The organism is Synechococcus sp. PCC 6717 (assembly GCF_022698185.1).
GTDB classification, from domain to species: Bacteria; Cyanobacteriota; Cyanobacteriia; order Thermosynechococcales; family Thermosynechococcaceae; genus Thermosynechococcus; species Thermosynechococcus lividus.
On record NZ_JAKLTV010000001.1, the window covers coordinates 346029 to 460354 of the forward strand.

The 114326-nt window shown below is 53.6% G+C and carries 121 protein-coding genes, 1 tRNA gene and 1 pseudogene (2 of these 123 cut by a window edge); 65 read left to right on the forward strand and 58 right to left on the reverse strand.

The genetic code is table 11. The features are described 5' to 3' along the window. On the reverse strand, positions 1 to 87 hold the start of the coding sequence (locus tag L5470_RS01690) for a transglutaminase family protein (protein WP_499497757.1). Its footprint begins 783 nt before the window's first position; the window shows 87 of its 870 coding nt (coding positions 1-87); the start codon lies at positions 85 to 87; its stop codon lies beyond the left edge, outside the window. A 115-nt stretch (positions 88 to 202) separates the two neighbouring features. Here L5470_RS01690 and psbZ point away from each other — a divergent pair, with 115 nt between their 5' ends. Then, positions 203 to 391, forward strand: a complete 189-nt coding sequence (psbZ, locus tag L5470_RS01695) for a photosystem II reaction center protein PsbZ (RefSeq protein WP_099798198.1) — start codon at positions 203 to 205, stop codon at positions 389 to 391. Here the strand turns inward: psbZ and L5470_RS01700 are convergent. The 8 genes from L5470_RS01700 to L5470_RS01735 form a co-directional block, all read right to left on the reverse strand. Next, on the reverse strand, positions 388 to 1164 hold the full coding sequence (locus tag L5470_RS01700; RefSeq protein ID WP_099798199.1) for a TrmH family RNA methyltransferase: 777 nt from the start codon (positions 1162 to 1164) through the stop codon (positions 388 to 390). The two genes, psbZ and L5470_RS01700, sit on opposite strands and share 4 nt — an antisense overlap. Positions 1165 to 1179: 15 nt before the next feature. After that, positions 1180 to 1596, reverse strand: a complete 417-nt coding sequence (locus L5470_RS01705; protein ID WP_499497760.1) for a hypothetical protein — start codon at positions 1594 to 1596, stop codon at positions 1180 to 1182. A gap of 80 nt (positions 1597 to 1676) precedes the next feature. Beyond that, the gene (locus L5470_RS01710) at positions 1677 to 3554 is read right to left on the reverse strand and encodes a potassium transporter Kup (RefSeq protein ID WP_499497762.1); all 1878 of its coding nucleotides are present in this window, start codon (positions 3552 to 3554) and stop codon (positions 1677 to 1679) included. Further along, positions 3551 to 4891, reverse strand: coding sequence for a cytochrome c biogenesis protein (locus L5470_RS01715; RefSeq protein ID WP_499497764.1), 1341 nt, complete (start codon positions 4889 to 4891; stop codon positions 3551 to 3553). The genes L5470_RS01710 and L5470_RS01715 overlap by 4 nt, the downstream gene beginning before the upstream one ends. Before the next feature lie 13 nt (positions 4892 to 4904). Continuing rightward, on the reverse strand, positions 4905 to 5921 hold the full coding sequence (hemF, locus tag L5470_RS01720) for an oxygen-dependent coproporphyrinogen oxidase (RefSeq protein ID WP_099798202.1): 1017 nt from the start codon (positions 5919 to 5921) through the stop codon (positions 4905 to 4907). A 79-nt stretch (positions 5922 to 6000) separates the two neighbouring features. Beyond that, positions 6001 to 6636, reverse strand: coding sequence for a cofactor assembly of complex C subunit B (locus L5470_RS01725; RefSeq protein WP_499497765.1), 636 nt, complete (start codon positions 6634 to 6636; stop codon positions 6001 to 6003). A gap of 2 nt (positions 6637 to 6638) precedes the next feature. Continuing rightward, the gene (gene bchI, locus L5470_RS01730) at positions 6639 to 7721 is read right to left on the reverse strand and encodes a magnesium chelatase ATPase subunit I (protein WP_099798204.1); all 1083 of its coding nucleotides are present in this window, start codon (positions 7719 to 7721) and stop codon (positions 6639 to 6641) included. 57 nt (positions 7722 to 7778) lie between these two features. Then, positions 7779 to 8495, reverse strand: a complete 717-nt coding sequence (locus L5470_RS01735; protein WP_099798205.1) for a pyridoxine 5'-phosphate synthase — start codon at positions 8493 to 8495, stop codon at positions 7779 to 7781. Between the two features lie 241 nt (positions 8496 to 8736). On the opposite strand from L5470_RS01735, the gene L5470_RS01740 reads away from it, so the two are divergent. The 18 genes from L5470_RS01740 (at position 8737) to urtE (ending at position 25208) form a co-directional block, all read left to right on the forward strand. Further along, positions 8737 to 8946: a transposase gene (locus L5470_RS01740; protein WP_499497768.1), complete on the forward strand. Its 210-nt coding sequence runs from the start codon at positions 8737 to 8739 to the stop codon at positions 8944 to 8946. A 715-nt stretch (positions 8947 to 9661) separates the two neighbouring features. Beyond that, positions 9662 to 11530, forward strand: coding sequence for a molecular chaperone DnaK (gene dnaK / locus L5470_RS01745; protein WP_499497770.1), 1869 nt, complete (start codon positions 9662 to 9664; stop codon positions 11528 to 11530). 102 nt (positions 11531 to 11632) lie between these two features. Then, a complete protein-coding gene (locus tag L5470_RS01750; protein WP_499497772.1) occupies positions 11633 to 12403 on the forward strand; it encodes a ChaB family protein in 771 nt (256 codons plus the stop codon). A gap of 76 nt (positions 12404 to 12479) precedes the next feature. After that, on the forward strand, positions 12480 to 13025 hold the full coding sequence (locus tag L5470_RS01755; protein WP_499497774.1) for an HdeD family acid-resistance protein: 546 nt from the start codon (positions 12480 to 12482) through the stop codon (positions 13023 to 13025). 96 nt (positions 13026 to 13121) lie between these two features. Next, entirely contained in the window at positions 13122 to 14015 is an 894-nt protein-coding gene (locus L5470_RS01760; protein WP_073549363.1) for a YfdX family protein, read from the forward strand. Between the two features lie 56 nt (positions 14016 to 14071). Further along, positions 14072 to 15019 (forward strand): YfdX family protein, encoded by a 948-nt coding sequence (locus tag L5470_RS01765; RefSeq protein WP_009756726.1) that lies wholly within the window; start codon positions 14072 to 14074, stop codon positions 15017 to 15019. Positions 15020 to 15163: 144 nt separating this feature from the next. After that, a complete protein-coding gene (locus L5470_RS01770; protein ID WP_499497777.1) occupies positions 15164 to 16168 on the forward strand; it encodes a DnaJ C-terminal domain-containing protein in 1005 nt (334 codons plus the stop codon). Further along, positions 16165 to 16482 carry a chaperone modulator CbpM gene (locus L5470_RS01775; protein WP_499497779.1) on the forward strand — a complete coding sequence of 106 codons (318 nt, stop codon included), beginning with the start codon at positions 16165 to 16167 and terminating at the stop codon, positions 16480 to 16482. The genes L5470_RS01770 and L5470_RS01775 overlap by 4 nt, the downstream gene beginning before the upstream one ends. Before the next feature lie 55 nt (positions 16483 to 16537). Beyond that, on the forward strand, positions 16538 to 16774 hold the full coding sequence (locus L5470_RS01780; protein WP_499497781.1) for a DUF2905 domain-containing protein: 237 nt from the start codon (positions 16538 to 16540) through the stop codon (positions 16772 to 16774). A gap of 31 nt (positions 16775 to 16805) precedes the next feature. Further along, positions 16806 to 17354, forward strand: coding sequence for a phosphate-starvation-inducible PsiE family protein (locus tag L5470_RS01785; protein WP_499497783.1), 549 nt, complete (start codon positions 16806 to 16808; stop codon positions 17352 to 17354). Between the two features lie 282 nt (positions 17355 to 17636). Then, complete coding sequence (ispG, locus tag L5470_RS01790) at positions 17637 to 18854, forward strand: (E)-4-hydroxy-3-methylbut-2-enyl-diphosphate synthase (protein WP_499497785.1); 1218 nt, start codon at positions 17637 to 17639, stop codon at positions 18852 to 18854. Next, positions 18851 to 19453 carry a carbonic anhydrase gene (locus L5470_RS01795; protein ID WP_499497787.1) on the forward strand — a complete coding sequence of 201 codons (603 nt, stop codon included), beginning with the start codon at positions 18851 to 18853 and terminating at the stop codon, positions 19451 to 19453. The genes ispG and L5470_RS01795 overlap by 4 nt, the downstream gene beginning before the upstream one ends. Before the next feature lie 11 nt (positions 19454 to 19464). Further along, on the forward strand, positions 19465 to 19809 hold the full coding sequence (locus L5470_RS01800) for a histidine triad nucleotide-binding protein (protein WP_099798213.1): 345 nt from the start codon (positions 19465 to 19467) through the stop codon (positions 19807 to 19809). Positions 19810 to 19950: 141 nt separating this feature from the next. Continuing rightward, entirely contained in the window at positions 19951 to 21261 is a 1311-nt protein-coding gene (urtA, locus tag L5470_RS01805; RefSeq protein ID WP_499497790.1) for an urea ABC transporter substrate-binding protein, read from the forward strand. Positions 21262 to 21363: 102 nt separating this feature from the next. Further along, positions 21364 to 22521, forward strand: coding sequence for an ABC transporter permease subunit (locus L5470_RS01810; protein WP_099798215.1), 1158 nt, complete (start codon positions 21364 to 21366; stop codon positions 22519 to 22521). Next, entirely contained in the window at positions 22514 to 23692 is a 1179-nt protein-coding gene (gene urtC / locus L5470_RS01815; protein ID WP_099798216.1) for an urea ABC transporter permease subunit UrtC, read from the forward strand. Before L5470_RS01810 ends, urtC begins: the two co-directional genes overlap by 8 nt. Beyond that, a complete protein-coding gene (gene urtD, locus L5470_RS01820; RefSeq protein WP_448513721.1) occupies positions 23689 to 24459 on the forward strand; it encodes an urea ABC transporter ATP-binding protein UrtD in 771 nt (256 codons plus the stop codon). Before urtC ends, urtD begins: the two co-directional genes overlap by 4 nt. Next, on the forward strand, positions 24456 to 25208 hold the full coding sequence (gene urtE, locus L5470_RS01825) for an urea ABC transporter ATP-binding subunit UrtE (RefSeq protein WP_448527079.1): 753 nt from the start codon (positions 24456 to 24458) through the stop codon (positions 25206 to 25208). The genes urtD and urtE overlap by 4 nt, the downstream gene beginning before the upstream one ends. A gap of 29 nt (positions 25209 to 25237) precedes the next feature. On the opposite strand, the gene L5470_RS01830 is transcribed toward urtE, so the two are convergent. The 3 genes from L5470_RS01830 to ftsZ form a co-directional block, all read right to left on the reverse strand. After that, positions 25238 to 26560 (reverse strand): MotA/TolQ/ExbB proton channel family protein, encoded by a 1323-nt coding sequence (locus L5470_RS01830; RefSeq protein WP_499497794.1) that lies wholly within the window; start codon positions 26558 to 26560, stop codon positions 25238 to 25240. An 80-nt stretch (positions 26561 to 26640) separates the two neighbouring features. After that, positions 26641 to 27582 carry a bile acid:sodium symporter family protein gene (locus L5470_RS01835; RefSeq protein ID WP_499497796.1) on the reverse strand — a complete coding sequence of 314 codons (942 nt, stop codon included), beginning with the start codon at positions 27580 to 27582 and terminating at the stop codon, positions 26641 to 26643. Positions 27583 to 27597: 15 nt separating this feature from the next. Beyond that, complete coding sequence (ftsZ, locus tag L5470_RS01840; protein ID WP_499497798.1) at positions 27598 to 28860, reverse strand: cell division protein FtsZ; 1263 nt, start codon at positions 28858 to 28860, stop codon at positions 27598 to 27600. Positions 28861 to 29084: 224 nt separating this feature from the next. Between ftsZ and L5470_RS01845 the strand changes: the two genes are divergently transcribed. The 6 genes from L5470_RS01845 (at position 29085) to L5470_RS01870 (ending at position 33843) form a co-directional block, all read left to right on the forward strand. Continuing rightward, the gene (locus L5470_RS01845) at positions 29085 to 29630 is read left to right on the forward strand and encodes a thylakoid membrane photosystem I accumulation factor (RefSeq protein WP_099798220.1); all 546 of its coding nucleotides are present in this window, start codon (positions 29085 to 29087) and stop codon (positions 29628 to 29630) included. A 410-nt stretch (positions 29631 to 30040) separates the two neighbouring features. Continuing rightward, positions 30041 to 30823: a Fe-S cluster assembly ATPase SufC gene (gene sufC / locus L5470_RS01850; protein WP_099798521.1), complete on the forward strand. Its 783-nt coding sequence runs from the start codon at positions 30041 to 30043 to the stop codon at positions 30821 to 30823. After that, on the forward strand, positions 30820 to 32112 hold the full coding sequence (gene sufD / locus L5470_RS01855) for a Fe-S cluster assembly protein SufD (RefSeq protein ID WP_099798522.1): 1293 nt from the start codon (positions 30820 to 30822) through the stop codon (positions 32110 to 32112). Before sufC ends, sufD begins: the two co-directional genes overlap by 4 nt. A gap of 84 nt (positions 32113 to 32196) precedes the next feature. Next, positions 32197 to 32799: a 2OG-Fe(II) oxygenase gene (locus tag L5470_RS01860; protein WP_227517584.1), complete on the forward strand. Its 603-nt coding sequence runs from the start codon at positions 32197 to 32199 to the stop codon at positions 32797 to 32799. A 16-nt stretch (positions 32800 to 32815) separates the two neighbouring features. Further along, entirely contained in the window at positions 32816 to 33349 is a 534-nt protein-coding gene (locus L5470_RS01865) for a hypothetical protein (protein WP_099798524.1), read from the forward strand. Between the two features lie 41 nt (positions 33350 to 33390). Then, positions 33391 to 33843, forward strand: a complete 453-nt coding sequence (locus tag L5470_RS01870; protein ID WP_099798525.1) for a hypothetical protein — start codon at positions 33391 to 33393, stop codon at positions 33841 to 33843. Here L5470_RS01870 and L5470_RS01875 read toward each other — a convergent pair. Then, complete coding sequence (locus L5470_RS01875; RefSeq protein ID WP_099798526.1) at positions 33821 to 34507, reverse strand: phosphorylase family protein; 687 nt, start codon at positions 34505 to 34507, stop codon at positions 33821 to 33823. The genes L5470_RS01870 and L5470_RS01875 overlap by 23 nt on opposite strands. 264 nt (positions 34508 to 34771) lie before the next feature. Between L5470_RS01875 and L5470_RS01880 the strand changes: the two genes are divergently transcribed. The 5 genes from L5470_RS01880 to L5470_RS01900 all read left to right on the forward strand — a co-directional run bounded on the left by L5470_RS01880 (position 34772) and on the right by L5470_RS01900 (position 38224). Continuing rightward, the gene (locus tag L5470_RS01880) at positions 34772 to 35827 is read left to right on the forward strand and encodes a phytoene/squalene synthase family protein (protein ID WP_499497802.1); all 1056 of its coding nucleotides are present in this window, start codon (positions 34772 to 34774) and stop codon (positions 35825 to 35827) included. Between the two features lie 97 nt (positions 35828 to 35924). Beyond that, on the forward strand, positions 35925 to 36797 hold the full coding sequence (locus L5470_RS01885) for a 6-carboxytetrahydropterin synthase (protein WP_499497804.1): 873 nt from the start codon (positions 35925 to 35927) through the stop codon (positions 36795 to 36797). A gap of 3 nt (positions 36798 to 36800) precedes the next feature. Continuing rightward, complete coding sequence (locus L5470_RS01890; protein ID WP_099798529.1) at positions 36801 to 37211, forward strand: MAPEG family protein; 411 nt, start codon at positions 36801 to 36803, stop codon at positions 37209 to 37211. A gap of 51 nt (positions 37212 to 37262) precedes the next feature. Further along, complete coding sequence (gene sufU / locus L5470_RS01895) at positions 37263 to 37742, forward strand: Fe-S cluster assembly sulfur transfer protein SufU (RefSeq protein WP_448526742.1); 480 nt, start codon at positions 37263 to 37265, stop codon at positions 37740 to 37742. Continuing rightward, complete coding sequence (locus L5470_RS01900; RefSeq protein ID WP_099798531.1) at positions 37742 to 38224, forward strand: Ycf51 family protein; 483 nt, start codon at positions 37742 to 37744, stop codon at positions 38222 to 38224. Before sufU ends, L5470_RS01900 begins: the two co-directional genes overlap by 1 nt. Positions 38225 to 38243: 19 nt before the next feature. Here L5470_RS01900 and L5470_RS01905 read toward each other — a convergent pair whose 3' ends face one another. Continuing rightward, positions 38244 to 39092 (reverse strand): inositol monophosphatase family protein, encoded by an 849-nt coding sequence (locus L5470_RS01905; RefSeq protein WP_099798532.1) that lies wholly within the window; start codon positions 39090 to 39092, stop codon positions 38244 to 38246. Between the two features lie 3 nt (positions 39093 to 39095). Beyond that, complete coding sequence (locus L5470_RS01910) at positions 39096 to 39482, reverse strand: 2Fe-2S iron-sulfur cluster-binding protein (RefSeq protein WP_099798533.1); 387 nt, start codon at positions 39480 to 39482, stop codon at positions 39096 to 39098. A 221-nt stretch (positions 39483 to 39703) separates the two neighbouring features. On the opposite strand from L5470_RS01910, the gene wecB reads away from it, so the two are divergent. From wecB to L5470_RS01930, 4 genes are all read left to right on the forward strand, one after another. Beyond that, a complete protein-coding gene (gene wecB / locus L5470_RS01915; protein WP_499497808.1) occupies positions 39704 to 40831 on the forward strand; it encodes a non-hydrolyzing UDP-N-acetylglucosamine 2-epimerase in 1128 nt (375 codons plus the stop codon). Continuing rightward, the gene (locus L5470_RS01920) at positions 40828 to 41490 is read left to right on the forward strand and encodes a diacylglycerol/polyprenol kinase family protein (RefSeq protein ID WP_198406165.1); all 663 of its coding nucleotides are present in this window, start codon (positions 40828 to 40830) and stop codon (positions 41488 to 41490) included. The genes wecB and L5470_RS01920 overlap by 4 nt, the downstream gene beginning before the upstream one ends. Before the next feature lie 12 nt (positions 41491 to 41502). After that, a complete protein-coding gene (locus tag L5470_RS01925) occupies positions 41503 to 41940 on the forward strand; it encodes an acyl-CoA thioesterase (protein ID WP_099798535.1) in 438 nt (145 codons plus the stop codon). A gap of 133 nt (positions 41941 to 42073) precedes the next feature. Further along, on the forward strand, positions 42074 to 42955 hold the full coding sequence (locus L5470_RS01930) for a universal stress protein (RefSeq protein WP_499497811.1): 882 nt from the start codon (positions 42074 to 42076) through the stop codon (positions 42953 to 42955). Positions 42956 to 42995: 40 nt separating this feature from the next. Here L5470_RS01930 and L5470_RS01935 read toward each other — a convergent pair whose 3' ends face one another. Genes L5470_RS01935 through glyA form a run of 7 tightly spaced genes read right to left on the reverse strand, consistent with a single transcriptional unit; the run spans position 42996 to position 49061 of the window. After that, entirely contained in the window at positions 42996 to 43442 is a 447-nt protein-coding gene (locus L5470_RS01935; RefSeq protein WP_499497813.1) for a hypothetical protein, read from the reverse strand. Beyond that, a complete protein-coding gene (locus tag L5470_RS01940) occupies positions 43432 to 44034 on the reverse strand; it encodes a D-glycero-alpha-D-manno-heptose-1,7-bisphosphate 7-phosphatase (protein ID WP_099798538.1) in 603 nt (200 codons plus the stop codon). Before L5470_RS01940 ends, L5470_RS01935 begins: the two co-directional genes overlap by 11 nt. Next, on the reverse strand, positions 44027 to 44989 hold the full coding sequence (locus L5470_RS01945) for a glycosyltransferase family 9 protein (RefSeq protein ID WP_499497815.1): 963 nt from the start codon (positions 44987 to 44989) through the stop codon (positions 44027 to 44029). Before L5470_RS01945 ends, L5470_RS01940 begins: the two co-directional genes overlap by 8 nt. Before the next feature lie 34 nt (positions 44990 to 45023). Next, positions 45024 to 45425, reverse strand: a complete 402-nt coding sequence (locus L5470_RS01950) for a hypothetical protein (protein WP_499497817.1) — start codon at positions 45423 to 45425, stop codon at positions 45024 to 45026. Positions 45426 to 45448: 23 nt separating this feature from the next. Further along, positions 45449 to 46699, reverse strand: coding sequence for a competence/damage-inducible protein A (locus L5470_RS01955; RefSeq protein ID WP_499497819.1), 1251 nt, complete (start codon positions 46697 to 46699; stop codon positions 45449 to 45451). A 4-nt stretch (positions 46700 to 46703) separates the two neighbouring features. After that, positions 46704 to 47750, reverse strand: coding sequence for a glycosyltransferase family 4 protein (locus L5470_RS01960; protein ID WP_099798542.1), 1047 nt, complete (start codon positions 47748 to 47750; stop codon positions 46704 to 46706). Positions 47751 to 47783: 33 nt separating this feature from the next. Continuing rightward, the gene (gene glyA, locus L5470_RS01965; protein ID WP_099798543.1) at positions 47784 to 49061 is read right to left on the reverse strand and encodes a serine hydroxymethyltransferase; all 1278 of its coding nucleotides are present in this window, start codon (positions 49059 to 49061) and stop codon (positions 47784 to 47786) included. A gap of 294 nt (positions 49062 to 49355) precedes the next feature. On the opposite strand from glyA, the gene L5470_RS01970 reads away from it, so the two are divergent. The 3 genes from L5470_RS01970 (at position 49356) to lipA (ending at position 55154) form a co-directional block, all read left to right on the forward strand. Continuing rightward, positions 49356 to 53135: a PAS domain S-box protein gene (locus L5470_RS01970; protein WP_499497820.1), complete on the forward strand. Its 3780-nt coding sequence runs from the start codon at positions 49356 to 49358 to the stop codon at positions 53133 to 53135. 118 nt (positions 53136 to 53253) lie between these two features. After that, positions 53254 to 54258 (forward strand): permease, encoded by a 1005-nt coding sequence (locus tag L5470_RS01975; RefSeq protein ID WP_099799839.1) that lies wholly within the window; start codon positions 53254 to 53256, stop codon positions 54256 to 54258. A gap of 2 nt (positions 54259 to 54260) precedes the next feature. Beyond that, positions 54261 to 55154: a lipoyl synthase gene (gene lipA, locus L5470_RS01980; protein ID WP_198406224.1), complete on the forward strand. Its 894-nt coding sequence runs from the start codon at positions 54261 to 54263 to the stop codon at positions 55152 to 55154. A gap of 74 nt (positions 55155 to 55228) precedes the next feature. Here the strand turns inward: lipA and L5470_RS01985 are convergent, their stop codons facing one another. Both L5470_RS01985 and L5470_RS01990 read right to left on the reverse strand, forming a co-directional pair. After that, positions 55229 to 55879, reverse strand: coding sequence for an FHA domain-containing protein (locus L5470_RS01985; protein WP_499497822.1), 651 nt, complete (start codon positions 55877 to 55879; stop codon positions 55229 to 55231). A gap of 97 nt (positions 55880 to 55976) precedes the next feature. Next, entirely contained in the window at positions 55977 to 57146 is a 1170-nt protein-coding gene (locus L5470_RS01990; protein WP_499497824.1) for an RNA-guided endonuclease InsQ/TnpB family protein, read from the reverse strand. 201 nt (positions 57147 to 57347) lie between these two features. Between L5470_RS01990 and L5470_RS01995 the strand changes: the two genes are divergently transcribed. After that, positions 57348 to 58433 (forward strand): hypothetical protein, encoded by a 1086-nt coding sequence (locus L5470_RS01995; protein ID WP_499497826.1) that lies wholly within the window; start codon positions 57348 to 57350, stop codon positions 58431 to 58433. 34 nt (positions 58434 to 58467) lie between these two features. On the opposite strand, the gene pth is transcribed toward L5470_RS01995, so the two are convergent. The 3 genes from pth to psbH are packed head-to-tail and all read right to left on the reverse strand — an operon-like array spanning position 58468 to position 59531. Then, positions 58468 to 59088 (reverse strand): aminoacyl-tRNA hydrolase, encoded by a 621-nt coding sequence (gene pth / locus L5470_RS02000; protein WP_499497828.1) that lies wholly within the window; start codon positions 59086 to 59088, stop codon positions 58468 to 58470. 5 nt (positions 59089 to 59093) lie between these two features. Further along, positions 59094 to 59327: a TatA/E family twin arginine-targeting protein translocase gene (locus tag L5470_RS02005; RefSeq protein WP_099798550.1), complete on the reverse strand. Its 234-nt coding sequence runs from the start codon at positions 59325 to 59327 to the stop codon at positions 59094 to 59096. A 3-nt stretch (positions 59328 to 59330) separates the two neighbouring features. Continuing rightward, entirely contained in the window at positions 59331 to 59531 is a 201-nt protein-coding gene (gene psbH, locus L5470_RS02010) for a photosystem II reaction center phosphoprotein PsbH (RefSeq protein WP_099798551.1), read from the reverse strand. An 88-nt stretch (positions 59532 to 59619) separates the two neighbouring features. On the opposite strand from psbH, the gene psbN reads away from it, so the two are divergent. Next, on the forward strand, positions 59620 to 59751 hold the full coding sequence (gene psbN, locus L5470_RS02015; protein ID WP_099798552.1) for a photosystem II reaction center protein PsbN: 132 nt from the start codon (positions 59620 to 59622) through the stop codon (positions 59749 to 59751). Here the strand turns inward: psbN and L5470_RS02020 are convergent. The 6 genes from L5470_RS02020 to ybiA form a co-directional block, all read right to left on the reverse strand. Continuing rightward, positions 59748 to 60326, reverse strand: coding sequence for a photosystem I assembly protein Ycf4 (locus tag L5470_RS02020; RefSeq protein ID WP_448526215.1), 579 nt, complete (start codon positions 60324 to 60326; stop codon positions 59748 to 59750). The genes psbN and L5470_RS02020 overlap by 4 nt on opposite strands. Positions 60327 to 60411: 85 nt before the next feature. After that, the gene (locus L5470_RS02025; protein ID WP_499497831.1) at positions 60412 to 62991 is read right to left on the reverse strand and encodes an O-antigen ligase family protein; all 2580 of its coding nucleotides are present in this window, start codon (positions 62989 to 62991) and stop codon (positions 60412 to 60414) included. A gap of 8 nt (positions 62992 to 62999) precedes the next feature. Next, positions 63000 to 63377, reverse strand: coding sequence for a hypothetical protein (locus tag L5470_RS02030; RefSeq protein WP_499497833.1), 378 nt, complete (start codon positions 63375 to 63377; stop codon positions 63000 to 63002). Positions 63378 to 63456: 79 nt separating this feature from the next. Beyond that, the gene (locus tag L5470_RS02035; RefSeq protein WP_099799840.1) at positions 63457 to 64689 is read right to left on the reverse strand and encodes an LL-diaminopimelate aminotransferase; all 1233 of its coding nucleotides are present in this window, start codon (positions 64687 to 64689) and stop codon (positions 63457 to 63459) included. 98 nt (positions 64690 to 64787) lie between these two features. Next, positions 64788 to 67463: an alanine--tRNA ligase gene (alaS, locus tag L5470_RS02040; protein WP_499497835.1), complete on the reverse strand. Its 2676-nt coding sequence runs from the start codon at positions 67461 to 67463 to the stop codon at positions 64788 to 64790. Positions 67464 to 67531: 68 nt separating this feature from the next. Then, the gene (ybiA, locus tag L5470_RS02045; RefSeq protein ID WP_099798557.1) at positions 67532 to 68023 is read right to left on the reverse strand and encodes a riboflavin biosynthesis intermediates N-glycosidase; all 492 of its coding nucleotides are present in this window, start codon (positions 68021 to 68023) and stop codon (positions 67532 to 67534) included. Between the two features lie 391 nt (positions 68024 to 68414). On the opposite strand from ybiA, the gene L5470_RS02050 reads away from it, so the two are divergent. The 5 genes from L5470_RS02050 (at position 68415) to L5470_RS02070 (ending at position 73133) form a co-directional block, all read left to right on the forward strand. After that, positions 68415 to 68660, forward strand: coding sequence for a zinc ribbon domain-containing protein (locus L5470_RS02050; RefSeq protein WP_227517588.1), 246 nt, complete (start codon positions 68415 to 68417; stop codon positions 68658 to 68660). A 13-nt stretch (positions 68661 to 68673) separates the two neighbouring features. Further along, positions 68674 to 70257, forward strand: coding sequence for a phosphoglycerate dehydrogenase (gene serA, locus L5470_RS02055; RefSeq protein WP_448513970.1), 1584 nt, complete (start codon positions 68674 to 68676; stop codon positions 70255 to 70257). A gap of 3 nt (positions 70258 to 70260) precedes the next feature. After that, on the forward strand, positions 70261 to 71169 hold the full coding sequence (gene prmA, locus L5470_RS02060) for a 50S ribosomal protein L11 methyltransferase (protein ID WP_499497952.1): 909 nt from the start codon (positions 70261 to 70263) through the stop codon (positions 71167 to 71169). A 451-nt stretch (positions 71170 to 71620) separates the two neighbouring features. Beyond that, on the forward strand, positions 71621 to 72787 hold the full coding sequence (rpoD, locus tag L5470_RS02065) for an RNA polymerase sigma factor RpoD (RefSeq protein ID WP_099798559.1): 1167 nt from the start codon (positions 71621 to 71623) through the stop codon (positions 72785 to 72787). 10 nt (positions 72788 to 72797) lie between these two features. Continuing rightward, on the forward strand, positions 72798 to 73133 hold the full coding sequence (locus L5470_RS02070) for a hypothetical protein (RefSeq protein ID WP_099798560.1): 336 nt from the start codon (positions 72798 to 72800) through the stop codon (positions 73131 to 73133). A 97-nt stretch (positions 73134 to 73230) separates the two neighbouring features. On the opposite strand, the gene L5470_RS02075 is transcribed toward L5470_RS02070, so the two are convergent. Further along, positions 73231 to 73515 (reverse strand): TM2 domain-containing protein, encoded by a 285-nt coding sequence (locus L5470_RS02075; RefSeq protein ID WP_099798561.1) that lies wholly within the window; start codon positions 73513 to 73515, stop codon positions 73231 to 73233. Between the two features lie 94 nt (positions 73516 to 73609). Here L5470_RS02075 and L5470_RS02080 point away from each other — a divergent pair, with 94 nt between their 5' ends. Together L5470_RS02080 and L5470_RS02085 are read left to right on the forward strand one after the other, a co-directional pair. After that, positions 73610 to 74326, forward strand: a complete 717-nt coding sequence (locus tag L5470_RS02080; RefSeq protein ID WP_448513973.1) for a glycosyltransferase family 2 protein — start codon at positions 73610 to 73612, stop codon at positions 74324 to 74326. Between the two features lie 6 nt (positions 74327 to 74332). After that, a complete protein-coding gene (locus L5470_RS02085) occupies positions 74333 to 75262 on the forward strand; it encodes a glycosyltransferase family 2 protein (protein ID WP_099798562.1) in 930 nt (309 codons plus the stop codon). 4 nt (positions 75263 to 75266) lie between these two features. On the opposite strand, the gene L5470_RS02090 is transcribed toward L5470_RS02085, so the two are convergent. After that, positions 75267 to 75629 (reverse strand): DUF4168 domain-containing protein, encoded by a 363-nt coding sequence (locus L5470_RS02090; protein WP_198406168.1) that lies wholly within the window; start codon positions 75627 to 75629, stop codon positions 75267 to 75269. Between the two features lie 119 nt (positions 75630 to 75748). Between L5470_RS02090 and L5470_RS02095 the strand changes: the two genes are divergently transcribed. Both L5470_RS02095 and L5470_RS02100 read left to right on the forward strand, forming a co-directional pair. Continuing rightward, on the forward strand, positions 75749 to 75970 hold the full coding sequence (locus tag L5470_RS02095) for a zinc ribbon domain-containing protein (RefSeq protein ID WP_198406169.1): 222 nt from the start codon (positions 75749 to 75751) through the stop codon (positions 75968 to 75970). 326 nt (positions 75971 to 76296) lie between these two features. Continuing rightward, entirely contained in the window at positions 76297 to 76479 is a 183-nt protein-coding gene (locus tag L5470_RS02100; RefSeq protein ID WP_499497841.1) for a hypothetical protein, read from the forward strand. A 363-nt stretch (positions 76480 to 76842) separates the two neighbouring features. On the opposite strand, the gene L5470_RS02105 is transcribed toward L5470_RS02100, so the two are convergent. The 3 genes from L5470_RS02105 to L5470_RS02115 all read right to left on the reverse strand — a co-directional run bounded on the left by L5470_RS02105 (position 76843) and on the right by L5470_RS02115 (position 79461). Then, the gene (locus L5470_RS02105) at positions 76843 to 78480 is read right to left on the reverse strand and encodes an acetolactate synthase large subunit (RefSeq protein WP_499497843.1); all 1638 of its coding nucleotides are present in this window, start codon (positions 78478 to 78480) and stop codon (positions 76843 to 76845) included. Positions 78481 to 78563: 83 nt separating this feature from the next. Then, the gene (locus L5470_RS02110; RefSeq protein ID WP_499497845.1) at positions 78564 to 78851 is read right to left on the reverse strand and encodes a 4a-hydroxytetrahydrobiopterin dehydratase; all 288 of its coding nucleotides are present in this window, start codon (positions 78849 to 78851) and stop codon (positions 78564 to 78566) included. 22 nt (positions 78852 to 78873) lie between these two features. Beyond that, positions 78874 to 79461, reverse strand: a complete 588-nt coding sequence (locus L5470_RS02115; protein WP_499497847.1) for a hypothetical protein — start codon at positions 79459 to 79461, stop codon at positions 78874 to 78876. A gap of 172 nt (positions 79462 to 79633) precedes the next feature. Here L5470_RS02115 and rpsP point away from each other — a divergent pair, with 172 nt between their 5' ends. The 4 genes from rpsP to L5470_RS02135 are packed head-to-tail and all read left to right on the forward strand — an operon-like array spanning position 79634 to position 81431. Then, complete coding sequence (gene rpsP / locus L5470_RS02120) at positions 79634 to 79882, forward strand: 30S ribosomal protein S16 (RefSeq protein ID WP_099798567.1); 249 nt, start codon at positions 79634 to 79636, stop codon at positions 79880 to 79882. Beyond that, the gene (locus L5470_RS02125) at positions 79882 to 80238 is read left to right on the forward strand and encodes a KH domain-containing protein (RefSeq protein WP_499497849.1); all 357 of its coding nucleotides are present in this window, start codon (positions 79882 to 79884) and stop codon (positions 80236 to 80238) included. Before rpsP ends, L5470_RS02125 begins: the two co-directional genes overlap by 1 nt. 3 nt (positions 80239 to 80241) lie before the next feature. Further along, entirely contained in the window at positions 80242 to 80415 is a 174-nt protein-coding gene (rpsU, locus tag L5470_RS02130; RefSeq protein ID WP_015126245.1) for a 30S ribosomal protein S21, read from the forward strand. A gap of 20 nt (positions 80416 to 80435) precedes the next feature. Continuing rightward, positions 80436 to 81431: a PhoH family protein gene (locus tag L5470_RS02135; RefSeq protein WP_099798569.1), complete on the forward strand. Its 996-nt coding sequence runs from the start codon at positions 80436 to 80438 to the stop codon at positions 81429 to 81431. Positions 81432 to 81581: 150 nt separating this feature from the next. On the opposite strand, the gene L5470_RS02140 is transcribed toward L5470_RS02135, so the two are convergent. The 7 genes from L5470_RS02140 to acpP form a co-directional block, all read right to left on the reverse strand. Beyond that, positions 81582 to 81653: transfer RNA gene (locus tag L5470_RS02140), tRNA-Lys, on the reverse strand. A 54-nt stretch (positions 81654 to 81707) separates the two neighbouring features. After that, the gene (locus tag L5470_RS02145; RefSeq protein ID WP_099798570.1) at positions 81708 to 81995 is read right to left on the reverse strand and encodes a DUF3082 domain-containing protein; all 288 of its coding nucleotides are present in this window, start codon (positions 81993 to 81995) and stop codon (positions 81708 to 81710) included. Positions 81996 to 82018: 23 nt separating this feature from the next. Then, positions 82019 to 83296 (reverse strand): phosphoribosylamine--glycine ligase, encoded by a 1278-nt coding sequence (gene purD / locus L5470_RS02150; protein WP_448513982.1) that lies wholly within the window; start codon positions 83294 to 83296, stop codon positions 82019 to 82021. Between the two features lie 9 nt (positions 83297 to 83305). After that, positions 83306 to 83707, reverse strand: coding sequence for a DUF7682 family zinc-binding protein (locus L5470_RS02155; RefSeq protein ID WP_099799841.1), 402 nt, complete (start codon positions 83705 to 83707; stop codon positions 83306 to 83308). A 103-nt stretch (positions 83708 to 83810) separates the two neighbouring features. Next, positions 83811 to 85805 (reverse strand): transketolase, encoded by a 1995-nt coding sequence (gene tkt, locus L5470_RS02160; RefSeq protein WP_499497854.1) that lies wholly within the window; start codon positions 85803 to 85805, stop codon positions 83811 to 83813. 39 nt (positions 85806 to 85844) lie between these two features. Beyond that, the gene (gene fabF, locus L5470_RS02165) at positions 85845 to 87107 is read right to left on the reverse strand and encodes a beta-ketoacyl-ACP synthase II (protein WP_499497856.1); all 1263 of its coding nucleotides are present in this window, start codon (positions 87105 to 87107) and stop codon (positions 85845 to 85847) included. A 5-nt stretch (positions 87108 to 87112) separates the two neighbouring features. Continuing rightward, positions 87113 to 87358, reverse strand: a complete 246-nt coding sequence (acpP, locus tag L5470_RS02170) for an acyl carrier protein (protein WP_099798573.1) — start codon at positions 87356 to 87358, stop codon at positions 87113 to 87115. Between the two features lie 257 nt (positions 87359 to 87615). Here acpP and L5470_RS02175 point away from each other — a divergent pair, with 257 nt between their 5' ends. After that, a complete protein-coding gene (locus L5470_RS02175; RefSeq protein WP_499497858.1) occupies positions 87616 to 89877 on the forward strand; it encodes a ribonuclease R family protein in 2262 nt (753 codons plus the stop codon). 2 nt (positions 89878 to 89879) lie between these two features. Further along, a complete protein-coding gene (locus L5470_RS02180) occupies positions 89880 to 90953 on the forward strand; it encodes a Rieske 2Fe-2S domain-containing protein (protein ID WP_499497860.1) in 1074 nt (357 codons plus the stop codon). On the opposite strand, the gene trmD is transcribed toward L5470_RS02180, so the two are convergent. Then, on the reverse strand, positions 90950 to 91645 hold the full coding sequence (trmD, locus tag L5470_RS02185) for a tRNA (guanosine(37)-N1)-methyltransferase TrmD (RefSeq protein ID WP_099798575.1): 696 nt from the start codon (positions 91643 to 91645) through the stop codon (positions 90950 to 90952). The genes L5470_RS02180 and trmD overlap by 4 nt on opposite strands. A 443-nt stretch (positions 91646 to 92088) precedes the next feature. Then, positions 92089 to 93198 carry a S49 family peptidase gene (locus tag L5470_RS02190; protein WP_499497863.1) on the reverse strand — a complete coding sequence of 370 codons (1110 nt, stop codon included), beginning with the start codon at positions 93196 to 93198 and terminating at the stop codon, positions 92089 to 92091. A 200-nt stretch (positions 93199 to 93398) separates the two neighbouring features. On the opposite strand from L5470_RS02190, the gene pipX reads away from it, so the two are divergent. Together pipX and gor are read left to right on the forward strand one after the other, a co-directional pair. Further along, a complete protein-coding gene (pipX, locus tag L5470_RS02195; RefSeq protein ID WP_198406226.1) occupies positions 93399 to 93668 on the forward strand; it encodes a transcriptional coactivator PipX in 270 nt (89 codons plus the stop codon). Between the two features lie 49 nt (positions 93669 to 93717). Further along, entirely contained in the window at positions 93718 to 95103 is a 1386-nt protein-coding gene (gene gor, locus L5470_RS02200) for a glutathione-disulfide reductase (RefSeq protein WP_499497865.1), read from the forward strand. Here the strand turns inward: gor and L5470_RS02205 are convergent. Next, the gene (locus L5470_RS02205; RefSeq protein WP_499497867.1) at positions 95090 to 96337 is read right to left on the reverse strand and encodes a S41 family peptidase; all 1248 of its coding nucleotides are present in this window, start codon (positions 96335 to 96337) and stop codon (positions 95090 to 95092) included. The genes gor and L5470_RS02205 overlap by 14 nt on opposite strands. An 86-nt stretch (positions 96338 to 96423) precedes the next feature. On the opposite strand from L5470_RS02205, the gene L5470_RS02210 reads away from it, so the two are divergent. Together L5470_RS02210 and ilvB are read left to right on the forward strand one after the other, a co-directional pair. Beyond that, complete coding sequence (locus L5470_RS02210; protein WP_499497869.1) at positions 96424 to 97524, forward strand: energy transducer TonB; 1101 nt, start codon at positions 96424 to 96426, stop codon at positions 97522 to 97524. A gap of 101 nt (positions 97525 to 97625) precedes the next feature. Then, positions 97626 to 99434 carry a biosynthetic-type acetolactate synthase large subunit gene (gene ilvB, locus L5470_RS02215; protein ID WP_099798580.1) on the forward strand — a complete coding sequence of 603 codons (1809 nt, stop codon included), beginning with the start codon at positions 97626 to 97628 and terminating at the stop codon, positions 99432 to 99434. Here ilvB and L5470_RS02220 read toward each other — a convergent pair. The 4 genes from L5470_RS02220 to dapF are packed head-to-tail and all read right to left on the reverse strand — an operon-like array spanning position 99431 to position 103026. Then, complete coding sequence (locus tag L5470_RS02220; RefSeq protein ID WP_499497871.1) at positions 99431 to 100546, reverse strand: DUF819 family protein; 1116 nt, start codon at positions 100544 to 100546, stop codon at positions 99431 to 99433. The two genes, ilvB and L5470_RS02220, sit on opposite strands and share 4 nt — an antisense overlap. Further along, complete coding sequence (locus L5470_RS02225; protein WP_499497873.1) at positions 100539 to 101237, reverse strand: peptidase; 699 nt, start codon at positions 101235 to 101237, stop codon at positions 100539 to 100541. Before L5470_RS02225 ends, L5470_RS02220 begins: the two co-directional genes overlap by 8 nt. A gap of 9 nt (positions 101238 to 101246) precedes the next feature. Further along, a complete protein-coding gene (locus L5470_RS02230; RefSeq protein WP_499497875.1) occupies positions 101247 to 102152 on the reverse strand; it encodes a vWA domain-containing protein in 906 nt (301 codons plus the stop codon). A 4-nt stretch (positions 102153 to 102156) separates the two neighbouring features. After that, complete coding sequence (gene dapF / locus L5470_RS02235; RefSeq protein ID WP_099798583.1) at positions 102157 to 103026, reverse strand: diaminopimelate epimerase; 870 nt, start codon at positions 103024 to 103026, stop codon at positions 102157 to 102159. Positions 103027 to 103055: 29 nt separating this feature from the next. Between dapF and L5470_RS02240 the strand changes: the two genes are divergently transcribed. Continuing rightward, positions 103056 to 103274, forward strand: coding sequence for an Hfq-related RNA-binding protein (locus L5470_RS02240; RefSeq protein WP_099798584.1), 219 nt, complete (start codon positions 103056 to 103058; stop codon positions 103272 to 103274). Here the strand turns inward: L5470_RS02240 and larC are convergent. After that, the gene (gene larC, locus L5470_RS02245; RefSeq protein WP_499497877.1) at positions 103271 to 104485 is read right to left on the reverse strand and encodes a nickel pincer cofactor biosynthesis protein LarC; all 1215 of its coding nucleotides are present in this window, start codon (positions 104483 to 104485) and stop codon (positions 103271 to 103273) included. The genes L5470_RS02240 and larC overlap by 4 nt on opposite strands. Positions 104486 to 104513: 28 nt before the next feature. Next, positions 104514 to 107375, reverse strand: a complete 2862-nt coding sequence (ileS, locus tag L5470_RS02250) for an isoleucine--tRNA ligase (RefSeq protein WP_499497879.1) — start codon at positions 107373 to 107375, stop codon at positions 104514 to 104516. A gap of 102 nt (positions 107376 to 107477) precedes the next feature. Here ileS and ruvX point away from each other — a divergent pair, with 102 nt between their 5' ends. Beyond that, positions 107478 to 107945, forward strand: a complete 468-nt coding sequence (ruvX, locus tag L5470_RS02255) for a Holliday junction resolvase RuvX (RefSeq protein WP_099798587.1) — start codon at positions 107478 to 107480, stop codon at positions 107943 to 107945. Here ruvX and L5470_RS02260 read toward each other — a convergent pair. Beyond that, a complete protein-coding gene (locus L5470_RS02260; RefSeq protein WP_099798588.1) occupies positions 107917 to 108543 on the reverse strand; it encodes a histidine phosphatase family protein in 627 nt (208 codons plus the stop codon). The genes ruvX and L5470_RS02260 overlap by 29 nt on opposite strands. A 115-nt stretch (positions 108544 to 108658) precedes the next feature. Between L5470_RS02260 and thrC the strand changes: the two genes are divergently transcribed. Continuing rightward, positions 108659 to 109759, forward strand: a complete 1101-nt coding sequence (thrC, locus tag L5470_RS02265) for a threonine synthase (protein ID WP_499497953.1) — start codon at positions 108659 to 108661, stop codon at positions 109757 to 109759. Here the strand turns inward: thrC and L5470_RS02270 are convergent. From L5470_RS02270 to L5470_RS02280, 3 genes are read right to left on the reverse strand one after another with little or no spacing between them, the layout of a single operon-like run. Next, positions 109756 to 109920 (reverse strand): hypothetical protein, encoded by a 165-nt coding sequence (locus L5470_RS02270; RefSeq protein WP_157768330.1) that lies wholly within the window; start codon positions 109918 to 109920, stop codon positions 109756 to 109758. The two genes, thrC and L5470_RS02270, sit on opposite strands and share 4 nt — an antisense overlap. 13 nt (positions 109921 to 109933) lie before the next feature. Continuing rightward, positions 109934 to 110638, reverse strand: coding sequence for a 3-oxoacyl-ACP reductase FabG (gene fabG / locus L5470_RS02275; RefSeq protein ID WP_499497882.1), 705 nt, complete (start codon positions 110636 to 110638; stop codon positions 109934 to 109936). Further along, the gene (locus L5470_RS02280; protein ID WP_099798590.1) at positions 110635 to 111363 is read right to left on the reverse strand and encodes a M15 family metallopeptidase; all 729 of its coding nucleotides are present in this window, start codon (positions 111361 to 111363) and stop codon (positions 110635 to 110637) included. The genes fabG and L5470_RS02280 overlap by 4 nt, the downstream gene beginning before the upstream one ends. 126 nt (positions 111364 to 111489) lie before the next feature. Between L5470_RS02280 and L5470_RS02285 the strand changes: the two genes are divergently transcribed. From L5470_RS02285 to asnB, 4 genes and pseudogenes are all read left to right on the forward strand, one after another. Then, the gene (locus L5470_RS02285) at positions 111490 to 111951 is read left to right on the forward strand and encodes a transposase family protein (protein WP_499497884.1); all 462 of its coding nucleotides are present in this window, start codon (positions 111490 to 111492) and stop codon (positions 111949 to 111951) included. Beyond that, positions 111839 to 112096: a hypothetical protein gene (locus tag L5470_RS02290; protein ID WP_499497961.1), complete on the forward strand. Its 258-nt coding sequence runs from the start codon at positions 111839 to 111841 to the stop codon at positions 112094 to 112096. Before L5470_RS02285 ends, L5470_RS02290 begins: the two co-directional genes overlap by 113 nt. A gap of 9 nt (positions 112097 to 112105) precedes the next feature. Then, positions 112106 to 112699: pseudogene (locus L5470_RS02295) on the forward strand (ISL3 family transposase). Positions 112700 to 112829: 130 nt separating this feature from the next. After that, positions 112830 to 114326, forward strand: the 5' portion of a protein-coding gene (gene asnB / locus L5470_RS02300) for an asparagine synthase (glutamine-hydrolyzing) (protein WP_499497886.1). Its footprint extends 468 nt past the window's final position; the window shows 1497 of its 1965 coding nt (coding positions 1-1497); it begins with the start codon at positions 112830 to 112832; the stop codon falls past the right edge of the window.

The window sequence follows — 114326 nt, forward strand, 5'->3', positions numbered from 1 at the left end:
GGGGGCTAAGGCAACAGCAGCACTATAGGTGTAGGTCGTTTGATGGGTAATTCGGTAGTCCATCGTGCTCTCGTCTGGGGTCAGCATTATTTTGCCATTCTCCACCGAGTTTAGGGGGGGAAAATGGGGGATAATGCTACTTCAGAGGTAGTGAGTCGGCTACCCCGCAATTGCCGCTGATAAGATTTGGGAGTTAGCAACGATGTCGATTTTGTTTCAACTGGCACTCGCCGCCCTGGTCATCCTGTCCTTTGTCATGGTGATTGGGGTGCCAGTGGCCTATGCGTCACCCCAAGACTGGGATCGCTCGAAGCAGCTAATCTTTTTGGGGTCTGGGGTCTGGATTGCCCTAGTGCTGGTGGTGGCGGTTCTGAATTTCTTCGTCGTCTAGCCCTGCCACCGTTGACGATAGACCTCGTAGAGCAGCACAGCGGTGGCGATCGCCACGTTTAAGGAGTCCACCGTTGCCGCTTGGGGAATAGCCACAGAGGTAAAGGTCAAGGCACCGTAATCGGCGGGAAGACCTTGGCCTTCGTTTCCCATCACAATTAACGTAGGCTGACAAAAATTGACTTGCCAGTACACCTGTGCCGCCGTGGGCGACGTGACCACCACCTGCCAGCCCTGCGCCTGATAGGTAGCCAGCGTCCCTAGGGGATCTGCAACCGTTTGAAACGGCAGCCGAAACCACTGCCCTGCACTAGCTCGCAATACCTTAGGGTGGCTCATCTCTACACAGTCGGGCGTGAGCAGGATACCTTCAACGCCAGTGGCGGCGGCGGTGCGGACAATGGTACCTAGGTTCCCTGGATCCTGAAGCGTGACAAGGCACAACCCCAAACTCTGGAGGGGCAATGAATTGGGGGGACGGTAGGTGGTTACCGCAACCACGCCATCCGGTGTACGGGTTGTGCAGAGGGCAGCCAGCACCTCCTCACTTACCACCTCGAGGCGATTGCTGTGCTGTTCCAGTTGCTGCAGCCACGGGCTTGGTTGCTTGTCGTACCATGCGGGGGTACAACAAACCACGTCCAGCGAATAGCCTGCTGCCAAGGCTTCCTGTACCAGATGGGTGCCTTCCAGCAGGAGATGACCTTGACGATATTTCCGCTGATGGAGCTTGCGAATGTGGCGCACCAGCGGATTTTGTCGGCTTGTGATCATGAAGCAACGCCGATGCTAGTTACCCTCATAACCAGAGAGCTGAGCCAACGCACTGAGGGGAAATACGCCTTCGTATTTTTTGCCATTAATCTCCCACGTTGGGTAGGCACGGATATTAGCTTGTTTACACAGTTCTGGTTTGGGGTTAGTACCGCGAGCATCGCACTCAATGTATTGAACACTCTTAAAGGCATTGCCAAACAGTTCTTTCTGTTTTGTGCAAGCTGGGCACCAGTACGCACCATACATCTTGGCATTAATTTTTTTGAGGTGAGCCGCAAGACCTTGGGCAGAAATGGTTTGATGGGTACTCTGGGCAAAGGTCGCCGGAACCGCACTAGCGGCCACGATCCGAGGCGCCAAGGCGATCGCCCCCATTACCTCTAGTCCTGCTAGTGCATACCGTATCTGTCGCCCTGAGGAATGAACCATAGTAGAATAACTCGCCAATGGATGTGTAGTACGATGACCATCCTAGTTTAGCGCTAGCCAATTCTCCAACGCCAAGGGTTCTACACCTCAACTTGCATCCCCATTTCCACCACCTGCTGAGGTGGGAGCCGAAAATAGGTCATCGGACTTTCAGCATTACGGTAAAGCCATGCAAACAGCACCTTTTGCCAATGCCACAACCCTGCTGCTGGGGTGGGAACAATGGTACGCCGTCCCACAAAGTAGCTAACCGTTTCAACCTCCGCTGCAATATCCAAGGCGCGCCAGCAGCGCGCCATCGCAGCAGGAATATCAATAGTATCCCGAAAGCCGTAATTGATGGTGACCTGATACATATTCTCGGCGAGGGAAGCAACGTGAAGTTGGGCAGACTCACTCACGTGGGGCAAATCCGCTGTATTTAGATGGACGAAAAATACCCGCTGATGTATCACATGGTTGTGGTGCAGGTTTTGTATAAACGCAAAGGGGATGAGTGTCGGCAGGGGTGAAAAAAATACCCCTGTCCCCGGCACTTGCAGGGGATGCGCTGCCAGCAATGACTCTAGCGAGAGGTGTTGCGTTACTTGTCGTAGTTGGCCTTGGAGGCGATCGCGCCCTTGGTGCCATGTCACCAGCAACCCATAAACCATCATGCCAAACAGCAGCGGATACCACCCGCCGTCGGGAATCTTAAGGGTATTGGCCACTAAAAAGCTGGCCTCAATAGCCAAGAGACTCCCAAAAACCACCATCGCTCGCCCCAACGACCAGCGCCACTGTTGTCGAGCTAACAGGAGCAGATAAATTGTGGTCACCCCCATCGTGACATTCACCGCCAAACCGTAAGCGGCGGCCAAATTTGTGGGTTGCTGAAAAGTAATAACCAGTGCAATCACCGTAAGCAGTAACAGCCAATTGATGAAAGGAATATAGACTTGCCCTCGATGCTGATCATCGGTGATCTGAATCTTGAGCCGCGGCAGATAACCGAGTTTAATGGCTGCGGCAGTCATGGAGAAGGCACCTGAAATCACCGCCTGCGACGCAATAATGGTGGCCAACGTACTCAGGATCACAAGGGGGATCACTCCAGCCGTAGGGACAAGGCGAAAAAAGGGATTTGCGGCGGCGGTGGCATCCGTCAGCACGAGGGCACCTTGCCCAAGGTAATTGAGCACAAGGGCAGGAAAGACGATCCGATACCACGCATGGCGCACGGGGTGTCGGCCAAAATGCCCCATGTCGGCATACATTGCTTCAGCCCCCGTTAAGGCTAGGATCACCACCCCAAGCAGAAAGAGTGTCTCTTGGGGGGTGGTCCAAAACAGGTGCATCCCCCACCATGGATTCAAGGCATTGAGAATGAGGGGATGCTGCATAATGTGCCATGCCCCCAGCCCACTGAGAACCATAAACCACAGGAGCATGACCGGACCAAAAAAGTGCCCCACTCGTGTGGTGCCGTGGGCTTGCACGGCAAAGAGGCTCACGAGAATGGCAACCGTCAGGGGTACCAGCCAAGGCGCAAGCCCCGGATTGATGACCTGTAGCCCGTGTACCGCTGAGAGGACGCTAATGGCAGGGGTGATGGTACTATCGCCATAAAACATCGCTGCCCCGATTAGCCCCAAGGCCACAATGCCACCATACCAACGGGATGCCCCTGACCAGCGGGATAGCACCAGAGCCATCAGCGGAAAAATGCCGCCCTCGCCACCGTTATCTGCCCGCAGCGCAAAAGTGGCATACTTGAGAGTGGCAATTAAAATCAATGACCAAATAATCAGGGACAGCACCCCATAGATATTAGCAGGGGTAACAGCCAAGGCATGAAGGGGATTAAAGGCCTCCTGAAAGGCGTACAGAAGACTCGTGCCAAGGTCGCCATAGACAACGCCTACCGCACCAAGGGTGAGAGACCATGACCTCCGAGCGGGTGTAGAAACAGCTTTCATCGCTCGGCGGTTTGAGGGGGGGCCTGTGTTTGTAAGGCGGCGGCGATCGCCACCAACTCCTGCTCAAAGGCTAACTGAGCGCGATTGGTGCGCCCGCCCACGTAGAGGGTCTCCTCGGTGAACAGCCCCCACACCTGAGAGTGAGACACGTAACTCATGATCACCCCAGCCATCAGAAAGGCAAACCCAGCATAAAACAGGGGAATCCCAGGGTCAGATTTAATTTGTAGGCCTGTGCTGCCCACCAACTCTGTGAGGGTGAGGGTGACGTTGTTGATCTGGGTGCTCATTCCTTGGCGCAAACTGGTGAGAAACTCACCATCTGCACCATAGATGAGTACCGTCCCCTGCAAATCCCGGGMAATGAGARAAATACCCGCCGACAGATCCGGCTTAGTGGGGATCCAAGTGCCCCAGAGGCGGCCTTTCCCCTCAGTGTTCAGTTGCGCCATGGGCAATTGCAGCACCGGGCTTTGATTCAGGCGAAACCGGACGGCTGCAATACTCCAATCTGCTTGGTAGAGGGTCACCCCAGCGTACTTGAGGGGCTGATTGACGTGAATGGTGCCCCGCTTGACCTCTGTGCCAGTGGCATCGAGTACCGAGAGATCCGAGTAAAACTGATCAATGTCTCCGGCGGGTGTGTAGTCAATCCAAAAGCGGTTCACTTTCACCGACCAATTCTCGGGGAGGTGAGCCAACGGCCCCGCTTGAATCAGGTGTTGAATGTGGAACGTCGAGCCACTGGGCACCAACTCCTGTGCCATAAACCCCGTCAGGGAACCCAGAATACCTCCGAGCAAAATCAGGATCATGCTGGCATGCACCACAATTGGGCCAATACGCCCAGCAATCCCTTTGCGGGCATAGAGTTGGTTATCGGTGTACCAAACGCGATAACCGTTTTGGCTGAGGGCGGCTGCCAAGGTACGCAATGATCCGTGGGGCACTGTAGTACTGAGGGCAAGCTTGCCAAACTGGCGTGGCTCGCAGTAGTACTGCCAGCGTTGGGCGCTTTTGAGGGCTGGAACTTGTCGAGTAACGGTGCAGGCCACCAGACTGGCACCAAAGAGCACTAAGAGGGTTAAGTACCACGCTGTTCGATAGACATGATCAAGCCCAATAGCCAGCAGCACCCGCCAACTTAAAAACCCAAAAAGCGCTGGGTTTTCGGGGTAATTGGTTTGATAAAACGAGAGGGGCTGCCCCTGCTCAATGACGGTACCGGCAATACTGGCCAAGGCAATGATCAGCAGCAGCAGAATGGCTAAACGGAGGTCGCCAAGGAGCGACAGGCTGCGCCGCCACCAGTATTGCAGAAAAGGTGCAGGGGTCATAGAGGTTTGCTGCTTAGTGGGACCAGTTCACCCAATCTTGGGCTTTGAGGAACGTGGTGTAGAGTTCCGCTTCAGGGCTGTTCGGCTCAGGGGTGTAGTTGTACTCCCAGCGCACCAAGGGCGGCAAGGACATTAAAATAGACTCGGTACGGCCATTGGTTTGTAGGCCAAAAATGGTGCCTCGGTCATAGACTAAGTTGAATTCGACGTAGCGGCCACGGCGATAGAGTTGAAATTGACGTTCGCGATCGCCATACTCAATATGCCGCCGCCGTTCAACAATGGGTAGGTACGCCTCTAAAAAGGCTTGACCGCAGCTTTGGATAAAGGCAAAGAGGCTCTCCCAAGAGCGGGGGGCAACCGCACCCACCTGGCGGCTATAACTGGCGGCATCGCCGTCAAGATTTGGGCCGCGATAGAGTTCCCCCTCGCTACCGTCTTGGTAGTCAAAGAAAATGCCGCCAATCCCGCGAGATTCACCGCGATGCTTCAAATAAAAGTACTCATCGCACCAACGTTTGAAGACGGGATAGTACTCACTGTGGTGGCGATCGCACGCGGCCTTGTGAACACGGTGAAAGTGCTGGGCATCTTCCGCAAAGGGGTAGTAGGGGGTTAAGTCTGCCCCTCCACCAAACCACCACACTGGCCCTGCCTCAAAGTAGCGGTAGTTGAGGTGCACTGTTGGCACATAGGGGTTGCGCGGATGCAGCACCATAGAAGTGCCCGTGGCATAAAATCCATGGCCAGCGGCTTCTGGGCGTTGGCTGAGAATGGAAGGCGGTAACTGCTCCCCCCACACTTCGGAAAAGTTAACGCCGCCCTGCTCGAGCAGGTTCCCGTTCTTCATCACCCGGGAGCGCCCGCCCCCTCCTTCGGGTCGCTGCCAACTATCCTCTTGGAACTGGGCACCGCCATCCGCTGCTTCTAACCCTTGGCAAATCTGATCCTGAAGGGTTTTGAGGAAGGAGGACACCCGCTGGCGGGAGTCACTGGGCAGTGTGGTGGGAGCAGAAGTTGCAACAGTCATAGTAGTAATGTGTCAGTCCTATACAACGATCAAAGGGGATAGCACTAATCCCAAGGGGAGAGTGGCAAGGGTCTAGGGTCTATTCTACCGTTGCCTGCAGAGCCTGATCTAACTTGGCCGCAATGGCGGCCACCCATTGCTCGTCCTGTTTGGTATAGCTGCGGGGGGCGTTAGCACCGAGAATCAGTACGGTTGTTTCGTTAACGGGTTGGCAGATCACCCCTTGGGTATTGGGGGGTAAATAGTCAAATTCAATGCGTCCTGGGTAAAGGGCTAAATTGACTAGATAGATGGGGCGCTGCGTCCTCAGGGCGCGCTGGACAATGGCACCAGCTTGGGTCATGGTTCGCGGCCCCAAAATTCCCCGCCGTAGGAGGGGGCGATCGCTCCGCCACAGCACAATAGACTTTGTCGGCGTGTTCGTTAGCAACGTATAGGAGGCCCACGCCAACTCGGTTTTAAGGGCATCGGGCAAGTCCGGTGCCAATTCAAAGCCCTCCTCGCCCTCTAAGATCACCGCCTCTGGTGGCCGCGGCTGCACCTGCTGCCAAATGAGGGTGGTTAAGATCAAGACAGCGGCTAAAATCACGCCAACTACATCAGACCGGGCTTGGGCAGGGGTTGGTTCAACGGTCAGCAGGCGGTTCACCAGCAGCAGCGTGCCCCCAAGAACCCCCGTGGCTAGCGGCAAGTACCGCAGGAGGGTCGCTCCCATCCTTAGGCTGCAGCGTGGAGCGCCGCTAAATCAACCCCAAACACCTCTTGGAACACTTTCCCCACCTTATAGCCAGAGTCAATAGACTCCAGCGGGTCTTTCCGAAGGCGGTGGCGCAAACAGAGGACAATCACCCGGGCAATATCGCTGACGTTCACATCTGTACGCCCCTCCAAAGCGGCTAGCGCCTTAGCTGCACGGTTGGTGACCAGATCTCCACGCAGGCCATCCACATCCAGCTCAGCGCAGACGTGGGAAATATTGATCCGCAGTTCGTGGTCAATGGTTACCTTGGGCAGCAGTGCCTGTGCTGCGACTAGCTTGGCCTGAAGGGCTTCCTGCTCTCTTTGGTACTGGGCTAAAAAGCCTTCGGGATCGTGGTCAAAGCGCGATCGCTGCTCGACAATTTCCACCCGCAGTGTTGGATCTTTGACAGTGCGGATTTCTGCGTGCATCCCAAAGCGATCAAGGAGTTGGGGCCGCAATTCCCCCTCTTCTGGGTTGCCGGATCCCACAAGGACAAACCGCGCGGGGTGACGAATTGAAATCCCCTCGCGCTCAACCGTGTTCCAGCCGGAGGCGGCAGCATCTAGAAGGACATCCACAAGGTGATCGTCCAAGAGGTTGACTTCATCCACGTAGAGGATACCGCGGTTAGCCTTGGCCAGCAGGCCGGGTTCAAAGGCTTTGACCCCTTCGGCAAGGGCTTTTTCAATATCAATGGTGCCACAAACACGGTCTTCTGTTGCCCCTAGGGGGAGATCCACCATCGGCACTTTCTTAGTGGTGGTGGCGATCGGCTCTCCCGCAGCCACCCTCTCCTTGACTGCATCACTCATCAGGTCGGGATCACTGGGATGGCTATTAAAGGGATCGTCAGCGACAACCTCAATGTCCGGCAGCAGGTCGGCAAGGGCACGAATGGTGGTGGATTTACCTGTGCCGCGATCGCCCATGATCATTACCCCGCCAATTTTGGGGTCAATGACATTCAGCAACAATGACAGCTTCATTTCGTCTTGGCCAACAATTGCCGCAAAGGGAAAAACAGGCCGACGGGGGACAGCAGTGGCAGGCACAGGCATTGCATCGTAAAAACAGCATTAATCATTGTGCCATAGAGCGGCCTCCTCAGGAGCCGCCTAGCCGCTGAGGAGTGCTTTCATATCCCGTACCGCCTGTACCAATCCCACCAAGACGGCACGGCTAATAATGGTGTGGCCAATATTTAACTCTTCCATACCTTCAAGGCGGGCGACAGCCTGAACATTTTGGTAGGTGAGGCCATGACCGGCATTCACCCGTAACCCTAAGGCTTTGGCAGTGCTAACTCCCTGAGCCAGTGCCGCTAACTCTTGCTGCTGCGCGGCTTCCCCCTTGGCTTCGGCATAGCGCCCTGTGTGCAGTTCAACCAACTGGGCACCGGTGCTGGCGGCAGCGTTTAACTGCGCTGGATCGGCATCAATAAACAAACTGACCGGAATCCCCTTTCCTTGCAGCGTCTGCACCACTTGGGTGAGGCTCTCTTGCTGCCCTAGGACATCCAACCCCCCTTCCGTGGTCACTTCCTCCCGCCGCTCCGGCACAAGGGTGACATAATCTGGGCGCAGGTCGAGGGCGATCGCCACCATCTCTGGAGTCGCAGCCATTTCTAGGTTCAGGTGGCTGCGCACGGTTTGGCGCAGCAGTCGCACATCCCGCTCCTGAATATGGCGACGGTCTTCGCGCAGGTGCACCGTAATCCCATCAGCACCACCCAGTTCAGCCAAAACAGCAGCGGCAACCGGATCTGGCTCGACAGTGCGGCGGGCTTGGCGGATGGTTGCCACATGGTCAATGTTGACACCGAGGGTTACCAAGGTAATAAATTCCTCTTTTCACAAGTAAAACCACTGTGTATTTTAGCGAATTAGGGCGTTGCACAATATAAGTTAAGTATGATGCAAGGTTTACACTGTCAATCCAACCAAACTGTCAAAAACGGATGACGCAACGGAATCCAAAACTATCGGTACCGCAGTTGCGGTCGTCAATTTCGGGAAACACACCGTCCTCAAGGCTACCCGCCAGAGGTCAAACAACACTGCTTGAACCTCTGAAGTGCTGAAGCAGCAGTCTTTTGAGGTAAGAGCACAGGTGGAGGAGGTGAGCATAGATATGTGGGGAGGATTTCCCAACGTCGTGGAGAAGGTGTTCCCTAATGCAGTGGTTGTCATTGACCGTTTTCACGTGATAAAAGCCGTGAATCAAGAATTAAATAAAATTCGGAATCAAGTGGGTGCGTTGGGTCGAGGTAGCCAGTTTATTTGATTGAGGAATGGTCAAGATTAACGCCAGAAGAAACAGTCAAATTAGAGCAGCTTTTGCAACACTCAAAGCAATTAAAAAAGCGTACCGATGAGAAGAAGAGTTGAGTGGAATTGATGAGCAGTCGTTGACGGTTGAGGAAGGGAAGCGTCGAATTCACGAATGGCTAAATCACGCACGAGCCGTTTACAATCAAGCAATCACAACGCTTGGAAACCCTTTAGATGGAATTAGCAACTACTTTAGAAACCGCACTACCAGTGAAGCAATGGCGGGAATCAATATATCGTATTAAGTTGATTAAGCAATAAGCGTATGGCTTTGTAAACTTAAACAATTTTCGGGAAAGTTTGTTAGCGTGCTTCTCTAATTAGTAAAATTATCACCACACTAATGGGAGAGCCGAAAAGAATAAGCTTGTGAAAGTTAATCTGGGCTAATTTTAGTTAGCCAACAAGTTCATCAATCTAGGTTGGTTGCATTTCTTGATTGAACGAGGGGGGTCGGAAACACGAACTTCTCTAAGCTGGAAAACCGACCCTTCCTTGTGTGAACTGAGTTCTACTATATTCTCATAGGCTGGTTCTCTGAGCATCAGACTTAAATTGTCAACTCCAGTCCTGACATGAGGTGTAAACCCATATCAAGCCCGTGGTGATGATTTAGCCTGCAACCATAGACAGTTTTTGAGATTTTACAAGCATGGAGGATATTGTCGATGGCAAAAGTTGTTGGAATTGACTTAGGAACAACAAATTCCTGTGTAGCAGTCATGGAAGGTGGACAACCTGTTGTGATTGCTAATGCAGAAGGTAACCGAACTACGCCATCAGTCGTTGCCTTTACAAAGACTGGTGATAAGCTGGTGGGGCAAATTGCCAAACGGCAGGCGGTCATGAACCCGGAAAATACCTTCTACTCGGTTAAGCGGTTTATTGGGCGCAAATATGACGAAGTGACGGATGAATCAAAGCAGGTTTCCTACAAGGTACTGCGTGACAGCAATGGCAATGTCAAACTGGACTGCCCAATTCAGAAAAAGCAATTTGCACCCGAGGAAATTTCGGCAGAAGTGCTACGTAAGCTAGTCAATGATGCCAGCAAGTATCTGGGTGAACCGGTGAAGCAGGCGGTCATCACAGTTCCTGCTTATTTCAATGATTCTCAACGGCAGGCAACCAAAGATGCCGGACGGATTGCAGGCATTGAAGTTCTACGCATCATCAACGAACCGACGGCGGCAGCACTGGCCTATGGGTTGGATAAGAAAAGCAATGAAACCATCCTGGTGTTTGACTTGGGTGGCGGTACGTTTGATGTCTCCATTTTGGAAGTGGGCGATGGCGTGTTCGAGGTTAAATCCACTAGTGGTGACACCCACCTGGGAGGCGATGACTTCGATAAAAAGATCGTGGATTGGCTTGCCACTGAATTTCAGCGCAATGAGGGCGTTGATTTGCGTAAAGACAAGCAAGCCTTGCAACGGCTGACGGAGGCAGCAGAAAAAGCCAAGATTGAACTCTCAGGAGCCACTCAAAGTCAAATTAATTTACCGTTCATTACGGCTACCCAAGACGGGCCCAAGCACTTGGATATGACGCTGACCAGAGCGCAGTTTGAGCAATTGTGCAGTGACTTGCTCGATCGCTGCCGCAAACCTGTTGATCAAGCGCTTCGGGATGCTAAGCTAACGGCGTCTGACATCGATGAAGTTGTGCTGGTGGGTGGTTCGACTCGCATTCCAGCCGTGCAGCAATTAGTCCGGCAAATGACTGGGAAAGAACCCTGCCAGGGCGTGAATCCGGATGAGGTTGTTGCAGTGGGTGCGGCCATCCAAGCGGGGGTCTTGGCAGGGGACGTGAAAGACGTGTTATTGTTGGATGTCACGCCGCTGTCGCTGGGTGTGGAAACCCTCGGTGGCGTAATGACCAAAATTATTCCCCGTAATACCACCATTCCAGTGAAAAAATCGGAGATCTTTTCCACCGCAGCGGATGGCCAAACTAATGTCGAAATCCACGTTTTGCAAGGGGAGCGGGAAATGGCAGCGGACAACAAGAGCCTAGGAACCTTCCGACTCGACGGCATTCCTCCCGCACCCCGGGGTGTCCCCCAAATTGAAGTCACCTTTGATATTGACGCCAACGGCATTCTCTCTGTCTCGGCTCAAGACAAGGCCAGCGGCAAACAGCAATCCATTACAATCACCGGGGCTTCGACCCTTGATAAATCGGAGGTCGAACGCATGGTGAAAGAAGCCGAGCGCAACGCCGAAGCCGATCGCCGCCGCCGCGAACAAATCGATACCAAAAACACTGCCGATTCCGTTGCCTATCAAGCCGAGAAGCAGCTCAAAGACTTGGGCGACAAAGTCCCCACCGCCGACAAAACTCGGCTGGAAGGCATGGTTCAAGACCTGCGCACCGCGATCCAACAAGAAAACTACGATCGCATGAAATCCCTCACCAACGACATTCAGCAGGCGCTCATGCAAGTTGGCAGTGCAGTCTATTCTCAGCAGACCGGTGGCAGCACTACCAACGGCGGTGAAGATGTCATCGACGCTGACTTTATAGATCAAAAGTGATGAACAACTACTATCATGTTGATAGTAAGTGCTGAAGCGCTTACTAAAAGCTAAATCTTCCTAACCGCCAATTTGAAAATCTTGAATTAAGGAGCAGTAACCATGAGTTCAGCCTTTGCTAAAACCCCAGAAAAGTGCGTTTCCGCCACCTTCAAAGATGAGAAAAAGCTACAGGATGCTGTCCAACGCCTGCTCAATCGCGGCGTGCCCAAAGAGCGGATTTCCATCATTGGACGTAACTTCCAATCGGAAGCTCGCATCACTGGGTTTTTGACTAAAAAAGACGTGATTTTGGATGGTTTGGCCAGCGGTGCGCTCTATGGTTCCCTATTTGGCTCTGTTTTAAGCCTGCTTACCGGAGTCGGTGTGCTGTTTATTCCCTTTTTAGGTGCAGTTGTCGCAGCAGGGCCACTGGGGGCGGCGCTACTGGGAGCGACTAGTGGTGCCCTCTACGGGGCGCTGGGTGCAGGGTTAGGCTCTGCGCTCATCTCATTGGGAATGCCCCAAGATAAGGCTGCTATTTATCAAACGCGTGTGCAGGCGGGTGAATTTTTGCTGGTCGTAGAAGTTCCTGAAGAGAAATCGGGTGAAACTTTCCTACTTTTACAAAGTGCAGGGGGTGAAGAAGTTGCTATTACAGATATGCAGTTGCCCCGTGAACCCGAAGGCGAATTGACAGGCAGTGACCAAATTTCGCCAGAGATCAAGGCGGATTTGTCCGAAGAGGCGCAGCAAACCTTTGTGGAAGCCTATAACCAGTCTCTCAGCGAATCTCCAGAGACAACCAATGCTTTGAAAACAGCCTGGGAGCGCATCAAGCAATTATTCGATCGCGACGACAAGGGCATCTTTTCTAAACGCAAAGCAAGTTAGCTTCCCTGGGGTTCGACTCAATACCAACTGGATCAATTCCAAACGGCTCCTTACTTGACTTGATGGGAAACAGACAATGAATGCTGACATAGCAGATGAAATTCAACAAAGCTCAAGCTGGTCAATTGCATTAGGTGTTGTGATGGTTCTGCTCGGGGTTGGAGCAATTTTAGAACCGTTCGTTGCCACGATCGCAGTGGCGATCGCGCTGACCTGGTTTTTGTTAATTGTAGGTATTGTTCGGATCGTTCAGGCAGTTCAATCCCGCAGACAAAAAGGCTTCTGGCTCAAGCTACTGGTTGGGCTTTTCTATGTCCTCGCCTGGATTTTGCTGATTACTAATGTTTTTGGAGCGGCCCTCACCTTTACCCTCGTCCTAGGAAGCCTCATTTTGGTTGAGGGGATCTTAGAGGTGATTGCCGCATTTAAAGTGCGCCCAGACGGTAACTGGATTTGGCTATTGTTCAGTGGCATCCTGTCCATAATTCTGAGCGTCTTAATTCTGTATCAATGGCCCAGCAGTGCAACTTGGTTACTGGGAGTCTACGCAGGAACTAGTTTTTTGTTTACCGGAATCTGGATGATTATGCTGCCTCTGGCAGTTCGCAAGCAGATCAGCTAGGAGGCAATCATTCATGATAATTTGAGGCAAGAACTTGCCTCCCTCTCACTCTGGAACGCTTCAAGAAGTAAGTTACAACTAATAGGAGATTTGCTCATGACTCTTGCAAACATCATTCAGTCTGACGTTCAAGCTCATCAGGAGATTGAGAAGGAAAGACAGGAGGCAACAACTGAAGCTGAAAAGCGTGTCGATCAGGAAGCAATCGCGGCGATCGCCGAAACTCGCAATGCCATCACCGCAATCGATGAGGGTAAAACCCCAGATGCCATCCAAGCCCTAGAACGGGCAACTGGAAAGCTAGATATTCTGCTGGCACGGTATCCTAACCTCTCGCTTATCCCAATCTCGTCTCAAGTCACAGTCCTTGATTTGGCTCCGCTGGACTTTGACATCATTGCAGAAATTCGTGCTGCTGCGAAGGTCGCCACAGATGTCGATGATTTTCCCAATGCTCGTGCCCTATTGCATAACTTGACGAGCGAGATTCGCACAACCACAGTCAATTTGCCTTTAGAAACCTATCCAGATGCAATGAAAGAGGCAGCCCGATTGTTGGAGCGAGGACAGATTGATGAAGCGCGAACAGAGTTGAAACTGGCACTCTCAACTCTGGTTGTAACTGAACAATCTCGACCAATTCCATTGATCGTTGGACTTGCCAACTTAGTTGCAGCATCTGCACTTGCCAAAAACAAGTCGCAGAACATGACAGAGCAGGATCAGGATAAAATTTTGAAGTTGCTGAAAGAGAGTCGCACCCAACTCAATCGGGCAAAAGAATTGGGATATGTTAGCAGCAATACCGACTACAAAGAGTTGCAGCGGATGATTAAGGATATTGAGCGGCAAGTGAGAGCAAAGGACTCAACAGAAGGGCCATTTGCCAAACTTCGGGAACAGTTCTCCAGTTTCCTAAAGCGGCGATCAGAGAAAGTCAGCAAGTCTGTACAAGAAGGTCAACAAGCCACAAATTCTCAAGCTAATTAACAGAGAAGAAAGCAGTTTTTTTATCCTCTACGTTCCTGTATCTTTGTTGAAAAATCATGAATCAACTTAATGTCCTGAAGAAGTTGCAGACTTTGGTGGTAGGTTTTTTAGTTTTCTGGCTATTACTCATCACTCCCACTTGGATGGCGAGTGCGGCTGCTATCTCTAATACGTCCAATCTTGAGAGCATCAATCAACCTGATTCCAGCCTTCAGCAAGAAATTGAAAAGGAAAAACAGGCAGCACTGGATGAGGCTGAGAGCCGTCTAGATCAAGAAGCGATCGCTGCCATAGAAGAAACACGCAAGGCGATCGCGGCAATTGCTGAGGGCAAAACTCAAGATGCATTACAAGCTCTAGAGCGGGCAACGGGCAAGCTAGATATACTTTTAGCCCGCTACCCTGAGTTAGGGTTGGTGCCAGCATTCACTCAAGTCGCTGTGATTGATGTCGCACCACTGGACTTAGATACCGTTCAACGTCTTCGGAATCAAATTAAAAGTGCCATTAATGCTGAAGATTTCCCAGCTGCGCGAGAACTACTCAACAATTTGATGAGTGAAATTCGCACCGTAACGTTCAACCTACCTCTCGCCACTTATCCAGATGCCATGAAACAGGCAGCGCGATTGCTAAACGAGAAACAAGCAGAAGCGGCAAAAGAGGTTTTGCAAAAGACACTTTCTACCTTAGTGATCACTGAACAAGCACGACCGATTCCATTGATTGAGGCTCACACAAAACTCCTTGGTGCTGTTGCTGTTGCCGATCTTGATCGAAGTGATGCTGGGCGACTCTTAGAAGACGCACGGAATTATCTACAACTGGCAAAAGAATTGGGATACGCCCGGCGCGATCCCGACTACGCTGAACTGGATCAAGCCATTAAAGATATCCAGCGACAATTGCGAGCAAACGAGAAAACTGCCAGCGCCTTCGCTAAACTACAAGACAAGTTCTCTAGCTTCTTTAATCGAGTTTCTGAGGTTAAGCAGGCTGCCTAAAAAGCGTGTTTAAAAATAAGCTCGCAAAGATTCGATTCTGAACTTTTGACCCTAACCAGCTTAGCGAGTCTAATATGTGCCCATTCTGGTCAACCTCCTTTATTTTTCCTAGCTTTATCGGAAACTCCGTCTTGAGAGGTATCCATGGCTACCACTGATTTCAAAGACTATTACAACATCCTGGGAGTCAGTAAAACCGCAACGCCAGAGGAAATCAAGAAAGCCTATCGTAAACTGGCACGCAAGTATCACCCAGACTTAAATCCTGGTGATCAAGAGGCAGAAGCTCGCTTCAAAGAGATCAACGAAGCCCACGAAGTGCTTTCTGATCCAGAAAAACGCCAGAAATACGATCAGTTTGGGCAATATTGGAAGCAGGCATCGGCAGGKGCACCGCCMCCCGGCGGCACTGGCTTTGAAGGGATGGACTTCGGCCAGTACAGCAGTTTTGATGACTTTATTAGCGAACTGCTAGGGCGTTTCGGGCGCAGCGGTGGAGCTGGGCGGCGGGTGTATACCTACCGAACCACAACCGGACCAGAGGAATTCCGAGAGTCTGTGGAGTTTGGCAGCTTTGGGGACGACCCCTTCAGTCGCTTCGTGGAAATGCCCGCTCAGGATACGGAAGCGGCGATCGCCCTCACCCTTGCTGAAGCCTTCCACGGCACCCAAAAACGGTTACAAATTGGGGATGAAACGGTTACTGTTCGTATTCCACCTGGAGCCAAGTCCGGCAGCCGCATTCGGGTCAAGGGCAAAGGGCAGATGAGTCCGTTTAGCCAGCAGCGGGGGGATTTATATCTTACTATCGAGTTACTGCCCCATGCCTTTTATAAATTTGAAGGCAATAATTTAATTTGTGAAGTTCCGATTAGCCCAGCAGAAGCCGTACTCGGTGCTCAAATAAAAGTTCCGACCCCTGACGGAAAGGTAACGATGAGCATCCCTCCTGGCGTGGATTCTGGACAAACCTTGAGATTACGTGGCAAAGGCTGGCGCGATCCCAAAGGTAATCGAACTGATTTGCTGGTACGGCTGAAAATTGTCACCCCGAAAGACTTAAGTAGGCAGGAAAGAGAATGCTATGAGAAGTTGCAGCAGATTAGCAGTTTTGATCCTCGAGGTGCGATCGCGGAGGTGCATCTATGACCACTAGCATGGGGCTTTCACGAATTGTTTGGTCGAATGCAGGCGATCGCCTCTACAGCTTTGAACAAGCCGCTTACTTTACCCAAACCTCAGTGCCACTCATTGAGCAATTTGTGACGTTAGGTCTAGTTGAACCAACAGGCACGATGCTGCGCCGCCAAGATCTCGTCCGCGTGGTGCAGATTCAACGCCTGCGTCGCGATTTGGGATTAAATTTAGTCGGTGCCGCGATGGTACTCGACATGGCCGCCGAGATTGCGCAGCTCAAGGCTCAACTGCGCGCTTATCAAACAGAGTTTGGAACCAGGCATTAATGGGTTGGTCTTTAAATATCAAACTACTGACTGCAATTGATTCCTAGGTACAATTATGATTGCGGAAATTGGGAAAATACTCGTCGTTCTCGGTGCTGGTATCCTATTACTAGGAGGCTTGCTCTGGCTCAGTAGTGGAACTTTGAAGCACATTCCTTTTGGTCGTTTACCTGGCGATATTTTAGTGCAGAATGAGTATTTTACCTTCTACTTCCCCTTGACCACTGGTATCCTCTTGAGCCTTAGCTTAAGTGTCTTGCTCTGGTTAGGAAAATTCATTACCAGTCGCTAATTTAATGAATTGGACACGTTCTCTCATGGCCATGAATTATCCATCCTCACCGAATCAACGCTGGCAATCATGGTTTGAAAGAGACACTATTGTACGCAATCTGGAGTTTTTCCAGAATTTTATTGTAATATCTCTATGCATTGGTTTGTTTTGTGTTATGTTGATTCGGTTAGGCGAAATGTTTCTTTCCCTGTGGAAACCGATCAATTTTCAAGCCATCACATCTGATATTTTGTTTGTTCTCATCTTGGTAGAGATCTTTCGCTTGTTAATTATCTACCTCCAAGAACAGCGGATTTCTATTGGGGCAGCGGTAGAAGTTTCTTTGGTTTCAGCATTGCGGGAAGTGATTTTACAGGGAGTTGTCGATATTCCCATCGATCACCTACTGGGAGTCTGCACTTTTCTAGTTGTTTTAGGGGGATTATTATATTTGCGAGTCTGGATATTCCAGCAATTTGAGGCAATTTCAATTACAAGAAGTGAATCCCTCTCCCAAGTCAATACTGACGATGCATCCGACAGTCAAAAGTTTCGATTACGCCGTCGTTCCCCATCCATTGAGCAATATCCCTTTTAGGGGCTGTCCATCCCAGCCCCTGTTGGTACTGGTCTTAGCAATTTCTCTCCTGCCAAAATAAAAGTTGAGAGTGTGGGCATCTCGCTTCGTCGGGGAGCCAGTGCAAGACCCCTCTGTAAGCAGACACCGTTTCTTTACCGTTGACCAAACCCATTGGGATGCAAGCCCCGTCCTTCAGGACGGTGGAGAATGTCAAGTTGATTACCATGGGTTTGCCCTTCTGTGGCATTCTGAAAGGGAGGATATTATCCTTGGCGTAGAAGTGAGGCGAGAGAGCACCCTATGCAAACCCTGCCTAATCCAGTTCAAGCTGCCCCCACGCCCGTAGAGACGGCAATTGTGCGGCGCAAGACCCGACCGGTTCCCGTGGGATCCATCACCATTGGCGGTGGTTATCCGGTAGCGGTGCAGTCGATGATTAACGAAGATACGCTAGACATTGATGGTTCAGTGGCTGCCATTCGTCGTCTCCACGAAATTGGTTGTGAAATTGTGCGGGTGACGGTACCTAGTCTTGCCCACGCCAAAGCGATGGAAGAGATTCGCGATCGCCTCTACAAGACCTATAAACCTGTTCCTCTGGTGGCGGATGTTCACCATAATGGCATGAAAATTGCCCTAGAAGTGGCCAAGTACGTGGATAATGTTCGCATTAATCCGGGGCTGTACGTGTTTGAAAAGCCCAAGGGCGATCGCACCGAATATTCTGCGGCGGAATTTGCTGAAATTGGCGACAAAATCCGCGAAACCCTTGAACCCCTAGTGATTTCCCTGCGGGATCAGGGTAAATCCATGCGCATTGGTGTAAACCATGGCTCGTTAGCCGAGCGGATGCTCTTTACCTACGGTGATACCCCCGAAGGCATGGTGGAATCAGCCCTAGAATTTATCCGTATTTGTGAGTCCTTGAATTTTTACAACCTTGAAATTTCCCTCAAAGCCTCGCGGGTACCCGTGATGCTGGCAGCTAACCGACTAATGGTGAAACGCATGGATGAGTTGGGGATGGACTATCCCCTCCACCTTGGGGTGACCGAAGCAGGAGATGGCGAATACGGACGCATTAAATCCACCGCTGGCATTGGCACCCTCCTAGCCGAGGGTATTGGCGATACCATCCGCGTCTCTCTCACGGAAGCGCCGGAAAAAGAAATCCCCGTGTGCTATGGGATTTTGCAGGCACTAGGGCTGCGGCGCACCATGGTGGAGTATGTCGCCTGCCCGTCCTGTGGTCGTACGCTGTTTAACCTTGAGGATGTCTTACACAAAGTGCGTGAAGCCACGAAGCATTTAACTGGCCTGAATATTGCCGTGATGGGGTGCATTGTCAACGGCCCCGGAGAAATGGCCGATGCCGACTATGGGTATGTGGGCAAGCAACCGGGCTATATTTCCCTGTATCGCGGTCGGGAAGAGGTAAAGAAAGTGCCCGAGTCAGAAGGGGTGGCAGCCCTCATTGACCTCATTAAAGCTGACGGTCGATGGATTGACCCGCAATGACGGTCGTGCGCCCCAATGAAGCATTGACACGGTTAATGCTAGGGAACCAGCGGTTTGTGCAGCACCGGCTCGATAACCCCCATCGTGACTTCACCCGTATTGAAGCTGTGGCGGAGCATCAAGAACCCTTTGCTGCCATCCTCAGTTGCGCTGACTCGCGGGTTATTCCTGAAGTTCTGTTTGATCAAGGGATTGGCGACATGTTCGTCATTCGGGTTGCTGGCAACTTAGCCATGATGGATACGGTCGCTAGCGCCGAGTACGCGATCGCCGTGCTGGGGGTTTCGCTATTGATGGTATTGGGTCATGAACGCTGTGGTGCAGTGAAAGCCACTCTCACGGGAGGCAGCTTTCCAGGAATTATTAGCACCCTCGCCGAATCAGTGGCTCCTGCTCTCAAAGCCACCCAACACCAGACAGGCGATCGCCTCACCAACGTTATTCAAGCCAATGTCCACCTCCAACTGGAGCGCCTGTCTCGCTCCACAGTTGTTAAAGCCGCTATGGCCAAGGGGCAACTGCGCTTAGTGGGTACCTACTACGATTTAGATACCGCCGAAGTGCAAATCCTTGAAGACCGTCCTGATGCTGGTGTTTGAGAGTAAAAGTCATGACCGCAGAAACAATTTTTAGCCGCATTATTCGCCGCGAGATCCCCGCTGATATTGTCTATGAGGATGAGCTGTGTCTGGCCTTCCGCGACATCAACCCCCAAGCCCCGATCCACATTTTGATTATTCCGAAAAAGCCAATCCCGCAGCTTAGTCTTGCGGAACCGGAAGACCACCGGGTACTGGGTCACCTGCTGTTGAGCGCCAAGCGGATTGCCGAAAACGAGGGGCTGAGCAATGGCTATCGCATTGTGATCAACAATGGCGCAGATGGCGGGCAAACCGTTTATCACCTCCACCTTCACCTGCTGGGAGGCAGAGCCTTCCAGTGGCCCCCTGGGTGAGGCCACCACAGTTATTTACTTTCTGTAATGCTTTTTAAGGGCGATCGCCGAAAACTCGTAGCTTAAGATACAGTTTCTAAGGATAACGCCCCCTTAACCTATGGGAGATTATTGCTTTCATTGATAGAGATAGCACCCCCCATGGCTCAACAATTTGGACTTGGACGACGTAAATTTATTGTGTATGGCTCCGCCGCCTTAGGAACGAGCCTATTGATCAAAGGCTGTGCTCCAGCCACAGACACCGGTGGTGGTGGCACAACAGCAGGCAGTGGTGAGACGATTAAAGTCGGCATTTTGCACTCCCTCAGTGGCACCATGGCCATCAGTGAAAAAAGCGTCGTTGATGCCACCCAGCTAGCCATCGACGAAATTAACAGTGCTGGCGGTGTCCTCGGTAAACAGATTGAGCCAATCCTTGAAGACGGTGCCTCCGACTGGCCGACCTTTGCCGAAAAAGCCACAAAACTGATCGATCAAGATAAAGTTGTTGTTGTCTTTGGCTGTTGGACCTCTGCCTCCCGCAAAGCTGTGCTGCCAGTGTTTGAGGCTAAAAATCATATGCTCTGGTACCCCGTGCAATATGAAGGTCAAGAATGCTCTAAAAATATTTTCTATACGGGGGCAGCCCCCAACCAGCAAATTGAACCTGCCGTAGATTGGTTGCTGGAAAATAAAGGGAAAAAATTCTTTCTGGTCGGCTCTGACTACGTCTTCCCCCGCACTGCCAATACCATTATTAAGGCTCAACTCGCGGCCAAAGGTGGGGAAACGGTCGGTGAAGACTATCTGCCCCTTGGCAGCATCGAGGTCACCCCCATTATTACCAAGATTCGCTCTGCTCTCCCCGATGGCGGTGTTATTTTTAACACCCTGAACGGCGATAGTAACGTTGCCTTCTTCAAACAACTGCAGGGGGCGGGGTTAACTCCCGATAAATACCCCACCATGTCGGTAAGTATTGCTGAAGAAGAAGTTCAAGCCATTGGTGTGGAGTACCTCAAGGGGCACTACGCTGCTTGGAATTACTTCATGACCGTTGATACGCCCCAAAACAAAACCTTTGTGGAGGCCTTCAAAGCAAAATTTGGCCAAAATCGCGTTACCAACGACCCCATGGAGTCTGCCTATATTGGGGTTAACCTGTGGAAGCAAGCAGTGGAGCAGGCGGGAACCGCTGATGATCTCGAAAAAGTGCGCCAAGCCGCCATTGGCCAAGCCTTTGATGCACCCCAAGGCCCGGTGAAGATGTTCCCCAATCACCATATTTCGCAAACGGTGCGCATTGGAGAAGTGGGCGACGATGGCCTCTTTAAGATTGTTTATGCCACCCCACAGCCAGTGGATCCGCTGCCGTGGAACCAGTTCGTGGCTGAAACCAAAGGCTTTACCTGCGACTGGACGCGCACTGATGTAGAGAATCCCGGCCAATTCCGGATGGAAGGGTCATAATCTAGCCATTTGGTAGCTTCAAAAACAGTTTGTGCCACCCCGACCGTTGACGATCAAGGTTAACTGTTGGCGGTGGCTCTTTAACCCTAACCTTGTTTAGCCATGACGTTTTTGCTTGAGAGTATTTTTAATGGCACGAGCATTGGCGCAGTCTTGCTGTTGGCAGCACTGGGCTTAGCCATTGTCTTTGGCATTATGGGGGTGATTAATCTTGCCCACGGCGAACTAATGATGCTGGGAGCCTACACTACCTTTGTGGTGCAAAATGCCTTTCGGGCACTGGGAGATAGCTGGTTCGACTGGTACTTGCTGGTGGCTGTTCCCCTCGCCTTTGCCCTAGCGGCTGGCGTTGGTGTTATGCTCGAGCGCAGTGTCATCCGCTATCTCTACGGTCGCCCCCTCGAAACCCTATTGGCGACGTGGGGGGTGAGTTTGATTTTGCAACAGTTGGTGCGCAGTATTAGCTGGCAGATGACCCTGCAAATTGCCCTCTTTTGCCTCCTGTTTTTTGGGGGTATGTGGCTGCTCAAGGGACGTACCATAGCTCAGCGTTGGCACGCTTGGGTAACCCCTGTCTTGCTAGTGCTGTCTTTGGGAATTGGTATTACAACGGGGCTGGCTGTAGGGGGGGCAGCGGGCTTAGCTGTGACTAAGCCGTGGTTTGGTGCCCAAGGGGTTGATGTCACCGCACCCAGTTGGTTGCGGGCGGGGGTGAACCTCTTGGGGGTGCAATTTCCCTTTGTGCGCTTGTTTATTATTGCCTTGACAGCAGTATGCTTGGTGGCCATTTATCTGTTCCTGCTGCGATCGCAATGGGGGTTGCGCATTCGTGCGGTTACCCAAAACCGCAGTATGAGTGCTTGCCTAGGCATTCCCACTCAAACTGTGGATGCCTTGACCTTTGCCCTCGGATCAGGGCTGGCTGGGATTGCTGGCTGTGCTATTAGTCTGCTGGGGTCGGTGAGCCCAAACACTGGTCAAAACTATATTGTTGATGCCTTTATGGTGGTGGTGGTCGGCGGGGTCGGCAAAATTGTTGGCTCCATTGTAGCTGCCTTGGGGATTGGTTTTGTCAACTATGTGATTGGCTCTGGGCTCTTCACGCGATTCTTGGCACCCGGTACGGGGCTTTACGACTTCTTTGAGTTTTTTGCCAGTACCAGTATGGCGCGGGTGATGGTCTTTATCCTCATTATTACCTTCTTGCAAATTCGCCCTGCTGGCTTATTTCCGCAAAAAGGACGTACCGTCGATGCCTAAGTTACCTAAACTGTCGTTTCCTAAGCATCGTATCAGTGCTCCAGAGTTAGGAGTGGTGGCTGCCCTTGCCTTAGTTTTAATCTTTATTATGCCCCTTGTCCTGCCCGGCTTCCGTTTGGATCTGCTGCATCGCTATTTGGCACTGGCAATTGTGGCGCTTGGCATTGACCTGATTTGGGGATTTACGGGCTTACTGAGCTTAGGGCATGGCATTTTCTTTGCCTTGGGCGGCTATGCGATCGCTATGCATATTAAACTGCAAGTCCCAGCAGGCGCCGCCAGTCCTCTGCCGGATTTCATGACCCTTTATGGGGTCACGGAGCTACCTTGGTTTTGGTATCCGTTCTATTCCTTTGCCTTCGCTGCGGTAGCAGTGGTGCTGATTCCGGCACTCTTGGGGGCAATTCTAGGCTATCTAGTGTTTCGCAACCGCATTCGCGGCGTTTACTTTTCCATCCTTACCCAAGCGGCCATTATCGTCTTCTTTAATTTCTTTAACGGTCAGCAAAAGCTTTTTAACGGCACTAACGGTCTCACAGACTTTCAGACCCTTTTAGGGGTACCCGTACGGGATGCCCAAACGCAGTATTGGTTTTACGTGCTGACGGTGATCTTCCTCGCGCTGGCGTATTTGCTCTGTCGTTGGCTGACCATGGGACGCTTTGGCCGACTCTTGGTGGCGATTCGCGATGATGAAGCTCGGGTGCGCTTTTCCGGCTACAACCCCACTAGCTATAAGGTACTGGTGTTTGCCATTTCTGCTGCCCTAGCGGGGATTGGCGGTGCTTTTTTTACGCTGCGAACCGGGATCATCTCGCCGCGTGCGATGGATATTGCCTTTTCCATTGAGATGGTGATCTGGGTGGCGGTGGGCGGTCGTGCCAGCCTGATCGGCGCAATTTTAGGGGCACTGCTTGTGAACTTTGCCCGTAGTTTGCTAAGTGAGCAGTTTGCAGATATTTGGCTCTTTTTCCAAGGGGCGCTGTTCCTCATTGTTGTGTTGGCCTTACCCACGGGAATTGTGGGCTGGCTGCGGACGGAGAGCCATTTGTTTTTGGCAAGACTGCTGGGGCGACCCCAACCTTTGGCCACCTATCCTGAATTGGAGCTAGACCCAGACATACAGTACGAGCGTGACGTTCTCAAGCAGGAGGGCAAACACCCATCGTGACACCACCGATTCTAGAAATTGAGGATCTCACCGTTAGCTTTGATGGCTTTAATGCCCTGAATCACCTTTCGTTTCAAATGGAAACGGGAGAGCTAAGGGTGATCATTGGTCCCAATGGTGCTGGGAAGACCACTTTCTTAGATGTCATTACCGGCAAAGTGAAGCCTACCCAAGGCCGAGTACTGTTCAAAGGCCGTAATCTCCGCCGTTATAGCGAAGATCAGATTGCCCGTTTTGGCATTGGCCGTAAGTTTCAAACACCGCGAGTGTATCTCAATTTAACGGTACGAGAAAACTTAGAGTTAGCGGGTGCCCGGCAAAAAGGCGTGCTCTCAACCCTGTTACACCCCTTACCCAAACCGGATCGGGAGCGGATTCAGGCCTTGATTGAAACCATTGGCTTACGGCCGAAAGCCAATTTTCCCGCAGGCTTACTCTCCCACGGCGAAAAGCAATGGTTAGAGATTGGGATGCTGGTGGCGCAATCACCGGATCTATTACTGGTGGACGAGCCAGTGGCGGGTCTTACGGATGAGGAAACCCGTCTCACAGGAGAACTCTTAGTGGCGCTGGCGGAAAACCATTCCATTATTGTGATTGAGCACGATATGGAGTTTGTGCGGCAAATTGCCCGTACGGTTACGGTGCTCCACGAAGGCTCGGTACTGTGCGAAGGCTCCATCGAAGATGTCCAGAATGACCCCCGCGTGATTGAGGTCTATTTGGGGGCACCCTTAGAAGAACCTACCTCCCAGAAACAGCCATGACCCGTGTTGATCACTACCCTTTACCCACGACTGCGGTGGCCGCCGATTGGATGCTGCGGGTGCGCGGTCTGAATGTCTATTACGGTGAAAGCCATATCCTACGGGATATTGATCTGAGTGTGCCTACCGGTAAGATGGTGTGCCTGATTGGTCGCAATGGCGTTGGCAAAACTACTCTCCTCAAGAGTATCATTGGCTTACTCAACCCCCGCCAAGGTGAACTGGTGTGCCAAGAGCAGTCATTACTGCCGCTGCGTCCGGATCAGCGGGCAAAGCTGGGGATTGGCTATGTTCCCCAAGGCCGTGAGATCATTCCACGGCTGACGGTTAAGGAAAATTTACTGCTGGGGTTAGAGGCACGTCCGCACTCTGCTCGCAAAGGTGATATTCCCGAGGACATTTTTGAGTTGTTTCCCGTCCTGAAGAAGATGCTACACCGTATGGGGGGCGACCTGAGTGGGGGGCAACAACAGCAGTTGGCGATCGCCCGGGCATTGATGGGGCAGCCCAAGCTTTTGCTGCTGGATGAACCCACTGAGGGAATTCAGCCCTCAATTATTTTAGAAATTGAAGCCGCCGTCCGACGGATTATTGCTGCCCGTGGTATTTCTGTCCTTTTGGTGGAGCAGCACCTCCACTTTGTGCGCGAAGCCGATTGGTACTACGCTATGCAAAAGGGGGGGATTGTTGCCTCAGGCCCAACCAGCGACCTCAGTCAAGATGTGATTCAGCGGTTTTTGGCAGTTTAGGCGTCTGCCCGTCTATATCAATCTCTATATCAATCTAGGGTGCTGGGCTGCTCTACAAGGGTGACCCGCCGCGGTTGAGCGAGTTGCCGCAGTAGCGGTTGGAGGGTGGCGAGGGTCTGGTTTAGGGTCTGGAGCACTAATTGCAGGCTGCCCGTCTCTGCAAGTGCGTTGAGGGCATCGCTCAGTTGCTCGATGAGGAGCAGTCGCTGTTGCAGGCGTTGTTCGCTTTGCGAGAGTAACTGGGCTATAGACTGGCCGTGCTGGCGCAGTTCTTGGCCAATGGCTATGTGCTCTTGATTAACGCGCTCAAGAAGTTGAAGTTGGCTTGTTTCTAGCTGCTCTAGCAATCGCTGAAATGACGCATCGGCAGACTGCTGTTGCGTGGTGATGGCCGCCACAAACTGTTGGCGATCGCTCACCATTGCCCGTGCTAAATGGGTGAGGTTTTGCAGCAGTTGCTCGAGCCGCTCGGTAGCGGGTGCCATCAGGGCTTCTGGATTGGGTAACTCGGCTCGGATGACTTCTTGCAGTACCGCTTTGAGGGTGTCTGGTGCCAGCGCCGCTGGACTGGCACCCATGGGTAAGCGCGGTAGCAGATAATCGTTAATGTAGGTGTCAATTTGCAGCAGTAACTTGGCTTCCCAGCGCTCAACCGCCACTAAAGGAATCATGACAAAAACACTCAAGACTAAGGCCACGAGGGTGGTGTCAAAGGCAACCGCCAAGCCAGTGGTGACGCTGCCAATCCCCTCCTTAATTTGGTTGACATCCTGAGCCGTTTCCAAAAAACTGGAAAACCCACTCACCGCTTGGCTAATGCCAACTACGGTGCCGATGAAGCCCAGCAGCGGGATCGCCCACACCAAAACCCGTGGAATAGTGTAGGAGGCATCCGCTGCTGCTGCTGCACTGCCACTGTCTTCTGCGGCAACGTCTGCGGCAATGGCGCGCTGCTCACTGGTCATAAATGCCGCCAATACTCGCCCACAGCGATTGGGGAGCAGCCCCTGGCGTTGGGCTAAGGTCTGCTGTAAGTAAGCAACATCCCGCGCCGTTGTCAGGGGATAGTTAGCCGGGATCCAATTTTGGCGCAGGCTGGGAAACTGCTGCACCAAGGCGATCGCCTTCAGAAGAGTAAAGATCAGCACTGTCCAGGCAAAAAACAGCGCCACAGGTTGGGTCCACCCCCGTGCAAGAAGTAATTGTCCCAAGTAGGTACCCTGAAACGGCAGAAACCCAATATAGACCCCTACAGTGGCCACAAGGGCGATCGCCAACGCCAGCCACAGATTCGCCCGGATATCCTTACGCGCAACCGCCACCGGGGTCAACGGCGGCGTTGAGGTTAGCACAGGGGTTGAAGAAGCAGTCATACTCACCGTCACGGATAATGCAAACGTTTACCATCTTACTGAACCCCAGCCTGCCCCTCTCAGGGCTTGGGTGCAATCGCGGTACTCTGCTGCCAACGCCAAATCCCGGCCAACAGGCTACCAATCAGCGAATGGGTCACCCCTGAAATGGCACAGGGGACGGCGGTCAGGGGGTTAGCGAACGCTTGCCGTGCCAAGGCCACCCCCAACCCCGAATTTTGCATCCCCACCTCAATGGAAATCGTGCGACAGGTTCGCTGGGAATAGCCCMCCCATCGTGCGATGTAGTACCCGCCAAAGAAGCCAATACTATGCAGGGAGATCACCGCCGCCAACAGCTGCACCCCATGGGTAAGAATCGCACTGGCACTTGCGGCAAAAACCCCACCGCAAATGATGCAAATTCCCAAAACTGAAATAAAGGGGGAAATAGGCAGTACCTTTTTCACCAGATTAGGTGCCTTTGTATTCAAGGCAAGACCCACCAGAATAGGCAACAGCACCACCTGCACCGTTCCCCAAAACAACTGCATTGCATTCACTTCCACGTACTGCCCCGCCAACAGTTTTGTTAGGAGCGGGGTGAGCACAACGGCCGCTAACGTAGAGCAGAGGGTCATCACCACCGACAGAGCAACGTGGGCACGAGCAATAAAGCTCACCACATTAGAGGCCGTTCCCCCCGGACAGCAAGCAACCAGAATCAGACCCACCGCAAAGGGGGGTGGCAACTGGTAAAGACGCGCCACCAGCCATCCGGCCGTTGGCATGATCAAGTACTGCGCTAAGAATCCCAAGGCAACAGAGCGAGGCATTAAACCGACAGCCTTAAAGTCCGCCCAACTGAGGGTCAGCCCCATCCCCAGCATCACCACCATCAAAATCCAGACGATGTAGTCGCTGGTCACCCACAAAAACAGCGGCGGATGCAGCAGCGCAACAATAGCAGTGATCAAGACCCATAGGGGAAAAAGATTGGTCAGCCACTCAAGGCGAGACATGGTGGGCACTGCTCCCTAGGGGGTGGGTCGCCGCCGCTGCAAAAACTCTGGAATATCCAGCTTAGGCTTGCCCTCAGGGTCTGTTGGCTCAGACTTTGGAGCGGGCACAGAGGCAACATTCGATTGGGGCTTGCTAGGGAGGGGGGGGGCTTTGGCAACCGTGCGGCTGCGGGGAGTGGCCTCCCCCGTGAAGCCCGTTGCAATAACCGTGACTTGCACTTCGCCCTGTAGCTCGGGATCAATCACCGCCCCAAAGATAATGTTGGCATTCGCATCGGCCACATTGTAGATGACCTCTGCGGCAGCATTGACTTCGTGCAACGTTAAATCCGTTCCGCCAGTAATGTTAAAGACAACCCCTTTGGCGCCTTCAATAGAGCCTTCCAAAAGGGGTGAAGAAATGGCCGTCATCGCTGCTTCTGCCGCTCGGGATTTACCAGAGGCAATGCCAATCCCCATCATGGCAGAGCCAGCATCGGCCATCACAGAGCGAATATCCGCAAAGTCAACGTTAATCAGACCCGGCAGGTTAATAATGTCGGAGATGCCCTGTACCCCTTGGCGCAGCACATCGTCTGCCACGCGGAAGGCATCCTGCACAGAGGTTTGCTCAGAAATGACGGAAAGAATTTTATCGTTGGGAATAACAATAAGGGTATCTACCCGACTTTGCAATGCCTCAATGCCTTCGTCTGCTTGAGTTGCCCGTCGTCGGCCTTCAAAAGTAAAGGGGCGAGTCACCACTGCAACAGTGAGGGCACCTTGCTCCTTGGCAACTTCCGCCACAATGGGCGCAGCACCCGTGCCTGTGCCGCCCCCCATCCCACAGGTAATAAAAATTAAATCAGCATCCTTCAGTGCCGCCGCAAGCTCTTCCCGGGATTCTTCGGCAGCTTTTTGGCCAATGGCCGGATTGCCACCTGCTCCAAGGCCCCGGGTTAATTTTTGGCCGATTTGTAAGGCGCGATGGGCTTGAGACTGGGCGATCGCTTGGGCATCAGTATTGACCGACCAAAACTCAACGCCAGCAACATTACTGGCAATCATGCGATTGACTGCATTGCCACCACCACCACCGACGCCAATGACTTTAATGCGGGCTGCTGACGTTTCCACCAAATTCTCATGACTCCTTAACACATCGGTCGGCGCGCTATAACCATTTTCGCCAGATGCAACCTCAGAATTTCCTGCAGCAAAAGACTCGGGATGATCAACGGGAACGCTTTCTGCAGGAAAATAGTGCTCTGACTCCATAAGACAACGTTCTTTACCCATGATAAATATGGGGCAACTATATCATGAACTCTAGTAAAGGCATGATTAACATCTACAAAATTATAAATAGGTCGTCCTCATTTTGGCAGACCTATCAACAGATAACGTGAAGGCAGTGTGTCCACTGACGAGCAAATTGACTGCCTAGGGTTTGGATTCAGATCAAAGCTTCGCTAGAGTGTTTTAGGAACCATTGCACAACCTGTCGGAAGAGGAAAGGACGCATGAAACGGCTGTGGACGCAACGTCTAACGCTCATAGGCCTTGCGCTGTTACTGTGGGGGTTGCTCACGAGTGTCAGTTGGGCTGGGGTAAACGACGATCGCTACGACGGCAACATTTTTGCCCTTTACGGTGGCAACGGCTCCCTCGTGCCGCCCAAAGTTAGCCTCAGCCAATCGCTAAAGAGCGATCGCGCCACGCTGCTGGTGTTTTACGTCAACGACAGCCGTGACTGCAAACAGTTTGCCACCACTATCTCCCAACTACAGGGCTATTATGGCCGTGTCACAGACTTTATTCCTATTGATATTGATGCTCTACCCCTAGGGGCTGAATTTACCGCCACCGATCCGGGGTACTACTACAAAGGATTGGTGCCGCAAACCCTAATTTTTGATCGGCAGGGGCGGCTCCGCCAAGAGGTGGTGGGCAATGTCCCCTTTGAAACCCTTGACGATACCCTGCGGCAGGTCTTTGATCTGTTGCCTCGCTCGGAGTCACCAGAACTACGGTCTCGCTCTGTGAATGACAGCCTCCCCAATTTGTAGAGGAGAGGATTGACACTCCCACCGACTAAAGTCGGGGGATTCTTACGCAGTCCACAAACGAACTCGTAAAGGCGTGAGCAAACCGCCCCTACACAGTTCCTTGAGGCAAAGCCCCAAAGTTCTGCTTACTTGTAACAACTGTCGCCGATTGGGTTTTTCACCAAGGATGGCGATTAAGTATAGATTAGCACAGAGCAACTAAAGTTGCTAGGTAGCTTTTCCTCCCCGTACTTTAGTACGGGGCTACCAAGCTATCCCTCTGTGTGCAATGGCTCCTAAAGCCAGCGATCGCCCGCTTCTGCTGTAAGCAATGCTCTGCTACCAACAACCTCAATCACAATCCGCGAACTAACTGCGCTACATTAAGGAAATATAAATTCATGACCAACGGCCATCAATGGAGGTAAGGCGTGATTCGTCCCGACAGTCAAGTGATCTTAGAGGTGCGTGACCTCACCGCAAATGTAGAGGACACGCCAATTCTCAAGGGATTAAATCTGACGATCCGTGCGGGCGAAGTCCATGCGATCATGGGGCCCAATGGCTCCGGTAAAAGTACCTTCTCAAAAATTTTAGCGGGACACCCTGACTACACGGTCACCGGTGGTGACATCCGCTACAAGGGTCAAAATCTTCTGGAGTTGCCCCCCGAAGAACGGGCACGGGAGGGAGTGTTCTTAGCCTTTCAGTATCCCTTAGAGATCCCGGGGGTGAGTAATCTGGACTTTTTGCGGGTGGCCTACAATGCCAAACAGAAGCATTTAGGGCGCGAGGAACTGGATGCCTTTGATTTTGATGATTTGGTGCGCCAAAAAATTGACCTTGTTAAGTTGGAGGATAGCTTCCTACAGCGAGGGGTAAATGAAGGCTTTTCAGGGGGGGAGAAAAAGCGCAACGAGATTTTGCAAATGGCCTTGTTAGAGCCAACGCTAGCGATTCTTGACGAAACGGATTCGGGTTTAGATATTGATGCCCTACGAATTGTGGCCAATGGGGTGAATCAACTGACAACTCCAGATAACTGTATTTTGTTGATTACCCACTACCAACGACTGTTGGACTACATTGTGCCGGATTATGTCCATGTCATGGAGGCCGGACGCATTGTCCTTACTGGCTCTAAGGAGTTGGCGTTAGAACTAGAAGCACGCGGCTATGACTGGGTGCGGGAAGAGGAGGTGGTCACCCCATGACGATTACCGTTGTGGCGAACTCAGATCAGGCGGATCTACCGTTGGTGCCTGCGCAAAATGAACTCGAGCATCTGCTGGCTTTAGCACCCGCTTTTCAGGAGCCGACCTTAAGTGCACTGCGGCAAGCGGCAATTGCCCGCCTACGGGAACAGCACCTGCCTACCCCACGAGAGGAGGACTGGCGGTTTACCGATCTATCACGGCTGCGATCGCGATCTTTTCAGGCACCGATTGCCCCCCTTGCCCCTGAGATTGTTGCTGAAGTGCGGCATTTACTGTGCGAACGCGCTTTTGCTACGGCGGCACAACTTGTTCTTATTGATGGCCACTATTGTGCCGAGCTATCCCGCTTCAGTAGCGATCGCCTACAAAAAATACCCCCTCCCCAAGCCGTAGGTAGCATTGTCACTCCAGAGGTCTTCAGCGACTTAAATGCTGCCCTATTGGCCGAGGCAATTGCCTTGCGGGTAGAGTACCCCATTGCTGACCCCATTGAAATTTTTTACGTCAGCAGCCGTCAGCAGCAGAGCGTGGTGGCACCCCGACTGTGGGTAGAGGTGGCCGCCAATGCTGAGGCCACCTTAATTGAGCGGTTTATGTCCCTGACCGGTGACCAGCAGTTTACCAATAGTGTCACCGAGCTTCAGATAGCGGCGAATGCTCGCCTTAATCACGTGCGGATTCAACACCAGTCCCCCACTGCCCTGCATATTGGCTACACCGCCATCCGCCAAGATCGCAACAGTCGCTATCGGGGGCACGCCATTGATCTCGGCGGTAGCCTCAGTCGTCATCACTGGCAGATTCAGGCAATCGCCGCGGCTACGACCACTAGCCTCAAAAGCTTAGCTATTGGCATGAACGACCAGATTGTTGATACCCACTCAGTGGTTCTGTTCCAAGCCCCCCATAGCCGCAGTGAACAGGTTCACAAGTGCATTTTGGGCGATCGCGCCCACGGTATTTTTAACGGCAAAGTGATCGTACCGCAGCAGGCGCAGCTCACCGATGCCAGCCAATTAAATCGGACGCTACTTCTTTCTGATAAGGCTCGGGTGGATACAAAACCCCAACTGGAAATTGTGGCCGATAATGTCAAGTGCTCCCACGGTGCCACCGTCAGCCAGTTGGCCGCTGAAGATATTTTCTATCTGCGGAGTCGGGGTCTGGATGAGCGACAGGCGCGAGATCTATTGGTCAAAGCCTTTGCTTTGGAACAGCTTGCTGACCTTCACCCCGAACCCCTGCGGCAAGAGCTAGAGGAAGCCTTGCTGGCGGCTCTGCGCTAGGTGACGAATTGGGAGGATTGAGGTGCAACAGTCATCGCTAGTTGGTATTGAGCGTCCTTCCTCCTTCGGGATAAAGAGGAGTGCATGATGGCGGCGGCCACCTCCCCGTTGCAGATTCTAGATCTCGGCAGTGACATCCTGTTGTTTCAAGCCTTGATTCCCCCATCCCATTGCCAGCAGATTATTGCAACGGCGGAAGCAGCGGGGTTTGCGGCTGCCCAGATTTTAATGGGTACGGTGGATCAGGACGTACGCGGTGGCAGTTTAGTACGATTTGACCCATCCCACCCGGAGCAAGCCGCCAGTCGCCAATTGCTGCTCCAGCACACCCAGACCATTCAAATTGTGCTGTACCAGCACTACGGTATCCGCTTTCCGAACGTGGAAAACTTTGGCATTCTGCGCTATCACGAGGGGGAAGGCTACCGTCGCCATGTGGATAACCTGCTCCTTGCCAGCCGCCAAATGGAAATGCAGCAAGGCATTCCCACCCGAGATGTGAGTCTGGTGGGCTATCTCAACGATGGGTTCGAGGGGGGTGAAACCTACTTCGATCGCCAAGGGGTCAAGGTTAGCCCCCGCACCGGGGATGTGGTGGTGTTTCCCGCCTACTATACCCATCCCCACGCCGCGTTGCCGGTGGTACGGGGCACAAAGTACGCATTTGCTACATGGCTATTCTATTAGGAGTCTGCCCAGAACGATGGCTGAACCTACACTGCGTTTGCGAACGTCATTCCTCATTTCCGGAACCTTAATGGGACTGTATGGGGCATTGACGCTGCCCTTGCCCTTTCTTGCCGAACATACCGCTGCGCCGCTACCGCTGTGGCTCCTGTGGGGAGCGATCGCCCTCGGTGCACTCGCGCTGTGGGGGGCACTGAGCCAGCGGGTTGAACTAGACCCTCAAGGCATCGGCATCACCTATCCCCACTGGGTTCCTGCGGTGTTGCGGCGGCAATGGCAAGTGCCCTGGGCCGAGATTACAGCTGTGCAACCTCGCAGTACCAGTCAAGGGGGACTGGTGTACTACTTGGTCACCACCTCAGGTCAGGCGTATTTACTGCCAATGCGCGTGGCGGGGTTTACCAAGATGCTACGGTTCATAGAGCAGCAAACAGGGCTGCCCACCGCCCTCATCAAACCCCTAGCGCAGCCGTGGATGTACGGCACGTTAGCCGTTTTCACCCTGCTCTTGGGTGCGATAGATCTTTGGGTTTTGCTGAGTATGGGATAATGAAGCACAATTGTTGCTAGTTGCTACGATGCCCTGAAACTATGCCTAAGCGAAGCCTATGCCCATGGATACAGCGGGGGGTAGTGGGTACACTGCTGGGGTTGCTGTGCTGGATGAGCCTAGCCTCAGCACCGGCGATCGCCGCCATCCAAGTGCGCCTATTTGACCTTAGCTACCGCGACTGTCCGCCAGAGGTGGGCAGCGGTGCCGTTACCCCCGGAGGCACCACCCTCAAAGCCAACTGCTACCTGATTACTGGCAAAGCAGAAAATAAATCCGGCAAAACTGTCGTTGATGCCGATGTCTTTGGTCGCATTTACGATGCCAATGGCAATCCAGTCATGCAAAACCGCACCCGTGTTGGCGCGATCGAGGAGATTCCCCCCGGCATCAGTGACTTTGAAATTCGCATTAGTGTGCCCTACGATCAACCCACACCCTTGCAGCTAGAGCAGTTTAAGGCCTCTGGGTTTACGGCAAAGGTGCGGGGGTAAGATCCGCCAAACACCTCACCACCTCTGGAGCGATCGCCTCCAAGACGGCCAGCGCCCGCAAACTACCCTGCACTAGGTAGGCCGCCGCCAACGGATTCCGCAGCATCGCCACCATGAGTGGCCATGGCCGTAAATTTCCCAGATGATCAACAGCATGGGTTAAATCCGGCAGATCGCGATCGCCCCCATCACTGATCACCCGCACCATCGCTACCGGTATTCCCAACCCTTGCAAGTGCCGCAGCAGAAGCACTCCCTCCATATCCACCACCTCAACTCCCCACCGCCTTGCTAATGCCTGCTTCTCCTTGGCTTTGCACATTACGCCTTGGGTGGTGATGGCCTTTACAAATCGCCAGCGATCGCCAAAGCGAGCCAGCAACAACCCATCGAGGGAAGCCATGACTCCAGCCTCATCCTGACAGGTGCGATAGACCACCACCTCCCCCACCGGATCCTGTGGTTGCAGGCCACCACACACCCCAAGAACGACCGCTACGGTAGGCCCATTGGCCAAGGCTGCCGATAATGCTGGTGTGCTCAGGGCTGCCGCTCCCGCCCGCAGGGGAACCACCTGCCACCCGCGCAACCGCTGCCCTCGCAACCCCCGCTGTACCGCCCTGTATTCTGCCCCTTGGGGGACTAACACTAGTTGCCGATTCATAAACTGACCAGTCCAAAGAGTGGCACAATCAATCGTCCGCTAAGGTGAATGAGAGGCAATTTCCGCCAAATCTGATACCGTTATTTGTTGAGCGTATGCTATTGTTCTGGCAATCGGTGACAATTTCGATTCACAGGTAAAAACGCCTGCTCAACTATCACAGGCCACCTAGACAAAGAGTAATAAGTATGATAACTATAGATTCTGCTCAATCCTAATGGTCTAGGCTGTGCTTTATCAATGCGTGTAGGAGTGACCCCCCGTATGATTCAAATGGTGCTGGAAAACCCAGTTTCCGTCAAGGATGCAGAGCGGTTCTGCCAAGAGATATTGCCGCAAGTATCGCGCACGTTTGCTTTGAGCATTCGCTTCTTGCCGGGGCACTTGGGACGGGCGGTTCTCGTGGCCTACCTCATCTGTCGCATTGCCGACACGATCGAAGACGATCCTGTGGCCAGTATTCCAGCCAAAACAGCACTGTTGGATCACCTGCTGGAGTGTTTTGATAGCCCTGCCTTGGCCAATAGTTATGGGCAGACAGCGCGTGGCGTGGAAGGAGATGCCGCCCACGTGCAGTTAGTGCAAAACACCGGGTTAGTCTTTGCGTTGTATCGCACCCTACCCATTCGCTCACAGCAGCACGTTCAGCGATGGGTCAGCGAAATGGTGCACGGCATGAAAAAATTTGTCAACCTGCACCCCAATGGCATCCGTATTCAAACCCTTGAGGAATATAAAGAGTACTGCTATTACGTTGCTGGCACAGTTGGCTACCTCCTCACCGATCTATGGCATGAGCATTCCCCCAGCATTGGGGTTGACGAGTACCAAGTGCTGCTGAAGCGGTGTGGCGCTTTTGGGGAAGCCCTACAAACCGTCAATATCCTCAAAGACATTGCGTGGGATGCAGAGCACGAAAATTCTATCTATATTCCCAATGATGCCCTCCTGCAGCAAGGTAGTAGTCACCAGTTGATTTTAAGTGCGGCACACCTAGAGCAAAACCACGCTGCTATTAAGGATCTGATTGCCTTGGCATGGCATGATCTTGACGAAGCCCAAGCCTATCTCCTCTCGGTTCCCAAAGCTGCGGTACCGATTCGGATGTTCTGCGTGCTGCCACTGCTGTTTGCCTACGCGACCCTGCGGGATCTCAGCCACTCCACCGCCATGCTCAAGCCCGGCGGCGTGGTCAAAATTAGTCGTGCTGAGGTGAAGTCCTTAATGCTCATGGGGCCGATTTCGATCTTGAGCAACCATACCCTACGTTGGTTGATTAGCCAAGTTCGTCAAAAGCCCTTCATCCTCACTGGTATTTAGACCACACCTAGAAAAATACCAATGGTGCAGTGGCTCAGAATAGGCTACGATATGGGAAGATTTTCGCCTTGTTGCAAATCTTCACAAAGTAGCTGTAATGGTCTGTATTATCAACCGCCGTGCCGAATTTGCGGCTAGTCACCGCTACTGGTTGCCGGAGTGGTCTGAGGCTCAAAACCTATCTTACTTCGGTGCTTGTAGCCGTTTTCCGGGGCATGGTCACAATTATGAACTGGTTGTTTCCATGCAGGGAGACGTGGATGCCTTTGGCATGGTGCTGAACTTGTCGGAGGTGAAGCAGGTAATTCGGCAGCAGGTGATTGAGCCGCTCAATTTCTCGTACCTCAATGAGGTGTGGCCGGAGTTTCAAACTACCCTGCCCACCACAGAGCATCTTGCCCGCACGATTTGGGATCGGTTGGCTCCCCACTTGCCCCTTGTGCGGATTCGGTTATTTGAGCACCCCCGCCTTTGGGCGGACTACACTGGAGACCCTATGGACGCCTATCTTTCGGTTGGTACCCACTTTAGTGCGGCACATCGCCTTGCCCTTGAGGAACTCAGCTATGAGGAGAACTGCCGGATTTACGGCAAGTGTGCTCGTCCCCACGGCCATGGGCATAATTACCATGTGGAAATTACGGTCAAGGGTGAGATTCATCCGCGTACTGGGATGATTGTGGATTTGGTGAAGCTGGAAGCAGTGCTTAAGGAATGGGTGATTGAACCCCTGGATCACACGTTTTTGAATAAAGATATTCCCTACTTTGCGACGGTGGTACCCACAGCCGAGAACATTGCGATTTATATTGCCGATGTCCTGCGGCAGCCCATTCGTGACCTCGGTGCCACACTCCACAAGGTGAAGTTGATCGAAAGTCCAAATAATTCCTGTGAGATTCTGTGTGAGGAGTCTGCCCAAGGCACATCCCCCCGCGAAACAGCATTACCAGTGTTGGAGCGCGTGTAGGACATGTTTCCAACGATTCGGTGGTTGTTGGCCGCTAGCCTAGTTGTTGCTACGGTGCTGATTTATTTTCCCTACATTTTTGTGGTGATTGGTCGGGTGCAGGCAGGGTTTGATGTGGCTGCCCCTCGGGCGCTGTTTGATAAGCTGCCACCCTTTGCCCAGCGGGCGGTGTGGGCGCACGAAAATTCCTTTGAAACTTTTATGCCCTTTGCGGCGGCGGTGCTGCTGACTCTTTTAACACATGTAGAGACTCAAACGGTGGCGATCGCCAGTGTGAGTTTTGTCGTTGCTCGCTTTCTCTACTCGATTTTCTATATTGCAAATATTCCCATTGGCCGCTCCTTGATGTTTGGTGTGGGGACTGCTGCTACCCTCACGCTCTTTCTCCAAAGTCTGGCGGCGCTTTCAGCGTAAAATGGAATAACTGATCCCTCAAAAATATGCTTTTGGCATAGAGTATAGTAAATGTCTCTAGACAATCTGCGCACCCTGTACCAGCAAGTTATTTTGGAGCACTACAAAAAGCCGCGGCATCGGGGGCAAGCGAATCCGGTAGATCGGCGGCAGCGGGGGCATAACCCCTCCTGTGGTGACACTATTGATTTAACCGTGGCCTTGGCCACGGATGATGCTGGTCAGTTGTTTATTAAAGACATTAAGTTTGAGGGAGAGGGCTGCGCGATCGCCATGGCGTCAGCGGATTTAATGGCGGATGCCCTGCGCGGRCAACCCGTGGGACGTGCACTGGAAATGGTTGAGCAGTTCCAATCCATGATGAAGGGGCAGTTTGAGTTCCCAAAAGAGTTTCGCAAGCTCAACGTGATGCAGGGGGTCGCCCAGTTTCCGGTGCGGATTAAGTGCGCCACGCTGACATGGCATACCCTGCGAGCCGCATTGCAGCAACAGCAGAACAATGGCGTCATTAGCAACGAGGAGGAGGACTAGTGCTAACACCAACAGAGTTTGCCACCTATAGCCGTTGGGTTGGCATTGCCACAGTGGTGATGGCAGGTCTGACAGCTCTAGCGTTTTTATTGCGTTGGGGAGTCCGTTTTCGGTTTGTGGGTATTACTGGCTTTTTGGGGGTGGTGACGGTAGGGCTGTTTGCCCTGAGTATTGTGCCTATTGTCCATACCCCTGTCCCCGGGGCGGGCAAATATACACTGGTTTATGACAATGGTGCCACCCAAGTCGTGATTACAGTACCGCCAGAGGTGACCACAGAGACCTTGGAAGCAACCCTAGTGCAGGCAGCTAATGACTTATTTTCCCTTGGCCGTTTGGGACGAGGGGGCGATCGCCTCGTGGTGATTGCCCGCACGATTCGCCATCCTCAACCGAATGTTTCCGAACCCGTGATTCTAGGGGTGGCCACACGCTCCCTTAGCGATCGCACCGACACCCACGTTGATGTGCAAATTCTTTGACTAGACAGCAGCAGGGGGCTTAGTCGTCAGGTAAAAAGGCAAAGCCTAGGGGCTTGACCCGCTGTAGGGCATGGCTCAGAGCCGCGTGTAAATGCCCATTAGTGGCTAAAATGCGCCCTGAGGCCAGATCAAATGGGGATTGATCGTAGGCGGTTACCACGCCCCCCGCCTCACGGACAATGACCACCCCTGCTGCTAAATCCCACGGAGATAGGCCTCGCTCCCAATAGCCATCAAGGCGACCACAGGCTAAATAGGCTAAGTCAATGGCTGCTGCTCCGCCACGGCGCACCCCTTGGGTGAGGTGGGTTAAGTAGCAAAACTCGGCATAGTTGTTGTCGTCTGTGTCGCGGCGATCGTAGGCAAAGCCAGTGACCAGTAGGCTTTTGCTTAGCTCCGAGGTGTCAGAGACCCGAATCCGTTGGCGATCGCGAGTTGCGCCTAGCCCCGTCGCCCCGCGAAATAATTCCCGGTGAAAGGGATCGTACACCACACCCACATGGGGTTCCCCAGCTACCAACAGCGCAACGGAAACCGCGCTAAAGGGGTACTGGTGCGCGTAATTGGTAGTACCGTCTAACGGGTCGATCGCCCACAGAAATTCATTCTGTTGCATCCCTGAAAAACCAGACTCTTCCGCCAGAATGGCATGGTGCGGGCAGTGGCGCTGCAGAACATCGAGCACCGCTGCTTCCGACTGGCGATCGGCAACGGTCACCAAGTCACCCGCTCGCCCCTTTTCTTCAATCTCTGAGAGTTTTCCCCAATACTGCTGTAGCACAGCCCCACCCGCAAGGGCAGCCTCGGTAGCAATTTCTAGGTAGCGCTGCCGCTCTACCTCCGGAAGGGAGCAGTTTACCGATGCCATACCCTAGTCCTCATCGAGGGGCAACCCCAACTGTACCCGTCCCTGACCAAAATAGCGACCAAATTGGAGTTCATAGACTTCGTCCTCGTCTTGGGTTTCAACATCCAGATCCGAGCGGGCATAGCTAACGCAAAGGAGGGCATATCCTTGCGCCTGTAGTGCCGGAGATAACCCCATGGCCTCAGGCTGGTAAATATCCCCTGAGAGCACTCGCACAGCACAGGTGGTGCAGGCGCCATTGCGACAGGCAAAGGGAAGTGTCAGCCCTTGGCTCTCGGCATGGTGCAAAATGTAGCGATCCTCCGGTACCTCAATCGTATAGGTTTGTGGTGGCGGATCCCCAGGCTTGAGGGGGCGAACGCGAATCGTAACGCGATGGGTGTTGCTCATAAACTGCTATAACTACCCCAATACAGACCCGGACGAACGCAGCCAATTCTTAACTCCGGTTGCCGATTCGTTGCAACATTGTCCATCACTATCGCTGATCCTCGATCTCTGGGTATCCCGAAACCACAATTATCACAAACATAGCAACGATAGCTCAGTTCTGCCTATTCCTTTTTTGATAAGCTGAACTCGTTGCGCTTGTTTAGTCTGCTGCTGCGTTTATGGTTGCTTCCCCTATTCCTATCTGTATTACGCTGGGTACTCGCCCGGAAGCAATCAAGCTAGCGCCAGTTATCCAAGTGTTCCAGCGATCGCCCCACTTTGTCCCCTACGTGGTGCTCACAGGGCAACACCGCGAAATGGTGACCCAAGTGATGAACCTGTTCCACCTAACGGCGGATCGCAACCTAGCGATTATGCGCCCCAAGCAAMCCCTCACAGAGATTACCTGCCGTTCTCTGCAAGGGCTAGAGCAGCTTTATCAAGAGTTACAGCCAAAGCTCGTACTTGTGCAAGGAGACACCACCACAGCCTTTGCCGCGACCCTTGCCGCATTTTATCAACAGATTCCCGTAGGGCACGTCGAAGCAGGGTTACGCACCGACCACCTCTACAATCCCTACCCCGAGGAGGCCAACCGACGGCTGATTTCCCAGTTAACACAGCTACACTTTGCACCGACAACCCAGGCCGTGGCTAACCTTAAGGCGTCGGGGGTGGTTGGCGGCATTCACCTGACCGGCAACACCGTTATTGATGCCCTTCTGCAAGTGGCCGATCGCCAGCCTGTGTGTACAGTGCCCGGCCTCGACTGGCAACAATATCGCGTTCTATTGGCCACAGTTCACCGCCGCGAAAACTGGGGAGACCCCCTTGCGGATATTGCCGCCGGTTTCTTGCAGATTTTGGACACTCTCCCCGACACGGCCTTACTCCTGCCGCTGCACCGCAACCCCACAGTACGCGAGCCATTGCAAACCTACTTAGGCAAACATCCGCGCGTATTTTTGACCGAACCCCTCGACTACCCTGCCCTCGTGGCAGCTATCAAAGGGTGCACCCTCGTGCTCACGGACTCCGGCGGTCTCCAGGAGGAAGCCCCCAGCCTCGGTAAGCCCGTCCTAGTACTCCGTGAAACAACGGAACGTCCTGAAGCCGTCACTGCTGGCACCGCCAAACTGGTGGGAACTGCCGCCATGAGCATTGCTGCTGCCGCCCTCGAACTGCTTAACGATCCTGCGGCCTACAACCGTATGGCCAACGCCATTAACCCCTTTGGAGATGGTCACGCCAGCGATCGCATCTTCACAATTGTGCAGCAGTTTTTTTCTCAGACACCGCCCCCATGAGCACGATGTCAGCCCTGTGGGCAGCCCTGTGGGTCACCAGTTGGCTAGGACTGGTACTGTTGGCAGCGGAACTTGTGCATTACTGGTTTCCCGATGCTAAGGAGTGGTCTCGGAAAGTGGTGCATATCGGTGCAGGGCAAGTTATTCTCATTGCCTATGTCTTGCGAGTTCCCACCAGTTGGGGCATTATTGCCGCCCTTATTGCCGCTGGCCTCACGTTGCTTTCCTATCGGATGCCCCTCCTCGAAAGTATTAGTAGCGTGGGTAGGCAAAGCTGGGGCACCTTTTTTTATGCCGTCAGTATCGGTAGTCTCATGGCACTCTTTTGGGATAAACTTCCGGAGCTTGCGGTCTTAGGGGTTTTGATTATGGCGTGGGGAGATGGCCTCGCTGCATTGGTAGGCATTAACTTTGGCCACCACCCTTTTTCTATTGCTGGCGCCACCAAAAGCTGGGAAGGAACCATTGCCATGTTTTTGATTAGCAGCCTTGTGGCAGCGCTCTCCCTTGCCCCACTTGCCCCCTTAGGTCTCTGGTGGGTTGCCCCGGTGGTGGGGCTAAGTGCAACGGTTCTTGAACTAGTGGCATGGCGAGGGCTAGATAACCTGACCGTTCCCATTGGCAGTGCCCTCATAGCTTACGCGTTGCTGTTGGTTTGAGGAGGGTGAGGAATGGAGCTTGAAACCTACGAATGCCGCGTTCACTTTGGCGATACTGATGCGGCAGGGGTTGTCTATTTTGCCAATGTGCTGCGGTTTTGCCATGAGGCTTACGAAAACCTACTGCAACAGTTGGGAGTGGATCTACGGCAGTTTTTTAGTGGTAGCGGCCTAATCGTCCCCATTACTGACGCACAGATACGGTTTCTGAAACCTCTCTACTGTGGCGATCGCCTGCGCATTATTGTCACTCCTGAGGCCGTGGATGGCAGTCGCTTTCAGCTAGGCTATAGGGTTCTAAGTTCAGAGGCCGACTGCGTAGCTGTTGCTCAAACTCACCATGTCTGCCTTGCCTTACCGGAACGACACAAGGCACCGCTTCCCCCGCCCCTCGCCGATTGGCTCACCTCGGAAATGCGCACTCCGCCAGCGAGAGGTTTTCCAGTATAGGCGATAGCTTCCCAAATTGTAGAACCTTCCATCCTCAACACCTACAATTCTAACGCTGGGACTACTAGCGCAACACCATGCTCCTAGGGTAATCTGCAATTAGAGTATGGCATCGGGGAGCAATAGGGCAGCAATGTTTAAGAACTTACTCGTTCCAACCGATCTACACGATGGCCTGCCCAAGCTCACAACCTATATTGACGCGCTAGCGGCAGCAGGTATCGAAAAGCTAGTGTTCCTTCATGCCTGCCCCATTGATGACGATGGCGATAAGCCACGGCTGCGGGAGCAAAAACTTGAACGCGCTCGTCAGTCGCTGAAAATTGACCCTACGCAGGTTCCAGTTAACATCAAGGCTGACGTCATTATTGATAATCGCCGCCCAGCCGATACCATCCTTGATACCGTTGAAAAGCACCAGATTGATCTGGTGTTGGTTAGTCGTCCTATTCGTAACCTCTTGGATGAAAAACTCTTTGGCAGTACCACCATTGGGGTGTTACAGCGGATTAAAATTCCAGTGATGATTTTGCGCCCACAGTTACTATGGGTTCTCACCAGAGCAGAATTAAATTTGCGCTGCCAGCAGTTGTTCCGAAATCTGCTAGTGCCCTACGACCACAGCCCATCGGCGCAGCATTTGATCCAGCAACTGCGCAAGGGGGTGCAGCGTCAGACGGGTACGGGTATTGCTTCAATCACACTGTGCTGGATTATCAGCGATGCAGGTCAGGGGGAACTGGGGGTGGGCGAAGAACGGCCACGGGCAGAAAAAATCCTTGCCGAGCTAAAAAATGAATTTACCGGCTACGGCCTAAGCGTTGAGACAGAAATCCGGGTTGGGAATCCCATTGTCGAGGCGCAATTGGCGGCGCACGATCGCGATATTCATGCCATCGCGGTTTCCTCAGCCTCAGTGGGTAAAATCTGGGAGCTGTCTATCCCTAGCTTTGCCGGAGATATTATTCGCCGCTGTGTGTTTCCTGTTATTTATTTCCCGCCTGCGGGTCGCTAGAGCGGCAGCCGTTAAGCGGGTGCAAGCAATTGAGATATCCCTAGGCGATCGCCTGCGGCAGCAGATAGCGTCCGATCGTCCAGCCAATAAACACCCCTAAAATTGCCATCTGCATGATCACAATCATAATTTGCCAGTTGCGGTAGCCTGCGGCACGCATTTCGATACGCACGAGGGTTTCAGAACTCATGAGGATAGCAATCAAGCTAAAGATGGCAAAGGCATTAACGAAAAGCGTGACAATGGTGCTGAGAATCAGCATGGTCACAACACTGCGTGGCCCCATTTGCATGGAGCGAAAAAAGTTGGAGGTGCCCCATACCACCACAACGGTGAGGATGGCTGCCAAGATGCAGGCGTAGGCTGACCACATCCACGGGTAAGCAGATAAATGCCAACCCACAAGAATGTAACCCAAAACCACCAATGCCAGCAGCACTGGGGGAAATTTGGTAGAGTCCGCTTTGGGGGACGTCTTATGGGGCATGGCTAGGTGGGGGCAAGTGGGTTTGAATCCACTCTACGGCAGCCTGTAAGTCAGTAGCAATATAGTCCGGTTGGCTGGGGTGCTGGTAGCGCCCTGCAAGCACCTGCTGGCCAAAGCCCGTTTGCACCAGAATGCCATAGCAGCCCGCATTACGCGCCAGATCAATATCGGTGGCCTTATCCCCCACCATGACACTGCGGGTTAGGTCAAGATCGTGATCCCAAGCTGCCGCCACCAGCATCCCCGTATTGGGTTTGCGCCATGTGGTCCATCCGGCATAGTCGCTGACCACCCCCCCTTCGGGACGGCTCAGATCTGGACAGAAATAAATAGCATCCAGAACGGCACCAGCGGTGTCCCATAGTAGTTTTTGCAGGCGCTCGTGGAGGGCATGGACATGGTCAATGCCGTAGTAGTTACGGGCAGGCCCTGACTGATTGGAGGCCAAACAGCAAAACCAGCCCTGTTCATTTAAGCGCCGCACCGCTTCAGCGACACCGGGTAGTAACTGTAGATCCTCAAGGCGGTGGATATACCCGATTTCCTGATTGAGCACCCCATCCCGATCTAAGAAAACAGCACCTCTAGCCATGGCAAACGGCCTGAATGACTGCGCTGACGGGAATATCTGCCATATTGCCTGTGGGGGACTTGATCGCGCGAAAGCGAGGATCCGCAGGGAGCAGTTTTGCTGGATCCGTGGGGCCAAAGAGCGCTACCAAGGGGGTGCCCACTGCCACCCCAATGTGCATAGGGCCACTATCGGTGCACAGAATCTGCTGTGCCTGAGCCATGAGGGCGGCAAGTTTACCCAAATCAGGAGGGCGGGTGACGCGCACCTGCGGTAGGGCTTGGCTGAGGGCTGTGACCCATGCCTGATCCTCTGGCCCACAGGCCACAATAAAGGGCAGGTCGGGCTGCTGCTGCTGGAGAGCTTGCAACACCTCCACCCATGCGGCTGGCGGATAAATTTTGTTGATGCCTTTTGCCAGTGCCATCTGACTGGAGCCACCATGGAGGAGACGATAGCTCTCAGCGACCCCTAACCGTTGCCGCTCAGCGATCGCCCACGCTTGATCGTCCGGCTTGAGCACTGCCTTGGGCAAGGGGCAAGGGGTTGTAATGCCAAACGCCTTGAGCAGGTCATGGTACACGGCTGCACTGTACTGGTCTAAGTTAACGGGCACGGCATCGGTGAGTAACCCCAAGGGATTGAGCCTTGCAAACCCCACCCGTTTGGGAATGCCAGTGAGCCACAGGAGCAGGCGTACCGCTTTACTGCGACCCAAGGAAAGAATAGCCTCGTATTCGGCATCTCGCAGAGTGCCGATGAGGTTGGCCCAATCTGCTAGGGCATTGCGATTTTTGAAATCAAAGGGAATGACCCGCGCTACGGATGCGCTAAGTTGATAAGCTGCCACCGCCCGTGGCTCAACGACCACATCAATTTGCACCTCTGGAATGTGCGCTTTGAGATCGTCGAGGGTGGGGAAAAATAAAATTTGATCGCCAATTCCACCGGGCACCAAGGCCACGACATTTTTCATAACTTTTGGGGATATATAAAAATGGAGGGCGACCTTATTCTACCCGTAAAGTTTCACCCATCTGTCGGAGGCGATCGCGCCACGCTAGAGCTAAGGGTAACTCGGTAAAGGGAATTCGATAGGCCACACCAGCACAGGATTGCAAGACCAGTTCAATTCGCCCAGATGATTTCTGCGTATCGGGAGTGTCATTGTCTAAGGGTTGGCCCCCGGCCATAACGCTAATTGCTGTTATCTCCTCTAGACCACAGGACTGAAGCTGGATGATCCCTTGGCGTGTTGGCTTTCCCCACACTAGGCGATCGCCCCGCTGCCCTAGCACCGCCAAAATATCGTACTTACTGTGCTCAAACTCCTTTGCCCAGTGACGGTAGTACTCTAGCTTGCGGTACTCCACCCACCCTAGGCGAGCAAGGGTCAGAAATACCGCCAACAAAGAGAACCAGAAAAGACCGTGGCTCATACTTGGCTTAGCAACTGTCGCCGCAGCACATCGAGGGCATTCATAGCACTCAAATGCCGTACCCACTCTCGTCCGCGCTGAGCACTCAGGCGAAATTCACGGGTGATCACCTCACCCTCTGGCAACGCCACGCCAATATACACTAACCCCACTGGTTTAGTAAGGGTTGCCCCCCCAGGCCCAGCAATACCGGTGATGCTGATTCCCCAGTCACTGCCAAGGCGGGTTTTAACCCCCACCGCCATTTGCGCTGCCACCGTCGCACTCACAGCACCTTCGCGTTCTAAATCCTCAGAATTTACTCCCAATACCTCAACTTTGATGGCATTGGCGTAGGCAATCMCCCCGCCCCGAAAGTAGTCAGAGCTGCCGGGAATACGGGTTAGCAGTTCCCCCAGCCCTCCCCCGGTACAGGACTCCGCCACCGCCACGGTGTGTTGCCGCTGCTGCAACAGCGTTGCCACACAGCCAGCAAGGCTATCGTCATCAGCGCCGTAGCAGTCTAGCCCGACAATTTGGCGAATCTCTGCTTCAACGGGACGAATCAGTTGCTGGGCTTCCGCTTCATTACTGGCGCGCACGGTAATACGCAGTCGGACTTCGCCATTACCAGCGTAGGGAGCAACGGTCGGGTGGGGACGAGCGATTTGGGCAGCCACTTTTTCTGCTAAGACCGATTCTGGGATCCCCCAAAAGCGCAACACTCGGCTGTAAATAATTTCTTTCCCCCATCCTTGCGAGCGCAGAAAAGGAACAGCCGTGTCATGCCACATCTGCTTCATTTCTGCGGGCACCCCCGGAAAGGTCATGATGATTAGGCCAGTACGCGGCTGCCAAATCATCCCTGGTGCACTGCCAATGGGGTTCGGTAAAATATCAGCACCCACCGGCAGTAAGGCTTGTTTGCGGTTACTGGGGCTAAAGCCACCGCGATGGGCATACTTCTGCTCTAAGTCAGCAATGATCTCGGGGCGTTCTGCGAGGGGGGCTTGGAAAAAGTCAGCGAGGGTTTCGGTGGTCAAGTCGTCGGGGGTGGGGCCCAGTCCACCCGTAAAAATTAACAGGCGGGCGCGATCGCAGGCAATGGCCACCACCTTTTTAATGCGGGTTGGATTATCACCGACGACGGTTTGATAGTAGTGGGGGATACCTAAGCTCGCTAACTGCTGCGCTAAAAATTGGGCATTGCTGTTGAGGATTTCACCCAAAAGCAGTTCCGTGCCCACGCAAATAATTTCTGCATTCATGGCCTTAATCGTTCTCGCTGGTGCCGATCCGCTGCCAGACATACCAAGTGGCAAACCCCATTAGCAATGATGCTGCCACCGCATAGCCCCASCCCCCCGGCAGCCCCGCCAGTGCCATGGCCACACTGCCTACCCAAAACGTTAGGCAATAGATAAAGAGAACTGTTAACCGCTGGGACAGTCCTGCTCTGAGCAGGCGATGGTGGAGATGCCCTTTATCCGGGGCAAAGGGAGACTGACCTTGGCGCAAGCGGTTGACCACCACCGTCGAGGTATCAACAATGGGCACAGCCAGAATCAACAAGGGCAATAAAATAGCTGCAGCGGTATAGGCTTTGACCAAGCCAATCACCCCAATCCCGGCCAAGGTAAAGCCCATAAAGTAGGCACCGCCGTCCCCCATGAAAATTTTTGCGGGATTGAAGTTGTAGCGCAAAAAGCCAAGGGCACCGCCGGCCAAGGCGGCGGCAATCAACCCCGCTTCTGGTTCCCCAAGGAGCATACAGACAAAAAGCATCAAGGAGGCAGCAATACCGGACACACCAGCGGCCAAGCCATCAACTCCATCAATAAAGTTAATGGCATTGGCAATGCCCACCAGCCATAGGGTAGTGAGGGGTAGGCTCAACCAGCCTAGGTCGATAATGCCGAAAAAGGGGACGGTGATGATCCGAATTTTGACCCCAACGGCCCAGACAATGCCGGCCACAACAAACTGAAGCACTAGGCGCAGCAGGGCAGGTAATGTGAGTAGATCATCCGCGAGGCCAATCAGGAAAAAGGCCACACCACCAAGGGTAACTCCCCAAATTTCGTACTCCGCAGGCTGGGGCATCACCCCGAAACCACCGGCATTCCAGACAAGGAGCAAGGCGACCAGATTGCCTAAAAAAATAGAGATGCCGCCAAGGCGCACCATGGGGCGGGTGTGAATTTTCCGCTCGTTGGGGCGATCCACAAACCCAGTCTTATGACCCAGTTCGTTGACAACAGGGGTCACCAGTAAGACAACGGCAATGGCAGCAATAAACGCAATGAGGTGGTAAAGCATCCGCTGCGGTTAAACGATGGATACAGTTCCCTCTCAGGCTAGCACTGGCTGTGGCAATTGCAAGTGGGGATACAACGGAAATTTCTCGCACAGCTCGGCCACCCGTTGGCGACAGCGGAGTTTTACGGTTTCATCTGCTGGGGCATGGAGGCGATCGCCAATGATCTCTGCAATGGTGGCAAACTCAGCTTCCTTCATGCCACGGGTGGTCAATGCTGGCGTTCCCAGACGCAGGCCACTGGTCACAAAGGGAGAGGCAGGATCGTAGGGAATGGTATTTTTATTCGTCGTGATGTTGATCTCTCCCATGAGGCGATCGGCCTCTTTCCCCGTTAAGCCCACTGAACGCAGGTCAATCAGCAGCAGGTGATTATCGGTGCCGCCAGACACGAGGCGCAGCCGCTGGGCTTGCAGACCCGCTGCCAAGGCCTGGGCATTGCGAATCACTTGGCCAGAGTAGGCAGTGAATTCAGGCTTGAGAGCCTCCCCAAAAGCTACAGCTTTGGCGGCAATGACATGCTCGAGGGGGCCGCCTTGGGTACCCGGAAAAACGGCCTTATCCAGTTTTTTGCCCAGTTCAGCGTCGCGAGTCAGGATGAGGCCGCCCCGCGGGCCGCGCAGGGTTTTATGGGTGGTGGTGGTCACCACATCGCACACTGGCACAGGGTTGGGGTGGTGCCCTGTAGCAACTAGGCCAGCAATATGCGCCATATCCGCTAGGAGATAGGCACCCACTTCATCAGCAATCTCGCGAAATGCCTCAAAGGGAATCACCCGTGGGTAGGCGGAGTATCCGCAAATAATGAGCTTAGGGCGATGCTGCCGTGCCAAGTCCCGCACTTGATCCATATCTAGGCGTTCTGTATCGGGACTGACGCCGTAGTGAACCACATTGAACCACTTGCCAGAGACATTGACAGGCGAGCCGTGGGTCAGGTGCCCGCCATGGGACAGATCCATTCCGAGGATCGTATCCCCCGGATTCAAGAGTGCCAAGAAAACGGCAAAATTTGCTTGGGCACCAGAATGGGGTTGGACATTGGCATGGGCAGCACCAAATAACTCCTTTGCCCGATCAATGGCGAGTTGCTCAACTTCGTCAATAAATTCACAGCCACCGTAGTACCGCTTGCCCGGTAACCCTTCCGCATACTTGTTGGTCAAAACGGTGCCTTGGGCGGCCATTACCGCCGGGGAGGTGAAGTTTTCACTGGCAATCAGTTCTAGATGGTGCTGCTGTCGTTGTACTTCTCGCTGTACCATTGCAGCCACAAGGGGGTCGGTTTGGGCAAGCCAGTCTAGTTGTGTCATTGGGGTGTGAGTGTCAAGGTAAAGAATTTCTTTTCTATCTTATCGCGACAGTATCTCTCGCAACCCTGAGCTTGCCTGCAACAGGAGCGGTGTTAGGGTTCACTAGCGGCAGATGAGGGCTATTTCGGAGTCAGGGAGATAGTATAGGAATTAAGACTTATGGCATACCGTTAGGTACCTATACATAGTTAGCACTCTCATAGTTAGCACTCTCAAGGTGAACGTTAATCACCTTTTGTGTTTACTTGTATTTATCGTTGTTGTTCCCGTTTTTTCATACCGCAAGCCACCTCTATGAACGGCTCTGATCCTTTTCTTGCGCAGATCTTGGAACGGCTTCCCCACCCCGTTTTGGCGGGCGATCGCAAGGGGGTCGTTCTCTTCGCTAATGCAGCCGCAGAATCGTTGGTGGGGCACTTGGCCTGTAGTATGGTGGGCACACCTCTGGATACACTGCTAGGCATTCCCTTTCAGGTGTCTCAAGAGCGCATCCGCAACGTGCTGCAAACTCAGCGGGCTGAGCAATGGAACTGTTATGACCCCACCGATCAACGATGGTGGCAAGCAAACCTGACTCCAGACCCCACGGGGTTTACATTGATTTTAACGGATATTACCGAGCACCAACGCAGCCGCATTTTGCAGCAGGCGCAAGTCAGCGAATTAGAAAAATGGTGGCAGCGCTTTCGCACCCTCACCAACCTCGGACAGCACTTGTTTTGGGAGTGCTCTGGCGATCGCTGCCAGTGGAGCGGCAACAGTGAACGGGTGCTGGGGTATGCCCTAAGTGACCTGCCGCTGACTTTACAGGGGTGGCAACACCTCATTTACCCAGAGGATCGGGCGACCTTTGCCGACGCAATCGGCCTTAGTCAACGGCAGGCGGCCTGTTTTGTGCTCGAGTATCGCATCAAGCACGCTAGGGGGCACTACGTGTGGGTGTGCGATCGCCGTGAATTTAACCCTGATCTAGGGGGGCTAACGGCAGTGGGGTTAATCTCTGATATTAACGAGGCCAAGGAACAGGAACTACGGCTGCGCGAAAGTGAGCAACGCTACCGGAACCTAGTGGATCATCTGCCGGCGATTCTCTATCGCTGCGCGAACGATGAACACTGGACGATGGAGTACCTGAGTCCAACCTTTAGTAAGTTGGCGGGCTACCCTCACACGGAGTTAATTGGCAATCGCATCCGCAGCTACGCCAGTATTACCCACCCCGAGGATGGCGATCGCGTCAACCGGATCATTCATGAGGGCTTAGCGAGCGGCCAGCCCTTTGATGTGGGGTATCGCATTCTCCATGCCGATGGCTCCATTCGTTGGGTGCATGAGTATGGCCAAGGGGTTTACGATGCAGCGGGGCAGGTGATCGCCCTCGAAGGCATTTTAGTGGATGAAACTGAGCGCATTGCCGCTGAGCACGCCCTCCAGCAGAGTGAGTATCGGTGGCGGGCGGTCTTTGAAAATGCCCAAGTTGGTATTGTGCTCACCAGYCCCGCCGAAGGCTACCGCCTCACCTACTGTAACCCCGCCTTCTGTCAATTTGTTGGCTACAGTGCAGCGGAACTGGCTCAACTCACTGCCCATGATTTAACCTTTGCCGAAGACTGGCCGGAAGAAGCAACCCTGATCGAAGAGTGTCAATTGGGGCTGCGCAACACCTACCAAATCATCAAACGCTACCGGCACAAGCGCGGCCACACCCTTTGGGGCAACCTCACCCTCTCCTGTGTGCGGGATTCCCAAGGGCACCCCCAAATTTTAATTGCCCTCATTGCCGATATTACCACTGAGCGGCAGTTACTCCTTTCCCTTGAGCAGCAGCAGAACCGCTATCAGCAGTTAGTGGATAACTGTCCGGTACTCATTGTTACCCTAACCCGCGAAAAAACCCTGCTCACCACTAATTGGGCAGGCTTAGATGTCTTGGCTACCGCCCAAGTGACCCCCGGAATGCACTATGCTGCCTTACTTCATCCGCAAGAGTCACTGCAGCGCGTGAACGCCTTAATCGAGCGAGTATCGCAAGGGGAAACCCTCAGCGGCGAGGAGCTTCTCTTTCGCGGTAAGGACGAGCAACCTCGCTATATGCTCTCCCATCTATTTCCGCTGATGGATGATGAGGAGCAGCTTATGGGCTGTGTGCTAGTCAGCACCGATATTAGCGATCGCAAACGGGTGCTGGCCGAACTGGATGAACGGGAAGCCCAATACCGCAGCGTCTTTGAGTCAGTGGCAGAGGGGCTGGCTATTTATGATCCCCATGCGGAACACATGATTGAAGTCAATACCGCCCTTTGCAAAATGCACGGCTACAGCCGCGAGGAGATGTTACAACTGCCTCCCCAACAGCTTGTTCATCCCGACCATTTTCAAAAGGTTAAAGACTCTCTGGAGGCCATCCGCCAGCACCGCACTTGGCAGGGGGTCTCTCAACACCGGTGCAAAAAAGGTCACCTCATTGATGTCGAGATTTTCGCTACCCCACTCCTCTATAAAGGCAAGGAACACATCCTGTACGTAGTTCGGGATATTACGCAACTGAATCGGATCGAGGCGGAGCGATCGGCAGCCGTGCACGAGCTAGAGCAGCGAAAAATACTGCTGCAAAATTTGCTTGCAGATTTAGATGTGGGCGTAATGCTCATCAGTGCAGATCTACGGGTGCAGCTTGTCAACCCTAAAGCATGCCAACTCCTAGGGGCTAGCGCCTCTGACCTGCTTGGGCAAGCTATTGTTGAGCACTCATGGCAGGCTCTCGATGCTGAGGGTAACACGATGCCACCAGAGCAATTTCCAGTGATGCTCGCGATACAGGAGCAACGCCGGATTCAAAATCGGGTGATGGGGATTCTCAATCTGCGCACCCAAGAGCGCATTTGGCTTCAGGTGACAGCAGATCCTCAGTTTGCCCCGCATGGCACCCTTGAGCAAGTAATTGTTACCTTTAGCGACATTAGCGATCGCAAGCAGAAAGAAGACCGACTGCAACACCAAGCCGATCAACAGCACTGCCTCAGCCAGTTGATTCAAGCCATTCGCGACTCTGCCGACCTAAATACGATCTTCCAAACCGCCGCACAGGATACCAGCCGTCTGTTGCGCTGCGATCGGGCAGTCATTGTCAAGTATCACGCCGATCAAGGCCATTGGCTGCCCTTGGTTGAGCATCTTGGGCACGCCGACCTCAGGCCGACCCTAGGAGTAGCCATTCCCGATTGCGACAACCCCATTGCTGATCGACTTTCTCAGGGAGAAATGGCCGAACTGCCCTCCTTTGAAGCGGTTCAGCCCACAGATAGCATCAACCGGGGAATTGCCGAGCAGTTTGCCGGGGGCTGGTTAATCTGCCCTATTCAATTGAGCAAGCAGATTTGGGGGGCATTTTCCCTCCAACGGTGGGTGAATCCGTGCGGCTGGAGTGATGAAGAAAAAAAACTTGTACACACGATCGCTGGGCAATTGGCCGTTGCCATTGAGCAAGTGGGGCTTTACAACTACCTGCAAAGCAGGAATGCTGAGCTATCGCGCCTTGCCACCATGGATGGGCTGACGCAAATTGCCAATCGTCGCTACTTTGACCAGTACCTTGAACAGCAGTGGCAGTTGGCACAGCGAGAAAAAACTAGCATGACGCTGATATTAGGGGATGTGGATTTCTTTAAGGATTTTAATGATCACTATGGCCATCAAGCGGGGGATGAGTGCCTGATCGCGATCGCCAATACCCTGACTCAAGCGGCTCGTCGTCCGACGGATTTGGTTGCCCGCTACGGTGGCGAAGAATTTGCTCTGATTTTACCCAATACCACCCTACTCGGGGGAGTGCGCATTGCCGAGCGGATTCAGCACCTTGTGTATCATCTCAATATTCCCCATGCTGCTTCTGCGGTGGGCGATCGCGTCACCCTGAGTTTAGGGCTTGTAACCCTCATGCCCCAAGTCGGCCAAGCAGTAGCTGAGCTGATCCGGCTAGCGGACGAGCAACTTTACCGAGCCAAAAATAGAGGCCGCAATATCTACTGCTGCTATCCTGAGCACCCTGCTAGCACACAGGGGGAAACGTTATAGCTTCCTTGCGCGACCTTAGGAAACAGCCGCTGGCTGCCCACGACTGCTGCTAGGGTGCCGAGCACTGCGGCAGATCTTTGATAGGATGAGCCTCAAGGAGTTGCCGCCTGTATTGCCCATGAACCTTGCCAATCAGTTCCAAAGCGGTTTCACCCTCTTTCTGAGTTTATTAGTAGAGGCATTTCCGTTTCTTTTATTGGGAATTCTCCTCTCCAGTCTGTTACTGCTGTTTATTGATGAACAGGCGCTGATCCGCCGCCTGCCGCGATCGCCGCTGTTAGGGGCATTGGTGGGTAGTTGCATTGGCTTTTTGTTCCCAGTGTGTGAGTGCGGCAATGTGCCGGTCGCTCGCCGGCTGCTTGTTCAAGGAATGCCCGCCTCGGTGGCTATTGGTTTTTTGTTGGCGGCTCCCACCATTAATCCAATTGTGATCTGGGCAACGTGGATTGCCTTTCGCGATCAACCGGAAATTGTTGTTTTTCGAGTGCTCTTTTCGCTGGCGATCGCCACCATCGTTGGCTGGGTCTTTAGCTGCCAAGCCGATCTACGCCCTTTTTTGCAACCCACCGTCACAGCGATGATGCCGCGCCCCCAACCCGAAACCGTTGCAGTTCCGGCACTGCTGCAATCCGGCACCTACCTGCTAAGTTCCCCGGGTCAACCCCTTGCCCTTGACACCCTCACCCTAGCCCCTAGGGTCTCCCCCCAACCGTGGCCACAACGGCTACCGCTCCTGCTGGATAACATTCTCCAAGAGTTTCGGGAGCTAGGGGGGATTTTAGTCCTTGGTAGCCTCATTGCCGCTGCCATTCAAGTGGCCGCCCCCCGCGAACTGATCCTCAGCCTAGGCCAAGGCCCCGTCATTTCCATTGTGGCCATGATGATTCTGGGCACCGTTATTTCCATTTGCTCAACAGTGGATGCCTTTTTTGCCTTGGCCTTTGCAGCGACCTTCACCCCCGGTGCCCTGTTAGCTTTTTTAGTCCTTGGCCCGATGGTGGATCTCAAAGGTATTGGCCTGCTGCTGACCATTTTCCGTCCGCGGGCGCTGATCTATATCTTTATACTGGTGGCACAACTCACCTTTTCCCTTTGTCTATTTCTGAATTTGCAGTGGAGTTAGCCGTGGTCGTCAAACCAGACTGGTTACGGGTCAAAGCCCCGCAGTGGCAGCGGGTTGGCAATGTCAAAGAACTGCTACGGGATTTAGGCTTAAATACCGTGTGCGAAGAAGCCTCCTGCCCCAACATTGGCGAGTGCTTTAACGAGGGGACAGCAACATTTTTAATGATGGGCCCTGCCTGTACCCGTGCCTGTCCTTACTGCGACATTGACTTTGAAAAGAAACCCCTCCCCCTTGACCCCACAGAACCCGATCGCCTTGCCGAAGCCGTTGTGCGGATGCAGCTCAACCATGTGGTCATTACCTCGGTGAACCGCGATGATTTGGCGGATGGAGGAGCGAGCCAGTTTGTTGCCGTCATTCAACGGATTCGCGATCGCGCAGCCCGCACCACCATTGAAGTTTTAATTCCGGATCTGTGCGGCAATTGGGAGGCACTTGATCGCATCCTGGCGGCTGGCCCAGATGTCCTCAACCACAATACCGAAACAGTGCCGCGCCTCTACCGCCGTGTCCGCCCCCAAGGCAGCTACCAGCGCAGCCTAGACCTGTTACAGCGTGTCCATGAAACAACACCGTGGATCTACTCGAAATCCGGCATTATGGTTGGTCTCGGGGAAACTGTTGCCGAAGTGGAAGCGGTTATGCAGGACCTGCGACGGGTGGGCTGTGACATCCTCACCATTGGTCAGTACCTGCAACCTAGTTCTAAACATCTAGGCGTGCAAACCTTTGTGCATCCAGAGCAATTTGCAGCTTGGCGCACCCTTGGCGAATCTATGGGCTTTTTACAGGTGGTGTCGTCGCCGCTGACGCGGAGCTCCTACCATGCCGAGCAGGTACGATCACTGATGGCGCAATACCCCCGCCAACGCCCTTCACAACAGCTGTCTTAATTGGCATGACATCCTCCCGACGCTGACCCTACGGGTGCAGCCCGAAACGTATCGCTCCCTGCACCCCTCATTAGTTAAGATTCGGGTTGCGTTGGTGGTGCCTGCTCCGGGGGCGGTTGTTGTTGCCACACAGCAACGCCAATACCCAGTACCAGCGCCACGGTCACGGCAATGACCACAATCCATAGCAGCGGAGACTGGGGCGGGGGCGAGGGGGTAAACCGCACCGTCTTTTCAACCATGGGGGGCGGCACGGCATTAAAGTTCGTTTCTTCCACACCTTCGTGCTCTTGCTCTTCATCAACAATGGTGGCGGTCGTCGTCTGGGGGACTGCCTTAATGCTGTGATAATTGATGCTGTTGAGATATTTCGTAAATTCAGCCTCTGCCATGGAAACGGTGGTGTAGTGGGCTTTGACATGGCCGCCGAAGCTGATTTCATCCCCGGGGTTAAGATTATGACTTTGAACCCGTTTACCATTGACCAGAATGCCATTGGCACTTCTTTTGCCATCGGCATTGCCATCGACAATGCGATAGCGGTAGCCCGAGGGGGAGGGTAAGCGTAATAACAAGGCGTGTTGTCGTGAGACACCGTGCCCCTGAATCACGATTGCGTTACTGGCGTCCCGCCCCACCGAATAGGTGGCGGCATCTAACGGAATGGTTCGTTTTCCCGTTTCATCTTCGATGTTGAGCAGATGATACTCACTGTTACTGTCCATTAGGGAACCACCTCAACAGCAACCGTAACACCTTTATATTACTTGGGCATCAGCAGTATCTGGTAGGATCAGCAAAGTAAACTTCCCCTGACTGAAGTCAGGGGCTTTCAGTAGCCCTGAGCCTGTTATGTTCTGCAAGAGAACAAGACAAGCCCGAACCTCTAGGCTGGTTTACAACAGCCCCCAAAAGCGCAATTACACTAGCACCATTGAAATCTGCGTCTCCTGTCCAGCCACAATGCCCGCACTTAAACTGCTTCCCAGTGCGATAGGACTGCTTTGGGTCGGGGTAAATATGCAGGCATCTGTGGCAAGTTTGACTACTGTAGCGAGGATTAACTAGCACTATTCCCACACCTGCTTTGAGTGCCTTGTAGCTAATGAAGCTACGCAGTTGGTAAAACGCCCAACTGTTGGCACGCCTACKCTCTGTTTTAGAACGAGGTACTTGATTAGTGCGCTCCCGTATCCCTGTCAGGTCTTCCAAAGCAATAACACTGCCCGTTGCTTTTGCCCTTGCCACAATAGTCTTAGAAATGCAGTGGTTTACCCATGCCTGAAAGCGTCTCTCCCTGCCAGATAGCCGTTTCACCAGTTCCCGACATCTACGCCTAGAACTGCGTGTGCCTTTACTAGCCTTGTGCTGGAGTACCGCCCTCAGTTTGGAGTAGTGGTCTCGTACCTTAGTTAACTGCTGTCCATGCCAGTTGTCTCCTTCCGATGTATGTGCAATGTCTGTCCTACCGAAGTCAACGCCCAAAACCCCATGTCCAGTCTGAGGTTCTGGCAATTCTTCCTTTACTTGGATGTGGATATAAAACTTACCATCTTTGCGTTTGCAGAGAGTGGCAGAAGTAGGCTTCTTGCCCTTGAGTTTTTCTATCTGGTAGTTACCCACCACTAAGGGAATGCGTTCCCGTCCGTCTAGGGTGGAGAGGCTAACGCATTGTTCTTTCGCTCTGTAGTTAAACAGGCGAGCATCATAATCCACAGAAGTAGCCCTGAATTCCTTAACCTTTCCCACCTTGCGGTTAGCGGCAACTCTGGCACAAGCCCTGACAGCCAAGTTAGCGGTTAAGCCGAATTGCTGTCGTACTGCTCTGTAAACTTCTTTCTGAATACGGTTCTTGTTAGTAATGCTGGGGCAAATGGTACTGTTGATGTATCTGCAAGCCTCAGCGAAGCCCTGCAGAACTTGGTCTAGCTTGACAATTTGCTCTGCAGTGGGATTTAGTTGACAGACAATGGTCAGTATTTGCTGTGGCATGAGTTCATTTTATGCGCCTAAATGGTACTATGGCAACTGAAGTTGCTAAAGAGGCTTTCCTCCCCGCACTGAAGTACGGGGCTTCCAGCCCTACCCGATGTGAGTTTGCAAGCGATGGTTACTTCTTTGCGTGTTGGGCTAGGGAAATGGCTGATACTGCTCAGCGTTTTCTCCCTTGCTCCTGGATGCTATGCGACTACGATGCCGCAAGCATCGGTGCCTGCGCCCACCCCAAGTCCTCTGTACACTGCTGTTGATGAATTTGGGCAGCCAGCCTTTCAAATTGATGGTCGTGCTCTGTTTCGCGATCGCCCCTTGCCCAGTGGCCCTATTGTCACCGCTCCGCTGAAACTGTTGCGGGTGTTACGCAATACGCGGCAGTATTTTCACGAGTACGGTGTAGCGGATCCGGTGGTGCAGCGCGAGGGGGTTCTTGCTGTCCAAGGGGTGAGCCTCACGGACGTATTAGCCACCCTTGATTTTATGATTGCCATCCTCACGGAGGACATTAGCAATAAACGCCCCATCCGTTTGCAAGATCCAGCGTTTATCAATCAGCATTTTCGGGTGATCCAGTGGCTCCCCCACAATCCTCGCGATCGCCAACAAACCCAGCAGCTGCGTCTGACCAACTACGCCGTTTTCACCCACACTGGCTCCCGCAGCCGCACCGCCACCTACAATACTGCCCTCTACGCCCTGCCCGATCGCCAACCAGATCAGCCGGAAGATACCTTTTATAGGCAGTTAACGAAGCAGCAGGTGCTCGCAGGTATTTTTGAACCTGGTGGCGCGCTGCACGGACGAGTCCGACCACTGGCTTACCTCACCCGTGCCGCCTTTGAAGATGCCCTGATGCAGGGAACCATCCTAGTCAACTTTACGGATGGCGGCAGTGCCTTTTTTAATGTGGATCGCAACAATGGTATTGCCTTTGTTAAAGGGGTGACGCCTTACGATCAGCGGCGTTACTGGTACTTTCGCCAAGTGGCCGCCATCAAAGGCTATGGCAGCAGTATTGAAAACAAGATCAACATTGAGCCAGAAGTGACCTTTGCTGGGGATGTCTGGAATGTAGGGTTGGGTCGCGTGGTCATGATTGAAGATACGCGCGGTGGGCGATCGCAGCTACGCCTAGGGGTTATTGCCGATACGGGTGGGGCGTTTGCACCGAACCTGTACCAATTAGACTTTTTGGCTGGGATTTTCCCCAATCCCTCAGCGTACCAAGCGGTTGCCCGCACTCTACCGGACTATGTCCGGGGCTACATCCTCATCAAAAAGTAGGTATGTGGCGAGACCCTGCTCCATACCCTAGCCCTTAAGACTGGGGGAGGGGAATACATTTGCCGTTGTAATGGTTCATGGCTGCCTCTAGCCCCGCTTCGATACTGTGGTCAATAGCCGCCACGGCAAGGTCGAGGACGTGGGGCAACACCATTAGTTCAGCCGCTGAAAAGTTCCCCAGCACAAAGGGAACAGCGTTGCGAGGGCCGGTTTGGGTGAGGCGATCGCCAAAGGCAATCCCCACCTTTAAGCGCGGAAACTCTTGAGAGTGAAAGTGCTGCACAATGGACTTAATGCCGTTATGCCCCCCTGTTGAGCCACTCAAGCGCAGCCGTAGTCGCCCTAGGGCAAGGTCGGCATCGTCATAGACCACAAGGGTACGCGCAAGGGGTAGCTTATAAAAATTTAAGAGGGCATACAGCGATCGCCCCGAGCTATTCATATAGGTAGTGGGCTTAAGAAGGCGAATTTTTTGACCGTACAGCACACCTTCGCCCACGTCCCCCAAAAACCGCCGCTGCGCAGTTAAGGTAATCCCATGCCGCTCGGCAAAGGCATCGAGCACCCGGAAACCAATGTTATGCCGTGTTGCCGCATACTCACTGCCCGGATTGCCTAAGCCAACAATGACACAGGGTTGAATGAGTGCCGCCATTACCCCTAGGCTGAAGGCTCGCGGCTAGACTCACCCTCAACCGCAGTCTGCTTTTCCTGCTCAAGGGCAGCGGTCTGCCGTTTCATCTCATCTTGGAATTCGCGGGAGGCTTCCTCAAAGGCGCGTTTGGTTTTACCCAAGCTGCGGCCAATTTCCGGCAACTTTTTCGGACCAAAAATGAGCAATGCCACCACCAGAATCACAATTAGTTCCGGCAGACCAATACCAAAAACGTTCATTGCCTATCCCAGAGCTTTCCAACTCACGTTAACACCATCGAGGATGAGTGTCGAGTTGTAAATCTGGAGGATAATCAGCAAAAACACCAAAAATAACCCCATGAACACGGCCATTAAGGGAGTGGTGCCCCAACCAGGAGCAACTTTACCGTATTCCGAGTTAAGGGGGCGCAGAACATCGCCAAGCCAAGTACGTCGTGCCATAAATGCCTTTTGGTGAACTAAATGAACAGCGGTTTAATGTTTCGTAATATTATAGAACCATATCTTGTTCACATTTTCGATCTATCCTATGGAACCTGCAATAGTTCTTAGCATTGGCCTTGCTGCGGTCTGTATTGGCGTTACTGGCTACTCGATCTACCTCTCCTTTGGGCCACCCTCTAAGGAGTTGGCGGATCCCTTTGACGATCACGACGATTAGAGGCCTTCGATGGGGACACCCAAGAAGCTGGCGATCGTTGCTCCTTGGGTTTCTAGCTCCGCAAGGGGCAGCGGTGCCCCCACGCGCGTTAGCGGAATGTCGCCCCGGCCTTTGATCTTGAGGTAAAGGCTACGCTTGGGATTTAGCCCGTCTTTGATCACAATCTTGAGGGCTTGGACATCACTGAGGGGGCAACTGACTTCAATCTGGCGATGTTTGCCGGGAAACCCCCAGCGAAAGATGCGCACAACGCCCGTGTCTTTATTAAATTCATTAAACCCGCCACCAACGTCCCAGGCGATCGCCAACCAGAGGTAGGTGGCTAGGAGCAGCGCCGCCACCCCATAAAAACCGATGGCAATCCCTTGGGGAATAAACGCTAGCTCTAGCGGGTTGCCAATGGGCAGCAGGTTCACGTGCAGATAGCTCGAAAGACCTGCCAAGAAAAACCCCAGCCCACCGATAGATACAACAGTTGCCCAAAAGTAATTACTCAGACGGCGGGAGCCGAGCACCGCATAGCGAAGACAGGATTCTTGACGGGGAGACTGCTCAGTTACGGTTGGGTTCGCCATAGCTGCAATTCATCAAAGGATTAGGAATGAGGAGCCTGCTGGGTATTCCCCTAAGCTCTCTATCCTATGGTACACGGTGCCGCTCCTAGGGCTGTGCCTTCAGGGCATTGAGCAGGTGGTGGCGATCGCCCTCAAGAGCCTGATCCAGTTGCGGCAAAAAGACATTATCAGGCCAAAGCGCTTGAAATAGAGTCACCATGGGTAAATTGTCAATGGCAATAAAAAAATCCGTGGGTTGCGGGCCATCAACGATGCGGCTGTTGACCCCAAAGCCAGCCCGACGATAGCTGATTCCCACCGCTGGTGCGGCTGAGCGCAACCAATTGAGGGGATTGTTTTGCCCCCGGAGGGAGCGCACAATCTGCTGGAGTTGCTCAGTATTGATGGTGGTGCCAGCCCCATACCGCCACGCGGTTTCCAGTAGCAGCAAGCGGTTCCGTTCGTCATACCATGCCCGCAGGAAAAGCTGCCCCACGTTGGGGGGATGGGGAGCTTCATGGGGGGTGCTGGGGAACTCACTAATGGTTAGCAGCGGCTCTAAGAGATCGCGAAAGGCAGAGGGCGGCAGGGCGCTCAAACGGTCTTTGGCGGCTGCTAGGTTTCCCTGCCACCACTGCAAAACGGTGGCAATTTGGCGGACGTACTCAGCAGCGGCACTCGTTGGGGGCAGTTCTGTTTCGAGTTGGGCATAGCGACGGCTCACGGCTTGGAGAACGGGGGGATAAAAGGGGGCAAGGGGAGCACTGCGCCATGCTGGGCTGGTGATGAACAGTGGATGGCGCAGAACTTCTAAGGTGAGCGCCTCTGTCGCTAGCTCAGGTTGATTGTTGGCAATGAGAGCCAGCCCCAAGCCAAGAAAGTTCCCCCGTTTGGCAGGGACAAGCTGGGCGGCTTGGGCAAACGCTGTGGCGGCTTGGGCAAATTTCCCTTCACGCCAGTAGAGCCAGCCCACATTACTGTAGCCAAATTCTAGGTAAGGAGAGCGTTCAATCCCTTTCTCGAATTCGGCGATTGCCGTGCGTAGCAGCGCAGATTGCGCCTCGACAGTCTCTGTTTCTATGCCCCGCTGACCGTAGTTCCAGCCCAGTTGTAGCGGATAGTAGGGCTGCCACGGTGCTAACTCCTGCGCCTGAAATAATTTCTCGGTAAACCTGTTCCACTGGGGTGGTTCCTCAAGGAGGGCTAAAAAGCCATCACTGGCCGCCCACCAAGCGCGATGGATGGGGGTTAACCATGCGATCATTGCCATCATCACCCCTAACCCACTGGCCACGAGTAACAGTGCCCAGCGCGGTCGCAGTCGGTTCGGAGGATTTTGGTGCTGGCCAGTGCGCAGTAGGGTTGCCAACAGGGTGAGTTCCAGCAACAGCAGCCCGCCAATGCCAATATTGTCTAACTGAAAGTCCGTGAGGCTAAGGATGCTATAGCCAAGCAGCGCCAGATATATTGCGAGAGCCAAGCGCTGCTCATGAACGCTCAACTGCAGCCACCAGCGACGATAGCGCACGGCCCAATAGGTTAAAAGAACGATGCCTAAGACGAAAGCGCCAATTCCCCAAATCCCTAGCTCAGCCCACAATTGCACGGGGGTACTGTGGAGTTGATAGATCCACTCCGCTTCGCGACCTGCCCAGGCAGGACGGTAATGCTGATACCACAGGGGGACACTCCCTAACCCATTGCCCGTCAAGGGCTGGGCGGCTCCCATGCGCCACCCCACAATGCTGGTGATCCAGCGGTAGGCCAGTTCCGCACCTTGACCGCCTTGACTCAGCGCCACTAGACTGCGCCGCAGGCGATCGTTGGCCAAGGCAATCACCAGTAAGCCAATGATCGTCAGCCCCCCCATCTGAAGCCACCGCCGCGAAGCCTGCCGTTGCTGCCAGATCAAGCCGATGAACAGGGCGATCGCCATCGCCATTAAGCCAAGGCCACCCCCCCGCGAGAAGGTGGTGTAGAGATCCACCAGACCCAATAGGAGCACCCCCAACCAAAAGGGGCGCGATCGCCACCAGCGAGACTGCGGCTTAGCCTGTAGTGCCAACACCCCCACCAAGGGCAAGGCCAGCAATAGATAGCCCGCCACATAGTTTTGATGCCCAAAGGGAGCCCAATTGCGCAGCTCAAGGGCATCGGTATTGATCTGAAGTGACAATCCTTGGGTACTGAGCGTTGCTTGGCGCAGCCATTCCGGCACCAATGTTGTCCCCAGCCATACCCCCAAACTCACCACCACAAAAGCTACCGTCAGATACCCTTGGGCTTGCACCAGTTGCCAGCGCCGTTCTGGCGATCGCAGCCATGCTCCAAGGGGATAGATAACGGCCAGTCCCCCTAACAACGCCCAACCATACCAACGCGCCTGATTGGGAAAGGCACTAACGGTTCCCGAAATGGCCAACCCCGCTAGGAGCAGCAGTACCACCCCATCCAAGCCATTGCCAAGGGGTTGCACTCGCCGCTGATAGGCCAACACCTGTAAAAACCACAGCAGCGGCACCCCTAACGCAGCTTGCCATAGCAGCACCCACGGCCACGCCACCATCAGACTATGACTATCGGGAAGCAGGGTAAAAAAGGCATACCCCGCTGCTGTCAACAGACCGAGCAGAACCCCCTCTTGCTTAGTGGCCTGCTCTGCCCAATGGGGTTGCACCTCAGCCATAGGTCAGACTAAAACCCAAGGGTATAGGGGTTGAAGCCACCCCAGCCACCCAACTCATCTAAGCCGATTTGGTCGCCGCCAGTGCTGTAGATATAGTTGGGGCTGCCGACATAATCATCGTTAACCAAGGCATAGTCCTGAGCTTGACGAATCACATCGGCAACCGCCTGCCGTTGGGCTTGCTGGGCAGCTTGATCCAGAATTTGACTATCCTGTTGGAGATTGGGGGCAGGCTGGGTCAGGGGCAGCCCCTGAGCTTCAATTGGCCCCCCTTGTTCGAGGGGAGCAGCCGTGGCTCCTTGGGCAAGGGGTTGAGCAACACGGTGCTGGCGTTCTTCTCGCTCAAGGATTAGAGCCATGGCCGTACCACTCCATAGGAGTCCCATACCCAATCCTAGGGTCAGCGCACGTCTGAACATCTGGCTCTCCTGCAATCGTTCCTACAGATTCTAACGTATCCCCCCTTTAACCCAAGGTTGCCACCACCCGTGCCATTGCCTCGATTACATTTGCTTGGCTATTAAACGCTGAGAGGCGCAGATAACCTTCTCCGGCTGCCCCAAAGCCCGCTCCTGGGGTTCCCACAACGTAGCAGGTGTGTAGCAGCGTATCAAAAAAGTCCCAACTGCTCATGCCGTTAGGGGTTTTCACCCACACATAGGGGGCATTCACCCCCCCATAAACCGCCATCCCTGCTTTACTGAGGCGATCGCGAATCAGGCGAGCATTCTCAAGGTAAAGGCTCACTAATTGGCGCACTTGGGTTTGACCCTCTGGAGAATAGACCGCCTCAGCACCGCGCTGCACAATGTAGGAAACGCCGTTAAACTTGGTGGACTGTCGCCGTTGCCACAGTGACCAGAGATCTACAGCGTCGCCGCTAGGGGTATAGCCTTTCAGCCCCTTGGGCACAACTGTAAAGGCGCAACGGGTGCCCGTAAAACCAGCATTCTTAGAAAATGAGCGAAACTCGATGGCACAGTCCCGTGCGCCTGGAATTTCGTAGATGGAGTGGGGGATGGCAGGATCGGTGATGAATGCTTCGTAGGCGGCATCAAAAAAGAGAATAGCGCGGTGCGTGCGGGCATAGTCCACCCACGCCTGCAAATGCTCGCGGCTGGCCACCGCACCCGTTGGGTTATTGGGAAAGCACAAATACACCAAGTCAACGGGGTCACTGGGGAGTGTAGCGGTAAAGTTATTCTCGGCGGTAATGGGTAAATACACTAATCCGGCATACTCGCCGCGATCGTTGGCCTCGCCGGTATGCCCTGCCATGACGTTGGTATCCACATAAACGGGATAGACCGGATCAGTCACAGCAATTTTATTGCTATCACCAAAAATATCCAGAATATTGCCGGTATCACATTTCGAGCCATCGGAGATAAAGATTTCACTGGCATCAATGTCGCAGCCACGGGCTTGAAAATCATGGGCCGCAATTTTTTCACGCAGCCAACTGTAGCCCTGTTCGGGGCCATAGCCTTTGAAGGTGGCGCGATCGCCCATCTCCTCCACCGCTTTGATCATGGCTTCACGGCAGGCGGCGGGCAAGGGTTCGGTCACATCCCCAATGCCTAAGCGAATGAGGGGAGCATCGGGATGATCCTTGAGAAAGTGATTGACGCGGCGGCTAATTTCCGGGAACAGGTAACCGGCTTTTAACTTGAGGTAGTTTGCGTTAACAACAGCCATAGGGGTGGAGGTATCGAAAATATAACGGCAACTAACGGCAGGGCGCTGCATCCATACTCTGCGCTCTACGCAATCGTGGCTAGAACAAACAAAGTGTATCAGGATTCGAGGACGGCGGTGAGACGAGTCTGGGCAAGGTCTAGTGCCGCTGCTAATTTTTCTGGCTGTGAGCCMCCCGCCTGCGCCATGGTGGGTCGACCGCCGCCGCCCCCACCACAGACCTTGGCCAGTTCTGCCACCAATTGACCGGCATGAACCCCCCGCTGCACCACCTCTGCGCTAGCCGTTACAATGAGATTCACTTTCGCTGGGGCGGGTTGAGTCCCCAGAACCACGACCCCTTGCCCCAGTTTGCTCAGGAGCCACTCCGCAGCGGTTTTTAGACCTTGGGGATCCACACCGTCTAAGCGGCTAATGAGGACGGCGGTGCCACCGATCGTTTGCACCTCCCCTAGTAGGGCCTGGGTTTTGGCAAGGGCTAGCTCGGTGTTAAGCTGCGCCAACTGCTTTTGTTTGGTTTTGACCTCCTCTTGGAGTTGGCTGACTCGCTCTAGGATCTCGTCTGGTTTGGCTTTGAAGCGATCGCACAGGTTCCGGACAATGGCATCCCGCTGCTGTAAGTAATCGCGCACAGCAGCCCCAGCAATGGCTTCAATGCGACGAATGCCTGCGGCAACGCCACTTTCACTAATGATCTTGAACAGGCCAATTTCGGCGGTATTGCTGACGTGGGTGCCGCCACAGAGTTCCATCGAAACCCCCGGAATATCCAGAACGCGCACCTGTTCGCCGTATTTTTCCCCAAACATGGCGATTGCCCCTTTGGCTTTGGCCTCGTTGAGCGCCATGATGGTGGCAGAGGTGGGATGGCTTTCGCTAATCCACGTATTGATCTGATCTTCGATCTGTTGCAGTTCGTCGTGGCTGAGGGCACGGGGGCAGTTAAAGTCAAACCGCAGGCGATCAAAGGCAACAAGGGAACCTGCTTGGGCAATATTCTCGTCAATGAGTTTTTTCAGAGCCGCTTGCAACAGATGGGTAGCGGTATGGTGTGCCTGTACCCGCCGCCGACAACTCAGGTCAATTTGGGCGGTGAGGCGATCGCCCACCTTGAGGGTGCCCCGCTCCACTTTGCCATAGTGGATAAACACCTCCCTCTGTTTTTGGACATCGGCAATACGCACAAGGCAATCGGTACCTGCTAAATAGCCGCGATCGCCAATTTGCCCGCCAGACTCGGCATAGAAGGGGGTTTGCGCCAAAATGACTTGGACATTGTCCCCCGCTGCGGCGGTCTCTGCTGGATGCCCCCCCACAAGGAGAGCAGTCACAGTTGTGGTCACAGCAGACTGGTTATAGCCGCAGAATTCGGTAGGATGCAGTTCCTCGCCCAGGGAATCTAGCCCTTCTTGCACTGTAATATCAATGGTTTCATGAGCTGCTTGTGAGCGTTGGCGCTGCTCGGCCATACAGGTTTCGAACCCAGCGACATCGACACCAATCCCCTGCTCAGCAGCAATCTCTTGCGTTAATTCCAGCGGAAACCCATAGGTGTCAAAAAGAATGAACGCATCGCGCCCCGACAGTTGAGCAGCCTTCTGTTTCTTGTGCTTTGGCCGCTTCAGGGGTGCTAGCATATCCGCCAAGAGCTTCTCGCCGCGATCTAGGGTTTTGAGGAACTGCTCTTCCTCGCGCTGTAACTCACTGAGAATCACTGAGCGCCGCTCTTGCAAGTTCGGATACACTGGAGCTGCCAACTCTATTGCCACCGTGGCCAACTGGGGGGTGATGACGTCGCTAATGCCTAGCAAACGGCTATGGCGGACAATGCGCCGAATCAGCCGCCGCAGCACATACCCACGCCCGACATTGCTGGCGGTGACCCCATCAGCAATGAGGTGCACCACTGCCCGACTATGGTCGCCAATCACCTTTAGGGAGGTTTGTTGGCTGGCATTTGCTCTAGAGTAGGTCAGCCCCGCTAGGGTTGCTGCCGCTGTCATGATAGGGAAGATCAAATCCGTTTCGTAGTTATTAGGAACGCCCTGTAGCACCTGCGCCATGCGCTCTAGCCCCATGCCAGTATCGATATTTTTGGCGTTGAGAGGGGTGCGATGCCCTTCATCGTCTTGGTTCAATTCCATGAACACCAAGTTATATAGCTCAATAAACCGGCGATCGTCCTCCAGATCAATAGCGTCCAAGCCCTTTTCAGGGTAGAAATCATAGTAAATTTCTGAACACGGGCCACACGGACCCGTTGGGCCAGCACTCCAGAAGTTACTGTCTTCGCCCATGCGTTGAATGCGCTCTTTGGGCAAGCCCACTTGGCGATGCCACAGCTCAAACGCCTCGTCATCCTTTTCAAACACGCTCACCAAGAGGCGCTCTTCCGGCAGGCCATAGACGGTGGTCATCAGTTCCCACGCCCAGGCGATCGCCTCCGCTTTGAAGTAATCCCCAAAGCTGAAATTTCCCAGCATTTCAAAGAATGTGTGGTGGCGGGCAGTGCGACCCACATTTTCGATATCATTGGTTCGCAAGCACTTTTGTGCCGTCGTGGCACGAGGCACGGTTCGCGGCTGCTGCCCCAGAAAAACTGGCTTAAAGGGTAACATTCCAGCAATGGTGAGCAAGACCGTTGGATCCTCAGGAATTAACGAGGCGCTGGGGAGGATCGTATGTCCCTTGGCGGCATAAAACTCAAGAAATTTTTGGCGAATTTGATCACCACTGAGGGCAGTGATCGCCGACGAAGAAGGGGACGAAGTCATAGTAACGGCATCTCGACGGGGTAGCAGTCAGACTACTATTATATTTGTTATATTTGCTTTATATTTGCTTAGCCCTGCGACAACGGCCACCCCCTAAATTCGTTGGGGAGGGGAATCGAGTGCCGTAAACAGTAGCGCAAATACATCAATTGCCGCCCAAGGTAATTATGCCCTTGGCGATCGCGCCCACAACCCCAATAGCTATCTACAGGAGAGTCTTCTACAAGATCCTCCTCTTCAGTTGCCAGCAATAACTGGCGCAACGCTGCGTGAGTCGTAAACTTAGCCACCAGTGCCCGCCACATTACCTGCTGCTTAACCTGTTCCCAATCCTGACGCACCGGATAGGTAGGATCACGCCCCAATTGTGCTGCCGCACGAGCAGTGGGGGCAGTGCGAATCCTATGGCCAAGCGCATCATAGGCGGTTCCTAAAAACTTATGGGCTTGGTAATAATGCTCTACTGTTGGCCAGTAGTAATTGTCCAACCAAAATCCATGACGAGAAAAATTTGAAAAATCACCATAGGCATCTTTAAGATGATAAAAGTAAATTGTCATTGTTGTCAAATATCGAGGTAGCGCACCACAATTATTAATTATTAAAGGATGAGGCTGAAGCTGAGATCATCATGACGCAGATGAGGAATTAATCGTCAAGCCAAACGAGATCAAGTGCAGGGTCATCGCCAGAAATACCTGTGGCATCACCGTTCGGCCTGCCACTTGCCAGAAGGATTTAGGGTGCGGTTTGCAAACGCGGGATACGCCTGCCCCACCTTGCGTTTTGTAAACGCTATATTATTTTTCTAGGGATTCAGCTATCACTAGGGTATTGCCCTCCACTCCAGAAGTATTGAAATTCAAAAAGAACGGTAAAGAAAAAGCCTAAAAGCGGAAAACCTTTTAGACTTGACGTTAGTTATTTAACGTCAAAGGGTTAACATGGGGAATGCTGCGAAAAGATTGCGTGGATGGCGCATTTGGACAGTTCTTGTCTTTACTGGAGTGGGTGTGCTGGAAATGGGGAGGGTACTTTGCGAAAGTCAATCCCAACGGCACTTGCCAAACCTGTCCGAGCAGTGTTGCGACTGTTAGCAACAGCTTGGAGGTGAGAGGACATCGTTGTTCTGAGTGTGGGTATCGAATGCATCGTGACCATGCGGCATATGCTAAAATCTACGATCTGGCATTATAGATAGCGTTTACCTATGCCCAAAGTTCTGGTTTCCGATCCCATTGAGCAGGTGGGGCTTGATTTACTTGCCCAAGTCGCCCAAGTCGATGTCAAAGTTGGCCTCTCCAGCGAAGAACTCATCAAAATTATTCCCGAGTACGATGCGCTGATGATTCGATCAGGCACTAAGGTGACCAAAGATGTAATTGAGGCGGCCAGCCAACTGAAAATTATTGGCCGTGCTGGGGTAGGGGTCGATAACGTTGATGTGCCTGCGGCCACCCGCAAAGGCATTATGGTGGTCAACTCTCCGGAAGGGAATACTATTGCTGCGGCTGAGCATACTCTGGCATTGATGCTGTCCTTGGCACGCCATATTCCTGATGCTAATGCCTCGGTCAAAGGTGGTGAATGGGATCGTAAACGCTACACGGGCGTGGAAATCTACAAAAAAACCCTTGGCATCATCGGTCTAGGCAAAATTGGCTCCCATGTGGCTACCGTTGCTCGTGCGATGGGGATGAAGCTCTTAGCCTACGACCCCTATCTGTCAACAGAGCGCGCTGATCAACTGGGGTGCCGCCTTGTGGAGTTAGATGTCCTGTTTGCTGAGTCTGACTTTATTACCCTGCACCTACCCAAAACACCGGAAACCCAACACCTGATCAACGCCAATACCATTGCCAAAATGAAGCCCACGGCTCGCATTATTAACTGTGCTCGTGGCGGCATCATTAATGAGTCAGACCTAGCGGCAGCCTTGAAAGCAGGTAAATTAGCAGGAGCTGCTCTCGATGTGTTTGAAAACGAACCCCTCGAACCCGACTCAGTGCTGCGCTCTCTGGGAATGGAAGCCATTTTAACACCTCACCTCGGTGCCTCAACTGAAGAAGCTCAGGTCAATGTAGCCATTGATGTGGCCGAGCAAATCCGAGATGTGCTGCTGGGGCTGCCCGCACGCTCTGCGGTCAATATTCCGGGGTTGCGGCCAGATCTACTTGAGCAATTGTCACCCTATATGCAGTTGGCGGAAACGCTGGGGAATCTGGTTGGCCAGTTGGCAGGAGGACGGGTTGAAGCCCTTGAGGTACGCCTCCAAGGGGAGTTGGCAACCAATGACAGCCAACCCATCGTGATTGCGGCGCTGAAGGGGTTACTCTCTCCAGCCCTACGGGAGCGGGTCAACTATGTCAATGCAGGCTTAGAGGCGAAAGAGCGGGGGATTCGGGTGGTGGAAACCCGCGATGAATCTCAGCGAGACTATGCTGGCTCCCTAACGCTGATTGCTAAAAGCTCCTCTGAAAGTCGTTCCGTCTCCGGTGCCTTACTTGGTCACAGTGAGTTACGCATTACCAGTATTGACGATTTCCCGATTAGTGTATCGCCTACGCGCTATATGCTTTTAACGCTGCACCGCGATATGCCGGGTATTATTGGCAAAATTGGCTCGCAGTTGGGCAGTTTTAATGTGAATATTGCCAGTATGCAGGTAGGACGCAAGATGGTGCGCGGCAATGCGGTGATGGTGATCAGTCTTGATGACCCCCTGCCGGAGGGGCTGCTGGAGGAAATTCTCAAGGTTCCCGGTATTCGTGATGCCTACATCGTCAACCTTTAGGCTATTTGTGTGATTCAACGCTGGTGGGAAATTTCGGTCACCTGCCAAGCCGCCGCTGAGGAGGTTGTCTATTGGCGGCTGCAATGTTTTGGTTGCGAGGGGGTGGCCACCCAGCAGCAGCAGGGTCGTATTCTGATTCAGGGGTATGTTCCCCAGCAGCAGATCACGCTGTTGGATATTGCTGCGTTGGGTGTATGGATTGAACAGGATGTGGTGGCGCAGGGGTACTTGCCGCCTAAGCTACAGTGGCAACTGGTGAATGAGCAGGACTGGGCCCATAGTTGGCAAGCCTACTGGCATCCTTTACCGGTGGGCGATCGCCTGTTGATTTGTCCTGCGTGGGAGGATCCGGCGATTGACGAGCAACGCTTTTTGCTGAAGCTAGATCCTGGCATGGCCTTTGGCACCGGCACCCATGCTACTACCCAATTGTGCCTCGAAGCCTTGGAAATGCAACTGGACGATACCTTTGCGCCCCTGCCGCCGACGGTTATTGCGGATATTGGCTGTGGCAGTGGCATCCTTTCCATCGCAGCATTGCTGTTGGGAGCTACCAAGGTTTATGCCGTTGATGTGTCTGATTTGGCTGTGATTGCAACCCAGCGAGGAGCCGCGCTAAATCATATTTCTCCGGAGCAATTGGTGGTTGCCCAAGGCAGTTGGGAGCAAGTTCCTGAGCCGGTGGATGGTATTGTCTGCAATATCTTGGCATCAGTGATTATGGAGTTGGTGCCCCAGTGGACACCCCTTCTGAAGCCGAAAATGTGGGGGATTTTCAGCGGCATTCTACTTGAGCAAGCAGATCAGGTGGCCGCCGTCTTAGAACAGCAGGGCTGGAGCCTAGGCAGTGTTTGGCGACGGCAGGAATGGTGCTGCCTGAATGCTCGGTTTGAACCTAACGCCTATCGCTGAATGGTCAGAAATTCGCTAGGCTAGGGGAAGCAGAATGACTACGGAATGGCTAGGACTGGTATCTGCAAAGGATAATAGGATGTTTGTTAATAGTTGCTGACCTTTGCAGTGGCTGGATCTAAGTTCCTCAAAAAAATGTCTCATAATCCGTGGGCGATTTCTGTTAGAAAGGCTACAATCAATGAGGTTTTAGTTAAAATTGGTCAAAAGATTCCTACTACGTGCCAGCCGTCCATCTGCGCCTGCTCCCTGACCACTCGTGTCATACAGGACTTCTGTCACTAAACTACGGTTGTCAGCACGGTCAGCTGTGGGGTCAACACCTATAACCACACCCCCAACCCATTTGCTCTCGCGTCATCTCGCGAAACGCTGGATGTGGCGATGTGGGCAGCGGTTGGGCACTACTGTGAACCATGCATTATTAGGGAGACTTTAAGAGGACAACGGCATGACCCAAGCGAATGTACTTGACGTTTACGAACCCGCAACGAACCCACTTGAAGATGAGGTTGCTCTCCTCAGGGACTACGGCCTTGATGCTGTGGACACCGACGATGAGGAGAGCGAAGACTTTGAGGAGGTCAGTGACGATCTTGACGACAAGCCTAGCAAAGGTCGTGCCAGTCGGCGGCGCACTCAGGTTAAGAAGAAACACTACACGGAGGACTCAATTCGCCTCTATCTGCAAGAGATTGGCCGCATTCGCCTCCTGCGGGCGGATGAAGAAATTGAACTGGCGCGCAAAATTGCCGATTTGTTGGAAATGGAGCGGGTGCGCGATCGCCTCAGTGAACAGTTGGGCTGCGATCCAGAGTACCTTGAGCGGAATCCGGCGCAATGGGCAGAGAGCTTGGGAATGTCCCTACGGGATTTTCGGCACCGTCTGTTTGTCGGGCGCAAAGCCAAGGAAAAAATGGTGCAATCGAACCTGCGGCTAGTGGTGTCGATCGCCAAAAAGTATATGAATCGGGGGTTATCGTTTCAGGACTTAATTCAAGAGGGCAGTTTAGGGCTGATTCGCGCTGCCGAGAAATTTGATCACGAAAAGGGCTATAAGTTTTCCACCTATGCAACGTGGTGGATTCGCCAAGCCATTACCCGCGCCATTGCTGACCAGTCCCGCACCATTCGGCTGCCGGTGCACCTCTACGAAACCATCTCCCGCATTAAGAAAACCACGAAACTTCTCTCCCAAGAGATGGGTCGCAAACCCACTGAAGAGGAAATTGCCGATCGCATGGAAATGACGATCGAAAAATTGCGTTTTATCGCCAAGTCTGCCCAGTTGCCGATTTCCTTAGAAACGCCTATCGGTAAAGAGGAAGACTCGCGCCTAGGGGATTTCATTGAATCCGATGGCGAAACCCCCGAAGATCAGGTTTCAAAGCACCTATTACGGGAAGATTTGGAAACCGTATTGTGTACCCTTAGCCCCCGCGAGCGGGATGTGTTAAAACTGCGGTATGGTTTGGACGATGGCCGCATGAAAACCCTAGAGGAGATTGGGCAACTTTTTAATGTGACGCGAGAGCGCATCCGTCAAATTGAGGCCAAGGCACTCCGCAAACTGCGCCATCCCAACCGCAATAGCGTTCTTAAGGAATACATTCGCTAAGGAGTACTCTATGTTGCGCCCCCTCATTACCTTAACCCTTGGTGTGACCGTAGCAACCCTAGTTGCGCCTCAACCGGGTCGCGCCCAAGCCTGTGCCTATGTTAAGGGCCTAAGCCAAAGCGTTGGCAGTACGTCGTTTTTGGAGGGGGGGACGCTACCCCTAGGTCTAGGGGCGGGTGCCGTGGCGATCGGTGCTGTGGGGGTTACCCTGTGGCAACGCCAACGCCGCGCCAACGCTAGCACTCGCATGACGACACCAGCTTCTGGGGTGGAACTGAACGTGGTTCTACCGGAGTCAGAAGCTACGGTGAGTTCAAAGGCGGAAGACGTAACACCGATTGCTTAGGCGAAGGCGATCGTGATTGGCAGCGATCGCCACCATGGGGGTATTCGTTGACTGTCGTGGCATTGCCCAGTCGGATACCCTTTTACTATTTTTATTGTTAGTGTTTTTCCAGCTTGGGAACCACCGCCGTAATCTGGCGATTAAAGGTTGCGTCAAAGGTATCAGCGCCCTGAAATAGATACCAAACTGCTTCAATAACGCAGGCAATGCGGGCGATCGCCCCCAAGGAGCCATGCTCAACTGTTATTGGCGAAAAGAGGATCCCAAGCAACAGGTAAAACACGCCCCACAGCGGTTGCCGGAGATAAAACTTGTGAACCCCGGGCACGAGAATGCCCGTCAACGCCAGACCGATGGCGATCGCCCGGTTACGGTAGCCCATACTCACTCCCGTTGATGACATACTCTAATAATCACCAATAATCAACAGTAAAGCACTGCGATTGAATCAACGATTTAGGACTACCTGCAGACCCTTGACCTCCATTTCAATTATTACTGCCACCTATAACGCCGCCGCCCACTTGCCCGGCCTCATTGAATCCATCCGGCAGCAGAGCGATCGCAATGTGGAGTGGATTGTCATTGATGGTGCCTCTGAGGATGGCACCCTAGACCTCATCAAAGGCGCATCAGACGTCATTACCGACTACCTCAGTGAACCTGACTTTGGCATTTTCCATGCCCTTAATAAAGGGATTCAACGCGCCTCAGGGGACTATTACCTAGTCGTTGGTGCCGATGATCGCCTCGACCCGATGGCGATCGCCCACTATAAACGCGCCGCAGCAGAGACCAAGGCTGATATTATTTGCGCCAATGTTTACTCAGAGCAACATCAACTCATTCAGCCAACAGGAGGAGCCATTTGGCACCATGGTGTACAATCCTTTACCACGACTCAGTCCGTTGGCACACTTATTCGCCGGGCGCTACACCATACCTATGGCTACTACTCCCATCGGTATCCTACCGCAGCCGATGCTGCCTTTATTCTCAAGGCAACTCAACAGGGGGCTAGTACAGCTAGAGCCAATTTTGTTGCTGGTCAGTATAATACAAAAGGCTTTTCTTACCGCTATAAAGCTGCACTACTCTGCGAATTATTTATTATTCAGAAGGAGTTTTTCCCGAAATGGCTGCAATTGCTACTATTAGTTTATCGCCTTATCAAAAATTATGCTCAGCTTTAATCTGTAATGCAGTACCGAATCCTAGCTCATATTACAGGGTACAATGATTCAAATTCCCTCAATAAATGTATTGATAGTCTGTTAAAGCAAACCTACCAGATTTCAGAACTATTGATTATTGATAATTCATCCACCGCTTTAGCAATTAGTGTTCCCCTAGGTAAGATATCTCTGAACGTTCAGCATCACCCCGAAAATATTGGTATGGCTGGCAGTTTGTGCCAAGGCATTCAATATGCAGTTAATCATGGATTTGATTTTATTTGGACATTTGATCAAGATAGCTGTCCGACTGATGATACACTAGAAAAATTAATTACTTTCTATACAAATTTTTCAAAAAAAGATCAAATCGGTATTCTTGGTTGTGTAGCTGTTGATGATAGTACGGGTCAAAAAGACGGTGGATTTTTGTACAAAAATTATCGATTTCAGAAAATTTCCTGCGATCTCTTAAATACTTATTATGAATGTGACGCTGTAATCACTTCAGGGTCACTGATTAACTGCCAAATAGCACCAAACGTACCACTGCCCAATACATTGCTGTTTATTGATGCAGTTGATTTTGATTATTGTATGAAAATCCGCCAGCACAATTATAAAATTTTTATCCTAAATGAGGCAGTTCTAAGACATCGATTTGGTAACTCAAGAACCGTCTATCTTCCCTGTCGCTCCCATGCAACCTACTTATACACCTATTCAACCCTAAGATATTTTTACGTCCATAGAAACCATACCTACCTAGAAACCCGCTTGGCGCGTAACCTTTTCTTTCAAGTCTTGTCTGTTGCCTACCGTGTACTGAAAGCCATCAGAAAGGTTGGGGTTATTTTAATTTTTGAAGAATCAGACAAGCTCTTAAAGACCTATGCCTGCCTTAGAGGTACAGTAGATGGCCTACTCGGCCGCCTAGGTAAAACATGGCACTGAGGGTTCAGGGTTGTTTTAGGCGCATCATTTCTGTTTGAATTCGCTGGCTGAAAGCATTGTCCTGCTGTGCCCGTAGTGTAATGGCATTAAATTGTTCAAGGGTCATATTGTATTTCTTGAGCACCTGCATCGCATCCCGAGTATAACTGGCACAAATGGTTTCCATGCCACTGGGGATATTTTGCGGACTCATGGCAAAGCAGGAATTTCGGGGGATTTGCCCACCCGCCAACGCTTGCGCTTGGCGATAGTATTTTTGGCGAATGGGTTCAATTTCTAAGACAACACGAGCATAGTTGATGAGTTCCCACGGAGCAATGACATCGGATTGGGATGCTGCTTGCCCTAAAGAGATACTAGGAATCACACTTACGAAAAGTAGGCTCAATATAGTGCCAGAAAAAATCATGGGCAACAAAGTCCAACGCATCCTCTGTGCTACCACCACGCTAGGGACATTATCTATACACTTTACTTGGAATCCTCTTGCTGGATTCAGGTTCCCGCTCTTGGACGTGTGAGGTTTGCAATACAGAGCATGACCGAGACGTGAACCCTGCGATCAACATCAGAAATGAAGCCTTGCGGAGATTGGAGTTAGGAACTCGCTCTACTGCCTTTGGGAGGGAACGTAAGTCATCTGGTAAGACTTCGGTTTTGTTAGATGCTGTCCCCGTTGAACAAGGAAGCCGCTTATCTATCCCGTAGCGATGATGAGCGGTAGTTCACCCACCCTCAAGCTAGTCTATGCCACGTATGGTGGGTATAGCAGCAATAATGCCATTCTCGGCATTACTGAATGGAGCGATGAATCAGAGGCCAACAGGTATTTTTTGAAACTTCAAATAATACAGCGGATTCCTTAATAAGTGGGTACACTCTTTTTGATGGTGTTTCAGGAAGAGAGTGTGTTCATGGCTGCCTTAGCTCTCGATTGACGGACGCGCATTGTGACGTCTGATGAGTCAGGAACAACGTCGATCCGGAAACTAGCCGCCCAGTTCCAAGTGAGTAAAACAACCGCCCACACGCTCATGAAGTTGCAACGGGAAACCGCAGACGTGGCTCCCAAACCAGCCCGAGGGGGCAAATCCAGTGCGCTGGTCGCTCAAGATCCAGACTACCCCTTGTCGCAATACTGTGAGGTGTGGCTAGACCGCACTGGGATGGATAGTGCTCAACGTACGATGTGCCGATGTTTACAATGGCTTGAGTGAACCTGAAAAAACCAACACGCCAAAGCCAACTAACATCGGCGGTTGTCCAGCAGCAATGGCACCAATTCTGGTCACGCATCACTCAAGAGTCGGTTGACAATCTCGTCTTCCTGGATGAGATGGGGATATTCGTCGGCATCATGCGAGACATGGCTCGGCATCTGAAGGGAACACGAGCCGATGACTTTGACGGGGTGTACCGGGGTAAGCGTTGTTTATCTGCCTCCCTATTCACCTATTGTACTCATTGCTGCTACTGTGCCAGCTAGTTATGCAATCTGCTGGATGCAATGCCGAAATTTACCGAAAAATGCTGTAAAGCCCCTGCCTTTAGGCATGGGGAGTATGTCAATGCAGGTGAATCTAAATCTCACAATTTAATTCCCCCAACCGCTGGTTAAAGCGCAGGTTTTCGCTATAGTCCACGGCAACATCAATGATGGTGGGCACCGGCTGCTCGAGGGCTGTTTTCAGGGTGGGAATAAAGTCGGCAGTGGCTTGAATGCGATAGCCCTTGAGACCCATGCTATCCGCTAGTTTGACAAAATCAGGGTTGCCAAAGTGGACGTAGGCCGGCTCGCCAAAGTAACGGTGTTGCTTCCACTCAATGAGGCCATAGCCGCCATCATTAAAAATAATGGTGGTGAAGTTGGTCTTCATCCGCAGTGCGGTTTCTAGCTCTTGGAAGTTCATCATAAAGCCACCATCACCGGTGACCGCTACCACGTGGCGATTGGGGTGCACAAGCTTAGCCGCCACTGCCCCCGGTACAGCAATGCCCATGGCGGCAAAGCCATTGGAAATTAAGCAGGTATTGGGGCGATCGCAGTGGTAATGGCGGGCAATCCACATTTTGTGAGCACCCACATCGGAAATAACAATGTCGTCAGGCCTCATGACTTGCCGCAAATCATAGATGATTTTTTGGGGTTTGACGGGAAAGCTATCGTCTTGGGCAAACTGGCAATAGTCGGCAACGATCTCTTGCCGCAGTTGCAGGGCATAGGGGGGGGCTTTGTCTTGGCGATCGGCGCGCTTGAGAATTTCGTACAGAGAATCGGAAATATCCCCAACCACTTCAACCACAGGGATATAGCTACTGTCAATTTCAGCGTGGGTTGCTGCAATGTGGATAATTGGCAGGCGGCCATCAGGATTCCAGCTTTTGGGGGAGTATTCAATCAGGTCATAGCCAATGGCAATAATTAAATCGGCATGGTCAAACCCACAGCTAATGTAGTCCCGCTGCTGCAACCCCACTGTCCACAAGGCTAAGGAGTGCTGGTAGGGAATCACCCCCTTGCCCATAAACGTATTAGAAACAGGAATATTGAGTTTTTCCGCAAAGTGGGTCAAGGCCGGTGCTGCATGGGCACGAATGGCACCATTGCCCACCAAGATTAAGGGGTTGTCAGCTTGGCTAATCAGTTCCGCAGCCTTGAGGATGCTTTGAAAGGAGGCATAGGTTTTCTCGGCGGGTTGGGGCTTGAGGGGATAGCCTTCGACGGGCATGGCCGCAATATTTTCTGGTAGGTCAATGTGAACAGCGCCGGGCTTTTCGTTTTGCGCGATCTTAAAGGCTTTGCGGACAATTTCCGGTGTGATACTGGGGCGGACAATCTGTGCATTCCACTTGGTGACTGGGCTAAACATGGCCACCAGATCAAGGTATTGGTGGGACTCGATGTGCATGCGATCGGTGCCTACTTGCCCCGTAATGGCCACAAGGGGTGCGCCATCCAAATTGGCATCGGCAACCCCTGTCATGAGGTTGGTGGCTCCTGGCCCCAAGGTCGAAAGACACACCCCTGCCTGACCTGTTAAACGGCCATACACGTCTGCCATGAAGGCGGCTCCCTGTTCATGGCGGGTCGTTACAAACTGAATGCTGGAGTGGCGTAAGGCTTCGAGAACATCAAGGTTTTCTTCGCCAGGAAGGCCAAAAATATATTTCACGCCTTCGTTTTCAAGGCATTTGACGAGGAGTTCAGCAGTATTCATGAGGTAATGGTGGGTACTACCTTCAATCCTAATCTGTTATCCGTGGGCAAACCTGAAGATGTTTGCAAATCCTCACCAAAGTTTCAGCCTGCTGCCACGGTTGAGATCACTTTGGCCAAATCAAGGTCGCGTTGGGTGATACCGCCAGCATCGTGGGTGGTAAGGCTAACAGTGACGCGGTTCCATGAAATACAAATGTCGGGATGGTGCCCTGCCTGCTCGGACGGTTCCACAAGACGATTGACAAAGGCAATAGAGCCAAGGAAATCTTGAAACCTAAAGGTTTGCTCGAGGCGATCGCCCACCAGAGACCATCCTGGCAATGCGGCAAGCTGGGCTTCAATTTCGGCGGTAGATAAGCGTTCAGCCATACTTTTTGCACAACTCTATAGACTAATTATTGCGAATTTGCAGCGGAGGGCGGGGGTGCAACCTCCCAGCGGGAGCCACTGCCAACCCAGCAAATGTCCCACCGCACCACTGGCTCATGCTGCGATCGACGACGTTCGCCAGTTCAGGTCGCCAATGCGCCCAAGCTGCAGGAGGTAACGCTAACGCGCCCCAGTAGGCGCCAAATAGGCATCCCAGCAGGGGTAGGGTAGGAACATCTTTGACCAATTGCTGTGCCAGCATGAGGTTACCGGGGGCGATCGCCAACGCATAGCGCACTTGCATCACTGGCTCTGGGGCTGCCGCCAAGCAATTGACTGGCTTGACTAACGGTTCCGGTCGCCACGCCTGCTCCAAGTATTCATGAAGCAGTGCCTGAATATTGGCCAACGGTGCTGGCACCACAATCAACGGCTGTTGCCATGCCGCCAAAAGATGGGGCAGAGCGGCACACCAATCATCTTGCGCCGGGGCATCCGCCAACCACTGCTGCCTATACTGCTTCACAAGCACGGGGGACTGCTGCTCGAGACCCCACAGCCCGCCTAACAGGGCACCTCTAAACTGCTCGTAAACCCCACCCCTAACCATCGTTGCGCCCCAACACAATCGCTATTTGTTTGATGACCCTTGCTAGGGAGTACTCGCCAAAAGGCTTTACCCCTTCGCCAAAATCCGTTATAGTTGTAAATTGTCGGTAAATTCCACCCCCTATGCAAATAACTGTTGCAACAATCCTACGGCGTGAGCGAGGGCTACAACGATGATTAAACTCCGCCTCAAGCGCTACGGCAAAAAGCGCAATGCCACCTACCGCATTGTAGCCATGAATAGTCGCGATCGCCGCGATGGCCGTGCCCTCGAAGAGCTTGGCTTTTACGATCCCATTCGGGAAGAAGTGCGCCTCAAAGAAGACGCTATTAAACGGCGGTTAGAGCAAGGCGCGCAACCCACGGATACGGTGCGGCGGCTGTTTGTCAAAGCCAATTTACTGCCCCAGACTAAGTCGTAATGAGCGAGTTAGCGTCTGCTCCTAATTATGTGGAGTTGATTCGCTTTTTGCTGGAGCCGTTTATGGAAGCCCCAGACACCCTGCGCATCCATGCTGAGTTTTCACCAGCGACGTCCCGAATTTGGATTCGCTTGGCCTTTGCGGGTGAGGATAGAGGGCGCGTTTATGGTCGTGGAGGGCGTAATTTGCAGGCGATTCGCGCCGTGCTGAAGGCCGCTGCTCAGGCTACGGGTCAGCAGATTTACTTAGATGTTTATGGCGATCACAAAAGTGAGCCTAAAATAAATAATCATGAGGGCGATCGCCGTGGGCGACCCCATCGTCGTTCTTATCCATCATCAAGGAGGCAAAGTTAGCGCGTGTCTGAAGTGCGTTTAGGTGAAAACGAATCCATCGAGTCGGCTCTACGGCGGTTTAAGAAAAAAATTCAAAAGGCGGGTATTTTATCGGAAGTAAAGCGGCGTGAACGTTACGAAAAACCCAGCTTGCGCCGCAAACGCAAACAGGAGGCTGCTCGTAAGCGCAATCGCTAAGCCCTATTGCCAGTGTTGCCATGAGCGACAGCTTAACAATTGATCTCCACAGCACCGAAAGTGCGATCGCCCTTGTCGGGGAGCAAGAAGCCAACCTACGCATCTTTGCTGCGCAAACAGGGGCGACGCTTGTTTTGCGAGGCCGTGATCTTTACATCACTGGTACCACTGCTCAGGTGCAACTGTGTCAGCAACTCATCCACGACCTAGGCACTCTTTGGCGTGAAGGCAAAACCGTTTCGGGTGTCGATATTCTCACCGTACGTCATGCCTACGATACCCATCAGCGGGAAGCTCTGCGAGAACTCCAACAAGACATATTAGCGCGAACCCGGCGTGGTGACGTTATCCGTGCCAAAACCTTTCGCCAGCGTCAATACATTCAGGCAATTCGCCACCACACCCTCACCTTTGGGATTGGACCTGCGGGAACCGGCAAAACCTTTTTGGCCACCGTGCTTGCCGTTCAAGCCCTACTGGCCGGTACCTACGAACGCCTTATTTTGACCCGTCCAGCGGTGGAAGCGGGTGAGCGGCTGGGGTTTTTGCCGGGGGATTTGCAACAAAAAATTGACCCCTACCTGCGGCCGTTGTACGATGCCCTCTACGAACTGGTAGAACCCGACAAAATTAGTCATCTGATGGAGCGAGGGGTCATTGAGGTGGCACCATTGGCCTATATGCGGGGGCGAACCCTCAATAACGCCTTTGTGATCTTAGATGAGGCGCAAAACACTACCCCCGCCCAAATGAAAATGGTACTGACCCGCATCGGGTTTAATTCCTGTCTGGTTGTGACGGGGGACTTGACCCAAACTGACTTACCAGAGCACCAAACTTCAGGGTTAAGTGTTGCTGCCAGTATCCTCAAGGACGTGGAAGGGATTGCCTTTTGCTATCTCACCAAGGGGGATGTGATTCGGCATCCTCTTGTTGAACGAATTATTGATGCCTACGATCGCCACGAGCAGGCGCAGGAGACCCCCAAAAGCCAGCGCCAGCGATCGCGCAAATGATTACTACGGTATCGCGCTTAAGTCCACTGGTACAGCTAGCGCCTAGCCTCGCGGCGGGGTTGCAGCAGTTGGCAGTTGGTGTTGGATTCTGGTGAACGACCGCTTACTTTACCGATCTCACACTAGGAGAATACACGATGGTTGGTTTTATGGGTCGCCTGGGGCTCGAACCCAGGACCAATCGGTTAAAAGCCGAGTGCTCTACCACTGAGCTAGCGACCCATGGTGCTTCACAGCTTTTCTAGCATAGCGGAAAGCAGGCACATATGCAATGGGTTAGTCGTGGGAGGGCTGAACCCAACGTTGCCATAGAATCTGTACACTCAGAGCCACCAAACCCACGCCAATGATGCTAAAGACGCCGGTGCCAAGGGTGCACAGACCCACAACAAGAGTACGAACCGCAACCGTTAAGCTGTAGATCAGTTGATTGTGGGTGCTAACGGCATGGCTGGCAAARCTATAGGCGATCGCCCCCGTTAAGCGGTAGAGTAACAGCCCAAGCGTACCTGCAATACAAGCACCCGTGAGGCAACGCACAGGAGTGGCGGAAGGGGCAGTCATAGGCTGATCCACTGTTGAAAAGGCTATGCTTCTAGAATACGGTAGCCAATGTCGCGGCGATAGTAGGCATCGGCAAAGTGAATGGCGGCAACCCCAGCATAAGCTTTGGCTTTGGCAGTGGCAAAATCTTCGGCCAAGGCAGTCACATTAAGAACCCGTCCCCCATGGGTCAGCCATTGCCCCTCCTGCCAGCGCGTTCCCGCATGAAAGACCTGTACCCCCTGAGCCAGAGCTGTGGGAATCCCCTCAATGACATCCCCTTTACGATAGGTCCCCGGATAGCCACCGGCAGCCATCACCACGGACAGCGCTACCTCCTTGCGCCAACGCAACGCCCCCAGAGAGTCTAGGCGACCTTCAACACAGGCGAGAAGAATCTCTAATAGCGGGGTCTCTAGCAACGGCAGCACCGCTTGGGTTTCTGGATCCCCAAAGCGACAGTTAAACTCAACCACGTAGGGTTGCAGGTCGGGGGTGATCATCAGTCCGGCATAGAGTACGCCGCAGTAGTGGATTCCCCGCCCTTGCAGAGCCGCTAGGGCAGGTTCTAGAATTTGGGCTTGAATGCGCTGCATCAACTCTGGTGTGACCCACGGCACTGGGGCATAGACCCCCATCCCCCCTGTATTGGCACCGGTATCCCCTTCACCAATGCGTTTGTGGTCTTGAGCCGGCAACAGTGGCACAATGGTTCGCCCATCGGTGAGCGCCAGCACCGACACCTCTTGACCCTCTAGGACAGACTCAATCACTACTTGGTTGCCTGCTGCCCCAAATTCCCCCCCAAAGGCGCGCTCCAGAGCAGCGATCGCCTCCGCTTCTGTGGTGGCAACCGTCACCCCCTTGCCCGCTGCTAAGCCATCGGCCTTGATCACGATGGGTGCCCCTTGAGACTGCACGTAGGCCACGGCATCCCCATAGGTTGTAAACACCGCTGCTGTCGCGGTAGGAATATGAGCCTCCTGCATCAGCGCTTTTGCCCACGCCTTACTGGCTTCGATTTGGGCTCCCGCACGACTGGGGCCAAACACTGGAATGTTCAACGCATGGAGGGCATCTGCCAACCCTGCTGCTAGGGGAGCCTCCGGTCCTATCACGACTAAATCTACCTGCTGCGCTTGGGCAAACTGACGAATCCCTTCTAGATCGGTGGCCTCAATGGCAACATTTTGGCAGCGATCGCAGCACGCCGTGCCGCCATTGCCCGGCAGGCAAAAGATATGGCTCACGCTGGCAGACTCTAACAACTTCCAAGCAATAGCGTGCTCTCTGCCGCCACTGCCGACAACAATCACCTTCACAGGTTGCTCCTATCCTCTTGGTTTTTTAACGTTGTACTCTTCATGGGACAACACACTGCGGGGCTCGATGCGATCGCCCACATCATGGCAGATCAGGCGATAGTCATAGGTGAGGGGAATGCTGATGACACTGCGGTCGTGGTTGAGGCGCTTGCCCTTAAACTGGCGATAGTCCGTGCCAGCCACCAGTTCGGCAATGACTTGGCGGGCTTTGAGGACAATCGTTTTGGGTAACCCCTGCAAATCAATCAGATCGTCGGCAAAGGTTGCCTGCCACTGCTGCCGCTCGAGCCGAGCTTGTTCCCGTTCCGTTGCTTCTCGAGCTTTGGCATCCTGTAACTGGGCACAGCGATGACAGACTTGACCATAGCCTTGATGGCCGCAGGGAAATTGTTTACGACGACGCGGCATAGTGACTCCCGGAAAGCATAAGCAGGGCAGAGAGTTCATGCCCCCTTACCCTGCTTGTACGTTTATTTTCTGGTTAAAGGTGGGATCGTGACAACTATCCCCCTTAAGCCAGCAATGCCTCAGCTTTGGCAACCACGTTATCGACCGTAAAGCCAAATTTCTCCATGAGCACCCCACCGGGGGCTGAGGCGCCAAACCGATCAATACTCAGGGTGGCATTAGCATAGCGACACCAACCAAAGCTAGCGCCGGCCTCAACGGCTAAGCGCTTCACCCCTGCAGGTAAGACACTTGCTTGGTACTCGCTGGATTGCTCGGCAAAGAGTTCCCACGACGGCATCGAAACCACCCGCACCTTTTTGCCGCTAGCCGTGAGGGCTTCAGCCGCTTTGACACAGAGGGAAACTTCAGAGCCAGTGCCAATCAAGATCAGATCTGGGGTGCCATCACAGTCCACGATGGTGTAGGCACCTTTGGCAACATTGGCTGCGGAACTACCGGCCAAATTGGGGAGGTTCTGCCGAGTTAAGGCTAAAAGCGTCGGCTGCTTGCGCCGTTGTACCGCCACTTGGTAGGCGCCGGAGGTCTCATTGCCATCAGCAGGACGAATCACAAGCAGGTTGGGGATAGCCCGCAGCGAGGCGAGGGTTTCGACAGGCTGGTGGGTTGGGCCGTCTTCGCCAAGGGCGATGGAGTCGTGGGTCATGACGTAGATCACCCCGGCTTGAGACAGTGCCGAGAGTCGCAGCGCTGGCCGCAGGTAGTCGGCAAATACTAAAAAGGTAGCGCAGTAGGGAATCAACCCTGAGTTATGGAGGGCGATGCCGTTACAGATGGCAGCCATGCCATGCTCGCGCACCCCAAAACGGATGTTACGATTTTGGTACTGCCCTTTTTGAAAGTCACCGGAGCATTTGAGTTCGGTGAGGTTGGAGTGGGTTAAGTCCGCTGAGCCACCAATCAATTCCGGCAGGTTGGGGGCGATCGCGTTTAAGCAGATCTCTGAATGCTTACGGGTGGCAACGGCTTTATCCTCTGGGGTGTAGTGGGGGAGGTTTGCATCCCAGTTGGCGGGTAAGTCCCCCCGCAGGAGCCGTTCAAACTCCGCTGCTTCCGCAGGATACTTTTGGCGGTAGGTGGCTAGGGTTTGGTTCCACTCGGCTTCTGCACGTGCGCCGCGCTCAATGGCTTTGCGGAACTGCGCTAAAACATCGTCCGGAACCACAAAGGGATCGTAATCCCAGCCTAAGTTTTCGCGGGTTAACTTGACTTCATCCACCCCAAGGGCAGCGCCGTGCACCCCAGCGGTATTGGCTTTGTTAGGAGACCCGTAGCCAATGGTGGTCGTCACTTTGATGAGGGAGGGTTTGTCGGTCACCGCTTTGGCGGCAGCAATGGCGTGGGCGATCGCCGCGAGATCGGTATTGCCATTGGTGACGTGCTGAACGTGCCAGCCGTAGGCTTCAAAGCGTTTACAGACATCTTCGGTAAAGGCAATGTCTGTGGAGCCATCGATGGAAATGTGGTTGTCATCGTACAGGGCAATGAGCTTTCCTAAGCCCCAGTGCCCCGCTAAGGAGCAGGCTTCGCCAGAAACCCCCTCCATGTTACAGCCATCGCCAAGGATGACATAGGTATAGTGATCGACCAGTTGAACATCGGGCTTATTAAACCGCGCGGCTAAGTGTGCCTCGGCCACCGCGAGACCCACAGCGTTACAAATCCCCTGCCCCAAGGGGCCGGTGGTGACTTCAACCCCTGGGGTTTCAAAATTTTCAGGGTGACCGGGGGTGCGGGAGCCCCACTGCCGGAACTGTTTAATATCCTCAATGGTGACGCTATCGTACCCCGTCAGGTAAAGCATGGCGTACTGCAACATGCAGCCGTGGCCTGCCGAGAGGACAAAGCGATCGCGGTTGAACCATTGCGGGTTTTTGGGGTTGTACCGCATAAATTGGTTCCAGAGGACGTAGGCCATGGGAGCGGCTCCCATGGGTAAGCCTGGGTGGCCAGAGTTGGCTTTTTGTACAGCATCGATCGCCAAGAATCGAATCGCATTAATGCAGAGGTCATCAAGGGATTGAGTTACAGCAGGCATTACTTTCTCTCTCTATAGAATTGGGTGTGCAGCGAACAGTTAAAGGCCGGGGACAAATTTGCGAAACGCTAGGGTCACATTGTGACCGCCAAAGCCAAAGGAATTGGAAAGGGCAACCACCACCGGACAGGCACGACTGTGATGGGGAACGTAGTCCAGATCACAGGCTGGATCCGGCTGCTCCAAGTTAATTGTAGGGGGGATGCGGTCATGGGCAACCGCCATCACCGTGGCGATCGCCTCGATGCCACCAGACCCTCCCAGTAAATGCCCCGTCATCGACTTGGTGGAGCTAATGGGAACGCGGCGGGCATTCTCTTCGCCAAGGGCACGCTTAATCGCCGCCGTCTCGGTACTGTCATTGGCAGGGGTACTGGTGCCGTGGGCATTGATGTAGCTCACCTGATCAGGGGCAATACTGCCATCCTTGAGACAGCCTTCAATGGCACGGGCTGCCCCTTCGCCCCCGGGGGAAGGAGCCGTCATGTGGTAAGCATCACAGGTTAGGCCATAGCCGACCATTTCGGCATAGATGCGCGCCCCCCGGGCAAGGGCAAATTCTAGCTCTTCCAAAATTAAAATGCCCGCCCCTTCACCAAGGACAAAGCCATCTCGGTTCTTATCAAAGGGACGACTGGCATGGTGGGGGTCATCATTGCGGGTGGAGAGGGCACGGGCTGCCGCAAACCCAGCAACAGACAGGGGAGTGATTGCCGCTTCCGTGCCACCGCAGATCATCGCCTTGGCATAGCCGTGTTGAACGAGCCGAAAGGCATCGCCAATGGCATTGGAGCCTGCGGCGCAGGCGGTGACTGAGCAGGAGTTGGGGCCTTTGGCACCGGTATGAATTGCCGTTAGGCCTGCAGCCATGTTGGCAATCATCATCGGAATCATGAAGGGGCTACAGCGATCCGGCCCCTTACTGAGATAGATTTCCTGCTGATCTTCCATAACCCGCAGACCCCCCACCCCCGTGCCAATAATGATGCCAACGTCCGTGGCATTGCTCTCATCAATGGTGAGTTGGGCATCGGCAAGGGCTTGTTTACTGGCGGCGACCCCAAACTGGGCAAACCGATCCATGCGCTTGGCATCCTTGCGATCCATATAGAGGGTGGGGTCAAAGCCACGAACCTCACCCGCAATGCGGCAATCATGACGACTGGCATCAAAGAGGCTAATCGTGTCAATGCCGCTACGACCGGCCATTAGCCCGTCCCAATACTCTGCCAAGGTGTTGCCAAGGGGGGTAATGGCACCCATGCCGGTGACAACCACCCGTTTTTGGTGAGCCTTCGTCATTGGTCTTACGCAGCTGCCTTATTGGTGATAAAGTCTAGGACATCTTGAACAGTTTTCAACTTTTCTGCTTCTTCGTCAGGAATTTCGATATTAAAGGCTTCTTCTAGAGCCATGATCAGCTCCACGGAGTCGAGGGAGTCGGCGTTCAAGTCATCTGCAAAGCTTGCTTCGGGCACGACTTTTTCAGCATCAACACTGAGTTGATCGGCAACAATGGTTTTTACTTTTTCGAAAATTTCAGAGTCAGTCATAGATGCCTGTGAATTTCAAATGGATGGACGAATGAATGATGATGCGGGCGATCGCCATTCCTCAAATCTAGGATGTTTTGTGCCCAGAATCAACGCGCCATAATTATAGGACACATTGGGGGTACAGCCCACAAGGTCGTGGCAGGGGAGTCTGGCTATGGTAAGCTACATCTTGGGTATCATGGCTTTTTGAGTGCTTTTGCCGCCCCCATCGCTACAGTTGATGTTTGTTGTTGCTACCCGCTATTGAGTTACCGATGCATTTTACAATCGCCAGTCTGCTCGCTAATTTTACTGAAGATAAGTTTGTTGCCCCGAAAGCCCTTGAAAAAAAACTGGGGTGTGAGGATGAACAGAGCCAACGGGAATTAGAAATTGCCCTCGATGCCCTTGAGCGCATTGGTCTGCTCACGAAGGAGCGGGGAAAGTATCGCCGCAACTACGAGGAAGGTCTCATTGAAGGGCGACTGCGCTGCTCCAGTAAGGGCTTTTGCTTTGCCATTCAGGATACCGAAGGGGCAGAGGATATTTTCGTTCGTGAAAATCAACTCAGTACGGCGTGGAATGGCGATCGCGTGCTGGTGCGGGTCACGCGGGAAGGGCGCCGCAAAAAATCTCCCGAAGGAGAGGTCAAACTCATTCTAGAGCGCGGCAACCCGTCAGTGATTGCCCGGGTCAAGCAAACCGAGCATGGTTTCCGCGCTACCCCCCTTGACGATCGCCTCCTGTTTGAAATTGCCCTTGAACCCAATGAACTGGTGTCCGATCTCTCGCAGGTGGTGGATCAGCTAGTGCACGTCAACATCCGCCGCTATCCCTTGGGGGGGTATTTACCCGTAGGTGAAATTGGTCAAATTCTGGGGACTGATGCCCAGTCAGCACCGGTGCTGGATCTAATCTGTTGTAAGCACAACCTTGTGCGGCAGTTTAGTCCGGCACTGGGATCGGCGGCCACCGCCTTGAACCAGCATCTTCAAGCCATGGAGTTTGAGCAGCGTCAGGATTTACGGGAGTTAGTCACCATTACCCTAGTGGCTCCCGGCCAAGAACCCCAAGTGGCGTTTTCCCTCGATGCCCTGGATCAGGATCTATGGCAGCTTGGCGTTCATATTGCCGATGTCGGTGGCTTGCTGCCGGTGGATGACCCATTAGATCGGGCGGCACGGCGACAGGGGATAACCCTAGCCACACCAGAACTTAGCGTGCCTTTGTTGCCCCCCGAGTTAACCCTGCTACGGCTTCTACCTGGGGGCGATCGCGCCGCGATTTCCCTGCTGATCCACCTCACCAGTACAGGGGAGGTGCAATCCTACACCATTCACCGCAGCCGCATTAGCGTAGATGCCTGTGTTGACAGTGAGCAGGTGGTTGCTACCCTAGAGCGGGGGGATAGCTCCGGAGATTGGTTGCGATCGCTCCTGCGGTTGGCCACTGCCGTGAGCCAGCGGCGACAGCAGCGGGGCAGTATCGAGATCACCCCTGCCGTGAGCTTAAACCTCGCCTACGCCGATGAAGGCTTAGCCACTGCCATTCCCCTACCGATGCTGGCACCTTGGACAAGTTTAGTGGTGCTGGCTAATGAGCTCCTCGGCAAACACTTGGCAACCCTTAATGTTCCTGCCCTGTACCGCAGCCAGCAAGTACCGGAACTGTACGCCGTGCAGGACTTTCTGAAGCTGTGCCAAAACCTCAATTTACCCCTCAGTCTTGGAGACAGCTCCAGTGTGGCACCTCAGGATTTTCAGCGCTTCCTTGAGCAGTTAGCCACCTCCGAGCTGGCAACTGTGCTCCAAGAGCTATTGCTCGATACCCTTAAGCCCGCCACTACCTCAGGTACTCTCTCGCCCCACTTTAGTTTGGCGCTTGGCTCTGGCTATGCTCACTTTTGCTCACCGTTACAGCGCTACAGCGACATTGTCAACCAGCGGATTTTACATACCCTGCTCACCAAAGGGCGCGATCGCCGCAGCCCCCGTGCCAAGGAGCGGGTGAACCTCGGCCACTCGAGCTGCCTAGAGCAGGTCACCTGGAATGTCTTAACCACAGACGTGCAGCGGGAACTGGAAGCCCTCTTAAAAGAAATTGTGGCTCATTTACAGGAGCGGGAGCGACAAACCCAGAGTGCTTGGAAAGACCTCGTAGGGCTGCAACGGGTGCGCCAAGTGCAAGCCTGTATGGGAGAGGTGCGCCCTGGCATTATCACCGGTGTTCAATCCTATGGTTTTTTTGTCGAGCTAATTGAGTTCAACGTCGAAGGCCTAGTGCACGTTAGCTCCCTCAAGGATGACTGGTATGAATATCGCGCCCACGCCCAGACCCTAACAGGACGGCGCAACCGCCTGCGTTACCGCTTAGGCGATCGGGTTGACGTACTCATCAAAAATGTCGATTCCTATCGGCAGCAAGTGGACTTAACGGTGATGAGTGGCGGCTCCCAAGCCACTGATGAGGATCTAGCAGGGGGGGCTGACCCCATCCAGACCAATACCCCCCTGGTTGAGGATGACCAGCGTGCTTAGCTATGAACACTCCCAGTACAACGGTTTCACTCCATGACTTTGGTAATTTCCTGCGGGATATTTGGTATTTTGGCCTGCCATCGGCAGACCTAAAGCCAAAGCAGTTCAAAGCAAAGGTCATTCTCGGTGAGCCAATCCTCTTTGGCCGTACTAGTGACGGCACCCCCTTTGCCCTGCGCAACCTGTGCCCCCATCGGGGAATTCCGCTGCACTACGGGCACTTTGAAGGCGACGAAGTCATCTGCCCGTACCACGGCTGGCGGTTTAATCGCCATGGCCAGTGCACCCTGATTCCCTCCCTCACCAGTGACAGTGACGTTGACCCCAAGCAGTTTGGTGTCCTGAGTTATCCAGTACGGGAAGCGCAAGGGAATCTCTGGATTTATATGCCAGCCAAGGATCGGCAAGCCCCTGAACCAGCGTTGGAGGTGCCCCTTGTGCCGGGCTTCAGTGCCACAGCCTGCCCCCAAGCCGTACAAAAATTCATTTTTCCGGGGCATTTAGACCAAGTCTTTATTAACTTTATGGATCCGGCTCACGCACCCTTTGTCCATGGCGCGTGGTGGTGGCGTACCCGTGGGAAACTGTTTGAAAAAGCTAAAACCTTTGATCCGTCTCCCTACGGGTTTACCATGCGTCGGCATCCCCTGCTGCGTAAATCTTGGGCACACCATATCCTAGGCGGCCACCCGGAGGTGGAAATTATCTATCGCTTACCGGGAATTCGTATTGAAACCAACTACACCGATCGCCACACCTTTTGTTTTTTAATTACCCTCACCCCCATTAACGAGCACCAGACTGAACTGACCAGCATATTTTACTGGACCTTTCCGTGGTTGGCTCCCCTTAAGCCCCTGCTGGCTCCCTTTGCGCGCGAATTTATTAACCAAGACCTGCGCATTGTGGCCAAACAAAGCGAGGGGCTAGCCTACAACCCGCCCCTAACCCTGATCAAAGAGGCCGATAACCAAGCAAAGTGGTACTACCAAATTAAGCGAGAGTATGCCAAGGCCATCCAAGAGGGGCGGGAGTTTGTCAATCCTATGAAAACCCAAGTGTTGCGCTGGCGCTAGGGCTGCTGCGCTAACCACCGCTGGTAGAGATCTGGGCGACGCTGCCGGGTTCGCTCAATTTGCTGGGCTTTGCGCCATTTGGCAATGTTCTCGTGGTGCCCCGAAAGCAGCACCGACGGCACCGGCCACCCCCGAAACTCTGCCGGTCGGGTGTAGTGGGGGTAGTCGAGCAAGCCGTCCTCAAAACTCTCCTGTTGCAGGGACGCAGCTTTGCCCACCGTGCCCGGCAAGAGACGCAGCACACCGTTGAGGATGGTTAGTGCCGGAATTTCGCCACAGGTGAGGACAAAATCACCAATGGAAATTTCTTGGGTCACCAAATGCTCGACAACCCGCTCATCCACCCCTTCGTAATGGCCACAGAGAATGACCAGTTGATCGCGGTGTTTGGCCCATTCCCACAGATGCTGTTGGCGAAGGGGCTCACCTTGGGGAGTGACGTAAATAATCTCCCGTCGCGGTAAGACGGGGAGGGACTCCACCGCAGCAAATAGGGGGGCGGGCTTCATCACCATACCGACMCCACCGCCGTAGGGTTCATCGTCAACGGTATGGTGTCGATCCTCCGTAAAGTCACGGGGATTGGTCAGCACCACTGAAGCAATCCCCCGATCCAAGGCTTTGGCCATCAGACCGGTCTTGAGGGGGGTGCTAAAGAATTCTGGAAACAGGGTGATAATGTCAAACCGCATGGCTTATATTGATATTGATGTGGGCGGCTAAAACCCCTCCGCTTTAGCGAGGGGATACAGCCAACTCAGGGGGCTTTAGCCCTCTCTATGTGTTAACCTAAAAACGTGGAAAGTAGGCGTATCAACTACGCGAAGAGACATCCTAGTACGGAGAGATCCCGGCAAGTAAGTCACTACCGCTTTGGCGGCAAGCCTAAACCACTGCAAGCAATGGCAGGATGTTGAGCGTATCGAACTGGCTAGTGTTGAAAAGTGCGAAACCACGAACCGAAACATAAACGTAGTCCCAATAGCAGAAATGCTTGAGGTGAGTAGGGGGTCTTTGACTGCCCCCACCCGCATTAAGTTGTGGGTGACAGCTCAAGGGAAAAGCGAAGCAACGCGGCTTCAGCCCGTTGCGTAGCATCCTTTGGGAATCCCCTCTCTTTCAAAGAGGGGAGAAGTCAAGGCCGACACAGGGATGCTAGTTGACCGTAGTAGGCAAGGGCACGCTGCTGGCTGAGGGCGCACAGTTGCTGTTGTTGCCAAAGGTGTTGCTCCTGCTGGGAGGGGCGCGGGAGGTGTACCCCAAACAGTTGGTTGATCAGGGGGGTGCGATCGCGCCGTAGCCGCACAACCGCATAGTTGTCCTCAATCTGGGCGGCACGGGCAAGGGCGGTGATCACCTGAGGGCGACTGAGGGTGCCATCAATCAGGCGATATTGCTGCGCCTGAGCATTGCTAAACACCATGGCGCCCATTTGGTTGCGGATGACGCTGGGATCGATGCCGCGCGCCTTGGCAACATGGCTCACAAAGGTGCTGTACTCCTGCTCTAGACCCGCTTGGAAGACCTGAATTTCTGCTGGCGTGAGGCGGCGGAAGGGATTGCCAAAGTCTTTGCCTCGCCCGGCACTGAGGGTGCGCTCTTCAATGGCGTTGGCGGTCACTCCCCCCTGAAATAGACCGCTATCTAGGCTCGTGGGGCGATCGTAAAAGAGCACACTTGGGCCAATAATGCCGATACTGCCGATGAGGCTGCCATGGTCAGCATAGATTTTATCAGCGGCCACCATTGCCCAAACGCCCCCGGAGGCCGAAATACCTTCAACAAAGGCATAGATGGGTTTTTGGGTAGCTTTACGATAGGCGTTGATGCCGTCGGCGATCGCCTGAGAGCCAAAGATCGTGCCTCCTGGGGTGGCAATATTCAGCAGAATGGCCTTGACACTCTCGTCCTCGGCGGCTGCCTCAAGCTGCTGCTGCACTTGGTAGCCGTAGGTTACACCAACAATGGAGGAAAATAGGGTGTCTTCTTCGGTTTGAGGACTCCCTAAAATTGGGCCAACAATATCAATGGTGAGGATACGGTTGCGGCTGGTTTCTTTGCCACTGACGTGCTGGTAGGGGCTATCCTGATCCGCTGGCGCCATTAAGACTCCCAGAATCGCAAGGAAGAGAGTGGCACTCATGCCAACAATCCCTAGGGTCAGGAAAAAGACAAGGGTGCCAAAAAAAATCATGCCGCAGCGATGTGCAACAGCAGGCCAAAATGGAGGCAGAGAACGAGTCATGAATACGAAGGGAGTGTGGTTCGGTATAATCTGTACAGTTTTTTGTCTAACGTTCTCCCCATTTTAGCGGTGCATTGCGTTCTTCTGGGTCTTATCCGTGCTCTTGATCCTCACATTGGCCACTCCTTATGGGGCTACTGTGGCTGTGAATGCTTGATCACGTTTGTGAGGTAGGTATTAATTCGTTGATGAAACCGTCCATGACTGCTGAGCAGTACTTAAACCACCCTACGTTTGGGCTGTTGTATGGCGTTTGTCCTGTGGAGGAGAATCGGGAACTGTTTACCACCCTCTACGCCCAGCGGCTGTTCTTTATTGTCACGCTGCGTCCGGAGGGGATGGAATTTGAGTCTATTAGTCGCACGGATGCGCGCCTGTTGATTGAACAGCGGTTGCGATCGCTGCGGCGGCTAGGGAAACAGGCGGAGTATGCCGCGCTGCAAAGCGTTCATCGCCAAACGTTTTTATAGGCCACGGGGGCAAATTCGCTAGACTGGGGCTAGGATCCAGGGAGAGACAATGAGCTACGACTACGACTTATTTGTCATTGGCGCGGGTTCCGGCGGCTTGGCAGCGTCTAAGCGGGCAGCCTCCTATGGGGCACGGGTGGCGATCGCCGAGGGAGATAAAGTGGGTGGCACCTGTGTGATTCGCGGGTGTGTACCCAAAAAACTCTTGGTCTATGCGTCTAAGTTCAGTCAGCTGTTTACAGATGCAGCGGGCTATGGCTGGCGCGCTGTCACGCCAAAGCTGGATTGGGAACGCTTAATTCGCGCGGTGGACAACGAGGTAAACCGCCTGAGCCAGTTGCATATTAGCTATTTAGCTAAAGCAGGGGTAGAACTCCTCCCCTTTTTTGCCCGGTTTGTCGATCCCCATACCCTTGAATTGGTCGATCGCAACGGCCAAGTACAACGACGAGTCACCGCTGCCAAAATTCTCATTGCTGTAGGCGGCGAGGCGATTAAACCGAACCTGCCCGGCATTGAGCACAGTATTACGTCCCGGGAGATGTTTCTGCTGCCGAAGCAACCGAAGCGGTTAGCGGTATTGGGAGGGGGCTATATCAGTGTTGAGTTTGCGGGCATCATGCGGGGGCTGGGCAGCGAAGTCATTCATTTTCTGCGGGGCGATCGCCCCCTGCGCGGCTTTGATCAAGACATTCAGGATGGGGTATATGAGGGGATGATTCGCCATGGCATTGATGTGCGCCCCCAGTGCCACATTAGCAGCCTGAAGCTCACCAAAAAGGGGAAGATTCGCGTTTGCTACGAGCAGCAGGGACAACCCCACGAAGCCAAAGTAGATGCGGTGCTGTGTGCGGTGGGTCGCGCCCCTAACCTACAGGGACTTGGGTTAGATCAAGCGGGGGTGCACCTGAACATTAATAGTCAGGGGATTGCCGCTATTGCTGTGGATGAGGCCTATCGCACCAATCAAGACCATATTTTTGCTGTGGGCGACTGTACGAATCGGGTGAACCTCACCCCCGTTGCCATTGCCGAAGGTCGAGCCTTTGCCGATACCCAGTTTGGCAATCTTCCCCGCACCCTCAGCTACGACAATATTCCCTCAGCGGTCTTTTCTCAGCCTGAGGCCGCTTCGGTGGGGCTTTCGGAGGCGCAGGCCAAGGCCAAAGTAGGGGCAGAAAATGTCTTGGTGTATCGCGCTGCCTTTCGCCCGATGTACCATAGTCTCACCGGCAAGGAGGCGAAAGTTGTCGTCAAGCTGGTGGTGGAAAAGCAAACGGAGTGGGTGCTGGGGGCGCACATGGTGGGGGATAACGCCGCCGAAATTATTCAGGGGATCGCGATCGCCCTGAAAATGGGTGCCACCAAAAAAGACTTTGATGCCACGATCGGCATTCACCCCTCAACGGCTGAAGAGTTTGTTACCCTGCGCTAGTGGCCACTTGAACCGGTTTGTGCAATAGCTCTAGAGCCGCAAGGTACTGGGGATCCGCGGTGGTGCCCATGGCCAGCAAACTTTCAGGCGCCTCAAGAACCCGCTGGTTCGGCTCAATCCCCACCTTATTGATGTTGCGGTGGTTAGGGGTTTCGTAGTGGGCAATAGTGACCGCTAAACCAGCGCCATCGGCAAGGCTAAACAGCGACTGAATCGAACCTTTGCCAAAGGTGCGATCGCCCACCAGTTGGGCGCGACCACTATCTTGCAGGGCACCCGCTAAAATTTCACTGGCACTGGCGGTGCCACCGTTCACCAACACCACCAGCGGATCATGGCTGAGGGGAGTCCCCGTGGCATTGAGGCTCTCTGTTATCCCTTGGCGATCCACCGTATAGACAACCACCCCAGGCTCCATCCACAGTTGGGCAATCTCCACGCCTGCCTGTAACAGCCCGCCCGGATTGTTGCGCAAATCGAGAACATACGCCTGTGCTCCCTGCTCTGCTAGGGTTTGTATTGCTTTACGCATCTCGGCGGGTGCCATGGCACTAAACTGCCCTAGGCGAATGTAGCCAACGGCACGACCCTCGACGTGGCGCAATTCTGCCACAACCGGGTTAATTTCGATGTGCCCTCGCTCAAGGGTGATGAGTTGGGGCGGCTGGCTACCATGTTGCACCTGTAACTGCACCCGGGAGCCACTGGCACCGCGCATTTTTTCCGCCGCCTCATCTAGGGTGAGTTGGGAAGTGGGAATACCATCAATGGCAAGGATGCGATCGCGGGGGAGAATGCCTGCTTTGGCCGCTGGCGAGCCATCAATGGGGGCAATGACTTCTAAAATACCTGTAGTAGGATCACTACTAATTTGGAGGCCAACTCCCGTTAGCTCTCCCGCCGTGGTGGTTTGCAAGCTGCGAAATTGCGCCGGGCGCAACAGGCGGGTGAAGGGATCCTCGAGGCTGGCAAGCATGGTTTGAATGGCTTGGTAGGTTGCCTCACGGTTAGGAAGTGGGCGACTGAGGATCTGTTGGCGCACCAGCCACCAGTTTTGACCATTAAAAGAGGTATCAACGTAAGCTTGGTTAACAATGCGCCATGCTTCGTTAACGAGTTTTTGCTCGTCGGTGAGGGCGATCGCCGGTGCCGGGGCAAGCAGCTGCCACCCCAGTAGCAGCAGCCATAGGGTCAATATCAGAACGTTAGCCGAGGTCTGCCAACGAACAGCCATGGGGCATCTCTATGCATTATTTCTTCTCTTTATTTATTCTAGGCATCTCCTAGACTAATAATTAAGGCATGAGAGTGTGTGGAGCTATGCGTGTGCTACGTTTGCCCCTGCAACCCCTTTGGCAACAACTCGCTGGCTGGCCCATTTGGCAGCCAACGCGCTTGGCGATCGCCGGCTCAGTGGTACTCCACGGCATTATCCTCGCCTTAGTGCGGGTGCCTGACACCACACCAGCGCCGATCGATATCAACGAAACGGTCGAGTTAATGAGCATTCCCGCAGAGCTAGAAGCCGATCTACCCTCCATTGAACCGCTGCTCCCCACGGAATTACCTGCCATCGAGAGTGTGCCGCCCCCCCTACCCTTTACAGGCATTGAACCGCCGCCCCTCACGTTTAGTCCCCTCCCGCCGCTGCCGCCCTTACCTCCCTTGGCAGACCTGCCGCCGCCGCCACCCCCGTTGAGGTTTGAGCCCCTCCCCGCCCCTTGGCAGTTACCACCACCTGCCCGCCCGCGACCGGATACCGGCACGCCTGAACAAGACGTGGCCACTGCTCCAGAGCTTGCACCACCTTCGCCGGCTCCGCCACCCCAAGAGCCACTGGCCACCACAGAGGGGGAAGCCGCCGCTGCCCTCTCCCGCTGGTTTAATCAAACCCGCCTCACCCTCAATACCACCAATATTCGGATTAACCTCAGCCAGCGAGTGACCGATCTGTACCCCCCCGACGCCTGTGGCGATCGCCTGCAAGGGCAAGCCACCGTCGCCGCTGTGATTACCCCCGACGGTCAACTGCTGCCTGCCAATGCTGCCCCAGAGACCGGACTGCTCACCCAAAACCCGCAGATTATCCGCACTAGTGGCTCAACACTGCTGGATCAGGCGGCAATCGCCGCGGTGAAACAGCAAACCTTCTCGGCCACAGGGCAATACCAAGCCTTAGCCATCACCTTTGACTTTCAGTACCGCCCAGAGGTCTGTACTGCAACCCGCCCCACACCTACGCCCCAAGCACCCCCCCCTGCCCGCGAAGCCGCCCCCATCCCCCACTCATCGCCTACACCACCTGCGTCCACGCCCCAGTCATCACCGACACCAGAACCGCCGCCACCTGCACCAAGCACCAGTGAAGCCCCTCCCAGCCCCGAGGCGAGTCCAGAGGCTGACTCTGCTATGCCTGAGTAATATTTCTTAAAAAAGTTGAGTCTTATTAACATAAATCTCGACAGAGATGGTATGGAAAATTACAATTTAGAAGCACCATCATTGCCTTACGAGGTCGGCCTGTGCAAGCAACTGGAGCCTACATCCTAATAGATACCTTGTGTCGTCATGGCGTTAAGCATATCTTTGGCTACCCTGGTGGGGCAATTTTACCAATTTACGATGAGCTATACCGTGCTGAATCCCGCGGGGCGATCCAGCACATTTTAGTCCGCCATGAGCAGGGAGCGGCTCACGCTGCCGATGGCTATGCCAGAGCAACGGGGCAAGTTGGGGTGTGTTTTGGCACGTCTGGTCCTGGTGCCACAAACTTGGTCACCGGCATTGCCACTGCCCACATGGACTCCATACCGCTATTAGTGATCACCGGTCAAGTGCCTCGCTCTGCCATTGGCACCGATGCCTTTCAAGAAACGGACATTTACGGCATTACGCTCCCTATTGTTAAGCACTCCTACGTGGTTCGCGATGCCAAGGATATGGCGCGCATCATCGCTGAGGCCATCTATATTGCCACCACAGGCCGGCCGGGGCCAGTTCTTGTCGATATTCCCAAAGATGTGGGCTTAGAGGTGTGCGACTACGAGCCGGTAGAGCCAGGGCAGGTTAAGCTGCGAGGGTATCGTCCGACCATTCGCGGCAATGTGCGTCAAATTGCCCAAGCCGCGCAACTGATTCGCGAGGCCAAACGACCGCTGCTGTACGTTGGGGGTGGCGCAATTACAGCAGCAGCACATGATGAAATTTACCAACTTGCTGAGCTGTTTCAAATTCCAGTCACCACAACCCTAATGGGTAAAGGTGCCTTTCCAGAATCTCATCCACTCTCACTGGGAATGCTGGGGATGCACGGTACCGCCTATGCCAACTTTGCGGTGAGCGAGTGCGACCTGCTCATTGCGGTGGGGGCACGGTTTGATGATCGCGTTACCGGCAAACTGGATGAGTTTGCCTCGCGAGCAAAGGTCATTCACATTGACATCGATCCGGCGGAGGTGGGTAAAAACCGCGTCCCGGAGGTGCCCATTGTTGGCAGTGTCAAGCCAGTGCTGCAGCAACTTCTGCACCATATCAACGAAACAGGCGTTCCCCCGGAACCGATGACCCATGGGTGGCTGGCGCGCATTAAGGCATGGAAAGAAGATTACCCCTTAGTGGTGCCGCATCCCAGCGGGGAACTGTCTCCCCAAGAAGTGATTGTGGCCTTTGGCCGTCATGCTCCCGATGCGTTTTATACAACGGATGTGGGGCAACACCAAATGTGGGCTGCCCAATTTTTGAAAAATGGCCCGCGGCGATGGGTCTCTAGTGCCGGCTTGGGGACAATGGGCTTTGGACTGCCTGCGGCAATGGGGGTTAAGGTTGCACTGCCCAATGAGCAGGTGATCTGCATCAGTGGTGATGCTAGCTTTCAAATGAACTCCCAAGAATTGGCCACCCTTGCCCAGTACGGTATTGCGGTGAAGACAGTGATTATTAATAACTTCTGGCAGGGAATGGTGCGGCAGTGGCAGCAGGCCTTCTATGAAGAGCGCTACTCCCACTCCAATATGGCCAAGGGAATGCCAGATTTTATTAAGTTGGCGGAGGCCTACGGTGTCAAAGGATTGCGGGTGAGCGATCGCCACAATCTGGACGACATTATTCAAGAGGTGCTGACCTACGATGGCCCCGTCTTGCTAGATGCCCACGTGACCCGGGATGAAAACTGCTATCCGATGGTGGCTCCCGGCAAAAGCAACGCCCAAATGCTGGGCTTACCGGAGCAGGCAACCCTCGAGAAAGCAGCCGAGCTAGTGTACTGTACGAACTGCGGTGCCAAGACGATTTCTAGCCATCGCTTTTGCCCTGAATGTGGCAGCAAGCTTTAGCCAAGTTCTAACCAGTTGAGTAGCTGAGCCATTGCCAAACCTAGGTAATTGGCGACCCCATAGCCAAGGAGGCCAAGGGTGATGCCAACCCCCAGTAGGGCTGGCTGGTGGCGACCGCTCGCTTGAGCTGCAGCAGTGGTAGGCCCCCCCACCGCCGCTTGGGAGGCTAAGGCCAGTAATTCAACATCCAGCTTGAATAGATACCCCAGCCCAAAGATCACCACCCCATGGCTAAACACGATGGTGGCGGCAAACAGCACAATCTCAACCCCCACAGGCACTAACGAGGGCAGATGGGTTCCCGCGCCAATGACGGTAAAAAAGAGATTGAGACTAAACATGCCAAGGGCACCGGTACCACGGAGGTAGCGTACCCACTGGAATTGGGCAATGGCTACACTTAGGGTGGTGAGCCAAACCACCGTCGGGATAACCGGCCAAAATTGATGTAGCGCTGTAGCCAGCACTAAAACTCCCATGCCTAAGCTCAGGAGAATGGCTAAATCGAGGGGGGCGATCGCCGAGGCTGTGGGCAAGGGCGATAAAGCTAAGGCGTCTGTTGCTGAGCGCTGCGGATAAAACCGTGCCAAGACTGAGGGCAGCGTTAAGGTGAAGCCCAACCATACTGCCGTGAGCAGGTTATCTGCGGTCGTTGCTGCGGTAAAGAGCAGATCAGTGAGGTTCAGGGCACGCCCGACACTCACAAAATTTAAACTGCCACCAATGTAACTTGCTGCTAAGCTGCCCGCCAGCCGTGGGGTGTCGCCACCAAAGCGACTGTGAAACAGGAGGCTCGCCAGTAGCGCCCCCATCAAGGTGCCCACAGCCGCAATCCCAAAGGCTAACAAGGCCGATCGCCCCAAGCGGCGCACATCCTGCAAATTCACAAGCAACAGTAACCAGACAATGGCTAAGGAGGTCACTGGCCCATAGATGGTGTCATAGACAGCAGACTGTTGGGGAATGACCCCTAAATTGGCACACAAGGCCGCTAGGAGCAAAATAATTAAGGATCCCCCCACCCGTGCTGCCCAACGATAGCGGTGCTCCAGCCACAGCCCCAAGGCAGTCAGGGTGAGTAAAATGCCCCAAAGGGTGAGGCTCTCATCCATGGGAAGCCACCTCTGGCATGGGTTGCCCTAAGCGGGTGGGTTGCTCGTAAACTCGCCGCAGGGTATTTACATCTCGCTGAGAAATGGGCGGTGGATCCGCTACTTGGGCAAAATAGAGAGCATCCGTGGGCAGGGGACTATGCCCCCAAATACCGAGGGCATGACCCAACTCATGGCGCAGAGCCGCCAGCACATAGCGGGGGGCTTGGGTGGGTCGCACCACCACCCGAACCCGATGCCGCAGTAGGCCGTTGCTATCCACAAACAGTTCATAGCTGGTTTCCGCCGCTCGGACACGACGGTTGTTTTGGTCGCTGGGGCGCTCAGACTGGAGGCGAATATTGGCCGTAGCGGTTGGCGGCACAATTTGCAGTGGCAGATAGGCCGACCATTCGGCAACAGCTTGCTGGGCTGCCTGTGCCCATAGGTTATTGGGATCCCGCGGCGGGGGGGCAATGGCCACGGTCACCGGAAACGCTGTCCACAGCAGATACCCCACTTCCAACGGCTGTACCTCGGTAAAATAGTCGTCCCCCGCCGGAGGCAGAGCTGCAAGGGAGCTAGGCAAGGGATAGGTGGTAAGGGGGGGTAAGGCAAGATTTTGGCGGGCAAGGGAGGGGGAGCTACCGCTGAGGACAACCCCCACAGCAACGATGAGGGCAATTACCGAAAACCGCCAGCGCGATCGCATCTCTCCTCCTTAGCACCCGCTCAAAAATGGCCAGCCCGGAAAGCGCCAGAGGACAATGGGGATAGCAACGGTCCAGAAAAAGGCATTCCCAAGCGCCAGTTGCCCCGACAGATTCATGGGTAATTGGAGTAGCCCTTGCAACAACCACCGATCTAAGGGCAACACCAGCACCCACATCAGGCAGACTAGCGCCAGACCCAACCAGAATATCGACCAGCGGGCATTGGTGTTAATGTTCTCAAAAAAGGTACGACTCACCAGTTCCTCTAAAAGTGCCGTAGTCCCAGAGCGGTATTGTCCGCCGGTGGCTTGGGTCGCGGCTGCCAGTTGTGGCGCATACTCCCCGACAACAATGGCATTAATTTTAATCCCTTGCCCTTGGGCTGAGGTGACGACAGCGGTATCCACGGGTGCTGCGCCATCGGTAATGATCAGTAATTCACGGCAGCGGTTAGAAACCTGTTGCAGTTGCTGGGTGGCGGTGGCGATCGCCCCCGATAGGTTCGTGGCGCTGGGGTCCACCTGAGCTAAAAGATCGCTGCGGTTGAGCGCCTGATCGAGTTGTGTCAGCAACACATCGGCATTGGTTTCAAAGCGTGGGGTTAAAAAGACCACATTGCGGCCAAAGCCATGGATCATGATGGCATTGGGGTTCGCCAACTCCCGCTGATTGCGTTGCAGATAAAGTTTGGCCGCGGCTACCTGCTGCGCCATCACGGTTTGAGGCTGGTTAAACTGTAAGGGATTGTCCCCAAAGGTGCTGCCACTCAAATCCAAGGAAAGCACCAACGCCACACTGGGGCGACCCCACCCCAACAGCGTAAACAGAAGCGCCAAGAGCAGGCACCCCGTCAGCAGGATCAGGGGAATTTGAAAGAGGGGATAAGACCACAGGGGTCGTCGTTGACGATACATGGGGCTACTGGGTGTCAAGGGTTCCCCTAAACACTGCGACGGCAGGTCCGGTCATATACAGATGTTGACTGTGAACATCCCAGCGAATATGCAGATCACCGCCGGGTAGTTCAACCGTGGCTTGGGCTTGCCCTGCTGCATCGGCTTTGAGTCGCCCGGTGAGTACCGCCGCAACAACCGTGGCACAGGCACCGGTACCGCAGGCAAGGGTCATCCCCGCCCCCCGCTCCCAGACGCGCATGCGCAGGCGATCGCCCCCCAGCACTTGGACAAACTCAGTATTCGTGCGCTGGGGAAACACAGCATGGTGCTCAAACAGTGGCCCTAGCGTCTCTAAGGGAATAGCGGCTACATCTTCTACAAAGGTGACACAGTGCGGATTCCCCATACTCACACAGGTTACCAGCCAAGGGCGATCGGCCACCGTCAAGGGCACCTCGATCACTTTGGCATCTGGAGCGGTTAGGGTAGTGGGGATTTGTTGCGCCAGCAGTTGTGGTGTCCCCATATCCACTGTCACTTGACCGTCTGCTTGAATGTGGGGCACCATCACCCCCGCTAGGGTGTCAATGCGGTAGCTGACGGTTTCACCGCAGGTGCGGCCTTCCAGTTCAAAAATAAACTTGGCCAGACAGCGAATGCCATTGCCACACATTTCGGCAACGGAGCCATCGGCATTGTACATCCGCATTTGGTAGTCACAGTCGCCAGTGCCCGCCAGTAGGAAAATTACCCCGTCGGCACCCACCCCAAAATGGCGATCGCACCAGTGGCGAGCCTCCTGTGGCGAAAGACGAAGGGTCGGCTGCTGACGATTGTCTAAGAGTAGGAAATCGTTACCTAGCCCTTGGTACTTCTGAAAAGATAGGCTCATAGAATTGTAGAGGAACTAGAGGAGAACCCATGACTGACGAATTCCAGACGGGATTACCCAGTATCCGCCAGCTACAGACCTTAATTAAAGATAGCACTGAGGTTGAGGTGAAACTGATCACAAGTGATCTAGTGGTGGGGAAGGTGCGCTGGCAAGACGCAAACTGCCTGTGCGTGGTGGATCACTATGACCAACCAACGATTATTTGGAAGCAAGCCATTGTCTTTATTAAGCCGAAACTGACTTAGGGGTCTGGGGAGCTTGCCAGTGGCCAGAAGGTTAACCCTGCTTTCAGTGCTGCATGATACACCACCTGCCATGGCTGCTGATGCTGCCGTGCTAGGGCGGCACAATCTTCATACTCCGGCTGCACATTGAGGGGGTGTCCGTGACCATCGGTGGCTAATTTCAGCCGCACCTCGCCAAACGGGGTAGTCACGGTTTTGATCTGCCGCTGGAGGATATAGCGATCTTGCACTTGGCGGCGCAGCCCTAGGGTCGTGGTTTCCCGAAAGAGGGTCTGAACACAGGCGGCTTCGGCACTGAGAGGACACAGTACGGTCAGGAGCACCCCAAGGCGTGACTTTTTCATTGTAATGGCTTGACAGAAGACCTCCACCGCACCAGCGGCATAGAGTTGCTCTATCGCGTAGGCTAAGGCTTGGGGCGGCAGGTCATCCAGTTGGGTTTGCAACTCCACAATGGTGGTGGGGGTTGGCGGTTGGCGGTTGGGGGTTTCGCCTAGCCATAGGCGGAGGAGGTTCGGCAGCGGTAACTCATGGCTGCCAGCACCTAAGCCTACTCGCTCTAGGGTCATGGCGGGTGGGGTGCCAAAGTCTTGGCTAAGGGCACAGACAATCGCGGCACCCGTGGGGGTCACCAGTTCGTTCGCAATCCCGTTGCTGTAAACCGGCACCCGATAGGCTTGCCAGAGTTGCAAGACCGCTGGCACGGGCACCGGCAGTTGACCATGGGCGGCCCGTACTGTCCCGCCACCGGTGGGCAAGGGCGAGCAGTAGATCTGCTCAATGCCGAGGTAATCTAGCCCTAAACAGGTGCCAACAATATCTACTAGGGCATCCACGGCACCGACTTCGTGGAAGTGAACGGCAGTGGGGGCAATGCCATGAACGGCACCTTCGGCGATCGCCAAGGCTTCAAACACCCGTAAACTCCAGTCGCGGGCGCGATCGGGCAAATCTGCGGCTAAAATCTGCGCCTGAATGTCTGGCCAATGGCGGTGGTGCGGATGGCTGTGCTCGTGAAGCTGGACGTGAGCCTTCAGACCCCGCTGCCCTTTTCGCTGCACGGTTTCAGTGGTTAAGGTAAACTCTGCTGCAATTCCCAGCTTTGCCAGTTGCCCGTGCAAGTAGTCAAGGGGAACGCCACCATCGATCAGCGCCCCAAGGCACATATCCCCAGCAATTCCCGCTGGGCAGTCGAAGTAGGCAACGTTCATAGAACCTCCGAAATACCCTAACGCTGGGCTAGAAGTTACCCGCTAAGGCCGCTTCACAGCGATCGCACAACTGGGGATGGGTTGCAGAGCGCCCTACACTCTCGGCATAATTCCAGCACCGGACGCACTTGGTCCCGCTGGCGGTGCCTACGCCAACCCATAGCTCCGGTTGCTCAAGGGTGTAGCTCAAGCTGAGCGATCGCGGCTGCGGCATCACCTCCACTTGTGAGACTAAAAATAGATAGCGGAGTTCATCCACACCATTACCCGCCAAGGCATCGGCACTGTTCATGGCCTCGAGGCGATCGCGCAGGTCTGGGTTGGCCACGTACAGCCACACCTTGGCTTCGAGGGACGAGCCAATGGCCTTTTCAGCGCGCGCCTGCTCCAGTACCTTGTTGACCTCTGAGCGCAACTGTCGCAGCACCTCCCAGCGGCTCGCCAAGGGTGGGTCGCGCCACTGATCCGCACGCTGTACCCAGCCACTTTGAAACACCGATGTGTAGGGCGTGGCAAACGGTAAGTGCTGCCAAATATCTTCTGCCAAGTGGGGCAGCACCGGGGCGATCGCCCGCGCCAGATTTTGTACCGTAATAGCAAGCACCGTTTGGCAACTACGGCGGCGATCGCTGGCAGGGGCACTAATGTACAAGCGATCCTTGGCAATATCCAGATAAAAATTTGACAAATCCACCGTGCAGAGGTTCTGAATGGTTTGGAAGAACCGGTAAAACTGGTAGCTGTCAAAGGCTGCCGTCACTTCGCTAAACACCTCATGGAGGCGGTGCAGCATATAGCGATCCAGTTCTGGCAACTGAGCGTAGGGCACAGCATCCTGCTGTGGGTCGAAATCGTAGAGGTTACCCAGTAAAAAGCGCGCTGTATTGCGAATTTTGCGATAGATATCCGCCAACTGCTTCAGAATCGTTTTGCCAATGGGCACATCATTGGCATAGTCCACCGAGGACACCCACAGCCGCAAAACATCCGCACCGTAGGCCGGGTCTTGCTTTTGGTTTTTGCCGCCCTCAATTACCTCGCGCGGATCCGTGACATTGCCCAAGGATTTACTCATCTTGCGCCCCTGCTCATCCAAGACAAAGCCGTGGGTGAGCACCGATTTGTAGGGAGCGTGCCCCTGCACCGCCACCCGGGTCAGCAGCGATGACTGGAACCACCCCCGATGCTGATCCGAGCCTTCGAGGTATAGATCCGCTTGCTGCTCCCCTAGAACTGCTGCCCAGGATGAGCCGGAGTCAAACCACACATCCATGGTATCGGTGCCCTTTTCGTAGCGATCTGCCTGATCTTGCAGGGCGGGGGGCAATAGCTCCGCCACCGAGAGTTCCCACCAAGCATCAGACCCCCGCTGGCGAATGATGGCTTGGACATGGGCAATGGTGTCTGCCGTGAGCAGGGGGTCACCGGTCACCTTGTCATAAAACACCGGAATGGGTACCCCCCAACTGCGCTGCCGCGAAATACACCAGTCGGATCGCTCCGCCACCATGGCGGTAATGCGATTTTCCCCTTGCGCCGGAATCCACCTCACCTCGGCGATCGCCGCGAGGGCAGCATCGCGAAACCCCGCTACCGAAGCAAACCATTGCTCCGTTGCTCGAAAGATCGTGGGTTTTTTGGTTCGCCAGTCGTAGGGATACTTGTGAACGTAAGGCTCTTCTTTAAGAAGGGCGCCGGCAGCCTCTAAAGCCAMAATAACCGCCTCATTCCCCTCTTTGAGGACATTCAGGCCAGCGAACTGACCCGCCTCCGCCGTGAAACAGCCATCTGCATCCACCGGGGACAGAATGGGCAGGCCGTAGCGTTGACCAACGGCGTAGTCCTCCAGTCCATGACCGGGAGCCGTATGTACTAAGCCGGTACCGGAGTCCGTTGTCACATAGTCACCGCCGATAACGATTTTGCTCTGGCGATCGTACAGGGGGTGCTGATAGCGGGTATGTTCGAGATCGGCACCCTTGGCGGTAGTCACCACGGTTAAGGTTGTGCCTAGGGTTTGACTGAGGGACAGCACTAAGTCGTGCGCCACAATCAGGTAAGCGTGGCGCTTTGCTGGCGCTACCCGTACCAGAGCATAGGTCAAGTCGGGGTTGACGCTCACCGCTAGGTTCGCTGGCAAAGTCCACGGTGTTGTCGTCCAAATGGCAACCCCCATCTGCCCGAGTGCTTCATACCAAGCTGCGGCCAACCCTTGGGGGAGCTCCAGTACGTCAAAGGCAGCGTACACACTGCGGGACGTATGGCCTTCAGGATATTCCAGTTCTGCTTCCGCAAGGGCAGTTTTGGAACTGGGGCTCCAATGCACGGGCTTCAGACCGCGGTAGATATAGCCCCGCAGTACCATTTCCCCAAACACCCCAATTTGTGCTGCTTCGTACTCAGGTGAGAGGGTGAGGTAGGGGTGCTGCCAGTCTCCCCACACACCGTAGCGCTGAAAGCTCCGTTTTTGTTCAGCAACGGTTTTGAGGGCAAACTCCTTGGCGCGCTGCCGCAGGGAGAGGGGGGTAAGGTTCTGGCGTTCTTCAGCACTTAGGGTTTGCAGTACTTTGAGTTCAATCGGCAAGCCGTGGCAGTCCCAGCCGGGGCGGTAGTGAACTTTGCGCCCTTGGAGGAGCTGATATTTATTGATAATGTCTTTAAGAATTTTATTGAGGGCATGGCCAATATGAAGGGCACCGTTGGCGTAGGGCGGACCATCGTGAAGGATAAATACCTCGCCCGGATTGTGCTGTTGCAGCCGTTCATAGATCTGCTGTTGTGCCCAAAAGTCTTGCAGTTGGGGTTCACGGGTGGGTGCATTCGCCCGCATCTCAAAGGTCGTCTGTGGCAGATTTACCGTATCTTTGTAGTCTGTTGCGGGGTCAGCCATGGCAGCGGGCAGGTTTTAGAATAACAGCAGGATAACGTGCCCTTCAATTGTAGGGGAAGTGATCGGGCACGCTCAAGCTATCAAGAGGGATCAAAGGCAGGCGTGATTTCTGTTCTTGGGTTAGATGTAGGGCGCAAACGGATTGGGGTGGCGGGCTGCGATCGCCTCGGGCAGCTTGCGACCGGCTTAAGAACGATTCAGCGCCGCAGCTTTGCCCACGACCTTGAGCAACTCCGGCAACTGTGTCAGGAGCGGCAGGTCGAACGCCTCGTGGTGGGGCTACCCTACACCCTCAACGGTGAGCTGGGATCCCAAGCGCGGCAGGTACAGCACTTGGCAGAACGCTTTGGCAAGGCGCTTGACTTGCCGGTGGAGTACGTGGATGAACGGCTGACCTCCTTTCAAGCCGAAGAGATTCTCAAGCAGCGGGGGCGATCGCCGCGGCGGGAAAAAGCCCTTGTAGATCAAATTGCGGCGGCGTTAATTTTGCAGCAGTGGCTTGACGCACTCAAGCAGCCTGTGCAAACGACGGTAGCAACGCCTAGGCCGACGGCGGCAGAGAGAGATTGAAGCCGTGAATTTGCCACCAACGCACATTTTCCGCCTCAAAGCGACCATCTACATCCACTCTGACTGAAAAGTCAAACCATGCGGCTGGTGGGATATTGATTCCCCACAGGCGATCGCTGCCGAGAACCACACTCACTAAGCACTGCAAAAATCCGCCGTGGGAAATACACCACACACAGTGCTCATCCTCGTGTTTGCGTAGGTGCTTCCACGTTTGTTTGGCCCGCTGCCATGCCGCTGCCATCGACTCCGCTTCGGGAATCGGCACAAGACAGTCCTGCTCCTCCAACTCATTACAGAGATGCGGCTGCTGTTCCTGAGCTTGCGCCCAAGTCAGACCGGTAAAAACCCCCTGATCAATCTCAATTAAGTCCGCCAATTCCTGAATCTTTAAGCCAGAGATTGGGTTCATTAGGCGAGCCGCCTCACAACAGCGCTGCAGCGGACTGGTATAGATAAAATCCGGCGGGGGCAAAATCTCCCGTAGCGCAAGGGCTTGCTGGCGGCCCCGCTGTGTGAGGGGAACATCCTGCCGCCCCAACATCACGCCAGTGTCATTCCCCACCGCTTCACCATGGCGGACTAAAATTAAGCGCATTTTGCCCTCCCCTGAATATCATGACTCGCGGTAAAATTGGCAATTGCTCCACTCCTCGGTAGAATTATCGTACTGAGTGGCTGCTCTCGATGGCTGGCCACAGATTTATTTACATTTGATTGATTGCATACCTGTGCCCGTAATCGCCCCTCCCATTCGTCCTGCTTGGCATGGCTTAATTCACGCCTACGGTGACTTTTTGCCCGTCAGCGATCGCACCCCCATTGTGACCCTTTATGAAGGGAACACGCCCCTGATTCCGGTGCCCCGCATTGCTGAGCGGGTGGGTCGGAATGTTTCAGTATATGTAAAGTACGACGGCCTTAATCCCACCGGTAGCTTCAAGGATCGCGGTATGACCATGGCGATCTCTAAAGCCAAGGAGGCGGGAGCGGAAGCAGTGATTTGCGCTAGTACTGGGAATACCTCCGCAGCAGCAGCGGCCTATGCGCGGCGGGCGGGTCTGCGCGCCTATGTCCTCGTCCCGGAAGGCTATGTGGCTCAGGGCAAGCTGGCTCAGGCATTGCTCTATGGTGCTGAAGTGATTGCCATTGAAGGGAACTTTGACCAAGCCCTTGACATTGTGCGGGTGATGGCCGATACCTACCCCATTACCCTAGTGAACTCTGTCAATCCCTATCGCCTTGAAGGGCAAAAAACCGCAGCCTTTGAGGTGGTGGATAGCTTGGGCAATGCCCCCGATTGGCTGTGCATCCCCATGGGCAATGCTGGCAATATTACCGCCTATTGGATGGGCTTCTGTCAGTATCGTGAACAAAATCGCTGCGATCGCCTCCCCCGCATGATGGGCTTTCAAGCAGCGGGCTCTGCCCCCCTCGTCAACGGTGCCGTGGTCGTGCATCCAGAAACCGTGGCTACCGCCATTCGCATTGGCAACCCCGCCAATTGGCAGCGGGCGATCGCCGTCAAGGAGGCCAGCCAAGGGGCTTTTAATGCCGTCACCGATGCTGAAATCCTCACGGCTTACTGCCTATTAGCCTCTGAAGAAGGCATTTTCTGTGAACCGGCCAGTGCTGCCTCTGTGGCAGGCTTACTCAAATTAGCCGATCAGGTGCCCAGCGGTGCCACCGTCGTTTGTGTGCTGACCGGCAATGGCCTGAAGGATCCGGACACGGCCTTGCAGCAGGAGAGCGATCGCTTTCATCGCCACATCGACCCAAGCGAAGCCACCGTCGCTAAAGTCATGGGGTTTTAATCACCTCCTAGGAGCCAAGCCAACAGCAGCAAGAAGGATCCCCACAGCACAACGCTGGGAAGATGGACCCAGCCAAAAAACTCCATGGGAACACTCACAAACAGTTGAGTCAGCAGGATGCTGATGTAGCACAGAGCACTCAACAGAACCAGAAAAACCATGGCTCATACCTAGCTAGGCGTTGCCATAGATGGGGATCGCTGCGCCACTGATTGCCCCTGCACTCTCGGAAATGAGATAGGCAATCAGTTGACCAATGGCTGTTGGCGGCACCCACATCGCGGCTTGGTCGCTCCCCATCGCAGCACGGTTGTTGGGGGTATCGATAATACTGGGAAGAATTACATTGGCAGTAATGTTCATCCCTTTGGTTTCAGCAGCGATCGCCCGCGTGAAGGCCACAACAGCGGCTTTGGCAGCACAGTAGGCGGCCAACTCAGCCGTGGGTTCCACTGCCCCGCGTGAACCAATCGTGACAATTCGACCGTAGTGTTGGGGCTGCATCCGTTTAAGGGCGTGTTTACACACTAGGAAGGTGGTTTCAACGTTGAGGGCGAAGCTGTGCTGCCAATCACTCAAGGCAACGTTAGCCGTCGCGCCCATGCTAAAGCCCCCCACTAAATGAACCACTGCATCGAGTTGGGGCATACGATTAATCAGTGCGGCTACTTCACTTTCGTTGTTGAGGTCGGCAGCGACAAAGCGGACATTGGCCAGCTCTGCTGCGGCCAGTTGCTGCTCAAGGTGCTCCCGTCCCACCGCATCAATGTAGGGAATGGTGAGGGTATAGCCCTGAGCCAGTAATACCGGAGCTACCCCTTGACCTAAGCCGCCCGTGCCACCCGTTAACAGTACGGCTCGATGCCCTAGCCCACTCATTTTGCACTCCTTACGTTTAGTTGCCGTGCTTTATAAAACGTTTGCAAACTGTGGCGATCGCCCACAAATCGCCAATGCCACGGTTCATAGCTAACCCCTTGCGAATTGCTCTCAGGGAACGATAGTTCAAAGCTAAAGCGAGCAGCATTCACCGCTAACCACTGAAAGGCCGGGGTTTGCTCAAAGGCCACGCTAAGATGAGTGTCGGGCTGGCTGGCATCGCCAATATCAATGGCATACCCTGTATGGTGTTCACTGTAGCCCGGCGGCGCACTCACTAAGGCACGCTCACTCGTCCGTTGTCCTCGCTGTTCCTTCACCTGAAAAAAGAGATAATCTTGATCCTGCTTAGAGCGGAAGCCCGAAAGGGGAACCAGAATAATTCCCTCCTGCTGAGCCGCAGCAACCATGGCTCGAAATCGCTCCGCCGCCGCTCGGCGTAACTGGATCTGGCCGTCGGCACTTACGGGCACTAACTCACTCAGGGGTGCTTCTTCGTAGGGTAAATGCCCCAACAGATTCTCTGTGGGAACCGCAATGGGGTTCCCAACTGCTTCAGCAACGGCTGAGGGTTCCGTAGAACGGCTGAAAACCCAGACACCCCCAGCCATACAACCTAAGCCAATGATGCTGGCGATCGCCCACCGTTTATACAAGGGTTGTTTCTGAAGCCTAACCGCAGAGTCTGTTGGTAAGCGTTCTGCAATAGGAATATCTTGATCCATGCTCACACCCGCTAAGCGTGTTTCCTGTTCACAGGATATACGAGGCTAAGCATACAAGGATTATTTTTCAGTTAGGGTCTATCGGACTTGGTATGCTAATGTAACATGCTATACGAAATCTAAGATATGCAGCTACTTCTAACTGATCTACTCAACCTACCTGGAATTGAGGTTGAAGATTATACCGATGTTGCGGGAGAATTGATTCTTATAGTGGAAGCAAAGACAACCGAGGCGATTTGCCCACGTTGCCAACAAAAAAGTTGTCATTTACACCAGAATCATTGGTATCTAGTGCGAGATTTAAGCATCAGTGGACGAACCGTATTTCTTAAGATCAATCGTCGCCAGTTTAAGTGTCGAACTTGTGGTAAGCCATTCAGTGAAACCCTCGATTTCATCGGCAATCGTCGCAAGCAAACGGATCGATTTGCTCAGTCAATCGTGCAACAGGTTTTGCACAGCGACATTCATAATGTTGCAATTTCAAATGGTCTCACTGATGAAGAAGTATGGTCAATGGTACAGTATGTCAGTAAAAAAACTCCACGTCGATGTGAGTTCATTAAAACGATTAGGTATAGATGAGATTTTCTTAGGTAAAGGACAAGGAGATTACATAGTTGTTTTGGTCGATTTAGAGCGGCGAATTCCCCTTGCCTTTGCGCCTTCTTGCAAGCAGGAAGATGTGAGGCAAGTGCTTGAGGCATGGGGAGCAGCAGTACTCAATTAAATTATTGAGGTGAGCATTGACCTGTCTGGAAACTATAAAAGTTTGGTTCATAAACTCCTACCTAATGCTACGGTGGTTGCTGACTGATTTCATGTTATAAAAATTGTGAATCAGGAATTGGATAAGGCTCGACAAAGTATTTGTAAAGCGAATGAGCAGACGGTAAATGAAGTCCAGAAAGCCCAGATTGCAGCCGCGCTCAAACAAAGTAAATATGCGTTACTGAAGCCGGAGGAAAATCTAACTCAGAAGCAAAAAGCAAAACTGGAAGAAATTCGAGAAGTAGTGCCAAGTCTGGCTCGAATGCATCAGGAGAAGGAATCGTTTAGAGCCATCTTTGAGCAAGCAAAAGATTGGAAAGATGGAACCTTTCAATTGCTCGATTGGTTAGCTCAAGCTCAGGATTCTTTTCAAGAGAGCGTAAGAACAATTTATCGGTGGTTTGGTGAAGTCACCGCCTATTTTGATAATCACACAAATAGTGGTGTTATTGAAGGTATTAACAATAAATTGAAGCTGATCAAGCGGTCAGGTTATGGGTTCAGGAACTTTGACAATTTTCAGTTACGTTGCTTAATTTGCTGGCATTTAGCTATTGATTAAGCATAACTCGGACGATAGAGCCGCAAACTCTTGGTAAATCGAATAATCAATCGGCTTATAGCTACTATCTTAATCTTCATTCATCTGCTAGAGTTAGTAGTAACTAATTATCAGAGGCAATGTTAAGCAGATGTGTGGTCTTGTTGGGTTAATTAGCCTTGGTGAGTCTATGGACTTGAGGTCAACGATTCAAACGATGGTGGCAACTCTCTATCATCGTGGTCCCGACGATGAGGGAACGTGGATCGATGAATCCGCTGGAGTCGCTTTGGGGCACCGTCGTCTGGCCATTTTAGATCTCTCACCAGCAGGGCATCAGCCCATGGTCTCCGCCTGTGGCCGCTATGTCTTGGTCTTTAATGGTGAAATTTATAACCATTTGGATCTGCGACAGTTGCTGACAAGCACTGGTGCTGCGCCTGCTTGGCGGGGTCACTCGGATACAGAAACCCTCTTAGCAGCATTTGCTTACTGGGGCATTGAAGCCACCCTAAAGCGCACGGTGGGGATGTTTGCTCTTGCTCTGTGGGATCGTTCAGAACAGACATTAACCTTAGCGCGCGATCGCCTCGGGGAAAAGCCCCTTTACTATGGCTGGGTTAACAATGCGTTTGTGTTTGCCTCTGAACTAAAAGCATTGCGAGCTTGCCCTAATTTTCAAAATTCAATTAATCGCCAAGCACTCACATTATATTTACGTTATAACTACGTTCCCTCACCTTACAGCATTTACGAGCACATTTGGAAGCTACCTGCGGGCACTTACCTTCAGTTACCTACTAACGCCTTGGTAAAAGGCATCCAAGGAGAACCGCAAGCCTACTGGTCGTTACAAACGGCTGTTGAGCAGGGTTTAGCTGAGCCATTTCAAGGAACAGAGCAAGAAGCGGCAGGTGAGCTGGAGCGACTGCTACGGCAAAGTTTGCAAGGCCAACTCTTAGCCGATGTTCCTCTTGGCGCATTTTTGTCTGGGGGGGTAGACTCTTCTACAGTTGTGGCCTTGATGCAAAGCCAATCTGCTCAACCGGTCAAGACTTTTACCATTGGTTTTTACGAAGATCAGTATAACGAAGCACAGTATGCTAAAGCGGTAGCTACCCATCTAGGCACAGATCACACAGAATACTACCTGACAGGTCAAGATGCTCGGGATGTCATCCCCAAGTTACCAACCCTTTATGATGAGCCTTTTGCTGATTCATCGCAAATTCCTACCTTTTTAGTCTCGATGATCGCTCGCCAGCACGTAACTGTGGCACTTTCCGGTGATGGTGGGGACGAGCTATTTGGGGGCTATACGCGGCATTTCTTGGCTCCAAGTATTTGGCAAAAAATACAATTACTCCCAGCACCCATACGTACAATGTTAGCAACTGCACTGCGAGTTCTACCTCCAAGGCAATGGGATCAATTGTTGGGCGGTATCAACCGCTTCTTACCCAAGCACTTAAGATATACAACTATTGGCGATAAAATCAGTAAACTAGCTAAGCTTTGTGAGCTAAGATCGCAAGATAGTGTTTATCTTTCCTTTTTATCGCATTTTAATCCACCCTCAGAGATAGTCATTGATGGCAAGGAGCCAACTTCACTACCCACTGAACCACCTAGTTGGTTGTCTGGCTTG

Coding starts and splice junctions, on each gene's coding strand:
- psbZ (WP_099798198.1), top strand. CDS start 203: ATGTCGATTTTGTTTCAACTGGCACTCGCCGCCCTGGTCATCCTGTCC.
- L5470_RS01700 (WP_099798199.1), bottom strand. CDS start 1,164: ATGATCACAAGCCGACAAAATCCGCTGGTGCGCCACATTCGCAAGCTC.
- L5470_RS01705 (WP_499497760.1), bottom strand. CDS start 1,596: ATGGTTCATTCCTCAGGGCGACAGATACGGTATGCACTAGCAGGACTA.
- L5470_RS01710 (WP_499497762.1), bottom strand. CDS start 3,554: ATGAAAGCTGTTTCTACACCCGCTCGGAGGTCATGGTCTCTCACCCTT.
- hemF (WP_099798202.1), bottom strand. CDS start 5,921: ATGACTGTTGCAACTTCTGCTCCCACCACACTGCCCAGTGACTCCCGC.
- L5470_RS01725 (WP_499497765.1), bottom strand. CDS start 6,636: ATGGGAGCGACCCTCCTGCGGTACTTGCCGCTAGCCACGGGGGTTCTT.
- bchI (WP_099798204.1), bottom strand. CDS start 7,721: ATGCCTGTGCCTGCCACTGCTGTCCCCCGTCGGCCTGTTTTTCCCTTT.
- dnaK (WP_499497770.1), top strand. CDS start 9,662: ATGGCAAAAGTTGTTGGAATTGACTTAGGAACAACAAATTCCTGTGTA.
- L5470_RS01750 (WP_499497772.1), top strand. CDS start 11,633: ATGAGTTCAGCCTTTGCTAAAACCCCAGAAAAGTGCGTTTCCGCCACC.
- L5470_RS01755 (WP_499497774.1), top strand. CDS start 12,480: ATGAATGCTGACATAGCAGATGAAATTCAACAAAGCTCAAGCTGGTCA.
- L5470_RS01760 (WP_073549363.1), top strand. CDS start 13,122: ATGACTCTTGCAAACATCATTCAGTCTGACGTTCAAGCTCATCAGGAG.
- L5470_RS01765 (WP_009756726.1), top strand. CDS start 14,072: ATGAATCAACTTAATGTCCTGAAGAAGTTGCAGACTTTGGTGGTAGGT.
- L5470_RS01775 (WP_499497779.1), top strand. CDS start 16,165: ATGACCACTAGCATGGGGCTTTCACGAATTGTTTGGTCGAATGCAGGC.
- L5470_RS01780 (WP_499497781.1), top strand. CDS start 16,538: ATGATTGCGGAAATTGGGAAAATACTCGTCGTTCTCGGTGCTGGTATC.
- L5470_RS01785 (WP_499497783.1), top strand. CDS start 16,806: ATGAATTATCCATCCTCACCGAATCAACGCTGGCAATCATGGTTTGAA.
- ispG (WP_499497785.1), top strand. CDS start 17,637: ATGCAAACCCTGCCTAATCCAGTTCAAGCTGCCCCCACGCCCGTAGAG.
- L5470_RS01795 (WP_499497787.1), top strand. CDS start 18,851: ATGACGGTCGTGCGCCCCAATGAAGCATTGACACGGTTAATGCTAGGG.
- L5470_RS01800 (WP_099798213.1), top strand. CDS start 19,465: ATGACCGCAGAAACAATTTTTAGCCGCATTATTCGCCGCGAGATCCCC.
- urtA (WP_499497790.1), top strand. CDS start 19,951: ATGGCTCAACAATTTGGACTTGGACGACGTAAATTTATTGTGTATGGC.
- L5470_RS01810 (WP_099798215.1), top strand. CDS start 21,364: ATGACGTTTTTGCTTGAGAGTATTTTTAATGGCACGAGCATTGGCGCA.
- urtC (WP_099798216.1), top strand. CDS start 22,514: ATGCCTAAGTTACCTAAACTGTCGTTTCCTAAGCATCGTATCAGTGCT.
- urtE (WP_448527079.1), top strand. CDS start 24,456: ATGACCCGTGTTGATCACTACCCTTTACCCACGACTGCGGTGGCCGCC.
- ftsZ (WP_499497798.1), bottom strand. CDS start 28,860: ATGGGTAAAGAACGTTGTCTTATGGAGTCAGAGCACTATTTTCCTGCA.
- L5470_RS01845 (WP_099798220.1), top strand. CDS start 29,085: ATGAAACGGCTGTGGACGCAACGTCTAACGCTCATAGGCCTTGCGCTG.
- sufD (WP_099798522.1), top strand. CDS start 30,820: ATGACGATTACCGTTGTGGCGAACTCAGATCAGGCGGATCTACCGTTG.
- L5470_RS01860 (WP_227517584.1), top strand. CDS start 32,197: ATGATGGCGGCGGCCACCTCCCCGTTGCAGATTCTAGATCTCGGCAGT.
- L5470_RS01865 (WP_099798524.1), top strand. CDS start 32,816: ATGGCTGAACCTACACTGCGTTTGCGAACGTCATTCCTCATTTCCGGA.
- L5470_RS01870 (WP_099798525.1), top strand. CDS start 33,391: ATGCCTAAGCGAAGCCTATGCCCATGGATACAGCGGGGGGTAGTGGGT.
- L5470_RS01875 (WP_099798526.1), bottom strand. CDS start 34,507: ATGAATCGGCAACTAGTGTTAGTCCCCCAAGGGGCAGAATACAGGGCG.
- L5470_RS01880 (WP_499497802.1), top strand. CDS start 34,772: ATGATTCAAATGGTGCTGGAAAACCCAGTTTCCGTCAAGGATGCAGAG.
- L5470_RS01885 (WP_499497804.1), top strand. CDS start 35,925: ATGGTCTGTATTATCAACCGCCGTGCCGAATTTGCGGCTAGTCACCGC.
- L5470_RS01890 (WP_099798529.1), top strand. CDS start 36,801: ATGTTTCCAACGATTCGGTGGTTGTTGGCCGCTAGCCTAGTTGTTGCT.
- L5470_RS01905 (WP_099798532.1), bottom strand. CDS start 39,092: ATGGCATCGGTAAACTGCTCCCTTCCGGAGGTAGAGCGGCAGCGCTAC.
- L5470_RS01910 (WP_099798533.1), bottom strand. CDS start 39,482: ATGAGCAACACCCATCGCGTTACGATTCGCGTTCGCCCCCTCAAGCCT.
- L5470_RS01920 (WP_198406165.1), top strand. CDS start 40,828: ATGAGCACGATGTCAGCCCTGTGGGCAGCCCTGTGGGTCACCAGTTGG.
- L5470_RS01925 (WP_099798535.1), top strand. CDS start 41,503: ATGGAGCTTGAAACCTACGAATGCCGCGTTCACTTTGGCGATACTGAT.
- L5470_RS01930 (WP_499497811.1), top strand. CDS start 42,074: ATGTTTAAGAACTTACTCGTTCCAACCGATCTACACGATGGCCTGCCC.
- L5470_RS01935 (WP_499497813.1), bottom strand. CDS start 43,442: ATGCCCCATAAGACGTCCCCCAAAGCGGACTCTACCAAATTTCCCCCA.
- L5470_RS01940 (WP_099798538.1), bottom strand. CDS start 44,034: ATGGCTAGAGGTGCTGTTTTCTTAGATCGGGATGGGGTGCTCAATCAG.
- L5470_RS01945 (WP_499497815.1), bottom strand. CDS start 44,989: ATGAAAAATGTCGTGGCCTTGGTGCCCGGTGGAATTGGCGATCAAATT.
- glyA (WP_099798543.1), bottom strand. CDS start 49,061: ATGACACAACTAGACTGGCTTGCCCAAACCGACCCCCTTGTGGCTGCA.
- L5470_RS01975 (WP_099799839.1), top strand. CDS start 53,254: ATGAACCTTGCCAATCAGTTCCAAAGCGGTTTCACCCTCTTTCTGAGT.
- L5470_RS01985 (WP_499497822.1), bottom strand. CDS start 55,879: ATGGACAGTAACAGTGAGTATCATCTGCTCAACATCGAAGATGAAACG.
- L5470_RS01995 (WP_499497826.1), top strand. CDS start 57,348: ATGCCGCAAGCATCGGTGCCTGCGCCCACCCCAAGTCCTCTGTACACT.
- pth (WP_499497828.1), bottom strand. CDS start 59,088: ATGGCGGCACTCATTCAACCCTGTGTCATTGTTGGCTTAGGCAATCCG.
- L5470_RS02005 (WP_099798550.1), bottom strand. CDS start 59,327: ATGAACGTTTTTGGTATTGGTCTGCCGGAACTAATTGTGATTCTGGTG.
- psbH (WP_099798551.1), bottom strand. CDS start 59,531: ATGGCACGACGTACTTGGCTTGGCGATGTTCTGCGCCCCCTTAACTCG.
- psbN (WP_099798552.1), top strand. CDS start 59,620: ATGGAACCTGCAATAGTTCTTAGCATTGGCCTTGCTGCGGTCTGTATT.
- L5470_RS02020 (WP_448526215.1), bottom strand. CDS start 60,326: ATGGCGAACCCAACCGTAACTGAGCAGTCTCCCCGTCAAGAATCCTGT.
- L5470_RS02025 (WP_499497831.1), bottom strand. CDS start 62,991: ATGGCTGAGGTGCAACCCCATTGGGCAGAGCAGGCCACTAAGCAAGAG.
- L5470_RS02030 (WP_499497833.1), bottom strand. CDS start 63,377: ATGGGACTCCTATGGAGTGGTACGGCCATGGCTCTAATCCTTGAGCGA.
- L5470_RS02035 (WP_099799840.1), bottom strand. CDS start 64,689: ATGGCTGTTGTTAACGCAAACTACCTCAAGTTAAAAGCCGGTTACCTG.
- ybiA (WP_099798557.1), bottom strand. CDS start 68,023: ATGACAATTTACTTTTATCATCTTAAAGATGCCTATGGTGATTTTTCA.
- L5470_RS02050 (WP_227517588.1), top strand. CDS start 68,415: ATGCTGCGAAAAGATTGCGTGGATGGCGCATTTGGACAGTTCTTGTCT.
- serA (WP_448513970.1), top strand. CDS start 68,674: ATGCCCAAAGTTCTGGTTTCCGATCCCATTGAGCAGGTGGGGCTTGAT.
- rpoD (WP_099798559.1), top strand. CDS start 71,621: ATGACCCAAGCGAATGTACTTGACGTTTACGAACCCGCAACGAACCCA.
- L5470_RS02070 (WP_099798560.1), top strand. CDS start 72,798: ATGTTGCGCCCCCTCATTACCTTAACCCTTGGTGTGACCGTAGCAACC.
- L5470_RS02075 (WP_099798561.1), bottom strand. CDS start 73,515: ATGGGCTACCGTAACCGGGCGATCGCCATCGGTCTGGCGTTGACGGGC.
- L5470_RS02085 (WP_099798562.1), top strand. CDS start 74,333: ATGCAGTACCGAATCCTAGCTCATATTACAGGGTACAATGATTCAAAT.
- L5470_RS02100 (WP_499497841.1), top strand. CDS start 76,297: ATGAAGTTGCAACGGGAAACCGCAGACGTGGCTCCCAAACCAGCCCGA.
- L5470_RS02105 (WP_499497843.1), bottom strand. CDS start 78,480: ATGAATACTGCTGAACTCCTCGTCAAATGCCTTGAAAACGAAGGCGTG.
- L5470_RS02110 (WP_499497845.1), bottom strand. CDS start 78,851: ATGGCTGAACGCTTATCTACCGCCGAAATTGAAGCCCAGCTTGCCGCA.
- L5470_RS02115 (WP_499497847.1), bottom strand. CDS start 79,461: ATGGTTAGGGGTGGGGTTTACGAGCAGTTTAGAGGTGCCCTGTTAGGC.
- rpsP (WP_099798567.1), top strand. CDS start 79,634: ATGATTAAACTCCGCCTCAAGCGCTACGGCAAAAAGCGCAATGCCACC.
- L5470_RS02125 (WP_499497849.1), top strand. CDS start 79,882: ATGAGCGAGTTAGCGTCTGCTCCTAATTATGTGGAGTTGATTCGCTTT.
- L5470_RS02135 (WP_099798569.1), top strand. CDS start 80,436: ATGAGCGACAGCTTAACAATTGATCTCCACAGCACCGAAAGTGCGATC.
- L5470_RS02155 (WP_099799841.1), bottom strand. CDS start 83,707: ATGCCGCGTCGTCGTAAACAATTTCCCTGCGGCCATCAAGGCTATGGT.
- tkt (WP_499497854.1), bottom strand. CDS start 85,805: ATGCCTGCTGTAACTCAATCCCTTGATGACCTCTGCATTAATGCGATT.
- fabF (WP_499497856.1), bottom strand. CDS start 87,107: ATGACGAAGGCTCACCAAAAACGGGTGGTTGTCACCGGCATGGGTGCC.
- acpP (WP_099798573.1), bottom strand. CDS start 87,358: ATGACTGACTCTGAAATTTTCGAAAAAGTAAAAACCATTGTTGCCGAT.
- L5470_RS02175 (WP_499497858.1), top strand. CDS start 87,616: ATGCATTTTACAATCGCCAGTCTGCTCGCTAATTTTACTGAAGATAAG.
- L5470_RS02180 (WP_499497860.1), top strand. CDS start 89,880: ATGAACACTCCCAGTACAACGGTTTCACTCCATGACTTTGGTAATTTC.
- L5470_RS02190 (WP_499497863.1), bottom strand. CDS start 93,198: ATGACTCGTTCTCTGCCTCCATTTTGGCCTGCTGTTGCACATCGCTGC.
- pipX (WP_198406226.1), top strand. CDS start 93,399: ATGACTGCTGAGCAGTACTTAAACCACCCTACGTTTGGGCTGTTGTAT.
- gor (WP_499497865.1), top strand. CDS start 93,718: ATGAGCTACGACTACGACTTATTTGTCATTGGCGCGGGTTCCGGCGGC.
- L5470_RS02205 (WP_499497867.1), bottom strand. CDS start 96,337: ATGGCTGTTCGTTGGCAGACCTCGGCTAACGTTCTGATATTGACCCTA.
- L5470_RS02210 (WP_499497869.1), top strand. CDS start 96,424: ATGCGTGTGCTACGTTTGCCCCTGCAACCCCTTTGGCAACAACTCGCT.
- L5470_RS02220 (WP_499497871.1), bottom strand. CDS start 100,546: ATGGATGAGAGCCTCACCCTTTGGGGCATTTTACTCACCCTGACTGCC.
- L5470_RS02225 (WP_499497873.1), bottom strand. CDS start 101,237: ATGCGATCGCGCTGGCGGTTTTCGGTAATTGCCCTCATCGTTGCTGTG.
- L5470_RS02230 (WP_499497875.1), bottom strand. CDS start 102,152: ATGTATCGTCAACGACGACCCCTGTGGTCTTATCCCCTCTTTCAAATT.
- dapF (WP_099798583.1), bottom strand. CDS start 103,026: ATGAGCCTATCTTTTCAGAAGTACCAAGGGCTAGGTAACGATTTCCTA.
- L5470_RS02240 (WP_099798584.1), top strand. CDS start 103,056: ATGACTGACGAATTCCAGACGGGATTACCCAGTATCCGCCAGCTACAG.
- larC (WP_499497877.1), bottom strand. CDS start 104,485: ATGAACGTTGCCTACTTCGACTGCCCAGCGGGAATTGCTGGGGATATG.
- L5470_RS02260 (WP_099798588.1), bottom strand. CDS start 108,543: ATGCGCTTAATTTTAGTCCGCCATGGTGAAGCGGTGGGGAATGACACT.
- L5470_RS02270 (WP_157768330.1), bottom strand. CDS start 109,920: ATGGTTTTTCTGGTTCTGTTGAGTGCTCTGTGCTACATCAGCATCCTG.
- fabG (WP_499497882.1), bottom strand. CDS start 110,638: ATGAGTGGGCTAGGGCATCGAGCCGTACTGTTAACGGGTGGCACGGGC.
- L5470_RS02280 (WP_099798590.1), bottom strand. CDS start 111,363: ATGGATCAAGATATTCCTATTGCAGAACGCTTACCAACAGACTCTGCG.
- L5470_RS02285 (WP_499497884.1), top strand. CDS start 111,490: ATGCAGCTACTTCTAACTGATCTACTCAACCTACCTGGAATTGAGGTT.
- L5470_RS02290 (WP_499497961.1), top strand. CDS start 111,839: ATGTTGCAATTTCAAATGGTCTCACTGATGAAGAAGTATGGTCAATGG.